This window comes from Pseudoxanthomonas sp. Root65, assembly GCF_001427635.1.
Classification (GTDB): Bacteria; Pseudomonadota; Gammaproteobacteria; order Xanthomonadales; family Xanthomonadaceae; genus Pseudoxanthomonas_A.
Window position 1 is genome coordinate 55,740 of the sequence record NZ_LMHA01000003.1, and the last position, 113,309, is coordinate 169,048.

General features: G+C 67.4%; 102 protein-coding genes and 2 tRNA genes (2 of these 104 cut by a window edge). 60 read left to right on the forward strand and 44 right to left on the reverse strand.

The genetic code is table 11. The annotated features are described in order from the left end of the window. Positions 1–440 carry the 3' portion of a TraB/GumN family protein gene (locus ASD77_RS14955; RefSeq protein WP_055943715.1) on the forward strand. It extends 499 nt beyond the left edge of the window, so the window shows 440 of its 939 coding nt (coding positions 500–939); its start codon lies off the left edge, out of view; it ends in the stop codon at positions 438–440. Positions 441–479: 39 nt separating this feature from the next. Here the strand turns inward: ASD77_RS14955 and rnfB are convergent, their stop codons facing one another. From rnfB to ASD77_RS14985, 6 genes are all read right to left on the reverse strand, one after another. Beyond that, complete coding sequence (gene rnfB / locus ASD77_RS14960; RefSeq protein ID WP_082563353.1) at positions 480–938, reverse strand: Rnf electron transport complex subunit RnfB; 459 nt, start codon at positions 936–938, stop codon at positions 480–482. A 20-nt stretch (positions 939–958) separates the two neighbouring features. Continuing rightward, positions 959–3,016: a methionine--tRNA ligase gene (metG, locus tag ASD77_RS14965; RefSeq protein ID WP_055943720.1), complete on the reverse strand. Its 2,058-nt coding sequence runs from the start codon at positions 3,014–3,016 to the stop codon at positions 959–961. A gap of 116 nt (positions 3,017–3,132) precedes the next feature. Further along, positions 3,133–3,573, reverse strand: coding sequence for a DUF2147 domain-containing protein (locus ASD77_RS14970; protein WP_055943723.1), 441 nt, complete (start codon positions 3,571–3,573; stop codon positions 3,133–3,135). Between the two features lie 90 nt (positions 3,574–3,663). Further along, positions 3,664–4,476 carry a sel1 repeat family protein gene (locus tag ASD77_RS14975; protein ID WP_156383676.1) on the reverse strand — a complete coding sequence of 271 codons (813 nt, stop codon included), beginning with the start codon at positions 4,474–4,476 and terminating at the stop codon, positions 3,664–3,666. Positions 4,477–4,619: 143 nt separating this feature from the next. Further along, entirely contained in the window at positions 4,620–6,656 is a 2,037-nt protein-coding gene (locus ASD77_RS14980) for a S9 family peptidase (protein WP_235578559.1), read from the reverse strand. A gap of 68 nt (positions 6,657–6,724) precedes the next feature. Further along, entirely contained in the window at positions 6,725–9,514 is a 2,790-nt protein-coding gene (locus tag ASD77_RS14985) for a TonB-dependent receptor (protein WP_082563354.1), read from the reverse strand. A gap of 391 nt (positions 9,515–9,905) precedes the next feature. Between ASD77_RS14985 and apbC the strand changes: the two genes are divergently transcribed. The 3 genes from apbC (at position 9,906) to ASD77_RS15000 (ending at position 11,996) form a co-directional block, all read left to right on the forward strand. Beyond that, positions 9,906–10,757, forward strand: a complete 852-nt coding sequence (gene apbC, locus ASD77_RS14990; protein WP_055944991.1) for an iron-sulfur cluster carrier protein ApbC — start codon at positions 9,906–9,908, stop codon at positions 10,755–10,757. Between the two features lie 97 nt (positions 10,758–10,854). After that, on the forward strand, positions 10,855–11,427 hold the full coding sequence (dcd, locus tag ASD77_RS14995; RefSeq protein WP_055943731.1) for a dCTP deaminase: 573 nt from the start codon (positions 10,855–10,857) through the stop codon (positions 11,425–11,427). 32 nt (positions 11,428–11,459) lie between these two features. After that, positions 11,460–11,996, forward strand: a complete 537-nt coding sequence (locus ASD77_RS15000; protein WP_082563355.1) for an RDD family protein — start codon at positions 11,460–11,462, stop codon at positions 11,994–11,996. 15 nt (positions 11,997–12,011) lie between these two features. Here the strand turns inward: ASD77_RS15000 and pcp are convergent, their stop codons facing one another. From pcp to ASD77_RS15040, 8 genes are read right to left on the reverse strand one after another with little or no spacing between them, the layout of a single operon-like run. Continuing rightward, entirely contained in the window at positions 12,012–12,665 is a 654-nt protein-coding gene (gene pcp / locus ASD77_RS15005) for a pyroglutamyl-peptidase I (RefSeq protein ID WP_055943736.1), read from the reverse strand. Between the two features lie 22 nt (positions 12,666–12,687). Further along, the gene (locus ASD77_RS15010; RefSeq protein ID WP_055943739.1) at positions 12,688–13,653 is read right to left on the reverse strand and encodes a DUF979 domain-containing protein; all 966 of its coding nucleotides are present in this window, start codon (positions 13,651–13,653) and stop codon (positions 12,688–12,690) included. Then, positions 13,640–14,341: a DUF969 domain-containing protein gene (locus ASD77_RS15015; protein ID WP_055943742.1), complete on the reverse strand. Its 702-nt coding sequence runs from the start codon at positions 14,339–14,341 to the stop codon at positions 13,640–13,642. Before ASD77_RS15015 ends, ASD77_RS15010 begins: the two co-directional genes overlap by 14 nt. Then, entirely contained in the window at positions 14,338–15,090 is a 753-nt protein-coding gene (locus ASD77_RS15020; protein ID WP_055943745.1) for a 5-oxoprolinase subunit PxpA, read from the reverse strand. Before ASD77_RS15020 ends, ASD77_RS15015 begins: the two co-directional genes overlap by 4 nt. Positions 15,091–15,111: 21 nt before the next feature. After that, positions 15,112–16,059 carry a biotin-dependent carboxyltransferase family protein gene (locus tag ASD77_RS15025; protein WP_055943748.1) on the reverse strand — a complete coding sequence of 316 codons (948 nt, stop codon included), beginning with the start codon at positions 16,057–16,059 and terminating at the stop codon, positions 15,112–15,114. Continuing rightward, the gene (gene pxpB / locus ASD77_RS15030) at positions 16,056–16,754 is read right to left on the reverse strand and encodes a 5-oxoprolinase subunit PxpB (protein WP_055943750.1); all 699 of its coding nucleotides are present in this window, start codon (positions 16,752–16,754) and stop codon (positions 16,056–16,058) included. The genes ASD77_RS15025 and pxpB overlap by 4 nt, the downstream gene beginning before the upstream one ends. Then, entirely contained in the window at positions 16,751–17,158 is a 408-nt protein-coding gene (locus ASD77_RS15035) for an HIT family protein (RefSeq protein ID WP_055943753.1), read from the reverse strand. The genes pxpB and ASD77_RS15035 overlap by 4 nt, the downstream gene beginning before the upstream one ends. Next, positions 17,155–17,814: a dienelactone hydrolase family protein gene (locus ASD77_RS15040; protein WP_055943756.1), complete on the reverse strand. Its 660-nt coding sequence runs from the start codon at positions 17,812–17,814 to the stop codon at positions 17,155–17,157. The genes ASD77_RS15035 and ASD77_RS15040 overlap by 4 nt, the downstream gene beginning before the upstream one ends. 131 nt (positions 17,815–17,945) lie before the next feature. On the opposite strand from ASD77_RS15040, the gene rimO reads away from it, so the two are divergent. Both rimO and ASD77_RS15050 read left to right on the forward strand, forming a co-directional pair. After that, positions 17,946–19,307, forward strand: a complete 1,362-nt coding sequence (rimO, locus tag ASD77_RS15045; RefSeq protein ID WP_055943759.1) for a 30S ribosomal protein S12 methylthiotransferase RimO — start codon at positions 17,946–17,948, stop codon at positions 19,305–19,307. After that, positions 19,304–20,131, forward strand: coding sequence for a DUF3025 domain-containing protein (locus ASD77_RS15050; RefSeq protein WP_055943762.1), 828 nt, complete (start codon positions 19,304–19,306; stop codon positions 20,129–20,131). The genes rimO and ASD77_RS15050 overlap by 4 nt, the downstream gene beginning before the upstream one ends. A 4-nt stretch (positions 20,132–20,135) precedes the next feature. On the opposite strand, the gene greB is transcribed toward ASD77_RS15050, so the two are convergent. From greB to ASD77_RS15065, 3 genes are read right to left on the reverse strand one after another with little or no spacing between them, the layout of a single operon-like run. Next, a complete protein-coding gene (gene greB / locus ASD77_RS15055) occupies positions 20,136–20,639 on the reverse strand; it encodes a transcription elongation factor GreB (RefSeq protein WP_055943765.1) in 504 nt (167 codons plus the stop codon). Next, positions 20,639–21,115 carry a hypothetical protein gene (locus ASD77_RS15060; RefSeq protein WP_156383677.1) on the reverse strand — a complete coding sequence of 159 codons (477 nt, stop codon included), beginning with the start codon at positions 21,113–21,115 and terminating at the stop codon, positions 20,639–20,641. The genes greB and ASD77_RS15060 overlap by 1 nt, the downstream gene beginning before the upstream one ends. Before the next feature lie 35 nt (positions 21,116–21,150). Further along, positions 21,151–22,653, reverse strand: coding sequence for a helicase HerA-like domain-containing protein (locus ASD77_RS15065; protein ID WP_055943771.1), 1,503 nt, complete (start codon positions 22,651–22,653; stop codon positions 21,151–21,153). Positions 22,654–22,788: 135 nt separating this feature from the next. Here ASD77_RS15065 and ASD77_RS15070 point away from each other — a divergent pair, with 135 nt between their 5' ends. Then, positions 22,789–24,369: a transglycosylase SLT domain-containing protein gene (locus tag ASD77_RS15070; protein ID WP_055943774.1), complete on the forward strand. Its 1,581-nt coding sequence runs from the start codon at positions 22,789–22,791 to the stop codon at positions 24,367–24,369. Between the two features lie 24 nt (positions 24,370–24,393). Here ASD77_RS15070 and asd read toward each other — a convergent pair whose 3' ends face one another. Beyond that, positions 24,394–25,236 carry an archaetidylserine decarboxylase gene (gene asd, locus ASD77_RS15075; RefSeq protein ID WP_055943777.1) on the reverse strand — a complete coding sequence of 281 codons (843 nt, stop codon included), beginning with the start codon at positions 25,234–25,236 and terminating at the stop codon, positions 24,394–24,396. After that, entirely contained in the window at positions 25,233–25,886 is a 654-nt protein-coding gene (locus ASD77_RS15080; protein WP_055943779.1) for an SCO family protein, read from the reverse strand. The genes asd and ASD77_RS15080 overlap by 4 nt, the downstream gene beginning before the upstream one ends. A 138-nt stretch (positions 25,887–26,024) precedes the next feature. Here ASD77_RS15080 and prmB point away from each other — a divergent pair, with 138 nt between their 5' ends. From prmB to ASD77_RS15115, 7 genes are all read left to right on the forward strand, one after another. Then, the gene (prmB, locus tag ASD77_RS15085; protein WP_055943783.1) at positions 26,025–26,954 is read left to right on the forward strand and encodes a 50S ribosomal protein L3 N(5)-glutamine methyltransferase; all 930 of its coding nucleotides are present in this window, start codon (positions 26,025–26,027) and stop codon (positions 26,952–26,954) included. Between the two features lie 131 nt (positions 26,955–27,085). Next, positions 27,086–28,189: a chorismate synthase gene (gene aroC, locus ASD77_RS15090; RefSeq protein ID WP_055943785.1), complete on the forward strand. Its 1,104-nt coding sequence runs from the start codon at positions 27,086–27,088 to the stop codon at positions 28,187–28,189. Next, the gene (locus ASD77_RS15095; protein ID WP_055943787.1) at positions 28,182–29,216 is read left to right on the forward strand and encodes a D-glycerate dehydrogenase; all 1,035 of its coding nucleotides are present in this window, start codon (positions 28,182–28,184) and stop codon (positions 29,214–29,216) included. The genes aroC and ASD77_RS15095 overlap by 8 nt, the downstream gene beginning before the upstream one ends. Positions 29,217–29,293: 77 nt before the next feature. After that, positions 29,294–30,319: an aspartate-semialdehyde dehydrogenase gene (locus tag ASD77_RS15100; protein ID WP_055943789.1), complete on the forward strand. Its 1,026-nt coding sequence runs from the start codon at positions 29,294–29,296 to the stop codon at positions 30,317–30,319. A gap of 38 nt (positions 30,320–30,357) precedes the next feature. Beyond that, a complete protein-coding gene (locus ASD77_RS18640; RefSeq protein ID WP_268793389.1) occupies positions 30,358–32,100 on the forward strand; it encodes a FimV/HubP family polar landmark protein in 1,743 nt (580 codons plus the stop codon). 18 nt (positions 32,101–32,118) lie between these two features. Continuing rightward, complete coding sequence (truA, locus tag ASD77_RS15110) at positions 32,119–32,922, forward strand: tRNA pseudouridine(38-40) synthase TruA (RefSeq protein ID WP_055943792.1); 804 nt, start codon at positions 32,119–32,121, stop codon at positions 32,920–32,922. Positions 32,923–32,946: 24 nt separating this feature from the next. Continuing rightward, positions 32,947–33,579: a phosphoribosylanthranilate isomerase gene (locus tag ASD77_RS15115; protein WP_055943795.1), complete on the forward strand. Its 633-nt coding sequence runs from the start codon at positions 32,947–32,949 to the stop codon at positions 33,577–33,579. Between the two features lies 1 nt (position 33,580). Here the strand turns inward: ASD77_RS15115 and ASD77_RS15120 are convergent, their stop codons facing one another. After that, the gene (locus tag ASD77_RS15120) at positions 33,581–34,465 is read right to left on the reverse strand and encodes a LysR family transcriptional regulator (protein ID WP_055943800.1); all 885 of its coding nucleotides are present in this window, start codon (positions 34,463–34,465) and stop codon (positions 33,581–33,583) included. 96 nt (positions 34,466–34,561) lie between these two features. Between ASD77_RS15120 and trpB the strand changes: the two genes are divergently transcribed. The 5 genes from trpB (at position 34,562) to ASD77_RS15145 (ending at position 39,910) form a co-directional block, all read left to right on the forward strand. Continuing rightward, complete coding sequence (trpB, locus tag ASD77_RS15125) at positions 34,562–35,773, forward strand: tryptophan synthase subunit beta (protein WP_200947414.1); 1,212 nt, start codon at positions 34,562–34,564, stop codon at positions 35,771–35,773. Continuing rightward, on the forward strand, positions 35,770–36,567 hold the full coding sequence (gene trpA / locus ASD77_RS15130; RefSeq protein ID WP_055943805.1) for a tryptophan synthase subunit alpha: 798 nt from the start codon (positions 35,770–35,772) through the stop codon (positions 36,565–36,567). The genes trpB and trpA overlap by 4 nt, the downstream gene beginning before the upstream one ends. 87 nt (positions 36,568–36,654) lie before the next feature. Next, positions 36,655–37,548 carry an acetyl-CoA carboxylase, carboxyltransferase subunit beta gene (gene accD, locus ASD77_RS15135; RefSeq protein ID WP_055943808.1) on the forward strand — a complete coding sequence of 298 codons (894 nt, stop codon included), beginning with the start codon at positions 36,655–36,657 and terminating at the stop codon, positions 37,546–37,548. Continuing rightward, entirely contained in the window at positions 37,545–38,894 is a 1,350-nt protein-coding gene (gene glmM / locus ASD77_RS15140; protein WP_055943811.1) for a phosphoglucosamine mutase, read from the forward strand. The genes accD and glmM overlap by 4 nt, the downstream gene beginning before the upstream one ends. 77 nt (positions 38,895–38,971) lie before the next feature. Beyond that, positions 38,972–39,910, forward strand: coding sequence for a 2-oxoglutarate and iron-dependent oxygenase domain-containing protein (locus tag ASD77_RS15145; RefSeq protein WP_055944993.1), 939 nt, complete (start codon positions 38,972–38,974; stop codon positions 39,908–39,910). Positions 39,911–40,033: 123 nt separating this feature from the next. Here the strand turns inward: ASD77_RS15145 and ASD77_RS15150 are convergent, their stop codons facing one another. Continuing rightward, on the reverse strand, positions 40,034–40,843 hold the full coding sequence (locus ASD77_RS15150) for an SDR family oxidoreductase (protein WP_055943814.1): 810 nt from the start codon (positions 40,841–40,843) through the stop codon (positions 40,034–40,036). 109 nt (positions 40,844–40,952) lie between these two features. Here ASD77_RS15150 and tpiA point away from each other — a divergent pair, with 109 nt between their 5' ends. From tpiA to pnp, 25 genes are all read left to right on the forward strand, one after another. Further along, positions 40,953–41,711, forward strand: coding sequence for a triose-phosphate isomerase (gene tpiA / locus ASD77_RS15155; RefSeq protein WP_055943817.1), 759 nt, complete (start codon positions 40,953–40,955; stop codon positions 41,709–41,711). Between the two features lie 59 nt (positions 41,712–41,770). Continuing rightward, positions 41,771–42,217: a preprotein translocase subunit SecG gene (gene secG / locus ASD77_RS15160; RefSeq protein WP_055943820.1), complete on the forward strand. Its 447-nt coding sequence runs from the start codon at positions 41,771–41,773 to the stop codon at positions 42,215–42,217. A 47-nt stretch (positions 42,218–42,264) separates the two neighbouring features. Next, positions 42,265–42,349 (forward strand) — tRNA-Leu (locus ASD77_RS15165). Between the two features lie 303 nt (positions 42,350–42,652). Beyond that, positions 42,653–43,009 (forward strand): NADH-quinone oxidoreductase subunit A, encoded by a 357-nt coding sequence (locus tag ASD77_RS15170; RefSeq protein WP_055943822.1) that lies wholly within the window; start codon positions 42,653–42,655, stop codon positions 43,007–43,009. Next, positions 43,000–43,554, forward strand: coding sequence for an NADH-quinone oxidoreductase subunit B (locus ASD77_RS15175; protein WP_055943825.1), 555 nt, complete (start codon positions 43,000–43,002; stop codon positions 43,552–43,554). The genes ASD77_RS15170 and ASD77_RS15175 overlap by 10 nt, the downstream gene beginning before the upstream one ends. 45 nt (positions 43,555–43,599) lie before the next feature. Beyond that, the gene (locus ASD77_RS15180; protein ID WP_055943829.1) at positions 43,600–44,325 is read left to right on the forward strand and encodes an NADH-quinone oxidoreductase subunit C; all 726 of its coding nucleotides are present in this window, start codon (positions 43,600–43,602) and stop codon (positions 44,323–44,325) included. Beyond that, positions 44,322–45,626, forward strand: coding sequence for an NADH-quinone oxidoreductase subunit D (locus ASD77_RS15185; protein ID WP_055943832.1), 1,305 nt, complete (start codon positions 44,322–44,324; stop codon positions 45,624–45,626). The genes ASD77_RS15180 and ASD77_RS15185 overlap by 4 nt, the downstream gene beginning before the upstream one ends. Then, entirely contained in the window at positions 45,623–46,150 is a 528-nt protein-coding gene (gene nuoE / locus ASD77_RS15190; RefSeq protein ID WP_055943835.1) for an NADH-quinone oxidoreductase subunit NuoE, read from the forward strand. Before ASD77_RS15185 ends, nuoE begins: the two co-directional genes overlap by 4 nt. Positions 46,151–46,154: 4 nt before the next feature. Beyond that, complete coding sequence (nuoF, locus tag ASD77_RS15195; protein WP_055943837.1) at positions 46,155–47,522, forward strand: NADH-quinone oxidoreductase subunit NuoF; 1,368 nt, start codon at positions 46,155–46,157, stop codon at positions 47,520–47,522. Next, complete coding sequence (gene nuoG / locus ASD77_RS15200) at positions 47,519–49,753, forward strand: NADH-quinone oxidoreductase subunit NuoG (RefSeq protein ID WP_055943839.1); 2,235 nt, start codon at positions 47,519–47,521, stop codon at positions 49,751–49,753. Before nuoF ends, nuoG begins: the two co-directional genes overlap by 4 nt. Further along, a complete protein-coding gene (nuoH, locus tag ASD77_RS15205; RefSeq protein ID WP_055943842.1) occupies positions 49,750–50,841 on the forward strand; it encodes an NADH-quinone oxidoreductase subunit NuoH in 1,092 nt (363 codons plus the stop codon). The genes nuoG and nuoH overlap by 4 nt, the downstream gene beginning before the upstream one ends. Beyond that, positions 50,842–51,330, forward strand: a complete 489-nt coding sequence (nuoI, locus tag ASD77_RS15210) for an NADH-quinone oxidoreductase subunit NuoI (protein WP_055943845.1) — start codon at positions 50,842–50,844, stop codon at positions 51,328–51,330. Positions 51,331–51,340: 10 nt separating this feature from the next. After that, the gene (locus ASD77_RS15215; RefSeq protein WP_055943848.1) at positions 51,341–51,994 is read left to right on the forward strand and encodes an NADH-quinone oxidoreductase subunit J; all 654 of its coding nucleotides are present in this window, start codon (positions 51,341–51,343) and stop codon (positions 51,992–51,994) included. Continuing rightward, complete coding sequence (gene nuoK / locus ASD77_RS15220; RefSeq protein ID WP_055943851.1) at positions 51,991–52,296, forward strand: NADH-quinone oxidoreductase subunit NuoK; 306 nt, start codon at positions 51,991–51,993, stop codon at positions 52,294–52,296. The genes ASD77_RS15215 and nuoK overlap by 4 nt, the downstream gene beginning before the upstream one ends. Positions 52,297–52,312: 16 nt before the next feature. Continuing rightward, positions 52,313–54,553 carry an NADH-quinone oxidoreductase subunit L gene (gene nuoL, locus ASD77_RS15225; protein WP_055944995.1) on the forward strand — a complete coding sequence of 747 codons (2,241 nt, stop codon included), beginning with the start codon at positions 52,313–52,315 and terminating at the stop codon, positions 54,551–54,553. Between the two features lie 58 nt (positions 54,554–54,611). After that, positions 54,612–56,123: an NADH-quinone oxidoreductase subunit M gene (locus ASD77_RS15230; protein WP_055943854.1), complete on the forward strand. Its 1,512-nt coding sequence runs from the start codon at positions 54,612–54,614 to the stop codon at positions 56,121–56,123. A gap of 9 nt (positions 56,124–56,132) precedes the next feature. After that, positions 56,133–57,596, forward strand: coding sequence for an NADH-quinone oxidoreductase subunit NuoN (gene nuoN / locus ASD77_RS15235; RefSeq protein WP_055943857.1), 1,464 nt, complete (start codon positions 56,133–56,135; stop codon positions 57,594–57,596). A 124-nt stretch (positions 57,597–57,720) separates the two neighbouring features. After that, positions 57,721–57,797: transfer RNA gene (locus tag ASD77_RS15240), tRNA-Met, on the forward strand. 166 nt (positions 57,798–57,963) lie between these two features. Further along, a complete protein-coding gene (gene rimP, locus ASD77_RS15245; protein ID WP_055944998.1) occupies positions 57,964–58,578 on the forward strand; it encodes a ribosome maturation factor RimP in 615 nt (204 codons plus the stop codon). A gap of 3 nt (positions 58,579–58,581) precedes the next feature. After that, positions 58,582–60,093, forward strand: a complete 1,512-nt coding sequence (gene nusA / locus ASD77_RS15250; RefSeq protein ID WP_055943860.1) for a transcription termination factor NusA — start codon at positions 58,582–58,584, stop codon at positions 60,091–60,093. Positions 60,094–60,235: 142 nt separating this feature from the next. Further along, positions 60,236–62,884, forward strand: coding sequence for a translation initiation factor IF-2 (gene infB, locus ASD77_RS15255; RefSeq protein ID WP_055943863.1), 2,649 nt, complete (start codon positions 60,236–60,238; stop codon positions 62,882–62,884). Between the two features lie 119 nt (positions 62,885–63,003). After that, positions 63,004–63,375 carry a 30S ribosome-binding factor RbfA gene (gene rbfA, locus ASD77_RS15260; protein ID WP_055943866.1) on the forward strand — a complete coding sequence of 124 codons (372 nt, stop codon included), beginning with the start codon at positions 63,004–63,006 and terminating at the stop codon, positions 63,373–63,375. A gap of 210 nt (positions 63,376–63,585) precedes the next feature. After that, on the forward strand, positions 63,586–64,536 hold the full coding sequence (gene truB, locus ASD77_RS15265) for a tRNA pseudouridine(55) synthase TruB (RefSeq protein ID WP_055943869.1): 951 nt from the start codon (positions 63,586–63,588) through the stop codon (positions 64,534–64,536). A gap of 151 nt (positions 64,537–64,687) precedes the next feature. Then, a complete protein-coding gene (gene rpsO, locus ASD77_RS15270) occupies positions 64,688–64,948 on the forward strand; it encodes a 30S ribosomal protein S15 (RefSeq protein ID WP_055943870.1) in 261 nt (86 codons plus the stop codon). A 183-nt stretch (positions 64,949–65,131) separates the two neighbouring features. Next, positions 65,132–67,240: a polyribonucleotide nucleotidyltransferase gene (gene pnp / locus ASD77_RS15275; protein ID WP_055943871.1), complete on the forward strand. Its 2,109-nt coding sequence runs from the start codon at positions 65,132–65,134 to the stop codon at positions 67,238–67,240. Between the two features lie 57 nt (positions 67,241–67,297). On the opposite strand, the gene ASD77_RS15280 is transcribed toward pnp, so the two are convergent. Next, positions 67,298–69,004 (reverse strand): hypothetical protein, encoded by a 1,707-nt coding sequence (locus ASD77_RS15280; protein ID WP_156383678.1) that lies wholly within the window; start codon positions 69,002–69,004, stop codon positions 67,298–67,300. Positions 69,005–69,114: 110 nt separating this feature from the next. Between ASD77_RS15280 and ASD77_RS15285 the strand changes: the two genes are divergently transcribed. Further along, complete coding sequence (locus ASD77_RS15285) at positions 69,115–70,377, forward strand: MFS transporter (RefSeq protein WP_055945000.1); 1,263 nt, start codon at positions 69,115–69,117, stop codon at positions 70,375–70,377. 87 nt (positions 70,378–70,464) lie between these two features. After that, entirely contained in the window at positions 70,465–70,734 is a 270-nt protein-coding gene (locus ASD77_RS15290; protein ID WP_055943878.1) for a hypothetical protein, read from the forward strand. Positions 70,735–70,858: 124 nt separating this feature from the next. On the opposite strand, the gene ASD77_RS15295 is transcribed toward ASD77_RS15290, so the two are convergent. Continuing rightward, on the reverse strand, positions 70,859–71,752 hold the full coding sequence (locus ASD77_RS15295; protein WP_156383679.1) for an SGNH/GDSL hydrolase family protein: 894 nt from the start codon (positions 71,750–71,752) through the stop codon (positions 70,859–70,861). Between the two features lie 133 nt (positions 71,753–71,885). Then, the gene (locus ASD77_RS18200; RefSeq protein ID WP_156383680.1) at positions 71,886–72,404 is read right to left on the reverse strand and encodes a hypothetical protein; all 519 of its coding nucleotides are present in this window, start codon (positions 72,402–72,404) and stop codon (positions 71,886–71,888) included. 28 nt (positions 72,405–72,432) lie between these two features. Between ASD77_RS18200 and ASD77_RS15300 the strand changes: the two genes are divergently transcribed. Further along, positions 72,433–73,575 carry an NAD-dependent epimerase/dehydratase family protein gene (locus tag ASD77_RS15300; protein ID WP_055943884.1) on the forward strand — a complete coding sequence of 381 codons (1,143 nt, stop codon included), beginning with the start codon at positions 72,433–72,435 and terminating at the stop codon, positions 73,573–73,575. A 24-nt stretch (positions 73,576–73,599) separates the two neighbouring features. Here the strand turns inward: ASD77_RS15300 and ASD77_RS15305 are convergent, their stop codons facing one another. The 4 genes from ASD77_RS15305 to ASD77_RS15320 all read right to left on the reverse strand — a co-directional run bounded on the left by ASD77_RS15305 (position 73,600) and on the right by ASD77_RS15320 (position 79,621). Continuing rightward, positions 73,600–74,673, reverse strand: a complete 1,074-nt coding sequence (locus tag ASD77_RS15305; RefSeq protein ID WP_156383681.1) for a hypothetical protein — start codon at positions 74,671–74,673, stop codon at positions 73,600–73,602. An 81-nt stretch (positions 74,674–74,754) separates the two neighbouring features. Next, positions 74,755–76,239 carry a DUF1501 domain-containing protein gene (locus ASD77_RS15310; RefSeq protein ID WP_055943890.1) on the reverse strand — a complete coding sequence of 495 codons (1,485 nt, stop codon included), beginning with the start codon at positions 76,237–76,239 and terminating at the stop codon, positions 74,755–74,757. Positions 76,240–76,247: 8 nt separating this feature from the next. Beyond that, positions 76,248–78,119, reverse strand: coding sequence for a DUF1800 domain-containing protein (locus ASD77_RS15315; protein ID WP_055943899.1), 1,872 nt, complete (start codon positions 78,117–78,119; stop codon positions 76,248–76,250). 98 nt (positions 78,120–78,217) lie between these two features. Beyond that, on the reverse strand, positions 78,218–79,621 hold the full coding sequence (locus tag ASD77_RS15320) for a GntP family permease (RefSeq protein WP_055943902.1): 1,404 nt from the start codon (positions 79,619–79,621) through the stop codon (positions 78,218–78,220). A 170-nt stretch (positions 79,622–79,791) separates the two neighbouring features. Here ASD77_RS15320 and ASD77_RS15325 point away from each other — a divergent pair, with 170 nt between their 5' ends. From ASD77_RS15325 to ASD77_RS15335, 3 genes are all read left to right on the forward strand, one after another. Next, positions 79,792–82,011: a TonB-dependent receptor gene (locus tag ASD77_RS15325; RefSeq protein WP_082563356.1), complete on the forward strand. Its 2,220-nt coding sequence runs from the start codon at positions 79,792–79,794 to the stop codon at positions 82,009–82,011. Between the two features lie 111 nt (positions 82,012–82,122). Next, positions 82,123–85,452 (forward strand): PAS-domain containing protein, encoded by a 3,330-nt coding sequence (locus tag ASD77_RS15330; RefSeq protein WP_055943904.1) that lies wholly within the window; start codon positions 82,123–82,125, stop codon positions 85,450–85,452. Between the two features lie 464 nt (positions 85,453–85,916). Further along, entirely contained in the window at positions 85,917–86,405 is a 489-nt protein-coding gene (locus tag ASD77_RS15335) for an 8-oxo-dGTP diphosphatase (RefSeq protein ID WP_055943907.1), read from the forward strand. 1,381 nt (positions 86,406–87,786) lie between these two features. On the opposite strand, the gene ASD77_RS15340 is transcribed toward ASD77_RS15335, so the two are convergent. Both ASD77_RS15340 and ASD77_RS15345 read right to left on the reverse strand, forming a co-directional pair. Then, on the reverse strand, positions 87,787–88,449 hold the full coding sequence (locus ASD77_RS15340) for a response regulator transcription factor (RefSeq protein WP_055943910.1): 663 nt from the start codon (positions 88,447–88,449) through the stop codon (positions 87,787–87,789). Between the two features lie 100 nt (positions 88,450–88,549). Beyond that, the gene (locus tag ASD77_RS15345) at positions 88,550–89,317 is read right to left on the reverse strand and encodes a 3-hydroxybutyrate dehydrogenase (RefSeq protein ID WP_055943913.1); all 768 of its coding nucleotides are present in this window, start codon (positions 89,315–89,317) and stop codon (positions 88,550–88,552) included. A 132-nt stretch (positions 89,318–89,449) separates the two neighbouring features. Here ASD77_RS15345 and ASD77_RS15350 point away from each other — a divergent pair, with 132 nt between their 5' ends. From ASD77_RS15350 to ASD77_RS15380, 7 genes are all read left to right on the forward strand, one after another. Beyond that, positions 89,450–91,285, forward strand: a complete 1,836-nt coding sequence (locus tag ASD77_RS15350; protein WP_082563357.1) for a 3-hydroxybutyrate oligomer hydrolase family protein — start codon at positions 89,450–89,452, stop codon at positions 91,283–91,285. Between the two features lie 196 nt (positions 91,286–91,481). Further along, entirely contained in the window at positions 91,482–92,096 is a 615-nt protein-coding gene (locus ASD77_RS15355) for a CDP-alcohol phosphatidyltransferase family protein (RefSeq protein WP_055943916.1), read from the forward strand. A gap of 72 nt (positions 92,097–92,168) precedes the next feature. Continuing rightward, positions 92,169–93,572 (forward strand): class III poly(R)-hydroxyalkanoic acid synthase subunit PhaE, encoded by a 1,404-nt coding sequence (gene phaE / locus ASD77_RS15360; RefSeq protein ID WP_055943919.1) that lies wholly within the window; start codon positions 92,169–92,171, stop codon positions 93,570–93,572. Further along, the gene (locus ASD77_RS15365; protein WP_055943922.1) at positions 93,569–94,639 is read left to right on the forward strand and encodes a class III poly(R)-hydroxyalkanoic acid synthase subunit PhaC; all 1,071 of its coding nucleotides are present in this window, start codon (positions 93,569–93,571) and stop codon (positions 94,637–94,639) included. Before phaE ends, ASD77_RS15365 begins: the two co-directional genes overlap by 4 nt. 199 nt (positions 94,640–94,838) lie before the next feature. Continuing rightward, entirely contained in the window at positions 94,839–95,216 is a 378-nt protein-coding gene (locus tag ASD77_RS15370) for a DUF5329 domain-containing protein (protein WP_055943925.1), read from the forward strand. 42 nt (positions 95,217–95,258) lie between these two features. Further along, the gene (locus ASD77_RS15375; RefSeq protein WP_055943928.1) at positions 95,259–95,465 is read left to right on the forward strand and encodes a PspC domain-containing protein; all 207 of its coding nucleotides are present in this window, start codon (positions 95,259–95,261) and stop codon (positions 95,463–95,465) included. A gap of 3 nt (positions 95,466–95,468) precedes the next feature. Continuing rightward, complete coding sequence (locus tag ASD77_RS15380; protein ID WP_055943931.1) at positions 95,469–95,915, forward strand: hypothetical protein; 447 nt, start codon at positions 95,469–95,471, stop codon at positions 95,913–95,915. Between the two features lie 5 nt (positions 95,916–95,920). Here ASD77_RS15380 and ASD77_RS15385 read toward each other — a convergent pair whose 3' ends face one another. The 4 genes from ASD77_RS15385 to ASD77_RS15400 all read right to left on the reverse strand — a co-directional run bounded on the left by ASD77_RS15385 (position 95,921) and on the right by ASD77_RS15400 (position 98,683). After that, positions 95,921–96,103, reverse strand: coding sequence for a hypothetical protein (locus ASD77_RS15385; protein WP_055943934.1), 183 nt, complete (start codon positions 96,101–96,103; stop codon positions 95,921–95,923). A gap of 97 nt (positions 96,104–96,200) precedes the next feature. Continuing rightward, positions 96,201–97,415: an FAD-dependent oxidoreductase gene (locus tag ASD77_RS15390; protein WP_055943937.1), complete on the reverse strand. Its 1,215-nt coding sequence runs from the start codon at positions 97,413–97,415 to the stop codon at positions 96,201–96,203. A 72-nt stretch (positions 97,416–97,487) separates the two neighbouring features. After that, a complete protein-coding gene (locus ASD77_RS15395; RefSeq protein ID WP_055943940.1) occupies positions 97,488–98,180 on the reverse strand; it encodes a TetR/AcrR family transcriptional regulator in 693 nt (230 codons plus the stop codon). 98 nt (positions 98,181–98,278) lie between these two features. Continuing rightward, the gene (locus tag ASD77_RS15400; RefSeq protein WP_055943943.1) at positions 98,279–98,683 is read right to left on the reverse strand and encodes a GFA family protein; all 405 of its coding nucleotides are present in this window, start codon (positions 98,681–98,683) and stop codon (positions 98,279–98,281) included. A 99-nt stretch (positions 98,684–98,782) separates the two neighbouring features. Between ASD77_RS15400 and ASD77_RS15405 the strand changes: the two genes are divergently transcribed. The 3 genes from ASD77_RS15405 to ASD77_RS15415 all read left to right on the forward strand — a co-directional run bounded on the left by ASD77_RS15405 (position 98,783) and on the right by ASD77_RS15415 (position 101,083). After that, the gene (locus ASD77_RS15405; protein WP_082563359.1) at positions 98,783–100,027 is read left to right on the forward strand and encodes an HD-GYP domain-containing protein; all 1,245 of its coding nucleotides are present in this window, start codon (positions 98,783–98,785) and stop codon (positions 100,025–100,027) included. Positions 100,028–100,100: 73 nt separating this feature from the next. Continuing rightward, positions 100,101–100,526 (forward strand): GFA family protein, encoded by a 426-nt coding sequence (locus ASD77_RS15410; RefSeq protein ID WP_055943949.1) that lies wholly within the window; start codon positions 100,101–100,103, stop codon positions 100,524–100,526. 125 nt (positions 100,527–100,651) lie between these two features. Further along, positions 100,652–101,083, forward strand: coding sequence for a nuclear transport factor 2 family protein (locus ASD77_RS15415; protein WP_055943953.1), 432 nt, complete (start codon positions 100,652–100,654; stop codon positions 101,081–101,083). A 6-nt stretch (positions 101,084–101,089) separates the two neighbouring features. Here the strand turns inward: ASD77_RS15415 and ASD77_RS15420 are convergent, their stop codons facing one another. From ASD77_RS15420 to ASD77_RS15465, 10 genes are all read right to left on the reverse strand, one after another. Further along, positions 101,090–101,647 (reverse strand): hypothetical protein, encoded by a 558-nt coding sequence (locus ASD77_RS15420; protein WP_055943956.1) that lies wholly within the window; start codon positions 101,645–101,647, stop codon positions 101,090–101,092. A gap of 146 nt (positions 101,648–101,793) precedes the next feature. Next, positions 101,794–102,810, reverse strand: a complete 1,017-nt coding sequence (locus ASD77_RS15425; protein ID WP_055943959.1) for an HD domain-containing phosphohydrolase — start codon at positions 102,808–102,810, stop codon at positions 101,794–101,796. A 3-nt stretch (positions 102,811–102,813) separates the two neighbouring features. Further along, the gene (locus ASD77_RS15430) at positions 102,814–107,265 is read right to left on the reverse strand and encodes a PAS domain S-box protein (protein WP_055943962.1); all 4,452 of its coding nucleotides are present in this window, start codon (positions 107,263–107,265) and stop codon (positions 102,814–102,816) included. Between the two features lie 175 nt (positions 107,266–107,440). After that, positions 107,441–107,956, reverse strand: coding sequence for a nuclear transport factor 2 family protein (locus ASD77_RS15435; RefSeq protein ID WP_235578560.1), 516 nt, complete (start codon positions 107,954–107,956; stop codon positions 107,441–107,443). After that, positions 107,953–108,177: a hypothetical protein gene (locus ASD77_RS15440; protein WP_055943968.1), complete on the reverse strand. Its 225-nt coding sequence runs from the start codon at positions 108,175–108,177 to the stop codon at positions 107,953–107,955. The genes ASD77_RS15435 and ASD77_RS15440 overlap by 4 nt, the downstream gene beginning before the upstream one ends. Positions 108,178–108,318: 141 nt before the next feature. Continuing rightward, positions 108,319–108,798 carry a group 1 truncated hemoglobin gene (locus tag ASD77_RS15445; RefSeq protein WP_055943970.1) on the reverse strand — a complete coding sequence of 160 codons (480 nt, stop codon included), beginning with the start codon at positions 108,796–108,798 and terminating at the stop codon, positions 108,319–108,321. A 1-nt stretch (position 108,799) separates the two neighbouring features. Beyond that, positions 108,800–109,672 carry a DUF3034 family protein gene (locus tag ASD77_RS15450; protein ID WP_055943973.1) on the reverse strand — a complete coding sequence of 291 codons (873 nt, stop codon included), beginning with the start codon at positions 109,670–109,672 and terminating at the stop codon, positions 108,800–108,802. Continuing rightward, on the reverse strand, positions 109,669–111,978 hold the full coding sequence (locus ASD77_RS15455) for an EAL domain-containing protein (protein WP_156383721.1): 2,310 nt from the start codon (positions 111,976–111,978) through the stop codon (positions 109,669–109,671). The genes ASD77_RS15450 and ASD77_RS15455 overlap by 4 nt, the downstream gene beginning before the upstream one ends. A gap of 35 nt (positions 111,979–112,013) precedes the next feature. Beyond that, positions 112,014–112,691 carry a methylamine utilization protein gene (locus ASD77_RS15460; RefSeq protein WP_235578561.1) on the reverse strand — a complete coding sequence of 226 codons (678 nt, stop codon included), beginning with the start codon at positions 112,689–112,691 and terminating at the stop codon, positions 112,014–112,016. Between the two features lie 221 nt (positions 112,692–112,912). Next, a protein-coding gene (locus ASD77_RS15465; protein WP_055943979.1) for a nitronate monooxygenase crosses the window boundary here: on the reverse strand, positions 112,913–113,309 show its final stretch. 638 nt of this gene lie beyond the right edge of the window; the window shows 397 of its 1,035 coding nt (coding positions 639–1,035); the start codon falls outside the window, past its right edge; the stop codon is at positions 112,913–112,915.

Sequence of the window (113,309 nt, forward strand, 5' to 3'; positions counted from 1 at the left end):
ACAAGGCGCAGGCGGCCGGCAAGCCCACGGGCGGCCTCGAGCGCGTGCAGGAGCAGATCGCCGTGCTGGATGGCATGGATGCGGTCGAGCAGCGCCAGTTCATCGTCGAAGCGCTGGAAGAGGCGGAGAAAGGGGCGATGGAAACCCAGCGCCTGCATGATGCCTGGCGGCGAGGCGATGCGGAGGGTCTGTGGAAAAGCATGGCGGCGGACATGCGCAAGCAATATCCGCGCCTGTACCAGCGCATCAACGTGGATCGCAACGATGCCTGGGTACCGAAGATCCGGCAGATCCTCGACCAGCCCGGCGACGACGATGCACTGGTCGTCGTCGGCGCCCTGCATCTGCTGGGCGAGGATGGCGTGGTGGAGAAGCTGCGCGCGCGCGGTTACACCGTCGAGCGCGTGTGCTCGGCGTGCAAGGCCGGCGCTGCCCGGTAAGCCGGTGTTCGATGGGCGATGTGGGCGCGACCGTCGCGCTCAGGCCGGTTCCATCACGATGCAGTCCACCGGACAGGCCGGCACGCACAGCTCGCAACCGGTGCACAGCGGGTCGATCACCACGTGCATGTGCTTGGCGCCGCCGATGATGGCGTCCACCGGGCAGGCCTGGATGCATTTGGTGCAGCCAATGCAGTCGGCTTCCACCACCACCGCGACGATTGCCGGCTTGTGCGTGCCGCGGGTGCGGTCGTAGGGCAACGGCGGCACGCCCAGCACGCGGGCGAGGGCGCGAGCCCCTTCATCGCCGCCAGGCGGGCAATGGTCCACGCCCGCTTCGCCGCGCGCCATCGCCTGCGCATACGGCAGGCAGCCATCGAACCCGCACTGCCCGCACTGGGTCTGCGGCAACAGCCGATCAAGGCGTTCGGTCAGGTCCAGGCTTGCCGCCGAGGCCGGAGAAGACTGGGATGGAGCCGGCTTCTGCTCGTTCCTCACTTCTCTTCACTCTCTTCTCGCTACCGCACCGGCATGCCGGGCAGGGCGCCGGCATCGGCGTCCAGCAGCGCCAGCGCGCCGCCGTCGAAACCGGCCGACAGGATCATCCCTTCGCTCAGGCCGAAGCGCATCTTGCGCGGCGCCAGGTTGGCGATGAACACCACGTTGCGGCCGACGAGCGTTTCCGGCTCGCCGTAGCTGGCGCGGATGCCGGAGAAGATCTGGCGCTGGCCGAGGTCGCCGGCATCCAACAGGAAGCGCAGCAGCTTGTCGGAACCCTCGACGAACCCGCACTCCAGCACCCTGCCGATGCGCAGGTCGAGCCTGGCGAAATCCTCGATGCCGATCAGGCCGGTAGCGTCCTTCGTTTCCACGGACGCAGCCGGCGTCGCTTCGGCCTTTTTCGCGGGAGCGGCAGGTGCAGCGGCGAGGGTATCCTTGGAAGCGTCGGTCATGGCGTCGATCAGTTTCGGGTCGATACGGGTGAAGAGCGGCGAATACGCCTGGATGGTGTGCGACTGCAGCGGCGCTGCGACGTCGGCCCAGGTTTCCACGGGCGCACTGAGGAAGGCCTCCGCTTCCGCCGACGTGCGCGGCAGCACCGGCTTCAGGGCCGCGGCGAGGACGCGGAACAGATTCAGGCCCTGCGTGCAGACCGCCTGCAGTTCGCCATCCGCACCTTCCTGCTTGGCGATCACCCAGGGCTTGGTCTCGTCGATGTACTTGTTGGCCTCGTCGGCCAGCGCCATGGTCAGGCGCAGCGCCACGGCAGGTTCGTTGCGTTCGTAGGCGTCGGCGATGGGGCCGAGCGCGTCGACGAAGCGCTGGTACATGGCCGGATCCGGCAGCGCATCGGCCAGCCTGCCGTTGAAGCGCTTGTCGATGAAGCCGGCGCAGCGGCTGGCCAGGTTGACGAACTTGCCGACCAGATCCGCGTTGACGCGTGCGATGAAGTCGCCGAGGTTCAGGTCGAGGTCGTCGACGCCGCCGGACGACTTGGCCGCGTAGTAATAGCGCAGCGCCTCCGGTTCCAGGCCCATGTCCAGGTAGGTACGCGCCATGATGAAGGTGCCGCGCGACTTCGACATCTTGGCGCCATCGACCGTCAGGTAGCCGTTGACGTGCAGGCGCGTCGGCGCGCGATGGCCGGTGCCATGCAGCACCGCCGGCCAGAACAGGCCGTGGAAGTTGACGATGTCCTTGCCGATGAAGTGGTGCAGTTCGACGTCAGTGCCGGCTTCCAGGTGTGGCTCGAACGCGATCCCGCGCTCGGAACACAGGTTGCGGAAACTGCTCAGGTAGCCGATCGGCGCATCCAGCCAGACATAGAAGTACTTGCCGGGCGCACCGGGAATCTCGAAGCCGAAGTAGGGCGCATCGCGCGAGATGTCCCACGCGCGCAGGCCGCCGTCGGCATCCAGCCACTCGCGCAGCTTCGCCTTGACGCCGGGCAGCGCGACGTCGCCCGCCAGCCACTCGCGCAGGAAGGCATCGAAGCGGCCGACCTCGAAGAAGTAGTGCTCCGAGTCGCGGATCTCCGGCGTGCTGCCGGACAGGATGGACTTCGGTTCCTTCAGATCGGTGGGCGCGTAAGTCGCGCCGCAGACTTCGCAGTTGTCGCCGTACTGGTCGGCCGAGCCGCAGTTCGGGCAGATGCCCTTGATGTAGCGGTCGGGCAGGAACATGCCCTTGGCGGGGTCGTAGAACTGCGCCACCGTGCGGCGGCTGATGTGGCCGCCTGCCTCCAAGCGCTGGTAGAACTGTTCCGTCAGGTCGCGGTTCGCGGCGGAGTGGGTCGAGTCGTAGTGGTCGAAGGCCACGCCGAACGCAGCGAAGTCGCGCTCATGGCTGGCCTGGATGCCGGCGATGAAGGCTTCGGGCGTGACGCCGGCTTTTTCCGCCGCCAGCATGATCGGCGTGCCGTGGGTGTCGTCGGCACAGACGAAGTACACCGTATCGCCGCGCATCCGCCGCGCCCGTACCCAGATGTCGCCCTGGATGTAGCCCACCAGATGGCCCAGGTGCAGCGGGCCGTTGGCGTAGGGCAGGGCATTGGTGACCAGGGCGGTACGGCTCATGACAGGCTTCGCGACGGGGGGCGGCGATTATCGCATGGCCGGGCGTGCGCCTTTTCCGGTCCCACAACGCAACAGGCCCGGCAATGCCGGGCCTGCGCTTGAACGGCGCCAAAAGGTTACTGGCGGATCCAGGTCTGCGACTTGCAGATGAAGGCGATGCAGCCGGACACCTCCAGCTTCTTGCCACCCTCGATCAGCTCCATCTTCGACTTGTAGATCTTGCCCTCATCGGGCTTGAGGATGGTGCCACCGGCGTACTGGCCACCGCCCTCGGCCTTCATGCCGCGGATGATCTCCATGCCGGTGATCGGCTTGTTCTTGCGATCGTCCTTGCACTTGTCGCAGGTCGGGTTCGGCTTGCTCGGATTGATCAGTTCGACGATGCGGCCGGTGATCGCGCCGTTGGCGGCCTGGGTGATCTCGACGAAGGACTTCGGCTTGCCGGTTTCGCTGTCGATGGTCTTCCAGCGGCCGACCACCGGATCGGCGGCCGACGCCACCAGCGACACGGCCATCAACGGAGCGGCCAGCATCGCGGCCATCAGGGTCTTGCGCATGTTCCCCTCCCAGGGATTCAGGTCAGGCCCGCCGGCAACGACCGGCGGGATGACGCCTTTTATACCGCATCCGCTGGCGTATGGAAGGGCTCAGCCGTCCTTTCGGGTACCGAGTTCGCTGTCGCTCCGTTCAGGTGTTTCCGGTTCTTTTGCATCGACATCAGGATTCGCGCCTGGGATGCGGGAGGCGGGTTGCTGGGCGGGGAGCTGTTCCACGTCGCCGATGCTCACGCGCCCGATGCGCGGTTTCATCCAGACGTTGTCGTGCCAGGCCTGGTACTGCTTCGGATCCCAGTACTTGTCGTCGAAGAACTTGCTGCCGTCGATCTGCTCGAACCCGTTCGGTCCCGGTACATAGATCTGCACGTTGCCCGTGAAGCCCGTTCGGCTACCGGTGATCTTGTTCCGCTCGCGGCGCAGGACGGTTGCGATACGCGGCTGCGCTGCCTCGTCGCCGTACTTCGCGTACAGCGCTGCACCTTCTTCCAGCGCGCGCTGGCGCTCGGCTTCGCTCAGTGCGCTCCAGTAGCGCTCGCGCAGGCCGAGAAATCCCGCATAGCCTCGTTCTGCCGCAAGATCCATCCACGCATAGGCGAGCGCCGCGTCCTTGGGGGCGCCTTGGCCGTTCCAGAGCATTTCGGCCACCATGCCTTGCGACGGCTTGTCCGCATAGAACGCAGCCCGCTGGAAGAACTTCAGCGCATCTTCGTACCGTCCTTGCTTGAACTCCTCCAAGCCATGCAGGCGGTACCTCAGGTCCGGGTGGGCCGTGAGGAATCCCGCCGACAGCATCAGCCTGTCCTGGGTCGGGTCCGGTGCAGCCACGTTCTGCGCCATCACGGCCTGCGTCGCGACCGGCAGGCACAGCGACGCAAGCATGATCATTGTTCTGAGCGGTTTCATGAACTTCCTTTTCCCCCGAGTGAGTGCCCACCATTCTGTGAATTCGTCGGCGTGCACGCCCGTATCGAAAGTCACGATGCGGCAATGGCAAGAAAAACGGCCGACCCCGAGGGGCCGGCCGTCGACAATGTCACTTCAACGGGTCAGTTGCTCTTGCTGGGAGCGCCGACCGTCACCGTTCCACCGATGTGGCGGGAGAAGAAGTCCAGCATGGTCGTGTAGAGCTTCACCCGGTTCTCGACGTCGTAGAAGCCGTGCATTTCACCCGACTGGATGATCATGCCTTCCGGCGGATTGCCTGCCTCGATCAGCGCCTTGTTCATCAATTCGGTCTGTTCCGGAGGCGTCCGCACGTCGCGGGCACCGGCGGCCAGATACACCGGGATCTTCACTTCGCCGGCCCGACGTGCAGGTGAGTTCTCTGCCCAGGACTTCGTATCGGTTCCGTGCGTGCGACGGAGATAACGCTGCCCGGACTCACGCTCCGGGATATCGCCCTTCTTGAACATCATGTCCACGTCGTAAACACCCACGTAGCCGAACGTGCACTTGAACAGGCCTGGCGCACGGATGGGCGCCATCAGCGAGGAGTAACCGCCGAAACTGCCGCCATAGATGCAGATGCGTTCCTTGTCGGCATAACCCTGACCGATGGCCCACTGCGTCGCGTCGATGATGTCGTTCTGGATGCCTTGGCCCCACTGCAGGTGGCCTGCATCCTGGAACGCTTTGCCGTAGCCACCCGAGCCGCGAAAGTTCACCTGCAGTACGGCATAGCCACGGCTGGCCAGCAACTGCGCCTCCCCATTGAAGCCCCAGTTGTCGCGGGGACCAATCGGGCCGCCGTGCGGGTTGACGATCATCGGCAGGTTCTTGCCGTTGGAGCCGTGCGGCAGGGTGAGGTAACCGTGAATGAGCTTGCCGTCGCGCGACGTGAAGTTGAACGGCCTGACGGAGGCCATCTTCTTCTTGTCCAGCTCCGGCTTGCGTTGCATCAGGAATCGTGCCTTCCCTGTGTCACGGTCGTAGAGATAGAGCTCGCCGGGATTGCTGTCGCTGTAGACGCTGACGATGACCTTCTTGCCGTCTTGGGTCTGGCTCGCGAAGTCGACCATCTGCCCTTCAAACGCACCGGCGAGCGACGCATAGAGTTCTGCGTCCGGGCTGCTTTCATCGATCAGCTTGACTGCGGGAGCACCGGCCTCGGTAACGACGCCCACCAGCGTGGATTCGTCGGTCGACCAGATGTAGTCGGATACCTCGGCGACCTTGTCCTGGAACAAGGGCGTGAACTCGCCGGTCGCGGTGCTCAGTGTGCCGACCGCGGCAGGGGACTTGCCGTCGTCCTGCTCCGCGTAGACCGTACCGGTTGCGGTCGTGCGGATCACCGAAAGGTGTTTGCCGCCGGATTTGGATGCGTTGACAAGTGTCCAGCCCTTGTCATCACGCCTGTAGAGCTCGGTACGCTCGTCGTATTCGCCTTCCTCATCCTTGCTCGAAGAGCAGACCGCGAACCGTGGCTGCTTGTCGGCATCCAGGGCGATACTGCAGTTCTCCTTGGGCGCGCGGCCAAGGGAAACACGTCGGCCGCTCAGCGTGTCCATGCGATAGACCTCGGTGCCGACGCCCTCGGAGGAGCGAGGACTGGTGGCCTGCATGATCACGTTCTGGTCATCGTCGCGCAGCGTATCGAGCAGCGAGAAACGCTCGGACCCCACTGTCTTGCCACGCTGGGTGGCATCACGGGTTCCGTAGAAAATCAGTGGCCGCGGCTGGCTGCCGTCGGCATTCACCGCAAACCACTCGCCCGTATTGAACGGCTGCGCGTAACCGCCCAGCTTCTTGATCGCGTTGAACATCAGGCGATCTGGGCTGACCCAGTAAAAGCTGCCCACGCTCTTGTTGTCGGGCAACTGGTTGACCTTGACGAGCTTCAAGTCGCTGGTGCGCATGACCGCGAGCACATCCTGCTCGCCCTTGTCGACCGTGACTGCAAGATATTCGCCATTGGGCGAGATCTTCACGGTGCCGTAGGCAGGGTGCGAGACGAAATCGCGGACTGGCTGGAGCGTTGCCGCGTGTGCCGGGGCGAAAACAATCCCCGTCACCAACAACGTTTTGATGATGAACTTCACATAACCCCCTAAAGTGATGTGGAATCCGTAGGACACAACGGTCACCACGCAATCCTATAGGAAAAGGGGCCCGGCGTTTCCACCGGGCCCCGTTGCCTTAACCCTCTGGCCGATCAGTTGAACTTGTAGCTGAAGCTGACAAACACTTCGCGCCCGATCGGGCTATACGCGCGCCAGAAGAAGGGATATGTATTGAACGTATCGTCTTCAGGAGCCAGCTCGTCGAGGACGTTATTGATCGCGATGCCGACCGTCGCCTTTTCGGTGATCTTCTTCGATACCTGCGTGTTCCAGATTACGTAGGAACCGATACGACCCGTCTCCGCCCAATTCGGCAGGGAGCCCCAACGATAGCCGTTAAGGTTGACGTTCCAATCGTCCCGTTCCCAGTTCACTTCCCAGTTGACGCGGCTGCGGAAGTTGAAGAACTGCTTGTCATCGCGGATGTTGCGAATGCCGCTGCCGGGGAACTCTTCTTCTTCCAGCTTCAGTACGTGAGTCCAGCCCAGTCCGAAATTAAAGTCGCCCAGGCGATCGGTGTCCAGCTGATAGCGCCACTTCGCGTCGATGCCCGAAGTTTCCAGCATCGACTGGTTGAACGGGAACGACAGGTAAGAATCGATCTCGTCGTCGTTGATTGCATCCACTCCCGTGCGCGTCACCAAGCTGGTGAAGAACTGGCAAGCGTCCGAAGTGCCATCGACGGTGTTGCCGTTACGATCGGTACCGAGCAGGCACGCCGCCTCTTCCCGCATGAGGTAGCTGGTGGAGATGTCGCTGACAGCGCCTTCCAGTTTGATCCGGTAAGCATCGACGCTGATCGACATGTTGTCCGTCACGTCCCACACGACGCCGAGCGTTGCGGAACGTCCCTCTTCCTCTTGCAGCTCCGTGCTGCCGCTGCGAGTACCGAAGACGCTGTAGGTGTATGCGGCGGCGCCACACGGGTTTGGACTGCCAGCAGGCGGAGCCGGGTTCAGGCCGTCGCGGCGGCAACGGTACTCGTCGAGGACGGTGGTGAAGAAGCCGGACTCCTTCGCAAAGACATAGTGCATGTCCGGTGCACGGAAGCTGGTAGCGTAGCTGCCGCGAATCAGCAGGCTGTCAACGGGACGGAACTCGAGGCCGGCAGACCAGGTAAAGGCGCCGTCCACCTCGGTGATGTCATCGTACTTGTCGTAGCGGCCGGCCAGATTCATCTTCAGCGTTTCGAAGACCGGGATGCTGAACTCCATGCCAAGCGCATAGCGGTCGCGATCGCCGCCACCGCCGGTGCCCGTCAGGTTGTAGATCGGGTCGGGACCGGTGTAGTCGGGCGCGATGCGGGGGTCGTTCTGCAAATCATACTTCTGGCTGGCAGCTTCGATCGTCGCCGCCATGCCTAGCGCGCCCGCCGGCAGCTCAAAAAGATCGCCGGATAGCGTGAACGACGCCTGGGACACTTCGGATTCGGCATCGGTGCCCACTGTGGTGATCAGCGAACGATAGGTATCACCCGTCAGCGGCGTGAAGAAGCGATTGACGTTGAAATTGACGACGGGATACGGACCTTGGAAGAGGCCTGTGTTCGGTCCCAGGAAGTACTCGCGGATCGCATTAGCGCGGAAACGCGGTTGCTTGACCTCTAGGTCATAGCGCGCATGCGAGATCGCCGCCTCCCAGTCGAAGCGATCGTTGAACAGGGTGCCCCTTAAGCCGGCCGCAACGTCGAACGAACGTTCGCTGACGGTCGTCTGTTGCGCACCCAATCCACCCAACTCGCTCGGCGTGAAGATGCGCTGCGAGTCCAAGATGGCACGACGGGTGGCGTCGTAAACCAGGCCGGACTGCCAGAACTGAGTGGCGGAGGCGATCTTCGCATCGGCGCTCGACGCGCTGATCTGGCCGAAAGCCTGCAGGCCGCCATCAAAATCGTACGTTCCGTACAGGTATCCGCTAAGGTTCTCGTCGGAGTTGCGGATCTGCTGAGTGGCCGGATAGCCGAAGTAACCACAGGTTCCACGGGCTTCTAGCTCGTACTCACTGAAGCGCGCACAAGCCGAAGCGGGCGTGTCGCCGGTGGGATAGATGTACGCGTTGAGGCCCGTACCAATGGAACGGTTGCGCAAGCGCAAGCCGATGGTTGCCAGTGCGTTCTGCGGCTCGACGGAGGGATCGTCGCGGTAGGAGTCCATGAAGTCGCGCTGCGAAGCGAAGATTTCTTCGCGCGTGAGATACTCGGCCGCATACGTCACGCTCCAGTTGTCGCCGGTCTTGCCGCCGACCCACTGAACGCGACCGCTGTCGCCGCCGCCGCGGGTGGTGGTGCCGCCACGGAAGGTGACCATGTCGCCTTCATAGTTCGACTTCATGATGATGTTGACCACACCAGCCACAGCGTCGGAGCCGTAAATTGCCGACGCGCCTCCCGACAGCACTTCGATACGTTCGATGGCTGCTGCGGGAATGTTGGCCAGGTTCACCGCATTCGACTGGCTGTTGTAGGGCAACGGGTAGTCGGCGGTGCGGCGGCCGTTGACCAAGACCAGCTGGTAGCCCGGGCCGAGGCCGCGCAGGTTCAGGAAGCTAGCGTTAGGGGTAAAACCGTTCTGGTTCAGTTCGTTCTGCACCGAACCGGTGAACTCGGTCAGCGTATTCAGAGCATCGTAGACGGTCGAGAAACCCTGCTTCTCAATATCTTCAGCCGTGATGACCGTGACCGGGGCGGGACCCTCGATTTCGGCCTTCTTGATGCGCGAGCCGGTCACCGTGACCTTGTCCAGCGTGGACGTCGCTTGCGAAGACTGCTGAGTGGAGCCGGCCTCTTGGGCGATCGCGGTGCCCGCGAACGGCATGACTAGAGCAGTGATCAATGCCGCGCTCAGGCGGCTGCGCTTGAGCGCATTCGTATTGCGAACTGACATGTGGTGAATCCCCTAAACTGTCAATGGATGTGGCCCCCACTGGACTGATCCCTCGGTCCCGGCCACACGTAAACGTCCTCGTGACCCGACGTTAACATGGGATTAACGCCGATGCCCATAGCACGGAAACATGTTACAGGCGTTACCACTCAAAGCGTGACCAAGGTCACAGAAATGATCCGGAGTCGACTTGGAACTGGAATACCTGTCTCACATTCATCTCCCGGAATTGCCGGCCAACCTGAACGGAGGCCTGTCTTGGGCGGCGTCGCCCGCTCCCTCAGGCATCGACGTCTCGCTTCGTGCCGGCTTTCCGCTGGAAGGGCTTCGCGGGGATCTCGAGCAGCGGGTGATTGCGGCCTTGGCGGCCCATGGCCAGCATTTGGCATCCCTGTCCCTGGTGGCCCGCATCGCCTCCCACGCCGTCCAAGGCACCCTGTCCCCCCACCCCCGCATCCGCAACGTCATCGCCGTTGGCTCCGGGAAGGGCGGGGTGGGGAAGTCGACCACCTCGGTGAACCTGGCCTTGGGCTTGGCGGCCGAGGGGGCGCGGGTCGGGATCCTGGATGCGGACGTCTACGGCCCCAGCGTGCCGGCCATGCTGGGCCTGTCGGGGCGGCCGGAGAGCCATGACAACAAGTCGATCGAGCCGATGCGGGCGTTCGGGGTGGAAGCCATGTCGATCGGTTTCCTGGTCGATCCGGACACGCCGATGATCTGGCGCGGGCCGATGGCGACCTCGGCGCTGATGCAGCTCTTCACCGACACCTTGTGGGGCGACCTGGACTACCTGCTGGTGGACCTGCCGCCGGGTACGGGCGACATCCAGCTGACCCTGGCGCAGAAGATCCCGGTCGCGGGCGCGGTGATCGTCACCACGCCGCAGGACATCGCCACGCTGGATGCGAAGAAGGCGCTGAAGATGTTCGAGAAGGTCGAGGTGCCGGTGCTGGGCATCGTCGAGAACATGGCCGTGCACACCTGCTCCAACTGTGGCCATGTCGAGCACCTGTTCGGCCAGGGCGGCGGCGAGCGGATGGCGGCGCAGTATGGCGTGCCGTTGCTCGGATCGCTGCCGCTGGACATCGCCATCCGCGAGCAGGGCGATGCCGGCCAGCCGGTCGTGGTGGCCGCGCCCGATTCGCCCGTGGCGCAGGCCTACCGGCAGACGGCGCGGGTGATGGCGGCCACGCTGGCGCAGCGGCCGCGGGCGTCCGTGCCCATCACTTCGTCGCTGGTCTGACCTGCCAGTCGAAGACGGCGGGCCTGGGCCCGCCCTACAATTCCCCGTCCGCCGCGCGCCGTGCGCGCGGCTTTCGTCCCACCAGACCAGGATTTGCATGAGCATCAAGAGCGACCGTTGGATCCGCCGCATGGCCGAGCAGCAGGGCATGATCGAGCCGTTCGAGCCGGGGCAGGTGAAGCAGGTCAACGGCCAGCGCATCGTCAGCTACGGCACGTCCAGTTACGGCTACGACGTGCGCTGCTCGCGCGAGTTCAAGGTGTTCACCAACATCAACTCCACCATCGTCGACCCCAAGCACTTCGACCCCAAGAGCTTCGTGGACATCGAAGCCGACGAATGCATCATTCCGCCGAACAGCTTCGCGCTGGCACGCACGGTGGAGTTCTTCCGCATCCCGCGCGACACGCTGGTGGTCTGCCTGGGCAAGAGCACGTATGCGCGCTGCGGCATCATCGTCAACGTCACCCCGCTGGAGCCGGAATGGGAAGGCCACGTGACGCTGGAGTTCAGCAACACCACGCCACTGCCGGCGCGCATCTACGCCAACGAAGGCGTGGCACAGATGCTGTTCTTCCAGTCCGATGCCGATGATGTCTGCGAGACCAGCTACAAAGACCGCGGCGGCAAGTACCAGGGCCAGACCGGTGTGACGCTGCCGCGGACCTGATCGCCGGTACGTCAGCAACGAAAGGAGTCGCCATGCGGACGCCATCCCCGGCAGAAGATCCTTATCGCAGTCCCGAGGCGGATCTTGCTCTGCCGCCTGAAGGTGCTGCGCTCGATATGGCCGGTCGCTGGTCGAGGTTGGCCGCCGCGCTGATCGACAGCGCGATCAGCATGACGGTGATGTTCCCGCTGATGTACGTCAGCGGTGTCTGGGATGAGGCGCTCAAGGCGGGCAGGTCCGGCGCGTTCGGGTTCATGCCGCTGGGAACGACCTTGTTGTGGGCCGTCATCGGGCTGGCCTTGTTCGTGCTGATTCAAGGGTATCCACTGCACACGAAGGGACAGACCTGGGGCAAGAAGGCCTTGTCCATCAAGGTGGTCGATATGCAGGGCGGCAAGCCTTCGTTCACGACGCTTCTTTTCAAGCGCTATGTGCCGACCGGTGTGATCGCCAACATCCCCTGTGTGGGGACACTTTATGTCCTTGTCGACTCACTGATGATCTTCCGCCAGGACCAGCGTTGCCTGCATGACCTGATTGCAGGCACGCGCGTCGTCCGCACCAACTGATCGAGCGTGGTCGGGTCAGTGTTCCGCGCCGGCCGCCATCCGGATATCCGAAGGCGTCTTCAACGCTACCTGCGTAGCGAGCCGTAGTGCTGCGCTCACCGTCTCAACGGCGATGGATGGCGCGCCCGGATGCAACGCTGCCTGCGTGGGCGAGTAGGGGATGTGGATGAAGCCGGCCCGCACGCTGCGTCGCGCGCGGAAGGCGTGCATCAGGCCGTAGAACACGTGGTTGCACACATAGGTGCCTGCGGTCTGCGAGACCTCGGCCGGGAATCCGGCGGCATGCAGGGCCTCGCGCATGGCCTTGATCGGCAGGGTGGAGAAATAGGCGGCGGGACCGCCGTCGATCACCGGCAGGTCCACCGGCTGACGCCCCGTGTTGTCGGGAATGCGTGCGTCGTCGACATTGATCGCCACGCGCTCCAGCGACAGCTGCGCCCGCCCGCCGGCCTGGCCGACGCAGATCACCAGCGAAGGCGTGATCTCCCGCAGCGCGGCGCGCAGCGACTTCAGGGAATCGCCGAAGGCAACCGGCAACTCGCGCGCCACCACGCGGTGTCCGGCGATGCGTGTGCCATGCAAGGCAGACACCGCCTGCCAGCTGGGATTGACCTGTTCGCCCCCGAACGGCTGGAAGCCGGTGAGCAGGACGGTACGCGTCGTCGTCATCGGATGCCTCGGTCAGACAGGATCAACGGAAGCACAGCCATGCCATCAGCAGCACGTTGGTGCCCATCAGCCACAGGCCGGTGGCGGCCTGCGCACGGATGACGCCGTACTGGTCGTCCAGTTCCAGCAGCACGGCCGGGACGATGTTGAAATTCGCCGCCATCGGCGTGAGCAGCGTGCCGCAGTAGCCCGTCAGCATGCCGATGGCGCCGAGGCTGGCCGGATCCGCGCCGTGGCGCTGCACCAGCAGCGGCAGGCCGATGCCGGCCATCATCACCGGGAATGCGGCGAACGCATTACCCATGATGACGGTGAACACGACCATGCCCAGCGCGAACGCCAGCAGGCAGGCCATGCGGTTGTCCGCGGGGATCACCATCGACACCAGCGAGGCCACGGATTCGCCCACGCCACTGGCGGCGAACACGCCGCCCAGCGTCGCCAGCACCAGCGGCAGCAGCGCCGCCCAGCCCATCGTGTCGAGCAGCCGGCGTCCTTCATCGGCGGCCCTCAGTGCGGGCTGCCGCGTCACGACGACCGCCGCCATCGCCGAGATCACGCAGGCCAGGGCCAGGCCGACCAGCGTCATGCCGGTCGCAGCGAACAGCGGCGTTCCGCCGATCGCGAGATGCGGGCCGGCGAGTACGACGAAGATGGTCAGCGCGGGAATCAGCAGGGCAGGCACGAACAGTCGGTGGCCCAGCCGCAGTGCGGACGCCAGCCGTTCCGATTCTGGCGCCTCCTCCAGCGGTTCGCGGCGCATGCGCGTGGCCAGCAGCGCCAATACCAGCACCGCACCGCCGGCGAACTGCGCCGGCACCGCATCGCCGGCCTTGCTTGCGCGCAGCACCGCATCCCCGCTCGCGAACAGCACGCCGATCAGGGTCCAGAAGGCGGCGTGCGCATACCGCCGCTGGCGCAGGTTGCGCCAGCCGGCATAGGCCAGGAAGGCCGCCAGCACCCAGTAGAAGGGCTCAATCGACAGCATCGGGCTGCTCCTCCGCGGCAGGTGCCGCACGGTCGAGTCGCCGCTGGAACAGCACGATGCGCACGGCATGGATGAGGAAGGCGGCGATCGCCGTCGGCAGCGCCCACAGCGCGATCTGCAGCGGTTCCAGCATGATGCCGTGCTGGGCATAGAAGCCCTGGATCAGCAGCACCGCACCGAAGGCAAGAAACACGTCCTCGCCGAAGAACCGTCCGATGTTGTCGGTCGCCGCCGCCATCGCATGCACGCGCTGCGCTTCGTCCCGCGCCAACGCCCCGCGCGTCTTGCCTGCCGCCGATTCGGCCATCGGTGCCAGCAGCGGGCGCACGGTCTGCGCGTGGCCGGCGATGTCGATCAGGCCGACCATGCTCAGCCCCTGGCGCACCAGCAGGTAGCCGGCCAGCAGGCGCGACAGGGTCAGTCCGCGCAGCCGCGCGATCCAGCGCAGTGCGTGTTCGCGCAGTCCGGCCCGTTCCAGCAGGCCGATGGTCGGCAATGTCAGCGCGAACATCAGCAGGGCGCGGTTGGACACGAAGCTCTCGCCCAGCAGCGCGAGCAGTTCGGGGATCGACTTGCCCGCGGCCAGGCCACTGACCAGACCGGCGCTCACCACCACGATGACCGGATTGAAACGCAGCACGAAGCCCGCCACCACCACGGCGATGCCCAGCAACGGCCAGTAACTCATGCGCGGCGCTCCAAGGTGCGGATGGCGAATCCTGCGGTTTCGATCGTTTCACGGAGACCGCGCGCGAATGCCGCGGCATCGGGCCGGTCGCCATGCAGGCAGATGCTGTCCGCACGCAGCGGCACCGATTCCCCGGTGCGCGCGATAACGCGGCCGGCCTCCAGCATCCGTGCCACCTGCGCGGCGGCGGTGGGCAGATCCTCGATGCTGGCATCGGCGTGGGCGCGCGGCGTCAGGGTGGCGTCGGCTTCGTAGCGACGCTCGGCGAAGGTCTCGTGCGCGACCTGCAGGCCGAGCCTTTCTCCCGCGGCGGTCAATGCGCTGCCCGACAGGCCGTACAGCACCAGGGTCGCATCGTGGTCGCGTACCGCGCGTGCGATGGCGTCGGCCAGTCCGGGTTCGCGGGCCGCCTGGTTGTAGAGCGCGCCATGTGGTTTGACGTGGTGGAGGCGGGCGCCCGCCGCGCGGACGAAGCCATCCAGCGCGCCGATCTGGTACAGCGTCAGCGCATACGCCTCGTCGGGCGTGATCGCATGGGCCATGCGGCCGAAGTTCTCCCGGTCCGCATGCGACGGATGCGCGCCGATCGCCACGCCGTGCGCGATGCACAGCGCGACGGTGCGCCGCATGGTCTCCGGCGAACCGGCATGGAAACCGCAGGCGATGCTGGCCGAACTGATGTGCGGAAGGATCGCGGCGTCGTCGCCGCACTCCTCGCCCAGGTCGCAATTGAAGTCGATGGTGCGCATGGTCGCGAGCCTACCGCAGGCTTACAGGCGTTGGGCGATGGCCAGGCGCAACCGGGCGAGGCGATGCGCATGTTCGAGGGCCAACGCATGGGCGCGCGCTGGCGCGACCGGCTCGAAGTGCACCGGTTCGCCGGGGCGCAATTGCGCGGCGCGTCCCAAGTCGCAGGCGATCACGTGGCCCAGGCGCGGATAGCCCCCCACCGTCTGCGCGTCCGCCAGCAGCAGGATGGGGTGACCGTCCGGCGGCAACTGCAGCGTGCCGACGGCCACCGGTTCGGAAACCCCGTCCGCCGCGTCCGCCGGCAGGCCCGTGCCGGCCAGTCGCAGGCCCTGGCGATTGCTGTCGGGATGCGTGCGCCAGCCCTGCAGGGCCAGTGCCGGCGCCGCGGCGTGCGAGGCGGGCACATAGCGCAGGACGTGACGGTCCGCCGTCCACGGGTCGTCCAGGTCGATCCACCAGCCGGGAAACACGGGCTGTCTTGCGGCCGGTGGGAGGCCATGGCGGGCGCCGAGGGGCAAGCGGTCGCCGGCACGCAGGGCGCGACCCTCCACGCCGCCGAATCCGCCGCGCAGGTCGGTGCTGCGACTGCCGAGTACGAGAGGCGCATGGAGGCCGCCTGCCACGGCCAGCCACGTGCGCAGTCCCTCGCGCACCGCGCCGAGCTTCAGTTCCCCGGCCGGCAGGTCCAGCGGGCGGCCCATCGGCAACGGGGTATCGTTCCACCACGCGGGCATGGCCGCACCGGTCAGGGCGATGCGGCAGGCGGTCGGCAGTCGCAGGCGCGGGCCCTGCAGCGTCATCTCCAGCCCGGCTTCGCCTTCGTCGTTGCCGACCAGCCGGTTCGCCATCGCCAGCGCGGCCGGGTCCATCGCGCCCGCGCGTGCCACGCCCAGATGCCGCCAACCATGACGGCCCTGGTCCTGCACGGTCGTCTGCATGCCGGGCGCCAGCACCAGCCATGCGCTCATGATGACGCCGCCATGCGGTCGAAGGTCGCCTCATCGATGGGCACGAAGCGCACGCGATCTCCCGGCTGAAATAGCGAAGGCGGCGCGCGACCGACATCGAACAGCACCTGCGGCGTGCGTCCCAGCAACTGCCAGCCGCCCGGACTTTCGCGCGGGTAGATGCCGGCCTGCGCACCGCCGATGGCGACCGACCCCGCCGGCACCCGCGTGCGTGGCGTCGCCAGGCGCGGCAGCGCCAGCGCGGGGTCCAGTCCCAGCAGATACGGGAAGCCGGGCGCGAAGCCGATCATCGCCACGGTGTAGACCGGCGCGCTGTGGCGGGCGATCAGCGTGGCGGCATCCATGCCCAACGCGTGCGCCGCGCGGACGAGATCTTCGCCATGTTCGCCGCCGTAGCAGACCGAAATCTCGTGCAGGGTGCTGCCGCCAGCGGGAAGAGGGGATCGGTTTGCAAGCAAGGCCTCGATCGCCCCGGCGACGAAGGCATGGGGGTCGCGGCCGGGCAGCTGGCCCGCGTCGAAGAACACCGCGAGGCTGGCATAGGCCGGCACCAGGTCGCGCAACCACGAGGGCGACAGGTCCCGCAGCTGCGCCGCGAGCCGGTGCACCGCCGCGTTGACCTCAACATCGATGCGGACGCCGAAGCGCACCAGCAGGGCGTCGTCGCCGAGCGGCTCGAACTGCGGTGCGCTCATGCCAGGCGCTGGCGCCAGCGTTCGATTTCCGCCGCAAGCTGGTCCGGCGCGTGGCGCACGACGTGGCCGTGACCCCAAACGGGCCCCGGCCACGCGGCATCGCCGTCATGACGACCCACCAGATGCACATGCAACTGCCGCACGATGTTGCCGAGTGCGCCGATGTTGAGTTTCTCCACCCCGGGCTGTGCGCGGATCAGCTGGCCGGCCTGGTTGATCTCCGCCAGCAGCAGGCGCTGCTGGCCGCCATCCAGGTCCAGCCACTCACTGACGCCGTTCACGCGCGGCACCAGCACCAGCCAAGGGTAGCGCGTGTCGTCCATCCGCCGCACCTGCGACAGCGGACCGTCGGCGATGAAGGTGCTGTCGGCGGCCAGCCGCGGGTCGAGCAGGAAATCGGTCATGCCAGGTTCCGGTGAAAGAAATCGAGCGTGCGTTCGCGTGCCAGCCGCGCACTGGACGGTTCGTAGTCCGTACGCAGGTCGCAGTTGAAGCCGTGGCCGGCAGGGTAGGTGAAGACATCCATCTGCGGCAGCAGGTCGCGATGCTGCTGCACCCGTTCCGGCGGAATGGACGCATCCCGTTCGCCGAAATGGCACATCACCGGCGCCAGCGGCGTTTCGGTCAGGAACGGCGCATTGCGGGCGCCGTAGTAGTTGACCGACGGCAGGCCCAGCCGCATCGCCGCCAGCAGCGCGACGGTGCCGCCCCAGCAGTAGCCCACGCAACCGACCTTGCCGGCGCCGGCGATCGCATCGGCCGCGCTGGCGGTGATGTCCACCGCCGCATCCAGGCCCAGCCGGGCGATCAGGTCGCGACCGCGCGCGATGCCGGCATCGTCATAGCCCAGTTCGACGCGAGGTTCGATCGGGTCGAAGTAGGCCGGCGCGAGGGCGACGTAGCCGTCGATGGCGAAGCTCTCCGCCACGCTGCGGATGTGCGCGTTCACCCCGAAAATCTCCTGCACGATGACCAGCGCGCCGCGCGGCGCATCGGCAGGATCCGCGCGCCAGCCGCTGATGCGGCCGTGGGGCGTGTCGATCTGAATCCAGTGGCCCATCGGCGGGATTCCCGGGGAGAGGGCCGCCAGTGTATGCGCAGCAGGCCGCGCGGCTGAACGCCCGGAGCGGTGGGCCGCAGACCGGGAGGCTATAATCCGCGCCCCGTACACGCCGCCGCCGTACCGTCTCCATGTCCCTGCAGAACCCCAAAGTGGGCTTCGTCAGCCTCGGCTGTCCGAAGGCCCTGGTCGATTCCGAGCGCATCCTCACCCAGCTGCGCGTGGAGGGATACGACATCGTGCCGACCTACGACGCGGCCGACGTGGTGGTGGTGAATACCTGCGGCTTCATCGATTCGGCCGTGGCCGAGTCGCTGGATGCCATCGGCGAGGCGATGAACCAGAACGGCAAGGTCATCGTCACCGGTTGCCTGGGCAAGCGGCCGGAGCAGATCCGTGAGCAGTATCCGGACGTGCTGGCGATCAGCGGTCCGCAGGATTACCAGAGCGTGATGGAAGCGCTGCATGAGGCGTTGCCGCCCAAGCACGATCCGTTCGTGGACCTGGTGCCGGACTACGGCATCAAGCTGACGCCGCGGCACTACGCGTACCTGAAGATTTCCGAAGGCTGCAACCACCGCTGCAGCTTCTGCATCATCCCGTCGATGCGCGGCGACCTGGTCTCGCGCCCGGTCGACGACGTGCTACGCGAAGCCGAGCGCCTGGTGCGCGGCGGCGTGAAGGAACTGCTGGTGGTCTCGCAGGACACGTCGGCCTACGGCGTGGACGTGAAGTACGCCGAGCGCGAATGGCACGGCAAGGCGTACCAGACGCGCATGAAGGCGCTGTGCGAAGGCCTGGGCGAACTCGATGCCTGGGTACGCCTGCATTACGTGTACCCGTATCCGCACGTCGACGATGTCGTCCCGCTGATGGCGGAGAACAAGGTGTTGCCGTACCTGGACATCCCGTTCCAGCACGCCAGTCCGCGCATCCTCAAGCTGATGAAGCGCCCCGGTGCCGTCGACAAGACGCTGGAGCGGGTGAAGCGCTGGCGTTCGATCTGTCCGGACATCACCCTGCGCTCGACCTTCATCGTCGGTTTCCCCGGCGAGACCGACCAGGAATTCGAGGAACTGTTGCAGTTCCTCGACGAAGCACAGCTCGACCGCGTCGGCGCGTTCGCCTATTCGCCGGTCGAAGGCGCGGCCGCCAACCGGCTGCCGGACCCGGTGCCGGAAGAGGTCAAGCAGGAACGCCTGGCGCGTTTCATGGAGAAACAGGCGGAGATTTCCGCCGCGCGCCTGGAAGCGAAGATCGGCACGGTGCAGCAGTGCCTGGTCGACCTGATCGAGGACGACATCGCCGTCGCACGCTCCAAGGCCGATGCGCCGGAGATCGACGGCCTGGTGCATATTCAGAACGGCGGCGAGCTGGGTCTGCGCGTCGGCCAGTTCGTCGACGTCGAGATCACCGAGAGCGACGAGCACGACCTGATCGGCGATGCCGTCGTGGGAACGGCGGGCGTGCCGCTCGATCTCAAGGTGCTGTGACCGCGCCGACCGTCGTGCCCCGCGCTGGTGATGGCCGGCGTCGTTTCGTCGCACCGCTGCGCGCAGACGTGGACCCCGAGTGTTTCCGGCATCCCGTGTTCGATGGCTACGGCGCCTGTCTGGATCTGCTGACGACGGCGGCTTGGCTTGGCATCGAAGACCTCGACGCACGCATGCCGGCCTCCGGTCCCCGCTTCGTGAAGCAGGACGCGGCGCTGCTCGCCGACGGGTTGCATTACGAACTGCGGATCGCGCAGGGACGCATCGCGACGCGGACGGAGCACTGGCACGACCTGTTCAACGCGATGGTCTGGATGCGGCATACGGCGCTCAAGCGGGCCCTCAACGGGCAACAGTGCCGGCATATCGAACGGATGGGCGCACATGAGCGCAGTCCGGCCCAGCAGGCGCTGACCCAGTTCGACGAAAGCGGCGTGATCGTTCGGGTGCGGGACGCGGCATTGCTGGAGCGCTGGGACCGGCACGACTGGGCGGCGCTCTTTCTCGACAATGCCGGATGCTGGCGCGACGGCAGCGCTGCCGTGGTCGCCGTCGTGGGGCACGCGTTGATGGAACAGATGCTGGTGCCGGGGCGCCTGCTGGTCGGCAAGTGCCTGGTGGTGCAGGGCGATGCGAGCGACGGTGTTGCGCGCGTGACCGAAGCGATTTCAGCAGGCGACGTGCTGCTTGCGCCGTCGGAACTGCGCCCGCTGCCACTGGCCGGCATTCCCGGATGGCATGCGGATCAGGTCGCCGCGTTCTATGCGCAGGAAAACTACTTCCGACCGCTGCGCGAGGGCCGCGTGTATCCGCGACCGCTGTGAAGGATCAGCCCGCGTAGCGGACGTCCACCAGCACGAACCGGGTGACACCGCCGGGCAGTTCCACGGCGAATTCGTCATCGATGCGTTTCTTCAGCAGCGCACGCGCCAGCGGCGAGTCGATGCTGATCCAGCCCCGCGTCGCATCGGTCTCGTCGGGGCCGACGATGCGGTAGCGCGAGACCTCGCCGCTGGCGAGGTTCTCCAGTTCGATCGTGGCGCCGAAAAACACCGCCTCCGGATCGCTGGGCGCGGTGTCGACGACGCGCAACGCTTCCAGCCGCTTGCTCAGGTAACGCACGCGGCGGTCGATCTCGCCGAGCTGCTTCTTGCGGTAGGTGTACTCCGCATTCTCCGAGCGGTCGCCCTCGGCCGCGGCGGCGGCCAGCGCCTTCACCACCTCGGGGCGGCGCGCGCGCCACAGGTCGTCCAGCTCCGCCTTCAGGCGGTCGTGGCCTTCGCGAGTGATCAGGGCCGTGCTTTTCTCGCCCGGCGGGCGCCAGCGCGACATCAGTCGGTGTCCGTGCGGGCAGGCACGCGCACTAGGACGGCCCGCTCGTAGCGCTCATCAGCCGCTTCGCAGCTGCTTCCATCCTGGCGGAGCGCTCTGCCGTCGTCATCGATGCGGAACCCGTAGAGCTTCTCGGGATCCTGATCGATCGGGTGGCCGGCGGCGGGCTTCAGGATCAGGCAACTGTCGCCGATCTTGTCAATCCACCAGCGGCTGCGCAGCCGACGCTCGGCCCACGCGGGATCGCCAGGGCAGCTGAGCAGGAGCGAATAGTCGCGTTCGGCGTCCGTACCGCTGCCGGCATGTCTAAGCGTCAGTTCGGCGTGCAGATACTCGCACGCTTGGCCAGTCAGCCGGGACTCGCGGATCGTGCCGCGATACTGGCCGGCCAACTCAGCGTGCCGCCGGCCCGGCCAGGTGTGCGTGTCCGCTGGCTCACCCGCAACTGCAGCGGTCGCGGTAATCAGTGCGGCCAACAGGAGTGCATGTCGCATGGCAGCGCCGAGCGCGATCAGCGCCGCCCGCCGAAGATGCTGCCCAGGATGCCGCGCACGATCTGGTTGCCCAGCTTGGTGCCGATGGTGCGCGTGGTCTGCTTGGCCATCGTCTCGATCATGCCCTGGCGGCGCTTGGTACCGAACACCGCGTCCTTGACTGTCTGACCGAAGCCGCCGGCATCCGGATCGTCCTTTTCCGTCTTCGCCGCCGGCGCATTGGCGGCCTGTACGACCGTCTCCGCGCGCTTCGCCAGCAGTTCCGCTGCCGATTCGCGATTCACCGCCGTGTCGTACTTGCCGCCGACGGGACTGCCGTTGCGCACCTGCTGGCGCTCGGTCTCGTTGATCGCGCCCATGCGGCAGCGCGGCGGCGACACCAGCGTCTGCTGCACCGGCGACGGGATGCCCTTGTCCTGCAGCGTCGATACCAGCGCCTCGCCGGTGCCCAGCGTGGAAATGGTCTGGGCCACGTCCAGCTTCGGGTTCGGCACGAAGGTCTGCGCGGCGGTTTTCACCGCCTTCTGGTCGCGCGGGGTGAATGCGCGCAGGGCGTGCTGCACACGGTTGCCCAACTGGCCCAGGATGTTGTCGGGCACGTCGTCGGGGAACTGCGAACAGAAATACACACCCACGCCCTTGGAGCGGATCAGGCGCACGACCTGCTCGATGCGCTGCTGCAGCGCCGGCGGCGCGTCGTCGAACAGCAGGTGCGCTTCGTCGAACACGAACACCAGCTTCGGCTTGTCCAGGTCGCCGACTTCCGGCAGCGTCTCGAACAGTTCCGACAGCAGCCACAGCAGGAAGCTGGAATACAGGCGCGGCTTCAGGATGAGCTGGTCCGCCGCCAGGATGCCGATCACGCCGCGGCCGTCGGTGTTGGTGCGCATCAGGTCGGCCAGTTCCAGCGCCGGCTCGCCGAAGAACATCTCGCCGCCTTCCTGTTCCAGCCGCAGCAGCGCGCGCTGGATGGCGCCCACCGACTGCGTGCTGACCAGCCCATAGCTGGTGGAAATGTCCTTGCGCTCCGCGGCGACCAGGCCCAGCAGGGCGCGCAGGTCTTCCAGGTCGAGCAGCAGCAGGCCGCGGTCGTCGGCGAGTTTGAACACGATGTCCAGCACGCCGCTCTGGGTGTCGTTCAGTTCCAGGATGCGCGAGAGCAGGGTGGGCCCCATCTCGCTGACCGTGGTGCGGACCGGGTGGCCGAGCTTGCCGTACAGGTCCCAGAACACCACCGGGCTGGCGATGGGCGCGTAGTCGGCGATGCCGATGTCCTTCGCGCGCTGCATCACCCGCTCGCTGCCGTCACCGGCCACCGCCAGGCCGCCGACATCGCCTTTCACGTCGGCCATGAACACGGGCACGCCCATGCGCGAGAAGCCTTCGGCCAGCGTCATCAGCGTCACCGTCTTGCCGGTGCCGGTGGCGCCTGCCACCAGTCCGTGGCGATTGCCGAACTTCGGCAGCAGCGTGACCGGGATATCGTCCGTGACGCCCTTGCCCAGCAGGATCGGATCCATGTGCAACCTCGCGTGGTGATGGCGGGATTCTAGCGGCTGCAAACCGCCTCCGGGATAAAGACCTGCGACATCCGACCTTGCCCGCGGTGCGCGGCCGGGGCTACCCTCCCGGCTCACACTCTGGATGCATACCTGATGTCGTTTGCGGTTCCTGCCTGTCTGCGCCACTGGCCCGTTGCGGTCGCCCTTTCTCTCCTGGTGGTCTCGCCGGTGTCGCTGGCGCAACGCGTGTCCGCGAAAGACCGGGCCGCTGCCGAAGCACTGGAGCAGCGCATGGCCGCGGCCGAGAAGCGCTACCGCGATGGCCTGGTGTTGGTCGCCAACAGCGATCCACGCGGTGCGACGGAGAGCGATGCCGCGCTGGAGGACATGGAGGACGTGCTGGCCGCCTGCGTGCAGCAACGCGGTTGCCAGGTGCCCACCCTGCTGGCGACCTACAAGCGTCTGCTCAAGGGCAACGCCGATGCGCAAGGCGAAGATGAGGCGGGGGAGAGTGATGTCATCGACGCGCTGGACGATGGTACCGACCACGCCGTCCACAGCGCCGCCGCGATACCCGAGACCGCCCGCGCCGCCGCGCTGTTGAACGACCAGCGGCACGCGTTCGACCGCATGGTCGAATACAACCCGGCCATCCAGGCCGGTATCCGCCGCTGGCTTACCGACATGCGTCCGGCGCTGATCGACAGCTACGAGAACTACCAGAACATGCGCGCCGAGCTGTACCCGGCGTGGGAGCGCAGCGGCCTGCCGGAAGCGCTGCTGTTCGGCATCATGGCGAAGGAGTCCAACGGTCGCGTGCATTCGACCTCGCGCGCGGGTGCGGCGGGGCCGATGCAGTTCATGTTTCACACCGGGGCACGTTTCGGCCTGGGGCGTGATGCGAGCGGCTTCGATACCCGCTACGACCCGTATGCGTCGGGACAGGCGAGCGCCGCCTACATGAACGAGCGCATGCGTGGCCTCAACAACAACATCGAACTGGCGCTGGCCGCCTACAACGGCGGCGAAGGCCGCGCGGCACGCGTGTACCGCGAGAATCCGGGCCTGGGCTTCTGGGACGACGTGGTCTACAGCCAGTTTCCCGGCGAAACCCGTGACTACGTGCCCATGGTGATCGCGGCGGCATGGCTGTTCCTGCACCCGCGCCAGTACGGGCTGGAGTTCCCCAAGGTCAACGCCCAACCCACGGCGCTGAAGCTGGCACGCGATGCGTCCATCTACGAACTGACCATCTGCCTGGGCAATGGCGGCACGCGCGAGGGCTACATGCGTACGCTGCGCAACCTCAACCCACGCTACCAGCCGGAAGCCTGGATCCCGGCCGGCACCACGCTCAAGGCGAATGCACGCATTGCCAGCCTGTACGCGCGCCACTGTGTGAACGGGCCGCGCGCCGAACTGGCCCGCACCCTGGTGAGCGCCGATCCGACGGGCGCGATCCGGCGTGGATCGCGGGCCGGCAATGTCGCCGTCGGTGATGTGATGCCGGTGGCGGGTGTGCCGACCACGGTCGCCACGGGCGAATCCCAGCCTGCCGAACCGAAGGCCACCCAGGTACGCGAGTACCGCGTGGCGAAAGGCGATACCCTGGGCCGCATCTCGCAGCGCTTCCAGTGCGACCTGAAGAAGCTGGCGCAGGCCAACAAGCTCAAGGCGCCGGCGTACTCTGTGCGTCCGGGTCAGGAACTGAAGCTGGAGAGTTGCAGGAAGTAGCGTGCGCATGGCGCACGCTACCCGTTAGTGCAGCCGGGCGAGCGCTTGTCCCAATCGCACCGGGGATTCCGCTTTCAGAGCAGGCGACAGCGTCGCCGCGCCCGGCGGCAGCAGCACGATGACGGTGGAGCCGTAGTTGAAACGGGCCATTTCCGCGAAACGCTCCAGCGTGACGCCCTTGCCGCGATAGTCCTTGCGGGTAATCGCGCTGCCGTACGCAGGAATTTCCTCGCCGCTCCACACCGTCTCCACGCCGGAGACCAGCAGTGCGCCGACCATGACCGAGACCATCGGACCGAAGTCGGTGTCGAAGTGGCAGACCAGGCGTTCGTTGCGGGCGAACAGGCGCGGCACGTTGGCCACCGCATCGGTGCCCACGCTGAAGAGCCGGCCGGGAACATGCACCGTCTCGCGCAACGTACCGGTCCACGGCATGTGCACGCGGTGGTAGTCGCGCGGCGACAGGTAGACAGTGGCGAACAGGCCGTTGCGGAACGGCGCCGCGTCTGCGGCATCGCCCAGCAGTTCGGCGGCGGTGAACGACTGCCCCTTGGCCTGGAAGATGCGGCCGTCCTCGATGGGGCCGCACTGGCTGATATGGCCGTCCGCCGGCATCAGCAGCGCGCGCGGATCAGGATCGGCGACGCGCGCGTCGGACTTCAATGCACGGGTGAAGAAGGCATTGAAGCTGGGGTAGGAACGCGGGTCGGGGTTGGCGGCTTCGTCCAGGTCGACATTGAACTTCTTCGTCACCGTATCGATCAGCCAGCGGCTGGTGCCCGGCGATGTGGAATACGCCAGCCTGCGCGCCAGCGACGACAGCAGGCGGTGAGGCAGGACGTAGGTCAGCGAGGTCAGCAGACTCATTTCGTCGACGCCTCGGTCAGTGCGCGCAGGTCGGCGGCGATCGCCTTGGGCTGGAACGGTGGGCGGATCAGGCCGGCCAGGCGGCCCTGCGGGTCGAGCACGCCGATCGCCGAGGAGTGGTCCATGCTGTAGTCGTTCGGGTTCTGCTCGAAGCCGTCTCCCGGCACCTTCATGAAGACGAAGCCCAGCGACTTGGCGAAGTTCTCCAGCGTGGGAACATCGGCCGTGGCCGCCATCGTGTCGGGATGGAAGGCGTGCGCGTACTCGCCGATGCGCGTGGGTGTATCACGCTCCGGATCGACCGATACGAACAGCACGCGCGGGCGGGTGGAGTCGGGCAGGTCCTTCCACTGCGCCTGCGCCTGGGCCAGTTCGGCCAGCGTGGTCGGGCAGACGTCCGGGCAGAAGGTGAAGCCCAGGAAGACCAGCGTCCAATGGCCTTTCAGTTCGCCGTCGGTGAGCTGGGTGCCGTCGGACTGGCGCAGCGAGAACGGCGGCAACGGCCGTGTCTGCGGGAACAGGGTGACGGTCTGGGTGGCCGGCCATTGCGTGGCCGGCGTGACCGGACCGAAGAATTTCTGTGCGGCCAGCAGGCCCAGGCCGGCGGCCAGCGCCAGGACGAGGATGAGGCCGATCTTCTTGTTGAACATGCGCTGGGGATTCCCACGATGGAAGGGCGTGGCCGCGGGGCCAAGGGCCGCATGGGCGCGGCAGGAGGCGGCCATGATACCGGGGCAGCCCCTATAATCGGCGGCCTTCGCCGTTCCGGCGTCTCCACAAGCCTTGCCATGACCGCCGACGTCGCCGCCGAACTGCACACCCTCATCGACCTGATCCGCTACGGCGCCAGCCGTTTCAACGCGGCCGGTCTGACTTTCGGCCACAGTTACGACAACGCGCTGGACGAAGCCTCCCACCTGGTCCTGCACACGCTGCACCTGCCGCCGGACCTGGGGCCGGCCTACGGCCAGGCGCGCGTGACCACCGCTGAGAAGGCCCAGGTGCTGGCGCTGTTCGAGCGCCGCGTCAACGAGCGCATCCCGGTCGCCTACCTGACCGGCGAGGCCTGGTTCGCCGGGCTGAGCTTCAAGAGCGATGCGCGCGCGCTTGTGCCGCGCTCGCCGATCGCCGAACTGATCGAAGCCGGGTTCGAGCCTTGGCTGGGCGGCCGCGAAGTCAACCGCGCGCTCGACCTGTGCACCGGCTCGGGCTGCATCGCCATCGCGATGGGTCACTACAACCCGGATTGGCAGGTCGATGGTGTGGACATCAGCGACGATGCGCTGGCGCTGTCGGCCGAGAACAAGGCGCGCCTGCTGGCCGACAACGTGCACTTCCTCAAGTCGGACCTGTTTGCCGGCCTGACCGGCAAGCATTACGACCTGATCGTCACCAACCCGCCCTACGTCACCAACGACGAGACCGACGCGCTGCCGAAGGAGTATTCCTTCGAGCCCGAACTCGGCCTGCGTGCCGGCGACGACGGCCTGGACCTGGTGCTGAAGATCCTGCGCGACGCGCCGCTGCACCTGAGCCAGGACGGCCTGCTGATCTGCGAGGTCGGTGAATCCGAGCGCGCGTTGGTCAAGCTGCTGCCGGATGTCGAGTTCGCCTGGATCGAGTTCAAGGTGGGGCAGATGGGCATCTTCGCCGTCGAATGCGCCGAGCTGATCCGCCACAACGCCCGCATCACCCAACTCGCCGCCGCTCGAAAATAAGGCGGCGCGCACGCTGTCGGCAGCGGTTGCGCCTGCAACCGTCGCGGCCGGCATTGGCGCGCTGCACAATAGGGCGGCCGGCGTGCGATGCTTCGACGCCCGGCACGGATGGTTCCACAGCGGAGCGGCGCTTGAGCAGCAACAGTTTCGGAAAACTCCTCACGGTCACCACGTTCGGCGAATCGCACGGGCCGGCCATCGGCTGCGTGGTCGACGGCTGCCCGCCGGGCCTGGAGATCGCGCCGGAGGAGTTCCGCCACGACCTGGAGCGCCGCGCCACCGGCAAGTCGCGGCATACCTCCGCGCGTCGCGAGGCCGATGAGGTCGAGATCCTCAGCGGCGTGTACGAGGGCCGCAGCACCGGCACGCCGATCGCGCTGCTGATCCGCAACACCGACCAGCGCAGCAAGGACTACACCGACATCGCGCGGCAGTTCCGGCCCGGCCACGCCGACTACACCTACTGGCAGAAGTACGGCATCCGCGATCCGCGCGGCGGCGGTCGCTCGTCCGCACGCGAAACCACCATGCGCGTGGCGGCCGGCGTGATCGCCAAGAAGTGGCTGCAGCAGCGGCATGGCGTGACCGTGCGCGGTTACCTGTCGCAGCTCGGCCCGATCGTGCCGGACGGCTTCGACTGGAAGGCGGTGGAAGACAATCCGTTCTTCTGGCCGCATGCGGCGCAGGTGCCGGCGCTGGAAAGCTACATGGACGCGCTGCGCAAGTCGGGCGATTCCATCGGCGCGCGCGTCAATGTCGTGGCCGACGGCGTGCCCGCCGGCTGGGGCGAGCCGATCTACGGCAAGCTCGATGGCGATCTCGCCGCCGCGCTGATGAGCATCAACGCGGTGAAGGGGGTGGAGATCGGCGACGGTTTCGCGGCCGTCACCCAGAAGGGCACCGAACACCGCGACCTGATGACGCCGGCCGGCTTCCTCTCCAACCATGCCGGCGGCATCCTCGGTGGCATTTCCACCGGGCAGCAGGTCACCGCGTCGATCGTGCTGAAGCCGACCTCCAGCCTGCGCCTGCCAGGCGCGACGGTGGACGTGGACGGCAACACCGTCGACGTCATCACCACCGGACGGCACGACCCCTGCGTCGGCATCCGCGCCACCCCCATCGCCGAGGCGATGATGGCGCTGGTCCTGATGGACCAGGCGTTGCGCCATCGCGCGCAGTGCGGCGACGTGGGCGAGGTGCCGCCTTACGTTCCCGGCAGCGTCGATGGCTGAGCCGCGGCCGCGCGTGTGGGTGTCGCAGCCGCTGTTCGACGACATCGTCGGACGGCTGGCCGCGCACTTCGACGTGCGGTCGACGGCCGAGGTCACCGAACACCCGCCCGAGGCCATCGCCGTCGCGCTGCGCGACTGCGCCGGTGCGCTGGTGACGCTGAACGAACGCATCGGCGCACCGGAAATCGCCGGCGCCACGCAGCTGCGTGCCATCGCCAATGTCGGCGTGGGTTACAACAATCTCGATATCGCCGCGCTGACCCAGGCCGGCATCGTCGCCACCAATACGCCGGACGTGCTGACCGAGACCACGGCCGACTTCGGCTTCGCCCTGCTGATGGCCACCGCACGCCGCATCACCGAGGCCGAGCGATGGCTGCGCGACGGCCAGTGGCAGCAGTGGTCGTTCGGCACGCTGCTCGGCGCCGACCTGCATGGCAGCACGCTGGGCATCGTCGGCATGGGCCGGATCGGGCAGGGCATCGCGCGGCGTGCGCGCGGTTTCGACATGCGTGTGCTTTACCACAACCGCAGCCGGCTACCGGAGACGGTCGAGCGCGCATGCGGCGCGGTGTACGCCGGCTTCGATGACCTGCTCGCGCAGGCCGATCACGTGCTGCTGGTGCTGCCTTACTCGCCGCAGGTACATCATCTGGTCGATGCGGCGGCGCTGTCGAAGATGAAGCCGACCGCCACGCTGGTGAACATCGCGCGCGGCGGCCTCGTCGACGAAGTGGCGCTTTCCGATGCGCTGGCGAACGGGCGACTTGCCGCCGCCGGTCTGGACGTCTACGAAGACGAACCGGCCGTGCGTCCGGAACTGCTGGCACTGCGCAACGTAGTGCTGACGCCGCACATCGCCAGCGCCAGCCTGGCCACGCGCCGCGCGATGGTCTCGCTGGCGGTGGACAACCTGATCGCCGCGCTCGGCGCAGGCCCGGACGCGGGCCATCCGCCGACCCCGGTCAATCCGGACGTGCTGTCCGCCGCCGCCAAAGCCATCACCGCCAAACGACAGGGAGCCTGAGGTACGTCCGCAGGTTCCCCGAGCACAGCCTTCTCCTGTCTGCTGTCTTCATTCCTTATCTCGCGAAAAAATCTTCCATGAGCAACCAGAACCGTACCTTCAACGTCGCCGTCGTGGGCGCCACCGGCGCCGTCGGTGAAACCATGCTGTCCATCCTGGCCGAGCGGAACTTTCCGGTCGGCACGCTCGTCGCGCTGGCGTCCGAGCGCTCGGCCGGCAACAGCGTCGAGTTCAACGGCGAAAAGATCACCGTGCAGAACCTGGCCACCTTCGACCCGGCCGGCATCGACATCGCGCTGTTCTCCGCCGGCGGTGGCATCTCCAAGGAATTCGCGCCGAAGTTCGCTGCCGCGGGCGCGGTTGTCATCGACAACTCCTCGGCCTTCCGTTACGACGCCGACGTGCCGCTGGTGGTCAGCGAGGTGAACCCGGAACAGGTGCAGAACCGTCCGCGCGGCATCATCGCCAATCCGAACTGCTCGACCATGCAGATGCTGGTGGCGCTGGCGCCGATCCATCGCAAGGTCGGCATCGAGCGGATCAACGTGGCGACCTACCAGTCGGTCTCCGGCGCCGGGCGCTCGGCGCTGGAGGAGCTCGGCCGCCAGACCGGCGCGCTGCTCAACTTCCAGGACCCGGATCCGCAGCGCTTCCCGGTGCAGATCGCCTTCAACCTGATCCCGCAGATCGACGACTTCCTCGACAACGGCTTCACCAAGGAAGAGATGAAGCTGGTGTGGGAGACGCGCAAGATCCTCGGCGACGACGGCATCCAGGTGAACCCGACCGCCGTGCGCGTGCCGGTGTTCTACGGGCACTCCGAAGCCGTGGCCATCGAGACCCGCGACAAGATCACCGCCGCCGAAGCGCGCGCGTTGCTGGAGGCCGCGCCGGGTGTCGAAGTCGTGGACGACCGCGTGCCGGGTGGCTACCCCACGCCGGTGACCCACGCCTCCGGCACCGACCCGGTGTATGTCGGCCGCATTCGCGAGGACATCTCGCACCCGCGTGGCCTCAACCTGTGGATCGTCTCCGACAACATCCGCAAGGGCGCCGCCCTCAACGCCGTGCAGGTGGCCGAGCTGGTGGCGAAAAACGGCTGAACCGCTATAGTCGTGGCCGGGAAAACTTGGGGAAGGCCGTGAAACCGAAGCAAAGACCTCGGGCGGCAAGACTCCACCTGGCCGGCATGATCGGGCTGGGGCTGGCGTTGCTGAGCAACGCCGCCCTCGCGCTGGGCCTGGGGGAGATCAGGGTCAAATCGCAACCCGGCCAGCCGCTGCTGGCCGAGATCCCGGTCATTTCCAGCGAGCCGGGCGAACTGGAACAGCTGCGCGCACGCCTGGCGTCGCCGGTGACGTTCGAGCGCGTCGGCCTGCCGCGACCGGAGGGCCTGGTCAACGAACTCGATTTCACCATCGCGCTGGACGACGCCGGGCGCCCGGTGGTGCGTGTCACCAGCCGCACGCCGGTGGACGTGGCAGCGGTGAACTTCCTGATCGAGGTGGACTGGGGCCAGGGCCGGCTGGTGCGCGAGTATTCGGCGCTGGTCAGTGCGCCGGGCACGCTGGCCGCCGCCGGACAGCCGGTGATCGATGCGCCGGCCGCGGCGCCGACCGACATCATCGAGCGGCCGGTCGACCCGGTCGCCACCAGCACGCCCACTGAGCCAGAACCGACACCTCAGGCCACGCCGGAAGCGCCCGTGCGTCCGGCCCCGCCGCCAGCACCGGCCGTGGCGGCCACGCCGGCGCCTTCCGTCGCGTCCGGCGATACGCTGGCGCCGGTGCGTCGAGGCCAGTCGCTGTCGCAGATCGCGGCGCCGCTGGCGCGCGAGCAGGGCTACACGCTGGACCAGGCCATGGTGGCACTGCTGCGGGCCAATCCCGAAGCCTTCATCAATGGCAACGTCAATCTGCTGAAGCAGGGCGCGGTGTTGCGCGTGCCGGAGTCGGCGGAGGCGCAGACCATCCTGGAGAGCGAGGCTGCCGCACTGGTGCGCAGCCAGATCGCCGAATGGCGCCGCGCGCGGGCGCCGATCCCGCAGCCGGCCGCCGTGGTCGAACCGGCGATCGCCCCCGCGCAGGCCGCCACGCCATCACGTGCGCCGCCGGTGGCGGGCGCGCGCCTGGAAATCGCACCCGCGGCCACGAGCACGACGGGTTCTGGAACGCAGTCCGGCGTCAGCGCCGGCGGTGAGGGCGAGATGTTGGCGAACGAACAGTTGCAGCAGTCGAAGGAAGACCTGGCCGCGCGCGAGGCCGAAGTGCAGGAACTGCGCTCTCAGGTCGCGGACCTGGAAAAGCTCAAGGCGCAGCAGGAGAAGCTGCTGGCCATGAAGGACAGCGACCTGGCCGCCGCCCAGCAGCGGCTGGCGCAGGGCAATGGCAGCGACGGCAGCGTGCCGGTGTGGGCGTGGGCGGGCTTCGGCCTGCTGTTCGTCGGCGCGCTGGCCTGGGGATTCGCGCAGCGCCGCCAGCGCGTGTCGCCGTCGCCGGTGCCGCGGAACCCCGTGTTCGATGGTGCATCGCCGGGCAGCCGGGCCGCCGAACTGGCCGCCGGCATGCCGGCGGCGCCGGCCGCCGCACCGGAACCGGTCTCCAGTCCGGTGCTGGAGCCGGTCGTGATCGTCCCCGCCGCCGCCCCGCTCCGGCCCGCCCGCAAGCCGACGCCGGCGCAGGGTCCGACCTGGCATGCCGGCGGCAGCGCACCCGTTGCGCCGGTGGCGACGGCACCGGCCGGTCGCGACCGCCTGGAGCTGGCGGTGGCCTATCTCGATCTGGGCGACATGGCGACCGCCCGCGATCTGCTGAACGAGGTCGCCGCGGGTCATGATGCGACGGCGCGCGATGAAGCCCTGCAACTGCTGCGCGATATCGGCTGACAGGCACGGAGCGATGCAGTGACGCGCTACGCGCTGGGCGTCGAGTACGACGGCAGCGGATTCCAGGGCTGGCAACGGCTCAGCAAGTCCGGCACGCCGGACGACACCACCACGGTGCAGGCGGCGCTCGAAGGCGCGCTGTCGTCGGTGGCCGATGCGCAGGTCGACACCATCTGCGCGGGCCGCACGGACGCCGGCGTGCACGCACAATGCCAAGTCGTGCATTTCGACAGTGATGCCGCACGCACGCCGCGCAGCTGGCTGCTCGGTGCGACCGCGCGATTGCCGCCTGCCGTCTGCGTGCGCTGGTGCCAGCCGGTGGCGGACGATTTCAATGCGCGCTTCTCCGCACGGGCACGCCGCTACCGCTACACGCTGCTGAACCGGATCGCACGCCCGGCGCTGGAACGGCATTACCTCAGCTGGGAGCGGCTGCCGCTGGATGCCGACGCCATGCATCGCGCCGCCCAGCAACTGGTCGGCGAGAACGACTTCAGCGCCTTCCGCACCGTGCATTGCCAGGCACCGCATGCGATGCGCAACCTGCATGCGATTTCCGTGGTGCGCCAGGGCGAGCGCGTCATCGTGGAGGTGCAGGCGAACGCCTTCCTCCACCACATGGTCCGCAACATCGTCGGATCGCTGCTGGTGGTCGGTCGCGGTGAGCAGCCCGAGGGCTGGATGGCCGAACTGCTGGCCGGGCGTGACCGTACCGTGGCCGGACCGACCGCGCCGCCGGACGGCCTGGTCTTCGTCAGTCCGCTGTATCCGGCCGAGTGGAGCCTGCCGTCGGAAGTCACCCTGCCGGTCGCCACCGGCTGAGGGCGGCCGGGTTACCCTTCCGCCATGCATACGCGTATCAAGTTCTGTGGCCTGACCCGTGCCGAGGATGTCCGCCTGGCGGTGGAGCTGGGCGTCGATTACATCGGCCTCGTCTTCGCGCCGCACAGTCCACGCCGGCTGCTGCTCGGGCAGGCGCGCATGCTGCGCGACCTGGTGCCGGAGGAGATCGCCGTGGTCGCGCTGGTGATGGACAACCCGCGCAGCGATGTCGAGCACATCGTCGAGTCGTTGCAGCCGGATCTGCTGCAGTTCCACGGCGGCGAGGACGACGCCCTGGCAACCTCCTTCGGCCGTCCGTACTGGAAAGCGATCGCCATGGGCGGGCAGGATGAACGTGTGTTCGCCCACGTCTCGGCGTATCCCGGCGCGCAGGGATTCCTGTTCGACGGCCATGCGGCGGGCGAGCAGGGGGGCAGCGGTCAGCGCTTCGACTGGCGGCGCATGCCGACCTCCACTGACAGGCCGTTCCTGCTGGCGGGCGGGCTGTCGCCGGCGAATGTCGGCCTTGCCTTGCGCACGGCGCGGCCGTGGGGCGTGGATGTCTCCAGCGGCATCGAGGCCGCCCCCGGCATCAAGGACGCGGAGAAGATGCGGCGCTTCGTCGACGCGGTGCGCGAGGCGGACATCCTCGCCTGAGTCAGGCCAGCGTGGTACGCAGCCAGGCCGCCAGCGCGGCGATGCGCGGATCCTGGCTGCCGCGCACGGCGCAGAGCGCCCACTCGCCGCCGGTGTCGACGAAACCCCACGGCGCCAACAGGCGTCCACTGTCCAGGTCGGCCTGCACGAGTTCCTGCGGCGCGATCGCCACGCCCAGCCCGGCGACCGCGGCTTCCAGCAGGTAGGTCAGGTGGTCGAAGGCGGCGCCGGTCTGCAGGGTGCCGGCATCCAGTTCCTGTGAGGCGAACCAGCGCGGCCACGCCTGCGGTCGCGATGTCGTATGCAGGACGGCTTCCCCCGCAAGGGCGCTGGCCGGTGCGTCCCGCAGTCGCGCCGCGTGCGCGTAACGCGGACTGAGCACCGGACCGATCCGTTCCGGGGCCAGCGTGTGCACGTCCCAGCCGGCCGGCCACGGCGCCTCGCCGAGCAGCAGGGCGGCGTCCAGCCCGGTCAGGGCGGCGTCGAAGCCGCTTTCCTGCGCCGAGAGGTGCAGCTTCAGCTGGGGCAGGTCGGTGGCCAGCGGCGCCAGCCGGGGAATCACCCAGCGCGCCAGCAGGCTGCCGGGGCAGCCCAGCACGAAGGCCGACGGGTGCCGCTCACGCTGCAGCGCCGTCCAGCCCGCCTGCAGGGTGGAAAACGCATCGCCGGCCACATCGCGCAGGCGCACGCCGTCGGCGGTGAGCGCCAGCCCGCGGCCTTCACGGACGAACAGGGGGCGGCCGAGTGCGTCTTCCAGGCTGCGCACATGCCGGCTGACCGCGCCGTGGGTGACGTGCAGCTCGGCAGCGGCGCGGCTGACGCTGCCCAGGCGGGCCGCCGCCTCGAAGGCACGAAGGGCGTTGAGCGGGGGCAGGGGACGCGACATGGTGTCAGTTTAAGTCACGGATCGGTGATATTTCATTGATTTCAAGGGGGTCATCTGTGCGCTAGAGTGACGGTTCGTTCCCGCAACCCGATGCCCATGACCGCGCCCGCCGACTATCACGCCTACCCCGACGCCCGCGGCCACTTCGGCCACCACGGTGGCCGCTTCGTCGCCGAGACCCTGATCGGGCCGCTGCAGGAACTGGCCACGGCCTACGACACCGCCCGGGTCGATCCGGCCTTCGTCGCCGCCTTCGACAAGGACCTCAAGCACTACGTCGGCCGGCCCAGCCCGATCTACCACGCCGAGCGGCTGAGCCGTGAGGTCGGCGGCGCACAGATCCTGCTCAAGCGCGAGGACCTGAACCACACCGGCGCACACAAGATCAACAACACCATCGGCCAGGCGCTGCTGGCCAGCCGCATGGGCAAGAAGCGGATCATCGCCGAGACCGGCGCCGGCCAGCACGGCGTGGCCAGCGCCACCGTCGCCACGCGGCTGGGGCTGGAATGCGTGGTCTACATGGGCGCCACCGACATCGAACGGCAGAAGATCAACGTCTACCGGATGAAGCTGCTCGGCGCGACCGTGGTACCGGTGACCAGCGGTTCGGCCACGCTGAAGGACGCCCTGAACGAGGCGATGCGCGACTGGGTGACCAACGTGCACGACACCTTCTACATCATCGGCACCGTCGCCGGCCCCGATCCTTACCCGCGCATGGTCCGCGACTTCAATGCCGTGGTCGGCCGCGAGGCGAGGGCGCAGATGCTGGCCGACTACGGCCGCCTGCCGGATGCGATCACCGCCTGCGTCGGCGGTGGCAGCAACGCGATCGGCCTGTTCCACGCCTTCCTCAACGATCCCGGCGTGCGCATCGTTGGTGCCGAAGCGGCGGGCGACGGCATCGAGACCGGTCGCCACGCCTCGTCGCTGTCGGCCGGCCGCATCGGCGTGCTGCATGGCAACCGCACCTACGTGATCTGCGACGACGACGGGCAGATCATCGAAACGCATTCCATCTCCGCCGGCCTGGACTACCCGGGCGTCGGGCCGGAGCACGCCTTCCTGAAGGACAGCGGTCGCGCCGACTATGTAGGCGTGACCGACGACGAGGCGCTGGCGGCGTTCCACCGCCTGACCCGCACGGAGGGCATCCTGCCGGCGCTGGAATCCAGCCACGCCGTGGCCCAGGCGATCAAGCTGGCGCGCGAGCTGCCGAAGGACCAGCTGGTGCTGTGCAACCTGTCCGGCCGCGGCGACAAGGATGTGCACACGATCGCCGCGCGCGAGGGGATCAGCCTGTGAGCCGTTTCGAACAGAAATTCGCCGAACTGAAGGCCGCCCACCGCAAGGCCCTGGTGCCGTTCATCACTGCCGGCGATCCGGCGCTGGAGTCCACCGTGCCGGTGATGCATGCGCTGGTTGCCGTCGGGGCGGATGTCATCGAGCTCGGCGTGCCGTTCTCCGATCCGATGGCCGATGGCCCCGTCATCCAGCGCAGTTCGGAGCGCGCCCTGGCGCGGGGTGCCGGCCTGCGCTACGTGCTGGAAGCGGTCGAGGTGTTCCGCCAGCAGGACGACGGCACGCCGATCGTGTTGATGGGCTACCTGAACCCGGTGGAGATCCACGGCGCGGAGCGTTTCGCCCGCGAGGCCGTCGCCGCCGGCGTGGACGGCGTGCTGCTGGTCGACCTGCCGCCGGAGGAAGCGGAGGAAACGCGCGCGGTCTTCAACCGCGAGGGCCTGGCCCTGATCGCGCTGGCCTCGCCGACCACCTCGCCCGAGCGCCTGCGGATGCTGTGCGACACCGCGCAGGGCTACCTGTACTACGTCAGCTTCGCCGGCGTGACCGGCGCGTCCGACCGGCTGGATACCGCCGCGGCGGGCGCACGGCTGAAGCAGTTGCGGGCGAACTCGCGCGTGCCCGTGGTGGCCGGTTTCGGCATCAAGGATGCCGCCAGCGCGGCCGCGATGGCGACCGATGCCGATGGCGTGGTGGTCGGCAGCGCGCTGGTGGCGGCACTGGCCGACGCTGGTGGCGATGCCCCGGCGCAGGCATCGGCCTTCCTGGCGCCGCTGCGGGCGGCGCTGGACGGCTGAACCACCGTACGGTTGTGCATGGACGACTGAGCTAAACTGCCGCGCTAATCCATGAGGCCCCGTCAGGGGCAGGCAGCAAGACCACGCATGAGCTGGCTCAGCAAACTGATGCCGTCGGGCATCCGCACCGAGGGCAACGCGGGCAAGAGCAAACGCAGCGTCCCCGAGGGCCTGTGGGAAAAATGCGACCGCTGCGGCGCGGTGCTGTACCGGCCGGAGCTGGAGGAAAACCTGGAGGTCTGCCCGAAGTGCAGCTTCCACATGCCGATCCGCGCCCGCGCGCGCCTGGCGGCGCTGTTCGATCCGGGCAGCACCCGCGAAATCGGCGCGGCGCTCGGCCCGACCGACGTGCTGAAGTTCAAGGACCAGAAGAAGTACGCCGACCGCATCAAGGCCGCGCAGAAGAGCACCGGCGAGCGCGATGCGCTTATCACGCTGCAGGGCACCCTGAAGGGCCGCGACCTGGTCGCCAGTTCCTTCGATTTCGCCTACATGGGCGGTTCGATGGGCTCGGTGGTGGGCGAGCGTTTCTCGCTCGGCGCCGAGAAGGCGCTGGAGATCGGTTCGCCGTTCGTGTGCTTCTCCGCCAGCGGCGGCGCGCGCATGCAGGAAAGCCTGTTCTCGCTGATGCAGATGGCCAAGACCTCGGCCGCGCTCGGTCGCCTGCGCGAGGCCGGACTGCCGTACATCTCGGTGATGACGCATCCCACCACCGGCGGCGTCTCGGCCAGCTTCGCGATGCTGGGCGACATCAACCTGGCCGAGCCGGAAGCGCTGATCGGCTTCGCCGGCCCGCGCGTGATCGAGCAGACCGTGCGCGAGACGCTGCCGGAAGGCTTCCAGCGCTCGGAGTTCCTGGTGGCCCATGGCGCCATCGACCAGATCTGCGACCGCCGCGAACTGCGTGACCGGCTGGCCGACCTGCTGGCGTTGATGATGCGACAGCCCAAGCCGCAGGACAGCGAACTGGTGAGCGCATGAGTCGCAAGTACTTTGGTACCGACGGCATCCGCGGTCGCGTTGGCACCGGCCCGATTTCCGCGGACTTCGTGCTGCGGCTGGGCAACGCGCTGGGTCGCGTGCTGTGCGAAAAGGCCGGTGATGCCCGGCCGGTGGTGGTGATCGGCAAGGACACGCGCATTTCCGGCTACATGTTCGAGGCCGCGCTGGAAGCTGGCCTGGTCGCCGCCGGCGCCGACGTGCAGCTGATGGGGCCGATGCCGACGCCGGCCGTGGCCTTCCTGACCCGCACGCTGGGCGCCGACGCCGGCATCGTGATCAGCGCCTCGCACAACCCGCACTACGACAATGGCATCAAGTTCTTCTCGGCCGAAGGCGAAAAGCTGGACGACGCCACCGAGGCGGCCATCGAAGCCGCGCTGGATGCACCGTTCTTCACCGCCGAGTCCGAAAAGCTCGGCAAGGCGATCCGCACGCGCGACGCGGTGGGCCGCTACATGGAGTTCTGCAAGGCCAGCGTGCCGCGCCGCTTCGACCTCAAGGGGCTGAAGCTGGTGCTGGACTGCGCCCACGGCGCGACGTACCACATCGCACCGCTGCTGTTCCGCGAACTGGGTGCCGAGGTGATCACCATCGGCGTGGAGCCGAACGGCATCAACATCAACGATGGCGTGGGTTCCATGCACCTCGACAGCCTGGCCGCGAAGGTCCGCGAAACCGGCGCGCACCTGGGTATCGCCTTCGATGGCGACGGCGACCGCGTGCTGATGGCGGACGGGCAGGGCACGCCGGTGGACGGCGACGAACTGATCTACCTGCTCGCCCGCGACTGGCAGGCGAGCGGGCGGCTGCGCGGCCCGGTGGTCGGCACGCTGATGACCAACTACGGCCTGGAGCGCGCGCTGGGCAAGCTCGAGATTCCGTTCGTCCGCACCAAGGTCGGCGACCGCTACGTGCACCAGGCGCTGGTCGAGGGCAACGCGGTGCTCGGCGGCGAAGCCTCCGGCCACCTGCTGTGCCTGGACCGCACGACCACCGGCGACGCCATCATCGCGGCGCTGCAGGTGCTGGAGGCGCTGAAGCGCCGCAAGCTGTCGCTGCGTGAGGCACTGGACGGCCTGACCATGCTGCCGCAGAAGACCATCAACGTGAAGCTGGCCAATGGCGCTAGGCCGACCGAGGCCGCCAGCGTGCAGGCCGCGCTGGTGCAGGCGCAGGCCGCGGTGTCCGGGCGCGGTCGCGCCTTCCTGCGTCCTTCCGGTACCGAGCCGGTGGTGCGCGTCACGGTCGAGGCCGATGACGAGGCGCTGGTGCGCAGCACGCTGGACACCCTGGCCGACGCCGTGCGGGCCGCCGCCGCGGCTTGAGCCGGATCAATGAATCACTGGCGCGGGAACGATCCAATGGCGTTCCCCGCGAAACAAACTTGCTGGAGCAGAACCGCATGAGTGCCCGTATCCCCACGCTGGACATCACCCGTTTCGACACCGATCGCGAGGCCTTCGTGGCCGAACTCGGCGCGGCCTATCGCGAATGGGGGTTCGCCGGCATCCGCAACCACGGTATCCCGCAGGCGCAGATCGATGCGGCGTATGGCGTCTTCAAGCATTTCTTCGCGTTGCCCGACGAGGTGAAGCAGCAGTACCACGTGCCCGGCAGTGGTGGTGCGCGCGGCTACACGCCGTTCGGCGTGGAGACCGCCAAGGACTCCAAGCACTTCGACCTGAAGGAGTTCTGGCACATCGGTCGCGAGATCGCGGACGACTCGAAGTACCGCGACGTGATGCCGCCCAATCTGTGGCCGGACGAAGTGCCGGGCTTCCGTGAGCACGGCTATGGCCTCTACCAGGCGCTGGACCAGCTCGGTTCTCGCGTGCTGTCGGCGCTGGCGCTGCACATCGGCCTGCCGGAAACCTATTTCGCCGACAAGACCGATTCCGGCAACTCGATCCTGCGCCCGATCCATTACCCGCCGATCACCACCGACGACATCCCGAACGTGCGCGCGGGTGCGCACGAAGACATCAACCTGATCACGCTGCTGGTCGGCGCCAGCGCTGCGGGTCTGGAAGTGAAGTCGAAGCAGGGCGAGTGGGTGCCGTTCACGTCCGACGCCGACACCATCGTGGTCAACATCGGCGACATGCTGCAGCGCCTGACCAACCACGTGTATCCGTCCACCACCCACCGCGTGACCAACCCGCCGGGCGAACAGGCGCGCCAGCCGCGCTACTCGGTGCCGTTCTTCCTGCACCCGAATCCGGATTTCCTGATCGACGTGTTGCCGTCCACCATCACGCCCGACAATCCCAAGCGCTATGCCGAACCGATCACGGCCCAGGGTTATCTGGAAGAGCGCTTACGCGAGATCAAGCTGAAATAGCCGGGATTCGGGATTCGGGATTCGCAAGAGCAGGGGCCGAAGGCCTACGTGCCCGTGCTTTTGCCTTTGCTTTCACGAATCCCGAATCACCAATCCCGAATCCCGTCGCGACGCGTACGGCCGCTACAACGGCCGTACGCGTCGCGAATTCTTCGCCATCAATCCCATGGCCACGCGATGCGGCAGCAGTTTCACGATGGCGTGCAGCAGGTGATAGCGCCAACCGGGCACGACCAGCACCTCGCCGCGTTCGTTGCCCTCGATGCCGGCGCGCGCCACATCCGCGGCCTGCAACCACATCGTCGGCGAGACCCGCATCCGCGAACGGGTGCCGGTGACATCGTGGAACTCGGAGTAGGTGAATCCCGGGCATAGCGCGGTGGCGTGCACGCCGCGGTCCGCGTTTTCCAGCGCCATCGCTTCGCTGAACTTGACCAGGAAGCTCTTCACCGGCGCATACAGCGTCTGCCCTTCGGCGGCCGGCATCAGCGCGGCGAACGAGGCGACGTTGAGGATCCGGCCCTGTCCGGACGCGCGCAGGGCGGGCAGCAGCCGCCACGTCAGTTCGGACACGGCCGTCACCATCACCTGCAGGAACGCGGCATGCGCGGTCCAGTCGTTGCTGCGGTAGCGTCCCGGCATGCCGTAGCCGGCATTGTTGACGAGGATGCGGATCTGCACGCCACGCCGTTCCAGTTCGGCCACCAGCGCCGCGGGTGCGGATGGATCGGCCAGGTCCGCCGTCGCGATTTCCACCGGCACCTGCACGCGCAGTTCCGTCGCCAGCGCCTCAAGGCGATCCCGTCGGCGCGCGGTGAGCACCAGCGGGACGCCGCGCCGCGCGTACTCGCGGGCGATCTGCTCGCCGATGCCGCTGGAGGCGCCGGTGACCAGGGCGTAGCCGGAAGGAACAGCGGAGGAGGCATCGGACATGGCGGGGTCTGGGTACGGGATGGATTCCCGGCACGATAGCGCGGCCGGTAGGTGCGCCGTCCAACATCGGCTAGACTGCGCGGCCCCGGACTGGACAGGAATTGGTCTTATGCGTCGCAAGCTCGTGGCGGGCAACTGGAAGCTCCATGGCACCCGTGGTTTCGCGACCGCGCTGATGGACGAACTGGTCGCGGGCCTGCCGCTGGACGGCGTGGACCTGCTGATCCTGCCCCCGCTGCCCTACCTGGGCGAGCTGATCGAGGACTACGGCGACCGTGGCGTGGCCTTCGGCGCGCAGGACGTCAGCAGCAACGAGAAGGGCGCCTACACCGGCGAAGTCTGCGCGTCCATGCTCGTGGACGTGGGCGCGCGCTACGGCCTGGTCGGGCACTCCGAGCGCCGCCAGCACCACAACGAAAGCAGCGAATTCGTGGCCAGGAAGTTCCTGGCCGCCAAGCATGCCGGCCTGATCCCGGTGCTGTGTGTGGGCGAAACCGAGCAGCAGCGCAAGGACGGCCAGACCGAGTTCCGCGTCCAGAAGCAGCTCGACGCCGTGTTCGATCTGGCGGGCCCGCAGGCGTTCGAGGGCGCGGTCATCGCCTACGAGCCGGTCTGGGCCATCGGCACCGGCCTGACCGCCACGCCAGCCCAGGCGCAGGCAGTGCATGCGTTCATTCGTGGCGAAGTCGCCGCGCGCGATGCTAGAATCGCCGGCTCGCTGCCCCTCCTGTATGGCGGCAGCGTGAAGCCCGACAACGCCGCGGAACTGTTCTCGCAGCCCGATGTCGATGGAGGGCTGGTGGGCGGCGCTTCCCTGGTCGCCCGGGATTTCCTGGCCATCGCGCAGGCGGCGGCCGGTCGGGGGTGACCCCCGGCACGACCGGTCCATCGGGGCCGGGCGACTCAACCGGTTGAGACTGATTCCAAATGTGGATGTTGATCCTGAATGTGGTGTACGTGCTGGTGGCCATCGCCATCATCGCGTTGGTGCTGATGCAGCGCGGTTCGGGGGCCCAGGCGGGTTCCGGCTTCGGTGGCGGCGCATCCGGCACGGTGTTCGGCGCGCGCGGTGCGTCCAACTTCCTCTCCAAGAGCACCAAGTGGCTGGCCATCGCGTTCTTCGGCATCAGCCTGTTCATGGCGTGGTACGCGACGCATAGTGCGCGCCCGACCACCGAGCAGAACCTGGGCGTGATGTCGCAGCTGCCGGCGGCGCCGGCCGCACCGGCGGGCGAACTGCCCAAGCCGTCGACCGTGCCGAGTTCGCCGATCCAGTCGGCACCGGCTGCACCGGCCGGAACCGTTCCGGCGGCACCGCAGGAAACGGCGCCGGCGACGGAAACACCGCCGGTGACACCGCCGCAGGGCGGCTGAGGCCGGCTACAATGGCGGCGCGCGCAACGCGTCGCACAGGTTTCAATGCCCAGGTGGCGGAATTGGTAGACGCACTACCTTGAGGTGGTAGCGGCGAAAGTCGTAGGGGTTCGAGTCCCCTCTTGGGCACCAACAAGGCGGGTCGGCGGCAACGTCGTCCCGCATCGAAAGAACCCGCCTTCCGGCGGGTTTTTTCTTTTGCCGATGGCGGCGACAAGCGCCGGTAATCGTTTACTAGAGAGTTCACAAACCGTTACAATCCCGCCGATTCATCGGGCGCCCGGTACGTGTTGCGGAAGGGCGCCCGCAGAAGGTGGGCCCGATGGTTGCATCGACGGGCCGCCCGCGGCGCAGGCCTCGGGCGGGCGCTGCGAGCCCCATTCATGCCGTGCCGTGTCGTGCGCGCCGGCGGATAGGACAAGACGAGACAAGCGAGTGCTGGCCAATTACCTGCCCACCCTGTTGTTCCTGATCGTCGCCACCGGCATCGGCATCGCGCTGATGGTCGCCGGTCGCTTCCTCGGTCCGCGTCGTCCCGACGCCCAGAAGCTGTCTCCGTACGAATGCGGCTTCGAGGCCTTCGAGGACGCGCGCATGAAGTTCGACGTGCGCTATTACCTGATCGCCATCCAGTTCATCGTGTTCGATCTGGAAATCATCTTCATCGTTCCGTGGACGCTGGTGTTCCAGGAGCTGGGTCCGCGTGCGCTGGTCACGATGGGCCTGTTCGTGGGCATGCTCTTCCTCGGCTTTATTTACGTTTGGAAGAAGGGAGCGCTCGAATGGGAGTGATCCAGACCGTCGACCGTCTGATGAACAACCCGATCCCGGAAGGGCGGGTGGACGACATCCTGCGCCCCGAAGGCGACAACCCGCTGCTGGAAAAGGGCTACGTCACCACCAGCGTGGATGCGCTGATGAACTGGGCGCGCACCGGCTCGATGTGGCCGATGACCTTCGGCCTGGCGTGTTGTGCAGTGGAAATGATGCACGCCGGCACCTCGCGGCTGGACCTGGACCGCTACGGCGTGGTGTTTCGCCCGTCGCCGCGCCAGTCCGACGTGATGATCGTGGCCGGCACGCTGGTCAACAAGATGGCCCCCGCACTGCGCAAGGTCTACGACCAGATGCCCGAGCCGAAGTGGGTGATCTCGATGGGCAGCTGCGCCAATGGCGGCGGTTACTACCACTACTCGTACTCCGTCGTGCGCGGCTGCGACCGCGTGGTGCCGGTGGACGTGTACGTGCCCGGTTGTCCGCCCACGGCCGAGGCGCTGGTGTACGGCATCCTGCAGTTGCAGAAAAAGATCTGGCGTACGCAGACCATCGCGCGCTGATTCCTGTTGTTCCCTGACATCCCCCTTCAGAGCACGCCACGCCCCATGGCAGAGCAAGCTGCAAACTTCACCGACCAGCTGCGCGCCCGCTTCGCGGACGCCACGGTCAGCGTGGCCGAGCCGCGCGGCGAAATCACCCTGGAAGTGCCTTCGGCGTCCTGGCATGCGGTCTGCTTGGCGCTGCGCGACGAGTTCGGCTTCGAGCAGGCCGTCGATGTCAGCGGCGTGGACTACCTGGGCTACGGCAGTGCCGAGTGGGATACCGCCGACGTGTCGTCCGGCGGCTTCAGTCGTGGCGTCGAGGGCTTCGGGCCCGGTCGCTTCAACTGGGACCAGCGTCCGCGCGACGCCGCCCGCCCGAACCGCTTCGCCGTGGTGCTGCACCTGCTGTCGTACCAGCACAACCGCCGCGTGCGCGTGCGCTGCTTCGCACCGGACGACGGCCTGCCGGTGGTGGCGTCGCTGTGCGACGTGTGGCCGGGCCTGAACTGGTTCGAGCGCGAGGCGTTCGACCTGTACGGCATCATTTTCGAAGGTCATCCGGACCTGCGCCGGATCCTGACCGACTACGGGTTCGTCGGCCATCCGTTCCGCAAGGACTTCCCGCTGATCGGCAACGTCGAAGTCCGCTACGACGAAGAGAAGAAGCGCGTGGTGTACGAACCGGTCACCTCGGTCGAGCCGCGCGTCGGCGTGCCGCGCGTGATCCGCGACGACGCACGCTACCAGACCGCTGCAGGCGAAGCTGCTGCACGCGAGGGCAAGGCATGAGCAATCCGCAATCCGGCGTCGCGTTCGCCAGCAATCCTGCCGAGGGCAAGCAGGAAATCCGCAACTACACGCTGAACTTCGGTCCGCAGCATCCGGCTGCGCACGGCGTGCTGCGCCTGATCCTGGAGATGGACGGCGAGACCATCGTGCGCGCCGATCCCCATGTGGGCCTGCTGCACCGTGGCACCGAGAAGCTGGCCGAGTCCAAGCCGTTCAACCAGTCGATCGGCTACATGGACCGCCTCGACTACGTGTCGATGATGTGCAACGAGCACGCCTACGTGCGCGCCATCGAGACCCTGATGGGCATCGAGGCGCCCGAGCGTGCGCAGTACATCCGCACGATGTTCGACGAGATCACCCGCATCCTGAACCACCTGATGTGGGTCGGTTCCAATGCGCTCGATCTCGGCGCCATGGCGGTCATGCTGTACGCCTTCCGCGAGCGCGAAGAGCTGATGGACTGCTACGAGGCCGTCAGCGGTGCGCGCATGCACGCGACCTATTACCGCCCGGGCGGCGTGTACCGCGACCTGCCGGACCGCATGCCGAAGTACAAGGAATCGCCCTGGCGCAAGGGCAAGGCACTCAAGCAGTTCAACCAGGCGCGCGAAGGCTCGCTGCTGGACTTCCTGGAAGACTTCACCAACGAGTTCCCCAAGCGCGTCGACGAATACGAGACGCTGCTGACCGACAACCGCATCTGGAAGCAGCGCACCGTCGGTATCGGCGTGGTCTCGCCCGAACAGGCGCGTGCGCTGGGCATGACCGGCGCGATGCTGCGCGGTTCCGGCATCGCTTGGGACCTGCGCAAGAAGCAGCCGTACGCCAAGTACGACGTCGTCGATTTCGATATCCCGGTGGGCGTCAACGGCGACTGCTACGACCGTTACCTGGTCCGCGTGGCCGAGATGCGCCAGTCCAACCGCATCATCCAGCAGTGCGTGAAGTGGCTGAAGGCCAACCCCGGCCCGGTCATGGTGCAGAACTTCAAGGTCGCGCCGCCCTCCCGCGAGGAGATGAAGGACGACATGGAAGCGCTGATCCATCACTTCAAGCTGTTCAGCGAAGGCTACTGCGTGCCGGCCGGCGAGACCTACGCCGCGGTCGAAGCGCCGAAGGGCGAGTTCGGCTGCTACCTGGTGTCCGACGGCGCCAACAAGCCCTTCCGCGTGAAGTTGCGCGCACCGGGTTTCGCGCACCTGTCCTCGATGGACGAGATCGTGCGCGGCCACATGCTCCCCGACGTCGTCGCGATGATCGGTACTTATGACCTTGTCTTTGGTGAGGTGGACCGATGAGGGCCACGGGTAATTTCGAAGCGGCGCAGAACGTCGATCCGCTGGTGGCGTTGAGCGACAAGACGCGCGCGCACATCGATCATTGGCTGACCAAGTTCCCGCCGGACCGCAAGCGCTCGGCGGTGCTGCAGGGCCTGCACGCCGCGCAGGAGCAGAACGACGGCTGGCTGACCGACGAGCTGATCGCCGCGGTCGCCAAGTACCTCGACCTGCCGCCGGTGTGGGCCTATGAGGTCGCCAGCTTCTATTCGATGTTCGAGACCGAGAAAGTCGGTCGCAACAATGTGGCCTTCTGCACCAACATCAGCTGCTGGCTCAATGGCGCGCAGGACCTGGTGGCGCATGCGGAGAAGAAGCTGGGCTGCAAGCTGGGCGAATCCACCGCCGACGGCCGCGTGTACCTGAAGCGAGAGGAAGAGTGCGTGGCCGCGTGCTGCGGCGCGCCGGTGGTCGTGATCAACGGCCACTACCACGAGAAGCTGACGCCGGCGAAGGTCGACGAGCTGCTGGACGGGCTGGAGTAAGCGCATGGCAGGCCATTCACACTACTCAGAGGGCTACGGCCCGGTCGGCCCCGCTCCCAAGGAGCACCAGGCCGTTTACACCACGCTGCACTTCGACAAGCCGTGGTCGTACGAGAACTACCTGAAGACCGGTGGTTACGCCGCGCTGCGCAAGATCATCGAAGAGAAGATCCCGCCGGCCGACGTCGTCGAGATGGTCAAGCAGTCCGGCCTGCGCGGCCGTGGCGGTGCGGGCTTCCCGACCGGCCTGAAGTGGAGCTTCATGCCCAAGGGCGACATGCAGAAGTACATCCTCTGCAACTCCGACGAATCCGAGCCGGGCACCGCCAAGGACCGCGACATCCTGCGCTACAACCCGCATGCGGTGATCGAGGGCATGGCAATCGCCTGCTACGCCACCGGTTCCACCGTGGGCTACAACTACCTGCGCGGCGAGTTCCACCACGAGCCGTTCGAGCACCTGGAAGAAGCCACCGCGGAAGCCTACAAGCACGGCTGGCTGGGCAAGAACATCCTCGGCTCCGGCATCGACATCGACCTGTACAACGCGCTGGGCGCGGGCGCCTACATATGCGGCGAAGAGACCGCGCTGATGGAGTCGCTGGAAGGCAAGAAGGGCCAGCCGCGCTTCAAGCCGCCGTTCCCGGCCAACTTCGGCCTGTACGGTAAGCCGACCACGATCAACAACACCGAGACCTACGCCTCGGTGCCGGCGATCCTGCGCAACGGCGCCGAGTGGTTCATGAATCTGGGCAAGCCCAACAACGGCGGCTGCAAGATCTTCTCGGTCTCCGGCCACGTCGCGCGTCCGGGCAACCACGAGATCCGCCTGGGCACACCGTTCGCCGAGTTGCTGGAACTGTGCGGCGGCATGCGCGAAGGCCGCACGATCAAGGGCGTCATCCCGGGCGGCTCCTCGATGCCGGTCCTGCCGGGCGAGGTGATGATGGGCCTGACGATGGATTACGACGCCATCCAGAAGGCCGGTTCCGGCCTGGGCTCGGGCGCCGTCATCGTGATGGACGACACCACCTGCATGGTGCGTGCCTGCCAGCGCATCGCGCGCTTCTACTACAAGGAAAGCTGCGGCCAGTGCACGCCGTGCCGCGAAGGCACCGGCTGGATGTACCGCATGCTGACCCGCATCGCCGAGCAGAAGGCCACGCTGGACGACCTGCACATGCTGAAGGCCGCGGCCGGCCAGATCGAAGGCCACACCATCTGCGCCTTCGGCGAAGCCGCCGCGTGGCCGGTGCAGGGGTTCCTGCGCCACTACTGGAACGAATTCGAATACGCGATCGTCAACAAGCGCTTCCTGGTCGACGACCAGCGCGCCGGCACGGTCATTGAAAGCAGCAAGGTGGCCGCATGAGTGCGCAGCCCGTCAATCCCGGCCTGCCGCCGGACCACGTCACCGTCTTCATCGACGGCGTGGAGCTTGCGGCGCCGAAGGGTTCGATGATCATCCAGGCCGCCGACAAGGCGGGCATCCCGATTCCGCGCTTCTGCTACCACGAGAAGCTGCCGATCGCCGCCAACTGCCGCATGTGCCTGGTGGAAGTGGAGAAGATGCCGAAGCCGGCGCCGGCCTGCGCCACGCCGGTGATGGACGGCATGAAGATCGCCACGCGCAGCGACAAGGCGCTGAAGTCGCAGCGCAACGTGATGGAATTCCTGCTGATCAACCATCCGCTGGACTGCCCGATCTGCGACCAGGGCGGCGAGTGCGAGCTGCAGGATCTGTCGCTGGGCTACGGCCGTTCGGTCAGCCGGTTCCAGGAACGCAAGCGCGTGGTGCCGGACGAGGACATCGGTCCGCTGGTCGCCACCGAGATGACCCGCTGCATCCAGTGCACGCGCTGCGTGCGCTTCACCGCGGACGTCGCCGGCACCTACGAGCTGGGCGGCATGTACCGCGGCGAGAACCTGCAGATCGGCACCTACGACGGCAAGCCGCTCACCACCGAAATCTCCGGCAATGTCATCGACGTCTGCCCGGTGGGCGCGCTGACCAACAAGGTGTTCCAGTTCCGCGCCCGTCCGTGGGAACTGATCGCGCGCGAATCCGTCGGCTTCCATGACGCGATGGGCTCCAACGTGTTCTACCACTCGCGCCGTGGCCAGGTGCTGCGCACCGTGCCGCGCGAGAACGAGTCGGTCAACGAGTGCTGGCTGTCCGACCGCGACCGTTATTCGCACCAGGGCCTCTACGCCGACGACCGTGCGATGAAGCCGCTGCAGAAGATCGGCGGCGAGTGGCGCGAAGTGTCGTGGGCCGAAGGCCTGGCGGCCGCGGCCGAGATCCTGCGCGCCAACCGGGGCGACAGCCTGGGCGTGCTGGTGCATCCGGCGGTGTCGAACGAGGAGGGCGGCCTGCTGGCCAAGCTCGCCGACGGCCTGGGCACCGGCAACCTGGACCACCGCATCAACAACCGCGACTTCTCCGATGGCGCGGTGGCCGAGCCGTTCGCGCTGCCGCTGGCGGAGATCGAGCAGGCCGATGTCATCGTGCTGTTCGGCACCAACATCCGCCACGAACTGCCGCTGCTGCACCAGCGTATCCGCAAGGCCGTCCGCAAGGGCGCCAAGGTGCATGTGGTCAATCCGGTCGATTTCGACTTCGCTTTCAGCATCGCCGGCAAGCACATCGTGGCGCCGTCGAAGCTGGGCGCCGCGTTGAGCGACGCCGCGCTGCGTGAGGTCGCCAAAGCGGCCAACCGTGCCGTCGTGATCGTCGGTGGCATCGTCGAGAACCATCCGCAGGCGGCTTCGCTGCGCGCCGCCGCAGCGGACTATGCGTCCGCGGCCGGCGCGTCGCTGTGCCGCATCCCGCAAGGCGCCAATGCGGTGGGCCTGGCACGCCACGGCGTACTGCCGACCGGCCGCGACGTGGCCGGCATGTTCGCCGCGCCGCGCAACGCCTACGTCATCTACGGCATCGAGCCGGGCCTGGATTTCGCCGACACGCCGGCCGCAACGAAGGCGCTGGTATCGGCCAAGGTCGTGGCGTTCAGCCACTTCGCCTGCAAGTCCACGCGCGATGTGGCCGACGTGATCCTGCCGATCGGCCTGCTGCCGGAGATCGATGCCACGCTCACCAATCTCGATGGCAAGGAGCAGCGCACGCAGGCCGCCGGCAAGTTGCCGGGCGAAGCGCGCGAAGGCTGGAAAGTGCTGCGCGCCCTGGGTGGCGAGCTGCAGCTGGCCGGTTTCGAGTTCACCGATATCGCGGGTGTCCGTGCTGCCGTCGCCGGTGCAAAGTCGGTGGTCGTGGCGACATCCGACGCGCCGGCCAGCACGGCGGAAGGTCTGGAGCTGGCCGTCACCGCCGCGATCTACCGCACCGACGGCACCGTCCGTCGTGCCGAGGCGCTGCAGGCGCATCCGCTGAACGTGGGTGATCGCATCGTGATGAATCCTGCGGATGCGCAGGCCGCCGGTGTCGCCGAAGGCCAGATGGCCAAGGTCGGCAACGGTCTGGGTACCGCCGCGTTGCCGGTGGTGGTGGACGCGCGTGTCGCCGCGGGCGCCGCCTGGATCGAGAGCGGCTACGGCGCCACGGCGCCGCTGGGTGCCGGACGTGTCACGGTGGTGAGCGCATGAACGAATTGCTGATCAACGCGGTCGGCCCGCTGCGCGAGTGGTTCTTCGGGCTGGGCGACATCGGCATGGTGCTGTGGATCGTGCTGAAGATTCTGGCGATCGCCATGCCGGTGATCATCTCGGTGGCGTTCTACGTGGTGTGGGAGCGCAAGCTTATCGGCTGGATGCACGTGCGCCACGGGCCGATGTACGTGGGCATGGGCATCTTCCAGGCCTTCGCCGACGTCTTCAAGCTGCTGTTCAAGGAAATCATCCAGCCTAGCAGCGCGCAGAAGACCATGTACATCCTGGCGCCGCTGATCACGCTGGCGCCGGCCTTCGCCGCGTGGGCGGTGGTGCCGTTCGACTATCAGCTGGTGTTGTCGAATGCCAACGCCGGCCTGCTGTACCTGCTGGCGATGACCTCGCTGGGCGTGTACGGCATCATCATCGCCGGCTGGGCGTCGAACTCGAAGTACGCCTTCCTCGGCGCGATGCGCTCGGCCGCGCAGGTCGTCAGCTACGAGATCGCGATGGGCTTCGCGCTGGTCGGCGTGCTGATCGCCGCCGGCAGCCTCAACCTGACCGACATTGTGATGGCGCAGGCGGGCAACTCGGGCTTCTTCGAGTGGTTCTGGCTGCCGCTGTTCCCGTTGTTCATCGTCTACTGGGTGTCCGGCGTCGCCGAGACCAACCGTTCCCCGTTCGACGTGGTGGAAGGCGAGTCGGAAATCGTCGCCGGCCACATGGTGGAGTATTCGGGTGCGGCGTTCGCGCTGTTCTTCCTGGCCGAATACGCCAACATGATCCTGGTCAGCTTTCTGGTGTCGCTGTTCTTCCTGGGCGGCTGGCTCAGCCCGCTGCAGGGCTGGATCACCGCCGACGTGTCGCCCTGGATCAACTGGATCTGGACCGGCGGCTGGCCGTGGCTGCTGTTGAAGGTGCTGTTCTTCGCCAGCGCCTACATCTGGTTCCGTGCCAGCTTCCCGCGCTACCGCTACGACCAGATCATGCGGCTGGGCTGGAAGGTGTTCATTCCGCTGACCATCGCGTGGATCGCGGTGACGGCGTTGCTGGTGTTCTTCGGCGTGTTCGAGAAGGGTGTGTAAATGAACAAGGTTGTGCACTACTTCAAGAGCCTGATGCTGCTGGAACTGATGCAGGGCCTGTGGCTGACGCTGAAGTACACCTTCAAGCCGAAGTACACGCTGATGTACCCGATGGAGAAGTTCCCGCAGTCGCCGCGCTTCCGTGGCCTGCATGCGCTGCGCCGTTATCCGAACGGCGAGGAGCGCTGCATCGCCTGCAAGCTGTGCGAGGCGGTGTGCCCGGCGCTGGCCATCACCATCGATTCGGCTCCGCGCGAGGACGGCACCCGCCGGACCACCCGCTACGACATCGACCTGTTCAAGTGCATCTACTGCGGCTTCTGCGAGGAGAGCTGTCCGGTGGATTCGATCGTGGAAACGCACGTGCTGGAGTACCACTTCGACAAGCGTGGCCAGAACATCGTCACCAAGCCGCAGCTGCTGGCGATCGGAGACCGGCTGGAAGCCGAGATCGCCGAGCGCCGCGCCGCCGACGCCGCCTTCCGCTGAGGTCCAAAGAATGGATTGGGTCCTGATCAGTTTCTACGCCTTCGCCACCGTCGCGGTCGTCGCCGCCGGCGCGGTGATCAGCGTGCGCAACCCGGTGCATGCCGTGCTGTGCCTCATCCTGACGTTCTTCTCGGTGGCCTGCGTCTGGCTGCTGGTGGGCGCGGAATTCCTGGGTGTGGCCCTGATCCTCGTCTACGTGGGCGCGGTGATGGTGCTGTTCCTGTTCGTGGTGATGATGCTGGACATCGACGTCGCCGCCCTGCGCGAGGGCTGGGTGAAGTTCCTGCCCGTCGGCCTGCTGGTGGCGGTGGTGATGCTGGCGCAGATGCTGGTGCTGATCGGCATCAAGGCGAAGATGGCGGTGCCGTTCGCGGACAACGCCGCGTCGGCCGCGGCCGAGGTGTCCAACACAGCCTGGCTGGCGCGCACGCTGTTCACCGAGTTCCTGCTGCCGTTCGAATTCGCCGCCGTCATCCTGACCGTGGCCGTGGTGGCTGCCGTGATGCTGACGCTGCGCAAGCGCACCGGCATCAAGACGCAGGACCCGGGCGAACAGTCGCGCGTGAAGGCGCGCGACCGCATCCGCATGGTGTCGATGCCGGCCGAGAAGCCGGTGCGCGAGACCCCGGCCAGTGCGCCGGCGGACGGGGAGGGTAAGGCATGATTTCCGTAGGCCACCTGCTGGCGCTCGGCGCCGTGCTGTTCTGCATCAGCCTGGCCGGCATCTTCCTCAACCGGAAGAACGTCATCGTGCTGCTGATGTCGATCGAACTGATGCTGCTGTCGGTGAACATCAACTTCGTCGCGTTCTCGCGCGAACTCGGCGACCCGGCCGGCCAGATCTTCGTCTTCTTCATCCTGACCGTGGCCGCCGCCGAGGCCGCGATCGGCCTGGCGATCCTGGTCACCCTGTTCCGCACCCGGCGCACGATCAACGTGGCCGAAGTCGACACGCTCAAAGGCTGATGCACCGATGACCGGTATGGAAGTCCTCCTCTCCAAGAACGTGCTGCTGGCCATCGTGCTGGCGCCGCTGCTGGGCAGCATCATCGCCGGCCTGTTCGGGCGCTTCGTCGGCCGTGCGGGCGCCCACACGGCGACCATCCTGGGCGTGGCGGTCAGCTGCGCGCTGTCGTGCTGGGTGCTGTACCAGTTGGTGGCACTGGGCGCGTCGCCGTTCAACGAGAACCTGTACACGTTCTTCGAGGTCGGCAACATCAGCGGCCACGTCGGTTTCATGATCGACAAGCTGACCGCGATGATGATGGTGGTGGTGACCTTCGTGTCGCTGCTGGTGCACCTGTACACCATCGGCTACATGCACGAGGATCCGGGCTACCAGCGCTTCTTCAGCTACATCTCGCTGTTCACCTTCAGCATGCTGATGCTGGTGATGAGCAACAACTTCCTGCAGCTGTTCTTCGGCTGGGAAGCGGTGGGCCTGGTGTCGTACCTGCTGATCGGCTTCTGGTTCAAGCGCCCCACGGCGATCTTCGCCAACATGAAGGCGTTCCTGGTCAATCGCGTGGGCGACTTCGGGTTCCTGCTCGGCATCGGCTGCGTGCTGCTGATGTTCGGCACGCTGGACTACGCCACCGTCTTCGCCAACGCCTCGCTGCTGGCCGGCAAGGCCATCCCGGTATGGTCCGGTGCGGTCACCCTGTTCGGCAACACCTTCCAGGTGTTCGACGAGCCGGTGATCTGGTCGATGGCCACGCTGACCTGCATCTGCCTGTTCATCGGTGCGATGGGCAAGTCGGCGCAGGTGCCGCTGCACGTATGGCTGCCGGATTCGATGGAAGGCCCCACGCCGATCTCGGCGCTGATCCACGCCGCCACGATGGTGACCGCGGGCATCTTCATGGTGGCGCGCATGTCGCCGTTGTTCGAGTTGTCGCAGACGGCGCTGGACTTGGTGCTGTTCATCGGTGCGACCACCGCGCTGTTCACCGGCCTGATCGGCATCGTGCAGAACGACATCAAGCGCGTGGTCGCGTATTCCACGCTGTCGCAGCTGGGCTACATGACTGTGGCGCTGGGCGTGTCCGCGTACTCGGCGGCGGTGTTCCACCTGATGACGCACGCCTTCTTCAAGGCACTGCTGTTCCTGGCCGCCGGCAGCGTGATCATCGGCATGCACCACGAGCAGGACATGCGGAAGATGGGCGGCCTGCGCAAGTACATGCCCATCACCTGGATCACCAGCCTGATCGGCACGCTGGCGCTGGTCGGCACGCCGTTCTTCTCGGGCTTTTATTCGAAGGACATCATCATCGAGGCGGCGCACCATCATCAGGACGTCGCGCGCGAAGCCGCGCACGGCGCAGCCGAGATGGGGATGATGGCCGCGCAGCAGGGCGTGTCCAGCGATCCGAGCGCCTGGGTTGCCATCTACGGTTACTGGGCGGTGCTGCTGGGCGTGTTCATCACCAGTTTCTACAGTTTCCGTCTGCTGTACCTGACCTTCCATGGCAAGGAGCGCTTCCGTGACGCGCACGCCGACCATGGTCATGGCCATGACGCGCACCACGATGCGGCGCATGACGACCATTCGCACGACGACCACGGTCACCACGGCGCCCATGAGCCGCACGAATCGCCGTGGGTGGTGACGGTGCCGCTGGTGCTGCTGGCGATCCCGTCGATCTTCATCGGCATGTTCACGGCGGGGCCGATGCTGTTCGGTACAAGCTGGAATGATGCGGAAGTCCTGGTGACGCCGTTCTTCCAAGGTGCGATCGACTTCATTCGCAACGATCCGACGCAGGCAGTGTCGTCGCGCGATACGGTGATGGCGCTGATTGGCCATTGGCATGGTGCGATCAAGTTCGCTCTGCACAGCTGGGAAACCAAGGCGCTGTGGCTTGCGTTCTCCGGCTTTGCGCTGGCGACGTTCCTGTACCTGTTCAAGCCAGAGCTTCCGGGCAAGATCCGCCACAGCACGGTCGGCGCCTTCCTGACCAACATCCTGGACAAGAAGTACTGGGCCGACCACCTGTGGATCAACGGGTTTGCCGGCGGTGGCGTGAAGCTGGGCAAGGCCTCGCGCGCCTTCGATACGCACGTGATCGACGGCGCCGCGGTGAACGGCACGGCGAAGCTGGTCGATCTGGGCTCGCAACTGCTGCGCAAGACCCAGTCCGGCTACCTGTACCACTACGCGTTCGCGATGATCGTCGGCCTGATCCTGCTGCTGGGCGTCGTCATCAGGTTTTGGCAGTAACGACCCGGCGCCGCCCCGTGCGGAGCGTCCTGGCGAAGAACTCAACGGATAACACAACGTGTCGAACTGGCCCCTGCTTAGTGTTCTGATCTGGCTGCCCATCCTGGGCGGTGCGCTGGTGCTCGCCGTGGGCAATGCCCGGGCGGGTGCCGCCCGCTGGCTGGGTCTGGCGGTCGCGGTACTGACTTTCGTCTTCAGCATCGGCCTGCTGACCGGCTTCGACTACGCGAATCCGGGCCTGCAGTTCGTCGAGACGCGTGCGTGGATCCCGACCTTCGACATCCACTACAACCTCGGCGCCGACGGCATCGCGGTGGCGCTGCTGCTGCTCAATACGCTGATCACCGTGCTGACGCTGGCGGGCGCATGGGGCTCAGTGAACAAGCGCGTGGCGCAGTACGTGGCCGCGTTCCTGATCCTGGAAGGCCTGACCAACGGCATCTTCGCCGCCAGCGACGCGGTGCTGTTCTACGTGTTCTTCGAGGCGATGCTGATCCCGATGTTCCTGATCATCGGTGTCTGGGGCGGTCCGCGCCGCATCTACGCCTCGCTGAAGTTCTTCCTGTACACGTTCCTGGGCTCGGTGCTGATGCTGGTCGGCCTGGTGTACCTGTACATCAAGGGCGGCAGCTTCCAACTGGCCGACCTGTACGCGATGCCGTTGAACGCGAAAGAGCAGACGTGGCTGTTCTTCGCCTTCCTGATCGCGTTCGCGGTCAAGATCCCGATGTTCCCGGTGCACACCTGGCTGCCGGACGCGCACGTGGAGGCGCCGACCGCCGGTTCGGTGATCCTGGCGGCGATCGCGCTGAAGATCGGCGGCTACGGCCTGCTGCGCTTCAGCCTGCCGATCGTGCCGGACGCCGGCCATGAGTGGGCGATGTTCGTCATCGTGCTGTCGCTGATCGCCGTGGTCTACGTGGGCCTGGTGGCGCTGGTGCAGGACGACATGAAGAAGCTGATCGCCTATTCGTCGGTCTCGCACATGGGCTTCGTCACCCTCGGCATCTTCATCGCCTTCAGCCTGGTGCGCGACTACGGCAACCTGGATGGCGCGCGCCTGGGCCTGCAGGGCGCGATGGTGCAGATGATCAGCCACGGCTTCATCTCCGGCGCGATGTTCACCTGCGTCGGCGTGCTGTACGACCGCATGCACACCCGCATGATCAAGGACTACGGCGGCGTCATCAACACGATGCCGTGGTTCGGCGCCTTCTTCATCCTGTTCGGCATGGCCAACTCCGGCCTGCCGGGCACCAGCGGTTTCGTCGGCGAGTTCATGGTCATCCTGGCCAGCTTCCAGCAGCACCCGCTGATCGCTTTCTTCGCCGCCACCACGCTGGTGATCGGCGCGGCCTACACGCTGTGGCTGGTCAAGCGGGTGATCCTGGGCGACGTGGCCAACGCGCATGTCGCGGAGTTGCAGGACGTGTCCCTGCGCGAGGCGCTGGTGCTCGGCGGTTTTGCGGTCTGCGTGCTGGCACTGGGCGTGTATCCCAAGCCGCTGACGGACCTGATGGAGCCGTCGATCGCGCAACTGGCGATGCAGCTCGCCAACAGCAAGCTGTAAGGAAGAACCATGACGACGCCGATGCCCATCTCCGCCGCCGACCTGCAGCCGCTGCTGCCCGAACTGACCTTGATCGGTGGTGCGTTCGCGCTGCTGATGCTGGATCTGTTCCTCGACAACTCCCGTCGCATCATCACCCACACCCTGGCGCTGGTCGTCATGGCAGCCGTGGTGTGGATGCTGGCGACCGGCGTGGGCGGGCAGGGCAGCGTGTTCAGCGGCATGTTCGTGCGCGACACGCTGGCCGATGTCAGCAAGGTGGTGATCGTCGCGATCAGCGCGCTGTCGCTGGTCTACGGCTGGCCCTACCTGCGTGAGCGCAACCTGTATCCGGGCGAGGCCCCGGTGCTGGTGATGTTCGCCACCGCCGGCATGATGATGATGGTGTCCGCTGGCAGCCTGGTGATGGTCTACCTGGGCCTGGAACTGCTGGCGCTGTGTTCGTATGCGCTCGTCGCGCTGAACCGCGACGACGGCCTGGCGACGGAAGGCGCGATGAAGTACATCGTGCTCGGCTCGTTGGCCTCGGGCCTGCTGCTCTACGGCATGTCTCTCGTGTACGGCGCGACCGGTTCGCTGCACCTGCCCGCGATTTTCGACGCTGCGGGTGCCGCGCTGGGCGGCAGCAGCGAGGCGCGCATGCTGTTGCTGACCGGCGTGGTGTTCATGGTGGCCGGCGTGGCATTCAAGCTGGGCGCGGCGCCGTTCCACATGTGGCTGCCTGACGTCTACCAGGGCGCACCGACGCCGGTGACACTGTTCATCAGCGCGGCGCCCAAGCTGGCCGCCTTCGGCATGGCGTTCCGCCTGCTGCAGGACGGCCTGGGCCCGGCGGCGGCGCAGTGGCAGTGGCTGCTGGCCGGCCTGGCGGCGGCGTCGCTGGTGATCGGCAACGTCATCGCCATCGCGCAGACCAACCTCAAGCGCATGCTGGCGTACTCGACGGTGTCGCACGTCGGTTTCCTGCTGGTCGGCTTCGCCGGCGGCGGCGAAGTGGGCTATTCGGCGGCGCTGTTCTACGGGATCAGCTACGCCATCATGTCGGCGGCGGCGTTCGGCGCGATCATCGTGCTGTCGCGGCAGGGGTTCGAGGCCGACAGGATCGACGACTTCAAGGGCCTGAACGCGCGCAACCCGTGGCAGGCCGGCCTGGTGCTGTGCGTGATGGCCTCGTTGGCCGGCGTGCCGCCGTTCCTGGGTTTCTGGGCCAAGCTGGTGGTGCTGGGCGCGGCCGTCAACGGCGGGTTCCTGTGGCTGGCCATCGTCGGCGTGCTGTGCGCGGTGATCGGCGCGTTCTACTACCTGCGCGTGATCAAGGTGATGTACTTCGACGAGCCGGTGGGCGAGATTCCGCCCCCGCGTGCCGACCGCGTGGTGCCGGTGGTCTTCGGCGTCAACGCGCTGGCGCTGCTGGCGCTGGGCGTGGCGTGGAATCCGATCATGGCGTGGTGCAAGCTGGCGTTCGCCGGCTGAGCTGCGGCACGGTGGTTTTCGTCGGCCGATAGCGGCCGGCGGCGCGTGATGAACGCGATGTTTCAAGTTGGTGCATCACAAGGCTTGCAATGCACCGGCGTATTCATCATAATTTCGCTTCTGCTGCGGGGTGGAGCAGTCTGGCAGCTCGTCGGGCTCATAACCCGAAGGTCGCAGGTTCAAATCCTGCCCCCGCTACCATGTTTGACCGAGGCCGCCTGAGTGCAGGCGGCCGACGAAGAACCTGGGCACGCAACGACGCATGTTCCCGTCGTTGCACCGACATCCAGCGTATCGGACAAGGGGCCCATCGGGCCCCTTGTCTGTTTCAGCGGCACGCAACACCACGAACATCGGCAGCGAATCCGTGAGCGACAAGGGCAACGACATCGCCAACCTGCTGGCACCCACCGTCCAGGCACTGGGCGTTGAACTGCTCGGCATCGAATACCTGCCGGCGCCCGGCGGCGCCACGGTGCGCCTGTACATCGACGTGCAGGAAGCCGAGCGCGCCACGCGCCACGTCAACATCGAGGACTGCGAGGCGGTAAGCCGCGAAGTCTCCGCGCAGCTCGACGTCGAGGACCCGATCACCGGCAATTACACGCTGGAAGTGTCGTCGCCGGGCGTGGACCGTCCGCTGTTCCAGCTGGCGCACTTCGCGCGCTTCGTCGGCGAATCGGCGAAGGTCGTGCTGAAGCTGCCGCAGGAGCGTCGTCGTCGCCTGCAGGGCACGATCAGCCGCATCGAGGGCGACAGCATCGTGTTCACCGTCGATGGCGCCGAGATGACGGTGGCGTTCGACAATATTGACAAGGCGCGCCTGGTTCCCGACTGGGCCGCGCTGGGCCTGGCGCCCGAGAAACCCGGTGGCGGCCGCAAGGCCCCTGCCAAGAAGGCCGGCGACGCCAAGCGCGCACCTGCCAAGCAAACCAAGAAAAAACCCAACCAACCGGCGGCCCGCAAGCCGCGCGCGGAGTGATCAATGAGTAAGGAACTGTTGCTGGTCGTGGATGCGGTGGCCAACGAGAAGGGCGTGCCGCGCGAAGTGATCTTCGATGCCATCGAGGCTGCCCTGGCGTCCGCTGCCAAGAAGCGCTACATGGACCAGGACGTGCAGGTGCGCGTCACCATCGACCACAAGGACGGCAGCTACGAGACGTTCCGCCGCTGGGAAGTGGTGGCCGACGACGTGGTGATGGAATCGCCCGACCGCCAGATCCGCCTGATGGATGCCGAGGACGAGGCCGAAGGCGCCGAAGTCGGCGACTGGATCGAAGAGAAGATCGAGAACCCCGATTTCGGCCGCATCGCCGCGCAGGCCGCCAAGCAGGTCATCGTGCAGCGCGTCCGCGAAGCCGAGCGCGCGCAGGTCGTCGATGCCTGGAAGGACCGCGTGGGCGAGCTGGTCACCGGCGTGGTCAAGCGTGCCGAGCGCGGCAACATCTACGTGGACCTGGGCGGCAACGCCGAGGCCTTCATCCCGAAGGACAAGGGCATCCCGCGCGACGTGCTGCGCGCCGGCGACCGCGTCCGCGGCTACCTGTTCGACGTGCGCTACGAACCCCGCGGCCCGCAGCTGTTCATCAGCCGCGCCGCGCCGGAATTCATGATCGAACTGTTCAAGCTGGAAGTGCCCGAAGTGGGCCAGGGCCTGGTCGAGATCAAGGCCTGCGCACGCGATCCGGGCGACCGCGCCAAGATCGCCGTGCTGGCGCACGACACCCGCACCGATCCCATCGGCGCCTGCATCGGCATGCGCGGTTCCCGCGTGCAGGCGGTGAGCAACGAGCTCAACGGCGAGCGTGTGGACATCGTGCTGTGGAACGACAACCCGGCCACCTTCGTCATCAACGCGATGGCGCCGGCGGAAGTGCAGTCGATCATCGTCGATGAAGAAAAGCATTCGATGGACCTGGCTGTCGCGGAAGACCGCCTGGCGCAGGCCATCGGCAAGGGCGGCCAGAACGTGCGCTTGGCCAGCCGCCTGACCAACTGGCAGCTCAACGTCATGACCGCCGACCAGGTGCAGGCCAAGAGCGAGGCTGAACAGGCCATCGCCCGCCAGCTGTTCATGGACAAGCTGGAAGTGGACGAGGAAATCGCCGCCATCCTGGTCAGCGAAGGCTTCAGCACGGTCGAGGAAATCGCCTACGTGCCGGTCGGCGAGCTGCTGGCCGTCGAGGGCTTCGACGAGGACATCGTCGAGGAGCTGCGTTCGCGTGCCCGCGATGCCCTGCTGAACGAGGCGCTGGCCGAGGAAGAGGGCCTGGAAGAGAACCACCCGGCCGAGGACCTGCTGGCGCTGGAAGGCATGGACGAGGAGACCGCGTTCGCGCTGGCCTCGCACGGCGTACGCACCAGCGAGGACCTGTCCGACCTGGCCGCCGACGAAGTGGTCGAGTTCGGCATCGAGGGCCTGGACGAGGGTCGCGCCGCGGCGCTGATCCTGGCCGCCCGCGCCGAGGAAATCGCTCGTCTGGAGCGCGGCGCATGAGCACCATCCGGGCCCGCCTGGACTGCGGCGCATGAGCCACCCATGAACACCGCCCTGGCACCCGCAGGGCTTAGAATTCCCCCTCTTGAACAGGGTTGCCCCACCACCACCGGGGGGGCGCAAGACCCAAACTAGGATCCGAATGTCGCAGCAAACCACCATCCGCAAGCTCGCTGAACTGGTCAATACGCCGGTCGAAAAACTCCTGGAGCAACTGGCCGAGGCCGGCATGAGCTTCAGCGGTCCCGACCAGGTCGTGACCAGCATGGAAAAAGTGAAGCTGCTCGGCTTCCTCAAGCGCTCGCACGGCAAGAGCGATGCGGCGGTGGATGAAGCGGCGCCCAAGAAGATCACGCTGAACCGTCGCAAGGTGCAGGAAGTCACCGTCGCGGCCGGCCGCAGCAAGACCACGGTGGCCGTGGAAGTGCGCCAGAAGCGCACCTACGTCAAGCCGACCGACGCCGAATCCGTCAGCACCAACTGGCAGAACGAGGCCGATCCCGAGCGCGCGGAGATCCTGCGCAAGCTGGAGGAATCGCGCCAGCGCAACCTCGACGAACAGCAGCGACTGGCGCGCGAAGACGCCAAGCGCGCCGAGGAACTGGAGCTTCGTCGCCAGGAAGAGGCCGCCGCCCGCGCCGAAGCCGAGGCCGCGCGTGCGCAGGCCGACGCCGAAGCCGCCGCCCTGGCCGCCGGTGCGGTTGCCGTCGATGGCGACGAACCGGCGCGTCCGGCCAAGCCCGCCACCCAGGGCCACCACGTGCCCAAGACGGTGGTGCGCAAGGATCCGCCGCGCACCGACGACCGCAACAACGCCGCGGCCGCCAAGCACAAGACCCGCGGCTCGCACGCGATGGTCGCCGGCGTCGAAGACGACGACAACACCAGCCGCTTCGCCGGCCAGCTGCACCTGTCCGCGGCCGATCGCGCCCGCCGTGGCGCCTCGCGCGGCAAGCCCAAGCCGCCGCGTCGCCACGAGCAGAGCCGCGGCGGCGGCGGTGCCCATGGCTTCGAGCGTCCGACCGCGCCGATCGTGCGCGAAGTGGCGATCGGCGAGACCATCACCGTGGCCGACCTGGCGCAGAAGCTCGCGCTGAAGGGCGGCGACGTGGTGAAGGCGCTGTTCAAGATGGGCGTGATGGCCACCATCACCCAGTCCATCGATCACGACACCGCCGCGCTGATCACCGAAGAGCTGGGCCACAAGGCCGTCCGTGCCGACGCCAACGACGTCGAGAACGAGCTGCTGGCGCATTCGGAAGAGCACCAGGGCGACAAGGTTGCGCGTCCGCCGGTGGTCACCATCATGGGCCACGTCGACCACGGCAAGACCTCGCTGCTGGACTACATCCGCCGCACCAAGATCGCCACCGGCGAAGCCGGCGGCATCACCCAGCACATCGGCGCCTACCACGTGGAAACGCCGAAGGGCGTCATCAGCTTCCTCGACACCCCGGGCCACGCCGCGTTCACCGCGATGCGCGCCCGCGGCGCCAAGCTGACCGACATCGTGGTGCTGGTGGTGGCGGCCGACGACGGCGTCATGCCGCAGACCGTCGAGTCGGTGCAGCAGGCCAAGGCGGCCGGCGTGCAGCTGATCGTCGCGGTCAACAAGATCGACAAGTCCGGCGCCGATCCGCTGCGCGTCAAGAACGAGCTGCTGGCGCACAACGTGGTCGCCGAGGAATTCGGTGGCGACACGCAGTTCATCGAGGTCTCGGCCAAGACCGGCGCGGGCATCGACGCGCTGCTGGACGCCATCTCGCTGCAGGCTGAAGTGCTGGAGCTGAAGGCGGTGGCCGATGGCCGCGCCAGCGGCACCGTCATCGAGTCCTCGCTGGACAAGGGCCGTGGCCCGGTCGCTACCGTGCTGGTCCAGCAGGGCCAGCTGAAGAAGGGCGACTACCTGGTGTGCGGCGTGCAGTACGGCCGCGTCCGCGCCCTGTTCGACGAGACCGGCAAGCAGCCGGACTCGGCTGGCCCGTCGATCCCCGTGCAGGTGCTCGGCCTGTCCGGCGTGCCCGAGGCCGGTGACGACTTCGTGGTGGTCGCCGACGAACGCCTGGCCAAGGACGTGGCCCAGCAGCGCGACACCAAGCGCCGCGAGTCGCGCCTGGTGCAGTCCGCCGGCAGCCGCATGGAAGACATCATGGCGCAGCTGGGCAAGGGCGAAGGCCAGCTCAGCCTCAACCTGATCATCAAGGCCGACGTGCAGGGTTCGGTGGAGGCGCTGCGCCATTCGCTGACCGCGCTGTCCAACGAATCGATCCGCATCAACATCATCCACTCCGGCGTGGGCGGCATCACCGAGTCCGACGCCAACTCCGCGGTCACCTCGAAAGCTACGGTCATCGGCTTCAACGTGCGCGCCGATGCGTCGGCACGCCGTATCGTCGAAGCCAATGGCGTGGACATGCGTTACTTCTCGATCATCTACGACGTGATCGACCAGGTGAAGCAGGTGGCGTCCGGTCTGCTGGGCGTGGAAATCCGCGAAGAGATCATCGGTATCGCCGAAGTGCGCGATGTGTTCCGCAGCTCCAAGTTCGGCGCGGTCGCGGGCTGCATGGTGGTCGAAGGCACGGTCAAGCGGAACAAGCCGATCCGCGTGCTGCGCGACAACACCGTGGTGTTCGAGGGCGAACTGGAATCGCTGCGCCGCTTCAAGGAGAACGTCGACGAGGTGCGCAACGGCACCGAGTGCGGTATCGGCGTGAAGGCCTACAACGACGTCAAGCCCGGCGACCAGATCGAGTGCTTCGAGCGCATCGAAGTGCAGCGTACGCTGTAAGGCGAGGAGTGAGTGGAGAGGAGTGAGGAGTGAGCGAAAGCACTCCAACGAACCTCCACTCACAACCGCCGCCTCTGTCCTACCTCGCTTCTCACTCCTCTCCGCTCACTCCTCGCCCCATGCCCGCCAAGTCGTTCCACCGCACCGACCGCGTTTCCGCCCAGCTCCGCCGTGAGTTGGGCACGCTCGTGCACGAGGCCGTGCGCGAGCACGGGCTGCCGTCGGTCAGCGTGTCCGACGTGGAAGTCACTCGCGACATGGCGCACGCCAAGGTGTTCGTCACCGCGCTGATGCCGGAGCGTTCCGTCGAGGCGGTGAAGGGCCTGAAGGAACTGGCCTGGGGCCTGCGCATGGAACTGGCGCGGCGGGTGAAGATGCGGCACGTGCCGGAACTGCATTTCCACTACGACGACTCCGTCGACCGCGGCGAACGCATCGAGACGCTGCTGCGCGACAATCCTCCGGTGCCCGAGTCCGACGACGAGACCTGATACGTCATGTCGTAGAGCGGAGCTTGCTCCGCTGCTCTCCGTATCGGCATCCGCATGTCCGCTTCGCAGGCAAGTCGAGCAAGCTCGACGCTACTGTCAGCGCCGCGGCGCTCCGGTCGTGATGATCGGAACCTGGCCGCATCAAGACGTCGGGCGGGCTCGACGCTACGATGCGGCGATTCCCCGCCACACCACCTGATCTGGGACCGCATGGCAGGACGCATCCAATTCCGCCCGCTGGATGGCCTGCTGCTGCTGGACAAGCCGCAGGGCATGAGCTCGAACGGCGCGCTGCAGGTTGCGCGGCGCCTGTTCCGCGCCGAGAAGGGCGGACACACCGGCAGCCTCGACCCGCTCGCCACCGGCCTGTTGCCGCTTTGCTTCGGCGAGGCCACCAAGATCGCCGGCCTGCTGCTGGGGTCGCGCAAGGCCTACGACACGGTCGCCGTGCTGGGCACAACCACCGATACCGACGACGCCGACGGCGCGCCGCTGCGCGAGCGCCCGGTGCCGTCCCTGGACGTGGCGACGATCACCGCGGCCCTGGCGCCGCTGACCGGCCGCATCCGTCAGCGGGCGCCGATCTATTCCGCGCTCAAGCAGGGTGGGGAACCGCTCTATACCAAGGCGCGCCGCGGCGACGTCATCGAGGCGCCCGAGCGCGACGTCGAGGTCCACCGCATCGAGATCATGGAGATCGCCCCTGGCCGCCTGTCGCTGCGGGTGGAATGCGGGTCCGGCACCTACGTGCGCAGCCTGGTCCGCGACCTGGGCGAGGCGCTGGGCTGTGGCGCGCATGTCGGGGCGCTGCGGCGGCTGTGGGTCGACCCGTTCCTCCAGCCGCGCATGCTCACGCTGGACGCGCTGCAGGCAATGGCTGAACACGGCGGCGAAGCGGCCCTGGACGCCTGCCTGCTGCCGGTCGAAGCCGGCCTGGCCGGGTTCCCGCGTGTCGAGGTGGACATCGCCGGCGGGCGCCGGCTGGCGCAGGGCCAGCGGCTGCCCGGATACCCGCCCAGCGACGGTCCGGTGGCGATCCACGGGCCGGACGGGCGTGTCCTGGGGCTGGGGACGGTCAATGCCGAAGGCACGCTGTCGCCGCAGCGCCTGTTCGCCTGGGCGGTCGCCGGCACCGCGCAGAAAGCCGGACACATTCAATAAAACCTTGTTTCACAAGGACCTGGCGGCTACACTACGCCGCCGGTTTTATACCGGCATATCCGCTATTTCCCTGCTTCATCAACGGCGAGCCAGGCGGTGCGCGCGGAGGACACCCGCGTTCCTGCAGGCCACGCATCAACACGAGAACAGCATGTCCATCGATACCCAGAAAGTGATTGCCGACAACGCGCGCGGTACCAACGACACCGGCTCCCCGGAAGTCCAGGTGGCCCTGATCACCGCCCGCATCGAACACCTGAGCGGTCACTTCAAGACCCACAAGAAGGATCACCACAGCCGCCGTGGTCTGCTGCAGCTGGTCAACCGCCGCCGCAGCCTGCTTGACTACCTCAAGAAGAAAGACAACGAGCGCTACAAGGCCCTGATCGAGAAGCTGGGTCTGCGTCGCTGATATACCCCCGACCGCGGCGCAGAGATGCGCCGCGGTTTGCATTTCAGGGAACGGAATGCGCTGCATCCGCTGGCCGCACCGGGCCCGCCCCTCAAAGCACCACCGGCCGGACGCATCCGGCCAGCCGCACGCGACAAGGGTCGCGTGAGGTCCAACCCGCACAAGGCACCTCAAGGAACCAACGTGGCAAAAATCACCAAAACCTTCCAGTACGGCAAGCACCAGGTCACCCTGGAAACCGGCGAAGTCGCCCGCCAGGCCGGCGGCGCCGTCGTCGTCAAGTTCGACGACACCGTACTGCTGGTCACCGCCGTGGCCGCGAAGTCGGCCCGCGAAGGCCAGGACTTCTTCCCGCTGACGGTCGACTACCAGGAGAAGTTCTACGCCGGCGGCCGTATCCCCGGTGGCTTCTTCAAGCGTGAAGGCCGCGCGACCGAGAAGGAGACGCTGATCTCCCGCCTGATCGACCGCCCGCTGCGTCCGCTGTTCCCGGAAGAATTCCGCAATGAAGTGCAGGTCATCGCCACGGTGATGTCGCTGAACCCGGAGATCGACGGCGACATCCCGGCGCTGATCGGCGCCTCCGCCGCCGTCGCCCTGACCGGCGCGCCGTTCAACGGCCCGATCGGTGCGGCCAAGGTCGGCTACATCAACGGCGAGTACGTGCTCAACCCGACCGTCAGCGAGCTGAAGGACTCCAAGCTGGAGCTCGTCGTCGCCGGTACCGCCAACGCCGTGCTGATGGTCGAATCCGAAGCCGCCGAGCTTTCGGAAGAAGTGATGCTGGGCGCCGTGATGTTCGGTCACCGCGAGATGCAGAAGGTCATCGCCGTGATCAACGAGCTGGTCGCCGAAGCCGGCAAGCCGAAGTGGGACTGGCAGCCGCCGGCCAAGAACGAAGGCCTGATCGCCGCGCTGCGCAACGCCGTGGGCGACAGCCTGGCCGGCGCCTTCCAGGTGCGCGACAAGATCGAGCGTCGCGACACCATTTCCAGCCTCAAGAAGGCCATCCTCAACACGCTGGCCCCGCAGGCCGAGAGCAATGCGTGGAGCACCGGCGAGCTGTCGAAGGAATTCAGCGAGCAGGAATACCAGACCATGCGCGCCTCGGTCCTGAAGACCAAGGTCCGCATCGACGGCCGTGCGCTGGACCAGGTGCGTCCGATCTCCTCCCAGGTCAGCGTGCTGCCGCGCGTGCACGGCTCGGCGCTGTTCACCCGTGGCGAGACGCAGGCCATCGTGGCCGTCACCCTCGGCACTGCGCGTGACGGCCAGGTCATCGACGCCGTCGGCGGCGAGTGGAAGGACCACTTCCTGTTCCACTACAACTTCCCTCCGTTCTCGGTGGGCGAAGCCGGCCGCATGATGGGCCCGAAGCGTCGCGAAATCGGCCACGGCCGCCTCGCCAAGCGCGGCGTGCTCGCCGTGATGCCGACGATGGAAGCGTTCCCGTACACCATCCGCGTGGTCTCGGAAATCACCGAGTCCAACGGTTCCTCCTCGATGGCCTCGGTCTGCGGCAGCTCGCTGGCGCTGATGGATGCCGGCGTGCCGATCAAGGCGCCGGTGGCCGGCATCGCGATGGGCCTGGTGAAGGAAGGCGACGAGTTCGTCGTGCTGAGCGACATCCTGGGTGACGAAGACCACCTGGGCGACATGGACTTCAAGGTCGCCGGTACCGCCAACGGCGTGTCCGCGCTGCAGATGGACATCAAGATCGAAGGCATCACCGAAGAGATCATGAAGCAGGCGCTGACGCAGGCGAAGGCCGGCCGACTGCACATCCTGGGCGAAATGGCCCATGCGATGTCGGCACCGCGCCAGGAACTGAGCGAGTTCGCGCCGCGCCTGATCACCATCAAGATCCACCCCGACAAGATCCGCGAAGTGATCGGCAAGGGCGGTTCGGTGATCCAGGCCATCACCAAGGAAACCGGCACGCAGATCGACATCCAGGACGACGGCACCATCACCATCGCCTCGGTGAACGGCGCCGCCGGCCAGGCCGCCAAGGCGCGCATCGAGCAGATCACGTCCGACGTCGAGCCGGGCCGCATCTACGAAGGCAAGGTCGCCAAGATCATGGACTTCGGCGCGTTCGTCACCATCCTGCCGGGCAAGGACGGCCTGGTGCACGTGTCGCAGATCTCCAACGACCGCGTCGAGAAGGTCAGCGACGCGCTGAAGGAAGGCGACGTGGTGAAGGTCAAGGTGCTGGAAGTCGACAAGCAGGGCCGCATCCGCCTGTCGATCAAGGCCGTGGAAGAGGGCGAGGGCGTGTCGGCCGAGTAAGCCGCGCGACATCGCGATGCGATACGGAAAAGCGGGCTTCGGCCCGCTTTTTCTTTGCTACATCGGTGCGACCGGCGGACGCTGGCAGCCGAGCCACTGAGGTGAGGAAAGGTCCGTCAAGTCCATCACGCCGAAGGCGTAGGTGGACAACAGAATTCGTCCGTCCTGCCTTCCCATTGCGAGCGGCATCGACAGTCCCCCAAGTCGATGGGTCAAGGTGGAAGACACGGGCCCGACCTGCATTTCGTATACGTCGCCGGCAAGACTGCCCATGTGGGCGACGCCGGAGGTCACCAGGAAGCGGTTGCCGCCCAGATGGAGCAGAGGTCCGAACGGTTCGTGCCCGAGTATTTCCGCAGGCTGGCCATCACGCAGTACCGCGAGATACCCGCCGAATTCTCCATGAGAGATGGCGGCCACGAGCATGCCGTCATGTTCGACGGCGTGACTTACGTCGGTTTGCAGTCGACGCGATGCCTCCCGCCGCTGCCTGCCATTTGAGGCGTCACCGACGACTACCTCGCTCAGACGCTGAGCCTTGACGAGGCAGGTTGCATTTCGGATATCGCGTCGACGTGCGCTTCCTGGCCTCTCGCCCCCGAACATCTGAAAGGTGGCGGGAAACCAGTGCGATTCAAGCGCCTTGTTGATGCGCTCTCCGGGTGCGCCAGATCGCAAGAGAACTCTCGCCGCAAGTGTCGCCAGCTCGGGATCGGCATTAGAGAGAAGTGGCCAGATCGCCTCGTTTTTTGTGACGGCATGCGATTCAAAATCGGAAAGCAGCCGCAAGGCGATTGAAGCTTCACGCGTGTCCTTGCCGCCGAGTCGCCTCAAAAGGAGTGCCTCGAACGCACCATTCGGCGGGCTATTGTGGACTAGATTGAGGGGCAGGACGTCCAAGGAGAGGGCTTGCTCGTCCAGCACGCCGGCAATGCGTTCCCAATCGTCATCGGTGAGAGGCTTGACCAACGACAGGATGGACAGCGCGGCGTCCCTGCGCATGCCTATGTTGGCAGCCGCGAGGTGGTTGCGCAGAAACGCGGACAGGGAAGGCGACGCCGTGAAGGTGCGGGGATCCCAAGTCCGTCGTGCCACCAACAACGCCGCTTCCATGCGTGCCATGTCGGGAGCTTGCTCATCTTCGGCGAGTGCGATGAAGGGAGCGATCACACGTTGTTCGGCGCCGTCGCGCCCGGGGTCGCCGAGAGGAAGATCTCTGGTGCCCCTCGAGCGCACGGACGAAAGGATCGCCGATGCCTGTGCGGGGTCGAGGCGTTCGCATGCGGGACGGCAACGTAGCTGCTGTTCCACGACCAGGACTGCATCCATGCCGAACTTGCCGGCAAGCTCGGCGTAGACCTCGCTCCGTCGCGGTGTCTGCATCAGCAGGCGCATTGTTTTCTCAAGTGATGGACGCAGTTCCAGTGGCGTCTTGTGGATTGCTGCAGCCTCAGGACCTAGTTCCAGACTCGATACGAACACGCGATGGATGCCAGCGTCGTCATCAAGACCCGCCAGGTTCACCAGCCACACACCGAGCTCCCTGTCCTGGTGCCGTGAGCTCAACAACAGCTTGATCGCCAGCCTGCGGGAGGGTGCCGGGTTGGCTTGCAGCCATTCAAGCGCCGGGTCGTTGTAGTGCTGGCGCCAGTCGTCCAGGCATTGCGCCGCCGTGCGGCAGGCCATCGATGGGCTCTCGCTGACGCATCCGGCCACGGCCAGTGCCAGCAGGGATACCGCCAGGATTCCGGCTGATGTTGTCATGCAACCCCTCGCATGTAGACCGCTGCCAGCATACCGGCTGGCCGTGGTCGGGACACATCGTCCCCGTGGTTGCGACGTCCTGTCGCATGCCATCACCGATAATGGCGGCCATGGATTCCAAGAAGACCCATTCGGCCGCACCGGCTTCCCTCTGGTCCGGCCGCGGCCTGGTGCTGCTCGGCATCGTGCTGTCCGCGTTCAACCTGCGCACGGCGGTGACTTCGCTGACGCCGCTGCTCGACATGCTGGGCGGGACGTTCGGATTCGGCGCCACCATGACCGGCGTGTTCGGCATGCTGCCGACGGCGGCGTTCGCGCTGTTCGGCGTGGCCACGCCGGCGCTGGCGCATCGCATCGGGCTGGAACGGACGGCGTTGCTGGCCATATTGCTGGCCATGCTGGGTCTGCTGCTGCGCAGCGCGGCGGGCGACACGACGGCATTGATGGCGGCCTCGCTGACCGCGCTGGCCGGCATGGGCATCGGCAACATCGTGCTGCCGCCGCTGGTGAAGCGCTACTTCGCCGATCGCGTGGGCACGGTCAGCACGCTGTACATCACCGTGCTGCAGGCGGGCACCATCCTGCCGGCGCTGGTGGCGGTGCCGGTGATGGAAGCCGCGGGCTGGCGCATCTCGCTGGGCCTGTGGGCGGTGTTCGCAGCGGCGTCGGCGGTGCCGTGGTGCCTGGTGCTGTGGCGGGAACGACAGCGGACGTCCTCGCTCGCGCGGATGCATGACGCCGCGGTCACCGTCGACGACGAAGCGCCCGAACTGGCGGCGCCGCGTCCGATCGGGCGCGCCTGGCGCTCACCGGTGGCGTGGGGCATGGCGCTGATGTTCGGCATGACCTCGCTGGTCACGTATTCGATGTTCACCTGGTTGCCGAAGCTGCTGGTGGAAGCCGGCGGCACGCCGGCGCTGGGCGGCACGATGGTGGCGCTGTTCTCCACGCTCGGCCTGGTGGCGTCGCTCAGCATGCCGCTGATCGCGGTGCGCATGCGCAATCCCTTCATCGTGGTGGTGGTCTGTGCGGGCTTCTACTTCGTCGCGTTCGCCGGCCTGCTGCTGGCGCCTATGGCCGCACCGGCGCTGTGGGTCGCGCTGCTCGGGTTGGGGCCGAGCACGTTCCCGCTGTCGCTGACCATGATCAACCTGCGCACGCGCACGCCGGAGGGTTCGGCGGCGCTGTCCGGCTTCATGCAGGGCGTGGGCTACTCGCTGTCCTGCGCCGGTCCGCTCGCCTTCGGCCTGCTGCACGACTACACCCACGGCTGGACGCTGCCGATGGCGTTCCTCGGTGGGTGTATCGTGATCCTGGTGATCGGCGGCTATCTGGCTTGCCGGCCGCGGTATCTGGAAGATACGTGGCATTAGTCGGCCGTTCGTAGGGTCTAGTGAGGGATTGACGGGCCTCCCGCTGGATAGGAGCATCGAGGAAGACGTCCTTAGAGACTTGTCCCAATGAAGAGCAAGCAGATGTCGATAGTGGTTTTGCGTGCCTTCGAGCTGTTTCTGTTGGGGGTCGCATGTTTTTTTCTGATTCCTCCAGTGCCCTCCACGCCCGAGCGTTATGACCTCATGCCTGGGTTCGCCTTCGCGGGTACGGCGTTTCTCGCCAGTCTGGTGTTGGCAAATCGGCGCGGCGCCGAGAATGTGGCGACGATGCTCATCAAATTGGTCGGCTTTCTGATGTTCGGCTATGCCATCTATTTGAGGTGCGACTTTGGCTGACGTGTTCTGCACCATCTCAAGTGGAGGATGGGGTACTTCCGCTATGCGAAGCCCGTAGAATGGATAGAGTCGAACGCGGCTTCCCGTTGATAAGCCGCTTCGGCTCAACCCATCCTACGAAGCCTCACCCCAACTTGATCTCCAGCTTCGCCCGCATCTGCTGGCGGAACTTCGCTGCGAGCGCGGCGAATCCCGCGCTGGTCGGATGCATCTCGTCGAACCACTGGTCGCCGCGGCTCAGTACGCCGCGCAGGTCGACGAAGTCGAAGACCTTGCCGGTGGTGCGGTCGTCGCGCAGCGGAATCAGCACGTGGTCGACGAAACCGTCGATCAGCAGGCGGGCGAACTCGCGCTGCTGCTCGATGCGCGGCAGCACGTGCGCAACCTTGTTGCCGATCCACGGACCCACGCCTTTCTTCAGCAGCGCGGCCGCGCCCACGTTGCCCAGCGTCAGCCGGCCGGGCCGGCCCAGTTCGCGCGGGTAGTCGTAGGTGTGCGCCAGGATCGGCGTGTGCGGCCGGATCGCCTGGAAGGCGGTGACGAAGGCGCGGTAGCGGGCCAGCACCTCGGCGTAGCGTCCGGTCGCCACGACGCGCTGGTGCGCCGCCTCCGGACTCATCGGCGCGGCGCCACGTAAGGTGCTCTGCAGGAAGTCATCGACGAAGTCGTTGCCGCCGGCGCTCAGCAGCACCAGATCGAAGGCGAAGCCGCGGTACCAGGTGGACAGGTCGCGGATGCCACGCGCGGTGAACATGTCGAGGGCCAGGTCACCGCTGTCCTCGGTACGGAAGAACAGGCCACCGGCGCCGAATAATGGCACGCCTTTCTTCTCGTCCTCCGGCGCAGGGAACACCAGCCAGTCCAGCAGGTTCATCGCCAGCGGCGTGGAGAACCACGAATCGCCTTCGCAGAACACGATGGGCGTGGAGGCGAAGGCGGCGGGCCTGCGGGCGAGGGCGCGGTACAGCGTGCGGAACTCGCCGCGGCGGGTGGTCATCAACGACTGCGAAGCGGACATCGCGGCTCTCCTCTCGGGTGACGTTCCACGGACCAACGCGCGGGAAAGGTGAGGGCGGCCGCGGCAGCCGCCGCGGGACCGATGGGGCGACACCGCCGAGCGCCGATCCCGGCCCGATCCTGCGCCCTTCTTCTCACAAAAAGGTCCGGCGTTGCATGTTTTTGATTGGCCGTTGCATCAAAAAGATCCGGCAGTGGATGTTTTTGATCCATCGTTCCATCAAAAAGATCCGTCGTTGGATGTTTCTGATCGGTCTTTCCATCAAAAAGATCCGTCGTTGGATGTTTCTGATCGGTCGTTCCATCAAAAAGATCCGTCGCTGCATGTTTCTGATGCGTCGTTCCATCAAATAGATCCGGCGTTGCATGTTTTTGATGGGTCGTTCCATCGAAAAGATCCAGCGTTGGATGTTTTCGGCCATCTTTCGTGCCGACGGGGTCGGCACTCGGTCCTGGGCCGGGAGGGTCACGAGAAAGGCCTGACGCCCCGTCCCTCGACCGGCCGCATCCGCGCATCTCCGGGTCGGAAACCTCATGGAACCTGCTCCGGGCGCCAGGCCCAGGTCGTCCGTGAGCGTGCCCGCGCCGGACGCACAGGAAGTCACACCGACTTCCGGCAGGGGTAGGGCGTCGGCGCCGGTGCTATCTATCACGCTCCTGTCCGTTGCTGGGGAGCACTGTATGACCACCCGTCGTGACCTGTTCAAGCTGGGCGCACTGGCCGCCGCCGCGGCCGCGCTGCCGTCGTTCGCGTCCGCCGCCAGCGAGGCCAAACCGGTCGGCAAGGCCGCCAGGCCCCTGAACATCCTGATCCTGGGCGGTACCGGCTTCACCGGCCCGTTCCAGGTGGACTACGCGCTCAAGCGCGGGCACAAGGTCACCCTGTTCAACCGCGGCAAGCGACCCTCGCCGGAATGGCCGGCCGTGGTCGAACAGTTGCATGGCGACCGCAACACCGGCGACCTGGCCGCGCTGAAGGGGCGAAAGTGGGACGTCTGCATCGACAACCCCACCAGCCTGCCGTTCTGGGTGCGCGATGCCGGCCAGGTGCTGAAGGGCAATGTGGGCCACTACCTCTTCATTTCCACCATCTCGGTCTATGCCGACGGCAGCAAGCCCGGCATCACCGAGACGTCCGCGCTGGCGCAGTACAAGGGCAAAGACCCGATGGCCGAGACGCAGGAGTCGCTCCGTGCCGACATCGGCAACCTGTACGGCCCGCTGAAGGCATTGAGCGAAGCCGAGGCGCACAAGCAGTTCGGCAAGAGCGTCACCATCGTGCGGCCGGGCTATATCGTCGGCCCGCGCGACGAGACCGACCGCTTCACCTACTGGCCGCACCGGGTAGCGCAGGGCGGCGAGATCCTCGTGCCGGGCGACGGCGCCGATCCCATCCAGATCATCGACGGCCGCGACCTGGGCGAGTGGATGATCCGTCTGGCCGAAGCCAAGACCACCGGCGTGTTCAACGCCTGCGGCCCCGACTACACACTGTCGATGGACGCCATGCTGCACGGCTGCCAGGCGGTCACCGGCGGCGGTATGACGCTGACGCATGTGGCCCCGACGTTCCTGCAGGAACAGCAGGTCGGCCTGCCGATCTGGGTGCCGTCCAAGGACAGCGAGTACGCCGGCTACGGCTCGGTCAGCAACCAGCGCGCCATCGCCGCCGGCCTGACCTTCCGCCCCTTGGCCACCACCGTGCAGGACCTGCTGGCGTGGTTCCGCGGCCTGCCGGCGGAACGGCAGGCCAAGCTCAATGCGGGGATCACGCGGGAGAAGGAAGCGGAGTTGTTGAAGGCGTGGCACGCGCGGAAGGGGTGAGCCAAGCCCGTCGCACGCCGTCGTTCATGGCGGCGTGCATTCCCTGCGCGCCGCGTCGGTGGCACTGGTCGGTGTCGGTGCGCCGGGAGTCCGCGGTCGGTTGACGCCGAATGCGACGGGGGCCGCCTGCCGATACTGGGCGGAGAGGTTGCGCGCATGCGCGAGCGTGGCGTTGTCCATGCCAGCTTCGAGTTCGCGGAACTGACGTTCGAAACGCATACGCTGGCGCTCGCTGGGTGCCTGTCCGGGTGCTTGGCCCATCAGGCTCTGCGCTTGTTCCAGCAGTGCCCAGGCCTTGGCGGCATCCGGCTGCACCACTTGGTTGAGCAGCGACCCTCCTTCCGATCGTCGCGCTGGCGAATAGGCGCCGGCCAACGTCATCGTGACCGCGAAATCGCCGGCTTCCACCGCACGCAGGGCGATCGTTTCGGCCTCCTGTCGATACACGCGCAACGCTTCCAGGTTGCTGAGCATGTCTTCGCGCCGGAACGGGCTGCCAATCGCGTAGTGGCGCATGGCAGGCACACTTCCTCCCAAGGCCGCGCTCCGCCAATAGCGCACGCGCTCGCCGGCGGCGAATGCGGGTACGCCCTCGCAGTGCGTGCTTTCCTGGAGCAGTTGCTCGCTGCGCTTGACCATGGCCTCGCGCATCGCGCGCCGACGGGCTTCGGCTTCCGGACTCGGCGCCGGTCCCCGCTCCGCGGCATTGGCGGAATACGTCAGCACGTTGGCCGTTTGCTCCAGGCGCTGACGGACACTGTCGCAGTGGTCCATCTCCGCCGCCAACCGGCAGGCGGCGCCGGCTTCGCCCGCATCGGCGCGTCGACGCAACTCGGGCAATGCCTCCCGCAACGGTGTATACAGGGGGGGCAGCGGTCCGGACGATCCACGTGCTGTCGCGGTTGGTTGAACGCTTGGCGTTGCGGTGCTCGCCGCTGAAGTGCCGGGAACTGTCTCCGCACGGCCCGGGACCGGTGCGGGTGTCGCTTCTGCCTGCAACTGACTCGCACGCCCGCTCCACCAGCCGACACCGGCGGCGACGGGCAGCAGCACTAATGCGAGGACGAGGCCGATGCGTGCGTTGCGCTTGGAATCCATGCCACTGCTTCGCGAGTTCCTTGAAGTTTCCAGCTCAACACAACAACCGGCAGCCCGGCAAGCCGGACAGGCGCAGTGGCCTCACCGCTCCCTTCGCACCAGCATCCGGTCCACCGGTCCGCGCCGCTGCCAGTCCGGCACGACGCGCTCGGTGGGTGCGTCCATCGCCGGCGTGGGCGACAGTGCATCCGGCACCACCAGCGACGGAATCGACGTGGCGGTGGTCGCCTCGCCTTCGGCCTTGGGTGCCAGGTCGGTGCCCTGCACCAGGCCGAGCGGGGCATAGCCTGTATAGCCCGGGAAGACCTGGCTGAGGTTGGCGTTGCCCATGCGGCGGATCAGGATCTCCGACATCACGCGGCGGTAGTCGGTGGTGACCGGCACGTCGCCGAACGTGGGCGAAAGGATTTCCGGGTTCAGGCCCGGCCAGCTGCCGTAGAAGCGGCGGCCGTTCACGGGGCCGCCCAGCACCAGCATCGGATTGCCGTAGCCGTGGTCGGTGCCACCGTTGGCATTGGCGCGCACGCGGCGGCCGAATTCCGACTGCACCACCACCGTCACCCGCGCCATTTCGCCGCTGCCGTTGAGCTCGGCATAGAACGCCGCCAGCGCGGCGGACAGTTCGGCGATCTTGTTCTGGTAGTAGTGGTAGCCGCTGCCTGCGGTGCCCTGGCCCTCGTGCGTGTCCCAGCCGCCGAGATCCAGCGTGGCGTAACGCAGGCCCAGGTTGAAGCGGATGGTCTGCGCGATGGTCCACAGCTGCTGCGCGAAGTTGTTGTTGGGCCAGGTCGCCGGCAGGCTGGCGTAGCCTTGTTGCCCGATCAGGCGCAGCGCGCCGTCTGCGCGGCGACCACGGCTTTCCATGCCGGTCTGGCCGTTCCACAGCGAGGCTACGGTTTCGCTGACACCGCGCAGGCCGTTGGGCGAGTCGCTGCGCGTGCGCTGCCAGCTCCACGCGGTGGTGTTGAGCGAGAAGTCGCCGGGGCTGCTCATCGTCATCGCATCGATCGCGCCCATCAGGCCGGCCGGCTGCGTGCCGCCCACGCCGAGCGCAGGCAGGGTGCCGGTACCGTTGGGTCGGGTCTCCCAGGCGCGCGTCATCCAGCCGGTCGGCGAGCCGTACTTTCCGGGCGTGCCCAGGTCGATGTACAGCTGCGCGTCGAAGTGGCTGCGCGTCACCGTGGTCGCCATGCCGCAGGCGTGCACGATGGCCATCTTGCCGTCGTTCCACAGGTCGCGCAGGCCGCTCGCCGAAGGATGCAGGCCGAAACCGGTGCCGGCGCCGCCGGACAGCGTGAGCGGCAGCGCACCATAGGCGCCGCTGGTCTCGATCTTCAGGCTGGGCCGCGCCTCCTCGTAGAAGCCGCGGTCCACGCCATCGATGGGAACCACCAGGTTCAGGCCATCGATGCCGCCACGCAGGAACAGGTGCACGACGGTGTCGTAGCTGTTGACGGCGGCATCGACGGGATCGGCGAACATCAGGCTGGCGCCGGTGGTGCCGACGATGGCGGCTGCGCCGCAGCCTTTGACGAACTCGCGTCGGGTCAGTCGGAAGTCGGTCATCGCAGGCCTCAGCGGCTCATGAATTCGGGAGTCATCAGGATCAGCGCCACCAGGCTGCGCAGGCGCTCGTGGTTGTAGTGCCGCTTCAGGTCGCTGCCCTGCCAGGTGTTGGTGTCGGTGATGACGTAGGTGTTGGGGTCGCCGTTCTGCGCCAGGAAGGCGACCAGCGCCTGCTTGCGCGCGGCCTCGGGCTGGTAACCCAGGATGCGCGTGCACCAGAACGTCACCAGGTTGTTCGCAGTCCAGTTGGCTACGGGTACGTTGGCGCGCGTGGTGTCGACGATCGGGTGCAGCGGTACCTCGCCGTCCCGCGTCTCGGTCAGCCAGCCCAGCAGTCGCCAGGTCATGGCGTACGAGTTGGATCCCGACCATGCCAGCCCGGTGTCCGGATACCCGTTCGGCGCAGGCCAGTTGTACGGCGTGTGGCCGGTGAAGCCGTACAGCCACATGAAGTCGCCGCTGCGGCCGTGATCCGGGCGGATCGTCCAGTCGCCACCGAGCGTGCGCATGGCGGCGACGGCGCAATCGAACGGGCGGCGGTTCTTCTGCCCGAAGCTGTTGATGAAGTCGTCGGAGTTCAGGATGTGGCGCAGCACGAGTTCGATCTGGTTGGGCGCGCGCCAGTTGGCGCGGAAGATCGCCGCGGCGCTGTCGATCAGCGCCTGCTTCGGCGTGTCGCTGATGAAGCGGCGGATCAGCTTCTTGCAGATGAACTTGGCCACGCGCGGATGGCTGGCCAGGCGGTCCAGCACGTCGCGGCCATCCTTCAGTGCGGGCTGCTCGGGATAGATCAGCATGCCGAGCAGGAACTTCGGGCCGGCGTCGTGCCAGGACTGGCGGTAGACGAAGGTGCCGTCGTTCTCGCTGGGGAACTGCCAGTGGCCGTTCTTCGCCGACCAGCCGGTGAACGCAGCCGAGGTCTCGTACACGTCGATGTCGGTGTAGCCGATCGGGTAGGCCGGATCCTCGGGGCAGGGCGGCACCTGGAACGGGTCCATGAAGCCCAGGTAGTTCTCCGCGCCGAAGGTATGCAGTTCCAGCAGCTCACGGGCGAAGTTCTCGTTCGGGCCCGAGCGCGAGTTGCTGATGTTGTCCAGGTAATAGAGCATCGCCGTGCTCTGCGCGACGGCTTCCAGCATCACGCGGAAGTTGCCCTTGGCGTTGGCGCGGATCACGTCGCGGTCGTAGTGCACGAACACCGGGCCGGTGCTGAACTCGTTGCCCAGCACGTTGAAGTGGTCGTGCCAGAAGTTGACCAGCACCTCGCGCAGTTGCCGGCGCGAATGCACCGCCCGCACGAAGGCGGCGCGCTGCACTTCGTTGGCGGGACGGATGCGGATGCCGTATTCCGGATCGGTCACCACGTGGTCGGCCCAGAGCTGCGCCAGCGATTTGTTCAGCGTGGTGTAGCCGGCGGCAGTGAGGCGATTGGTGACGGCGCTGTCGTCGATCGCATCCCAGTTCAGCTGCCAGTCCACGTAGTTGGCCAACCGCTGCTGATTGGTGCTGCCCAGCGCATTGAACTCGGCGATCGTGGTGGCGGTGGCGCCGTAGCTGAGGTTGTTGAGCGCCTGCACCGCGAACGGCGGGCGCGCCATCGTCACCAGGCGCGGATTCGACTGGCCCATCATCACGCGGCCGCCGCTCTCGAGGGCCACGGCTTCCGGTGCCGGCGTGGTGTCCTTCGGGCTGGCGCGCTCGCCGCCCTTCCACCCGTATAAGCGGTTCAGGCGCTGGCGCACCTGGGTGTCGAGGCTGGGTGGGGCCGCCTGCGGTTTCGCCAGCCCACGGGCGTCGAGACGGGCGCGCGTGGTGACGGCCTTGCGCCGCCATGAGCCGCGCGCGAAGAGCCGACGCCACGGGACGGTGTAGTACGCCATGCGGATTTCCCTGCCTTCCCCGGAATGCGGGAAGTATTGGGCAAGAGCCGCGCGCCGTTTGCGACCGCGCGCACAGCCCGGTCACGCCATCCGCGGCCTCAGACCCAACCGGTGGCGTAGAACACGCCGATCACCACGAAGACCGCCGCGGTCTTGATCAGGGTGATGGCGAAGATGTCCTTGTACGACTGCCGGTGACTGAGGCCTGTGACCGCCAGCAGGGTGATGACCGCCCCATTGTGGGGCAGGGTGTCCATGCCGCCGGAGGCCATGGAGGCCACGCGGTGCAGCACGTCCATCGGGATGCCGGCCGCGTTGGCGTTGGCGATGAAGCTGTCCGCCATCGCCGCCAGCGCGATGCTCATGCCACCCGAGGCCGAGCCGGTGATGCCCGCCAGCGCGGTGACCGAGATGGCTTCGTTGACCAGCGGATCGGGAATGGCCTGCAGCGCGTTGGCCACCACCAGGAAGCCGGGCAGGGCGGCGATGACTGCGCCGAAGCCGTATTCCGACGCGGTGTTCATCGACGCCAGCAGCGCGCCGCCGATGGCGCTCTTCGTACCCTCGGCGAAGCTGGCGAACACCGGCTTCCACGCGAACAGGATGACCGCGGCGATGCCCACCAGCAGCGCGCCCTGCACGGCCCAGATGGCGGCGACCTTGGCCACGTCCTGAACCACCGGCGCCGGGCTGCCGATCACCGCCGGCACGAACGACTGCGTTTCGCCGTAGAACCCCGGGATCCAGCGGGTGAACAGGAAGTTGGCCACGCCCACAAGCAGCAGCGGCAGGATGGCGACCAGCGGATGCGCCAGCCGGTCGCCCTTGAACGGCTCGGGCTCGTTGCGCAGCTCGTCGTTGCCGGCGTAGCCCTCGCCGTTGCGCGCGGCCACGCGGCGGCGCCATTCCAGGTAGCTCATGCCGACGATCAGGATGAACACGCCGCCGAGCGTGCCCAGCACCGGCGCGGCCCAGCCGGTGGTGCCGAAGAACGAGGTGGGGATGATGTTCTGGATCTGCGGCGTGCCCGGCAGCGCATCCATGGTGAAGGTGAAGGCGCCCAGCGCGATGGTGCCCGGCACCAGTCGCTTGGGGATGTTGCTCTGGCGGAACAGCTCGGCGGCGAACGGATACACCGCAAATACCACCACGAACAGCGACACGCCGCCGTAGGTCAGCAGCGCGCAGACCAGCACGATCGACAGCATGGCGCGCTGCGCACCGACCACCTTGATGGTGGCGGCGACGATCGCCTTGGAGAAACCGGAGATCTCGATCAGCTTGCCGAACACCGCACCCAGCAGGAACACCGGGAAATACAGCTTGAGGAAGCCGACCATCTTGTCCATGAACAGGCCGGTGAACATGGGCGCAACCAGCGAGGGATCGGTCAGCAGCACCGCGCCGAGGGCCGCGATGGGCGCGAACAGGATGACGCTGTAGCCGCGGTAGGCCACGAACATCAGGAAGCACAGCGCGGCCAGCACGATCAGGAACGACATCCAGCACTCCTCGGCCAAGCGCCGGTTTCGGTGCGGCGAGTATCGGCAGCGGCCCGGTGCCCGGCCCACTGTACGAAGGTACGATGCCGCCCGCGCGGCCCCGGCCCTAGTGTTCGCTGCAATCGGCGGCATCCGTCCGCCGCTCTGTCATACCCGGGAGGGGGAGACCCATGAAGCGCAAGCACCTGAGCCTGGCCATCGGCTGTGTCCTGTTGTCGTCCATGCCGCTGGCGTGGGCGCAGGACGCCGCAACGACCGCCAGCGCGCCCGCCACCAACGCCACCACGCTCGATTCGGTCAAGGTGACCGCGCGCAAGCGCGAGGAAACCCTGCAGGACGTGCCGGTCGCGGTCACCGCCTTCACGCCGGAGACGCTGGACAAGCTCAACATCAAGGACCTGGGCGACCTGGACGCGCAGGTGCCCAACCTGACCGTCTACGCCGCGCGCGGCTCGACCAGCACGGTGACCGCCTACATCCGCGGCGTGGGACAGGCCGATCCGCTGTGGGGCGTGGACCCGGGCGTGGGCATTTACCTGGACGACGTGTACATCGCGCGTCCGCAGGGCGCGCTGCTGGACGTGTTCGACGTGGAGCGCATCGAAGTGCTGCGCGGCCCGCAGGGCACGCTGTACGGCAAGAACACCATCGGTGGCGCGATCAAGTACATTTCGCGCGGCCTGCCGCAGGAGACCACCGGCTTCGCCTCGGTCACCGTGGGCAACTACAACCAGCTGGACGTCAAGGCGGCGCTGGGCGGCGAGATCGGCGGCAAGGACAGCGGCCTGCGCGGCCGCGTGTCGGTGGCGAGCATGAACCGCGACGGTTTCGGCACCAACACCTTCACTGGCCAGGAAGTCAGCGACAAGGAAATCAACGCCGTGCGCATGCAGCTGGGTGCGTATTCGCAGGACGATTTCGACGTGCAGATCGCGTTCGACTACATGGACGACCAATCCGGCGTGCGTGGCGCGAAGATGCTGGCGCCGAACCCGCTGGCCCCGACCTATCCGCCGACCGACGACCGCTACGACATCCGCAGCGGCATGAAGAACATCAACGACACCGAGATGAAGGGCGCCTCGGTTACCGCCAACTGGCGGCCGAGCGAGAACTGGGCATTCAAGTACGTGGCCGCCAAGCGCGAGTCCGACACCGAGACCAACATCGACTTCGACACCACGCCACGTCCACTGGTCGACGTGCGCGCGTTCTACAGCGACAGCCAGGTCAGCCAGGAATTCCAGGCCAACTACGATGGCGGCGGTCGCGCGCGCGGCGTGATGGGCCTGTACTGGTTCAACGGCGACGCCGGCGGCCAGGTGCTGAACTACTTCTGGAATCCGCTGCTGGCCACCGGTCTGACCAACCCCTTGTTCGGCGATACCCAGGGCGTGGTCAATACCAAGAGCATCGCGCTGTACGCGGACTGGACCTTCGACCTGACCGACCGGCTGAAGCTGGACGTCGGCGCGCGCTACACCGACGAGGACAAGCACGCGGTCGCGCTGAACCGCTTCTACACCAGCACCCAGTACGACACCTCGTGGGGCACGGCGGCGAACTTCGACAAGACGGTGAACTTCAAGAACGTCTCGCCGAAGGTCTCGCTGGACTACCAGGTCACCCCGGACATCATGATCTACGGCCTGGCCTCGCGCGGCTTCAAGTCGGGTGGCTACAACATCCGCGCCAACACCACCGCGGTGCCGCGCTCGGGCGAGCCGTTCGACGACGAGCAGGTCGACAGCTTCGAGATCGGCAGCAAGATGTCGTTCCTCGACCAGCGCATGTTCCTGAACCTGTCCGCGTTCCACAACAAGTACGAGGACATCCAGCTGTCGGTGTTCACCTCGTACACGCTGCCGAACGGTTCGCAGAGCTTCTTCGGCGACTTCACCAACGCCGGCAAGGGGACGGTCAACGGCGTGGAAGTGGAGTACCAGTTCCTGCCGACGGCCAACTGGCTGATCAGCGGCAACCTGGCCTGGCTGGACGCGAAGTACGACGAGTTCATCAGCAGCGGCGTCAACATCGCCGACACGCAGTACTTCACCAATGCGCCGGAGTTCTCGGGTGCGCTGAACGTGGAATACCGCACCGACCTGGCCAGCGGCGGCAACCTGTCGGCGCGCGTGGGCTACTCCTACCAGTCGGAGGTGTGGCCGACGACCGACCTGAGCCCGGTGATCAAGCAGGAAGGCTACGGGCTGGTCAACGCCGGCGTGATCTGGAAGGTCAACGACGCTTGGAGCCTGTCGCTGCAGGGCACCAACCTGGCCGACGAGGAATACCGCACCACCGGCTACAACATCGCCGCCTACGGCGTGCTGACCGGCTTCTACGGTCCGCCGCGCCAGTACAGCCTGACCGCGCGCTACGACTTCTGAGGACGCGCAAGGTAACGATGCGGGAACGGCAGCGCCGGGCGAAAGCCCGCCGTTGCTGCGTTATGCTCGCCGCATGCCACGCCATGCGCACCACGCCGGGGAAATGACGGGATGCTGAGCGTCGGCATGGTGGTGCTGGCCGGGCTGCTGTGGCTGGGCGTGCTGTTCGGCACGGCGCTGTATGCCGAGCGTCGGCCGCACGTGCTGGCGGTGCAATGGCCGTACATCTATGCGCTGTCGCTGGCGGTGTACTGCACCTCATGGACGTTCTTCGGCACGGTGACGCAGGCGGCGCGCTATGGCTGGCCGCTGCCGCCGACCTTCGTGGGCACCATCCTGCTGTACGTGTTCGGTGCGTTCCTGCTGGTGCGGCTGGTGCGGCTGGCACGCGAGTCGAATGCGACCTCGCTGGCGGACCTGATCGCCACGCGGCTGGGCAAGGACGGCTGGCTGGCCGCGACGGTGACCCTGGTCGCCGCGCTGGGGCTGATTCCCTACATCGCGCTGCAGCTGAAAGCGGTGGCGATGAGTTTCGCGCTGCTCACGCGTTCGCCCGGCAATGACGCCTTGCCGGCGTGGCAGGACAGCGCGTTGTACGTGGCGCTGGCGATGGCGGTGTTCGCCATGTTGTTCGGCACGCGCCGCGCGAGTGCGGTGGAGCACAACCGCGGGCTGATCCTGGCGATGGCGTTCGAGTCGCTGTTCAAGCTGGCGGCGATGCTGGCGCTGGGGCTGTTCGTCTGGTTCGGATTGCCGGACCTGCCGCCGGCGCCGCCGGTGCCCTCGGCACCGCCGTCCACCACCTACGGGTTCCTGCCGCTGGTGGCACTGGGCGTGCTGGCGATGTTCACCCTGCCGCACCAGGTGCACGTGGGGGTGGTGGAATGCCGCGACGAGCGCCACGTGCGCACCGCGCGCTGGCTGTTCCCGCTGTACATGGTGCTGATGGCCGCGCCGCTGCTGCCGCTGGCGCGGGCGGGCGGGGCGATGTTCGGCGATGCCGTACCGTCCGATCTTTACGTGCTGGCGCTGCCGCTGTCGCAGGGTCATCAGGGCCTCGCGTTGCTGGCCTTCCTCGGCGGCCTGAGCGCGGCCACCGGCATGGTGGTGGTCAGCACGCTGACGCTCAGCCTGATGATCGGCAACCACTGGTTGGCGCCCGGCCTGCTGCGCGGCGGCTGGCTGCGCGGCCGCGGCGGCGACCTGCGGGGTGCGGTGCTGGCCCAACGCCGCGTCGGCATCGTGGCGGTGATGCTGCTGGCGTGGGCGTACAGCCGGCTGGTCGCCGGCAACGACGCGCTGGCCGACGTGGGCGCGGTGTCGTTCTCGGCGCTGGCCACACTGGCACCGGCGCTGGGGTTTGCGATCTGGCGTCCGCAAACGCCGCCGCGCGCGGTGATCGCCGGCATCGTCGCCGCATTCGCCGTCTGGATGTGGCTGCTGCTGTTGCCGGTGGCGATGGATGCGCGCGGCGTGGCGCCGGCGTGGTTGCAGAGTGGTCCGTTCGGTCTGGCCAGCCTGTCGCCGGATGGCTTCTTCGGTCTGACCGGCTGGAGCCGGTTGGGTCGGGCGGTCGGCGTCAGTCTGTTCCTCGGCACCGCAGTGACGTTCCTGGTGACGGGCTGGCACGGCAGCGCGCCGCGCCGCGCCGACAGCCGTGGTTTCGATGCGAAGACGCTGCGCGACGCCGGCCGTCGCTTCCTCTCGCGCGAACGCGTGGAGGAACTGCTGTCCGATGCGCCCCGCAGCGGCCCGGTTCCGGCACCCATCGAGGCACGGCTGGAGCGCGAACTGGCGGCGGTGCTGGGTTCGGCCTCGGCGCGCCTGCTGCTGGATGCCGCGCGCCGCGAGAGCGGCGACCTGGAAACCGTGGCCGCCATCGTCGGCGAGGTTTCGCAGGACCTTCGCTTCAACCAGCAGGTGCTGGAGGCCGCGCTGCAGAACATGAGCCAGGGCATCAGCGTGATCGACCGCGATCAGCGCCTGGTGGCCTGGAACCGGCGCTACGCGCAGATGTTCGGCTTCCCGCCGGAGGTCTTGCAGGTGGGGCGGCCGATCGCCGACCTGACCCGCTGGGCGCTGCAGCGCATGCCGCAACGCGGGTGGGACGAGCGTGCCCTGGAACGGCGGCTGGCCTTCATGCGCGCGGGCACGCCACACCTGACCGAGCGCGTCTTTCCCGACGGCAGCATCGTGGAGATCCGCGGCAATCCGATGCCGGGCGGCGGCTTCGTCGCCACCTATACCGACGTCACCGCGTCGCGGCAGGCCGAGCGCGAACTGAAGCAGGCCAACGAGACGCTGGAACAGCGGGTGGTCGAGCGCACGGCGCTGCTGGAGCATGCCAAGCGCGAAGCCGAGCACGCGAACGATGCCAAGAGCCGCTTCCTGACCGCGATTGGCCACGATCTACTGCAGCCGCTGCACGCGGCGCAACTGTTCACCGATGCGCTGGCGCAGCAGCTGCCGGAGCCGCGCCAGCGCGAAACCGCGTTGCAGGTGCGCGGCGCGCTGGATTCCACCACCGACCTGCTGACCGGCTTGCTGGACATGTCGCGGCTGGAAGCGGGCGGCCTGTTGCCGGAACCGCGCGACCTGCCCTTGATGGAAGTGCTGGAACCGCTGGCCTCCGAGTTCCGCGTGCTGGCGCACGAGCGCGGCCTGTCGTTCGCCATGGTGCCGACGCGGGCGTGGGTGCATACCGATCCGCAACTGCTGCGGCGCATCCTGCAGAACTTCCTCGCCAACGCCGTGCGCTATACCGCGCGCGGTGGTGTGCGGCTGGGCGTGCGGCGCATCGGTGAGCGCTTGCGCGTGGAGGTATGGGACACCGGCCCGGGCATCGCGCAGGCCGACCAGCAGCGGATCTTCGAGGAGTTCCGGCGCGGCGACGATGTGCCGGGGCAGGGGTTGGGGCTCGGACTGTCGATCGCGGACCGCATCGCCACGCTGCTGGACGCGCCGTTGTCGCTGCGCAGCCGGGTGGGGCGCGGCGCCGTCTTCGCGGTCGATCTGCCGCGGGCGACCGCACCCGTCGCCGCGCCGGTGGCGTTCGGCAAGCCGGGCCTCGCCGGTCGCCATGTGCTGGCAGTCGACAACGATCCCGTTGCGCTGTCCGCCTTGCAGCAGGTGCTCGAAGGGTGGGGATGTCGCGTCGCCACCGCCCGGGACAGCGTCGCCGCAGAAGACGCGTTGCGTGCACAGGCGGCCGACCTGTGGCTGTTCGATTACCACCTGGATGCTGGCGATACGGGCGTTGCGATGGCCCAGCGTCTGCGTGCCACGCGTGGCCACCGCCCCTGCCTGATCCTCAGCGCCGACCAGACCGAAGCGGTCCGCCGCGCCGTGCGCGATGCCGAACTGCCGCTGCTGGCCAAGCCCGTGCGGCCGCTGGCGCTGAAGTCGGTGCTGGACCGGATGCTGGCGGCGCGAACGATGTAGCCGCCATCGTCGTCCCAGCGAACGCTGGGACCCATCTTGCTCTTGCTTCGTAGCATTCCAGCGCCTTGTATCAGATCCGACGCAGAGCAACCGCAAAAGCGCAAATGGATCCCAGCGTGCGCTGGGATGACGTCCTGGAGGGATGAGTGGTCTCGTCGTCCCAGCGAACGCTGGGACCCATCTTGCTCTTGCTTCGTAGCATTCCAGCGCGTTGGATCAAATCCGACGCAGAGCAACCGCAAGAAGCGCAAATGGATCCCAGCGTGCGCTGGGATGACGTCCTCGAGGGGCGGAAGAAGTTCCGTCATCCCGGCGAAAGCCGGGCCGCAGCGACTCGATTTCCAGGATTCGTGGTTGCTCAGAAAGCACTGGGTCCCGGCTTGACCCGCCCTCCGGCGGTTGAATGCCGCCGGGATGACGGCGTGAGTGGGTAGAATCCGCGCTTCGCCGCAGAAGGTTCTTCCATGCCCTACACCCCCATCGTCGCCACCCTCGGTTACGTGCTGTCGCCCGATCGTTCGCAGGTGCTGCTGATCCATCGCAATGCGCGCCCGGACGACCAGCACCTGGGCAAGTACAACGGCCTGGGTGGCAAGATCGAGCGCGACGAGGACGTGGTGGCCGGCATGCGGCGCGAGATCCTGGAGGAGGCCGGCATCACCTGCGACGAGATGCGCCTGCGCGGCACCATCAGCTGGCCGGGCTTCGGCAAGAACGGCGAGGACTGGCTGGGTTTCCTCTTCGTGGTCACGGCCTACAGCGGCACGCCGTTCGAGCGCAATCCCGAGGGCACGCTTGAGTGGGTGCCGGTGGAGAAGATCATGGACCTGCCGTTGTGGGACGGCGACCGCCACTTCCTGCCGCTGGTGTTCGACGCCGATCCGCGCGGCTTCCACGGCGTCATGCCGTACCGCGATGGCCGCATGGTGTCGTGGGATTATTCGCGCATCTGAAGGCCGCGTGCTGGACCCTGTAGGAGCGACGTCAGTCGCGACCGCGGACCGCGGACTTCGGATCCTTATCCATGGAGGACCTTGACCGGGGAAACAACTCTCTGGCGATCCTGCCTGGCGAAAGCGACAGGATCGCCTCGTATCCCGGTCGCGACTGACGTCGCTCCTGCACCAGGCCGCCTTGTGTTCCACGGCTGACGCTTGTCCACACGCCATGTGGAGAGCGCGTGGGAAACCGTGTGGATAACCGCGCCGGCGCCTTGTGTCGCAAGCCTGTCAAGATGTGTGGCGAATTTTTGACCAGGCCATGACGATGCGGTGTCCGGGTTGTCCACACCGGGTGTGGATGGTCTGTCGACCAACATGTGGATAAGCATCTGCACGCGTTGCGGCGCAAGGCTGTCAAGATGGGTGGCGAAATTATGATCATCGCCGATGGCGGTCTCACGGCAATGAAGGTTTCACGCAATGGCGGTGTTCCGTCATCCCCGCGGTTTTCAACCGCCGAATGGCGGATCAAGCCGGCACCCAGCGACGTGCAGCACTCTCAAGCATGGGAAGCGAAAGACACTGGGTCCCGGCCTGCGCCGGGATGACGGTTCCCGCACCGCCGTCCCAGCGAACGCTGGGACCCATCTTGCTCTTGATTCGTAGCATTCCAGCGCGTCTTATCCGATCCGACGCAGAGCAACCGCAAAAGCGCAAATGGATCCCAGCGTGCGCTGGGATGACGTCCTCGAGGGTGAGAAGTAGTGCCGTCATCCCGGCGAAAGCCGGGACCCAGCGACATGTAGCGCTCGCAAGCATGGAAAGCCAAAGACACTGGGTGCCGGCCTGCGCCGGGATGACGAATCCCGCGCCGTCGTCCCAGCGAAGGCTGGGACCCATTTTGATCTTGTTTGGTACACGTCCGACTCAGAGCAAACGCAAAAGCGCAAATGGATCCCAGCGTGCACAGGGATGACCTCCTCGAGGGTGAGAAGTAGTGCCGTCATCCCGGCGAAAGCCGGGACCCAGCGACGTGTAGCGCTCGCAAGCATGGAAAGCCGAAGACACTGGGTGCCGGCCTGCGCCGGGATGACGATTCCCCAGCCGTCGTCCCAGCGAACGCTGGGACCCATCTTGCTCTTGCTTCTTAGCATTCCAGTGCGTCGTATCAGATCCGACGCAGAGCAACCGCAAAAGCGCAAATGGATCCCAGCGTGCGCTGGGATGACGTCCTCGAGGGCGAGAAGTAGTGCCGTCATCCCGGCGAACGCCGGGACCCAGCGACTTGCATCGCTCTCGAGCATGGGAAGCGAAAGACACTGGGTCCTGGCTTGCGCAGGGATGACGGTTGCCGCGCCGCCGTCCCGGCCTGCGCCGGGATGACGATCCGGGCTTACTCGATCTGCCGTGCAGGATCCGCCAGTTCCAGTTCGCGCAACACGACGCCGGCCTGGGTTCGGTTGCGCACGCCGAGGCGGTCGAAGATCGCGGAGAGATGGGCTTTCACGGTGCGCTCCTGCACGTCGAGGCGGTCGGCGATCTGCTTGTTCAGCAGGCCCTGCGCCACCAGCGTCAGTACGCGGAACTGTTGCGGCGACAGGCTGGCCAGGCGAGCGGCCAGGTCGGTGTCGTGCGCGGAGGACTGCGAACGGGCGACCGCACCGCGCAAGGAGGCGGGCAGCCATTGTTCGCAAGCGAGCACGCTACGGATCGCATCGCGCAGCTCATCCAGCCCCGAACTCTTCGGCAGGTAACCGGCGGCGCCATGGTCCAGCGCACGGCGCACCACGCGCGGGTCGTCGTTCGCCGACACCACCGCCACCGCGACCGCGGGGAACTGCGCGCGGATCGCCGCCAGTCCCGCCAGCCCGTGGTTGCCGGGCATGTGCAGGTCGAGCAGGACCAGGTCGATGTCGTCGTGCGCTTCCAGCGTGGCGATTACGCCGTCCAGTGATTCGGCCTCGCGCACTGTCAGCTGCGCCACGGCATCCGCAGCGGCCCCGCGCAGGGCGGCGCGGAACAGCGGATGGTCATCGGCGATCAGCAGGTTAGGCATCAGGTGAGGCGTGAGTGGGGAGAAGTGAGGAGTGAGGAAAGGCCACCGCGAGGAGCTGGGCTTTGGCTCACTCCTCACTCCTCTCCACTATCCACTCGCCTCATTGCACGGTCCAGCCACCATCCACCACGATGGTCTGGCCGGTGATGTTGCGGGCGGCGGGCGAGGTGAGGAAGGCGGTGATGCCGGCCAGTTCGTCCAGGCCGATGAACACGCCCTTCGGCATCGGCTTCAGCATCACCTGGCTGACCACGTCGACCTCGGAGATGCCGCGCGTGCGCGCCTGGTCGGCGATCTGCTTGTCGACCAGCGGGGTCTTCACGTAGCTGGGACAGACCGTGTTGATGGTGATGTCGGTGTCGGCGGTTTCCAGCGCCAGTACCTTGGAGAAGCCGACCAGACCGTGCTTCGCGGCGACGTAGGCGCTCTTGTACGGACTGGCGACCAGGGCGTGGATGCTGCCGATGTTGACGATGCGGCCGAAGCCGCGCTCGCGCATGCCGGGCAGCACCGCGCGGGTCAGTCGGGCCACGCCGACCAGCATCACCTGCACCAGGAAGTCCCACTTCTCGATCGGGAAGTCCTCCAGCGGCGAGACGTGCTGCAGGCCGGCGTTGTTGACCAGTACGTCGATCGGCCGCGAGATCGTGGCCAGTGCGGCCTCGATGCTGTCCTGCGAAGTGACGTCCAGGGCGACCGCCTCGGCGGAGCCGCCTTCAGTGCGGATCTGCGTGGCGACCGCTTCGGCCGCCTCGAAGTTGAGGTCGCTGACGATCACGTGGCGACCGGCTTCGGCGAGCTGCGCGGCGATGCCAGCGCCGATGCCGCTGGCCGCGCCGGTGATGAGGAGGGTGTGGGTGGGCTGCATGGGGAACTCCTGCGTGTCGTCGCTAGGGTAGCAGGCAGGCGCGCGCGCTTCGTGGTACCAAAGTACGATGACGGCGCTTCTCGCGAAGCGTAGTTTCGTGGCATTGACCGGAACCCTGGATGCTTTTCACGCATGAACGCGAAGACGCGCATTGCCTGTGGTGTGTTGCTCGGCGCGGCCCTGGCGGCCTGCAGCAGCGCCCCCTCCAAGCCTGAAGCGGTGGCCCACATGATCCAGCCCCAGCGCGTCACCGAGCACCGTGGCAGCGACGACCTGCTCACCGCCGGCCTGGGCCTGGACGGCCTGCGGGCGATGGCGGCGCCCGCGTTCGCCGACCCGGCCAACCCGACCCCGGCCGAACTGCGCCGCCGCGCGGTCTGGGCGAACTGGCGCGGCATCGCCGATCTGTCGCTGACCGGCGGCTACGGTCAGGCCTATGGCAGCGTGGCCAGCGTGCCGGGACGCGAGTATTCCGCACTGGCGAAAGTGCCGGGTGCGTCCCAGCCGCATCGCGTGCTGGTGCAGGTGCCTGACAATTTCGACACCACCAAGCGCTGTGTCGTCGTCACCGCCTCGTCCGGTTCGCGTGGTGTTTACGGCGCCATCGCCGTGGCGGCGCCCTGGGCGCTGCCGAAGGGGTGCGCGGTCGCCTACACCGACAAGGGCGCGGGCACCGATTACTTCGATCTGGATGAGCAGCGTGGCGCGCGCGAGGACGGCACGGTCGGCGAACTGGGTGTCGACACGCTCGCTTTCGTGCCCGACGCACCGGTCGGCGCCAGTGGCGTGGCGGTCAAGCACGCGCATTCCAAGGACAATCCGGAAGCGGACTGGGGCCGGCACGTGAAGCAGGCCGCCGAGTTTGCGCTGGCGTCGCTCGACCATGCCTTTCCGCAGGCCGCGCCGTTCCGCTTCGACAACACCCGCGTGATCGCCGTGGGCATTTCCAATGGCGGCGGCGCGGTGCTGCGTGCCAGCGAAGAGGAGGGCGGCTGGCTGGACGCGGTGGTCGCCGGCGAGCCCAACATCCATGCGGCCGATGCGCCGGGGGCGCGCTCGCTGTACGACTACACCACCGAAGCCGCCTTGCTGATGCCGTGCGCGCTGCTGGACCTGCCGGCGGATGCGCTGCCGCAGCCGCCGCTTCGCGCGCAGGTCGAACCGCTGTGGGTGGCGCGCTGCGCCACGTTGAAAGCGGCCGGCCTGGTGACCGGCGCGGATGCGAAGGCGCAGGCGGCATCGGCGCGTTCGCAGTTAAAGGCGAACGGCTGGACCGACGAAGCGCTGGTGGCCGGCGCGCTCAGCGTCGGCTTCGACCTGTGGCGCGCGGTCGCGGTGACATACGCCTCCGCGTACGGACGCTACGGCGTGGGCGAGCATCCGTGCGGCTTTGCGTTCTCGGCGCAGGACGCCGATTTCAGCGCACGCGCCGCCAGTGCCGCCGAGCGCGCCGCATGGTGGTCCGAGGGCAGCGGGATTCCGCCGGGGGCCGGGGTCGGTATCGTCGACATGAAGCTCGCCGCGCCGGACTTCACCCTGCCGGGCCTGCAGTGCCTGCGCGCGCTGCAGACCGGCAGCAGCGACGATGCACGCCGGGTGCAGGCCGGCATCGCGCAGACCGCGGCGCGCTTCCCGAAGACGCGCCGCCCGGTGGTGGTGATCCATGGTCTGGACGATGGACTGGTGCCGCCGGCCTTCTCCAGCGCGCCCTACGTGGAGGCCGCACGCGCCGCCAACCCCGACGTGCGCTACTGGCAGGTGCGGCATGCGCAGCACTTCGATGGCTTCCTTGCGCTGCCGGCGTACGGCACGCGCTATGTGCCATTGCTCCCCTATGTCTACGCGGCGCTGGACCAGGTCGATGCCACGCTGGATGGCAGCCGCGAGCTGCCGGCGAATGCGTTGATCAGTGCGCAGCCGCGGGGCGCGGGCAGCGTTGAGGCCAGCCAGTTGGCGATTCCGAGGTAGCTATCGACAGCTGTGGGAGCGACGTAAGTCGCGAATGGACCACCGGTCTTGTGGGAGGCGACCGGGAATTCCGGCTATCAGGACTCCGTTCGATCGCGACTTACGTCGCTCCCACAACGAGGAGCCGAGTCCCACCCACAACGGTTTCACCCGGTTCGGCTTACTCTGTAGGCCCGTTCCGGTCGCGCCCGCCCCCATGTCCCGACACTTCTCGATGATCCGCGACTTCCAGCTGGCCGACTGGTTCACGCTGGGCAATGCGTTCTGCGGCACCGGCGCGGTGTTCGCCTCGATGCGCTTCCTGCAGGAGGGCATCCTGCGCGACCTGATGATCGGCATGGCGCTGATCCCGCTGGCCTTCATCTTCGATGCGCTGGACGGACGCGTGGCGCGCTGGCGCAAGCAGGCCTCGGTGCTGGGGCGGGAACTGGATTCGCTGGCCGACGTGATCTCCTTCGGCGTGGCGCCGGCGGCGCTGGCCTACGCCTGCGGCATGCAGGGCGGCTGGGACTGGCTGGTGCTGTCGTACTTCGTGGCCTGCGGCGTCAGCCGGCTGGCGCGCTACAACGTCACCGCCGAGACGCTGGCCGACGGCGGCGACAAGGTGAAGTTCTTCGAGGGCACGCCCATCCCCACCAGTCTGGTGCTGGTGGTGCTGCTGGCCATCGCGGCCTATCTGGGCCACGTGGGCCCGCAGCTGTGGCTGGGCGAGGTGAAGCTGGGGCCCTGGCTGTTGCACCCGCTGGTGCTGCTGTATGCGGTGTCCGGCACGCTGATGATCAGCAAGACGCTGCGCATTCCCAAGCCCTGAGCACCGTGAGGTGAGGGCGCGTCATGCACGCGCGGCCTGCCGCGGCTAGAATCGGTCGGGAAGGGAGGGCACATGGCAAATTCCGTTCCACCGTGGCCGGGCGATTTCGAATCGGTGGCCCAGCAGTACTGGAGTCTGTGGGGCGATGCCCTGCGGCAGTCCGGCGCAACGCCGACGATGGCCATGCCGGGCGTGGCCCCGGGCTGGCAGCAGACGGTCGACTGGTGGTCGAAGCTGGTGCCCGGCGGGCAGCCGCAGGTCGACGAGGCCGTCGGCCGGTTCCAGCGACAGGCAGGGCAGTGGTTCGGGCAGATGCAGCAGGTCGCCGCGCAGTTCACCGGCCGCGACCATGACGCCACCGACATCGGTCGCGCCTGGCGTTCGGCGCTGGGCATGGCCGAACCCACCCCGGCGCACAACCCGTTCGCCGACATCTTCCGCAGCATGCAGGGCGGCGCGCACGGCATGGACGGCTGGATGCAGCAGGTGCGCCCCTGGCTGGACAACCTGCAGCGCGACGGCGACCGCTGGATGCACCTGCCCACGTTCGGCCTGTCGCGCGAGCACCAGGAGCGCTGGCAGCAACTGGCGCAGGCCTACCAGGACTACCAGCGACAGGTCGGCGAGTACGACCAGCTGATGCTGCAGGTGGCGCAGGATGCGTTTGCGCGCTTCGAGCGCAAGCTGGAGGAACACGCCGAACCCGGCCGCCAGCTGCAGAACGCCCGCGCGCTGTTCGACCTCTGGATCGATGCGGCCGAAGAAGCCTACGCACAGGTGGCGATGTCCAACGACTTCCGCCATGCCTACGGTGGCCTGGCCAACGCGCAGGCGCGGTTGCGCCTCGGCGTGCAGCGCGAGGTCGAACAGGTCTGCACGCTGTTCGGCATGCCGACCCGCACCGAAGTCGACTCCGCCCACCGCAAGGTCGTCGAACTGGAACGCGCACTGCGCAAGCTGACGCGTGCGCAGCAGTCGGCCCCCGTGCGCCGCGCGCCCGTCCAGCGGCAACCCGCACCTGCCGACGCTCCGGTTGCCGCGGAAGCCCCGCCGCCGGCTCCGGCGGCCGCAACGCCGAAGCCGGCCAGGAAGCGCGCGCCGGCCCGGCGCAAGCCGGCGCCAGCGCCCAAGGCCGCAGCGAAGAAGCGTGCCGCCGCCACGAAAGCGGCACCGAAGAAGCGGGCTCGCCGCGCCGTGGCCGCAGCTGCGCCAGTGGCGACAAGAACGGCGCGTGCGCCGGTGGCGACTGGCAAGGCCGCCGCACCTGCCAAGGCGAAGAAGCGCGCTGCCAAGGCGCTGCCGAAGGCGCCGGTGACGAAGAAAGCAGCCAAGAAGCTTGCGCCCGCATCGAGCGCGAAGCCCGCGCCTGGCTCGGTGGTATCGATGAAGGACTGGGTGGCACGCAACGCGACGCGCGCGGCCACCGCGGACAAGCCGAAGGCAGGCAAGAAGGCCAAGCGGGGTAGCGGCAAATGAACGGGCCGCTCAACTTCACCGCCGAAGCACTGGCCCACGAGGCCACCACGCTGACGCAGAAGCTCTCCGCCGGCCTGCACACGCTGCCGGAGGTCGAGGAGGTGCACTACGGCGCCACGCCGAAGCAGGAAGTCTGGCGCGACGGCAAGGTGGTGCTGTACCGCTTCATCGGCGAGAAGGCGCCGACGGCGAAAATCCCGCTGCTGATCGTCTACGCGCTGGTCAACCGGCCGTACATGGTGGACCTGCAGCACGACCGCTCGCTGGTGAAGGGCCTGCTGGCGCAGGGCGAAGATGTCTACGTCATCGACTGGGGCTACCCCGACCGGTCCGACCGCTTCCTCGAACTGGACGACTACATCAACCGCTTCATCGACGGCGCAGTGGACCACCTGCGCGACAGCAGCGGCCGCGACGCGGTCAACGTGCTGGGCATCTGCCAGGGCGGCGCGTTCTCGCTGTGCTACGCCTCGCTGCACCCGGAGAAGGTCAAGAACCTGATCACCATGGTGACGCCGGTGGATTTCCACACGCCGGACAACATGCTCTCGCACTGGACGCGCGAGCTGGACGTGGACCTGTTCGTCGATGCGCTGGGCAACGTGCCGGCCGACATGATGAATGCCTGTTACCTGATGCTGAAGCCGTTCCGGCTGAACCTGCAGAAGTACGTGGGGCTGGTCGACATCCTGGACGACAAGCGTGCCATCGAGGATTTCCTGCGTATGGAGAAGTGGATCTTCGACTCTCCGGACCTGGCAGGCGAAGCCTTCCGCCAGTTCATCAAGCAGTTCTACCAGCGCAACGGCTTCATCAAGGGCGGCATCGAGATCGGCGGCGAAGCGGTGGACCTGGGTTTCGTCGACATGCCGGTGCTGAACATCTACGCCGAACAGGACCACCTGGTGCCGCCGGATGCCTCGCGCGCGCTGAAGGACGTGGTTGGCACCGCCGACTACACCGAGCTGAGCTTCAAGGGTGGCCATATCGGCATCTACGTGTCCAGCCGTGCGCAGCGCGAAGTGCCGACGGCGATCCATCACTGGCTGGGGCAACGCGCGCGGTAGGCGCGTGCGTGTTTGCTCTTGTGGGAGCGACGTAAGTCGCGATCGCCCGACCCCGTGCTTCATCGATCCTATCGTTCGCCTGACGGGCGCGTTTCGACGCATGCTTCATCACGATAACCGGTAGCGATCGCGACTCACGTCGCTCCCACAACGGCGGGGCGGCATGTGCCGCTCACCCTCGCTGACATAGACTGTCGCCATGCATCGATACCTGCTCACCATCCTCTGTCTGCTCGCCTTCGCCAGCTCTGCGCCGGCCGCACCTTCACCAACCGCCAAGCGCGAGATCCAGGGGCTGATGGATGCGCTGTCGGCCTCGTCGTGCGAGTTCCAGCGCAACGGCACGTGGCACGGGCGTGAAGAAGCGCGCAAGCATCTGCAGCGCAAGTACGACTACCTGCTCAAGCGCGACCTGGCCGACACCGCCGAGCTGTTCATCGAGCGTGCCGCCAGCAAGAGCAGCATCAGCGGACGTGCCTACCAGGTGCGCTGTCCCGGCCAGCCTACACAGCCGGCGGCCACCTGGTTCAGGGCGAAGCTGGCGGCGCTGCGTGGTTCAGGCGCGCCGGTCCGCTGACGCGCTAGACTGGCCGCGGACCATGACGCGGAGTGGCTGGCGATGAACGACACGCGTTCCAAACCGTTCGCACGCTCGTTGAACGACCGCATGATCGCCGGCGTGATGGGCGGCATTGCGCACCGCTATGGCTGGAGCGCCACGCTGCTGCGCGTGCTGTTCGTGATCGTGTCGATCGCATCGGCGGCGTTCCCGGGCATCCTGGTCTATCTGATCCTCTGGCTGCTGATGCCCAACGAACAGGATTGAGCCATGGCGCCAGCGGGGCTGTGGATCGCACGTGTGCTCGGTGTCGTCTGGGCGGTGCCCAATTCGCTGATCGGGCTGATCGCCGGCGCCGCCGGCATGCCGTTCGGCGCGCGTGCGGAATGGAGCCGGCGCGATTTCGCCCTCGTCTTCCATCGCTGGCCGTGGGGACCGGGGGGCGCCATCACCTTCGGCAACACCATCCTGCACACCGGCGAGACGCTGGAATCCGAATGCATCACCTACGAGCACCGCGCCGGACGCACGCAGCACCCGCGCATCCGCTTGGGCGACCATGAGCGCGCGCACGTCTACCAGTACATGGTGCTGGGGCCGCTGTTCCTGCCGGTCTATCTGGTGTGCGGCGGCGTCAGCGTGCGCAATCCGTTCGAGCGCGCTGCGGATCGATACGCCATGACCGGCAAGGGCTGGTGGCCCTCGCGGTCAGCGTAGTCGCATCAATGAGGTCTGGCCCGTCCTGATCCGGATTTCTTGCCGCCGCCATCCTGCTTGTTGACGGTGGCCCAGGCGATGCGCTCGGCTTCGTCTTTCGAGCGTCCCTGCGCGCGTTCGGAGGCTTCGATGTGTTCGGCCTGGCGCTTCTGTTTGTCGGTGTAGGCGGATTTGTCACCACGAGGCATGACGGCGCTCCTGTGAGGGTGCGATGCCAGCGTGCGACGCGGCACGTAATCGCGGCATGACGGCAGCGTCAACGGAAGCGAAGCGAGCGCGCCTCGTTCAGCGTTCCAGCCGGTCGAACGAGAACAGCGGCCACAGGGCGTGCCGGCGCCGCTCGATCAACGCACGCAGCAGGCCGGCACCGAGCATGCTGTAGGTGATGCCGTTGCCGCCGTAGGCCATCGCGAAGTGCACCCGCGGTCCCCACTGCGGGTGCGGACCGAAGAACGGCAGGCCATCCTCGGTCTCGGCGAAGGTGCCGGCCCAGGAGAACGCCGGGGTCAGTGCCAGTTCGGGAAAGAGGCGATGCAGCCGCTTCAGCAACGTCTGTGCCTTCTTGTCCACGCGGGCGTCGCGCTTGGCAGGGATGTCCACGGCATCGTCCTCGCCGCCCAGCAGCAGCCGGCGGTCGGAGGTGGTGCGCGCATACAGGTAGGGGCGCGCGGTTTCCCACAGCAGCGTGTCGGCGAGAAAGCCCAGCGCCGCTTCCGGCAGCGAATCGCTGATGACGGCATAGCTGCTGCGGTTGCGGGCCACGGATTTCTTCAGCCAGTGCTGGCTGGCGTAGCCCGCGGCCACCACCAAGTACGACGCGCGCACGGTCAGGCCGGTATCGGTGCGCAGCGCCACGCCTCGCGTGGTGGTGGCGATGTCGTCCACGCGGGTCCGGTCGAAGACCGAGGCGCCCTGTTTCTGCAGCCGCTGCAGCAGGCGATGGGTCAGGCGGTACGGATCCACGCGTGCGGCCTGCCGGCTGAGCAGGGCGGCAGGCGCATCGAAGCCGTAATCGTCGCGCACGCGCTCGGACGACAGCAGTTCCACCTCCAGTCCGTGCTTCTGCCGTGCGGCGCACTCTTCTTCCAGGCTGCCGACATCGCGGCGCCGGCTGGCGTAGTACAGGCTGCGGTTGCGGGCGAAACCGACGTCGCGCCAGGCCGAGGCGACCTCGTGCAGTTGGTCGATGGCGTCGGCGCAGGCGCGATAGGCGAGGGCGGCATTGTCTTCACCGTGGCGCTTGGCCAGGTCGACCAGGTGCGTGTCGATCTCGTACTGCAGCAGCGCGGTGCTGGCGGCGGTGCTGCCCCAGCCGATGTCGCGCTGCTCCAGCACCGCCACATCGAAGCCATGCTGCACCAGCTCATCGGCGATCAGCGCACCGGTGATGCCGCCGCCGAGCACCGCCACGTCGCAGCGATGGTCGGCGTCCAGCTGCGGGAACGCCTGCATCAGCCCGTTGCTGACCGCCCAGAAGGGGTAACCACTTTTCAGATCCATGCACGCCCCGCCGGTGTTCGATGCGGGGATGCTGGCAGCCCGCCCGACAGGACGGGGTGAAGGTGCGCCGGATCAGCGCGGCAGTGCGCCCCGCAGGAACAGGTCCACCGACGCCAGCGCCTGCGCTTCCAGCGTGTCGACGTCGGGCATGTGGGTGCTGCCGGCGGCCAGCCGCACCACCTGGTCGCCGAACAGGCTCATGTAGAACTGGGCCGCGGCCGCCTTGGGCGAGGGCAGTTGCAGGCGCCCGGCGGCGACCTGCTGCTCGAAGTAGTCCTCCAGCGTCTGCCGGATCGACGCCACCACATGGTCGAAGAACCAGTCGCGCAGCGCCGGGAACGACTGCCCTTCGCCGATCACGATGCGGTACACCACCTGCGAGTCGCGGCCGGCCATCAGCTGCGCCATCCGGATCGCCACCCGGCGCAGCGCCTGTTCGGGCGACAGTTCGGTCAGGTTGAGATCGCTGAGCACGTGGATGTGCATGTCCATGCGCCGCTCGAGGATGGCGCAGGCCAGGCCTTCCTTATCGCCGAAGATGCGGTACAGCGTGGCCAGCGAACCGCCGGCGCGCGCCACGATCTCGCTCAGGCGCGCATGCTGGTAGCCCTTCTCCGCGAATACCTCGGTGGCCGCATCCAGGAACTTCTCCGCCCGGATCTCGCCGCGGCGGCAGAGATCCACCTGTGGTCGCTGGCGCAGCGGCAAGGTGCTGTGGGTGGTGTCGTTGAAAACGTTTTCCAGATAGTCGGACGGAATGCTCACGGTAAGTCCCTGCACGTGGCTGGGTGGTGATGTGGCCCCAGCCTAGCAAAAAGGTCGTATCACTGTGGCAACTGCATGACGGACGGACGCGCGTCGCGCTAAAGGTAACGCGTGTAGTCGGGCGTTTCCTGCCAGCGGTCGTGTGCACCATCCACGTAAGTGACCGGCGCGGCATCCAGTTCCTCGGGCGTGACATTCTCCAGGCAGCCCAGGTTGACGCCGTAGATGCGCTCCCCGCCCGGCACGTTGTTGCCGATCCCGAACGGGCGCACGCCACAGGTCCGGCAGAAGTGGTGCGAGTTGCGCAGGCTGTTGAACCGGTACTCGGTCAGCTCGTCATCGCCGGCCAGCAGGCGGAAGCGGTCCGGCGTGACGATGGCCGGCCAGAACCGGTTGCGCCGGCAGATCGAGCAGTTGCACCGGTAGGTCGGCTGGGTCAGGTCGATGTCCGCCTCGAAGCGGACCGCCCCGCAATGGCAACTCCCCGTATAGGTCTTCAGCATCCGGCCTCCCGTGCCGATATCGATGCCGGGACGGTCGGGCTGTCCCGCCGGCACCGCCGGAACGCAGAGCGTAACCGACCCCGGTCGGTGGAGTCGTACATGCTGAAGACACTCGATGTTGCAGAGCTCCGGCCGGGCATGCACGTGCAGAAACTGCTCGGCCCATGGATGCAGCATCCCTTCTGGCGGACCTCGTTCGTGGTGGACGAGGAGCGGCTGGCACAGCTGCAGGACAGCGGCGTGGAACAGGTGGTCGTGGACCTGTCGCGTGGCGGCTGGGAAGCGGACCTGCAGGCGCCCGTGGCTGCTGCCGAGCCGGCCGATGGCGCTGCCGTCATCTCCAGCGAAGCCGATGCCGATGCCGCCGCGCCCGCGGAGCGGCGCCGGGTCCTGCTGCCCGACGCCCCCGCCGATTTCACCTCCGAACTGGCCCGCGCCCGGCGCATCTGCGGCGAGGCCCGCGACGCGGTGGAGGCCATGTTCCGCGAAGTGCGCATGGGCCGTGGCGTCGATCCCGGCCATGTGCTGCCGCTGATCGGGGACATCACCGGCTCGGTCGACCGCCATCCCACCGCGCTGGTCAGCGTGGCACGGCTGAAGGACGCCGACAGCTACACCTACCTGCACTCGGTCGCGGTCAGCGCCCTGATGGTGATGCTGGGGCGCGAGATCGGCCTGTCCGGCCCCGACCTGCACGAGGCCGCGCTCGGCGGCCTGCTGCACGACATGGGCAAGGCGGCCATGCCGCTGCACGTGCTCAACAAGCCCGGCAAGCTGACTGACGACGAATTCGATGTCATCCGCCAGCATCCCGTGCACGGCGAGCGCCTGCTGCGCGAAGGCGGCGTCACCCAGGCAGGTGTGCTGCACATCACCCGCCATCATCACGAGCGCATGGACGGCACCGGCTACCCCAACCGGCTGCCGGGCGCCGCGCTGCCCGTGCTCACCCGCATGGGCGCCATCTGCGATGTCTACGACGCCGTCACTTCCAACCGCCCCTACAAGAACGGCTGGGACCCGGGCGAATCGCTGCGCCGGATGGCCAGTTGGCAGGGCCACTTCGACCCTGCGCTGTTGAAAGCTTTCGTGCGCAGCCTCGGCATCTACCCGGTGGGCACGCTGGTGCGGTTGTCCAGCGAGCGGCTGGCGGTGGTGGTGGAACAGAACCCCGCCACGCTGCTGGCGCCGCGCGTGCGCGTGTTCTACTCCGCCAAGTCGCGCACGCACCTGCTGCTGGCCGACATCGACCTGGCCACCACCGACGGCCGTGAGCGCATCATCGGCATCGAGTCGCCGGAGAAATGGGGCTTCCGCGAACTCGAGAAGCTCTGGCTGCCCTGAGCGCGGCCGCTGTCGATTCCGGTACTGCCCGCTCGTCGTCTTCACATCCACGACAGAACGGGAGGAGACCGCCGTGCACACCTATTCCGGCAGTTGCCATTGCGGCGCCGTGCGCTACGCGTGCGACCTGGACCTGTCCGCCGGCACGCGGCGCTGCAACTGCAGCTTCTGCCTGAAGACCCGCATGTGGAAGGTGTTCGTGCTGGGCGAGGACCGCTTCCGCCTGCTGCAGGGCGTCGACGCGCTGTCCGACTACCGCGCGCGTGCCTCCGGGTGGCCCGAAGGCCATGTCCACCACTACTTCTGCCGCCACTGCGGCGTGCGTGGTTTCAGCAAGGGTTATCTGGAGATGGCGCCCTTCAACGGCTGGTTCCACGCGGTCAACGTCGCCACCCTGGATGGCCTGGACGACGCCCGGTTCGCTGCCATTCCCGTGCAGTACGAGGACGGTCGCCGCGACGACTGGGACCATCCGCCCTTGCATGCCGGCTACCTGTAGGCCGGCGGACTTCCGGCACGTGCGGAATGCATGCGAGGCCGGCGAGGATGGCCCGCCACGACGCCCGTTCCCGTGCCAGGAGACGGGCGCGATAGGGCCCCATCCCCGCATACGAAGGACGCCGCATGTCCCTGTTGTCCCTGCTCATGGCCGCCACCGCCGCCACCTCGCCCGCGCCCATGGTGGATGCCGCCACCCTGGCCGCCATCGAAGCCACCTGCCTGGATTACGTGGACGGCCAGCTGGAAGGCGATCCCGCGCGCGTCGCGCGCGCCCTGCATCCTGACCTGGCCAAGCGCGCGGTGACCGGCGACACGCCCGACGAACGCCTCGGCCTTCGCCGCATGTCGAAGGAGGAGCTGGTCTCGCTCACGCGCCAGGGCGTGCTGAAGACGCCGAAGGAGCAGTGGAACCGCAGCTGCCGCATCCTCGACGTCACCGCCGAAACTGCCGCCGTGAGGCTGGAGACGCCGTGGTTCGTCGATCACTTCCACATGGGTCGCTACGGCGACCGCTGGATCATCGTCAATGCGCTGTGGCACATGAAGCCGCGTTGATCGTCGTCACTGGGCCACGGCAGCCTTGCGATACAGCACGGCTGCCGCCAGCCACGCCGCGGTGCAGAGGCCGGTGAAGGCCAGGACGAATAGCGCCGGTGTCTGCGACGCGATCCACACGGCAATCGCGCCACTCACGACCTGCAGCGCCGCCATCGCGGACAGCGTGAGCGCCATCCCGCGCGCCTGAAGTCTCGAGATCGCGGCGCCGATGACGCCCACCAGCAGCACCGCGGCAAACAGCAGGTTCGCCGGATGCTCCGGTTCGTCGACGATGCCGACGGCGAGGTTTGCCCACACCAGCAAGAAGGCGGTGCCGATGGCCAGCAGGCTCGCCAGCAGATGGGCCGGCACGCGCGCCACGCGCAGGGCTGCCTCGAAGGCGAGGCAGGCGACCAGCAGCATCGCGCCGAACAGCGCGAAATCGCGGCCGGTCCACGCCACCTCGTCGGTGAAACGCATCGCCACCCATGGCAGCGCCAGCAGGGCCAGCGCGCCGCCCCACGACAGCGGGCGCAGCACGCGGATACAGGCATTTGCTTCAGGCATCGTATCGCTGGTCATCTTCGTTCCTCCCGCCCGCAGGGCGCCGGGCGACATGCTGGGCTGGGATGATGTGCCGGCGGCGGGGGCCGTGTGAAGTCAGCACGAAGTCGGCCGTCAGGGTGTCGGCACGTGCGCTCCGCGGCATCGCCTCGGGACCCGCAGAATCACGACGCCTCGGGCAGCACATCGCCATCCGGAGTTTCCCGCTGGTCCCAATGCGTCTTGACCTGAAGGATGCGCGGCATGGACGCGAGGAACGCGTCGACCAGCCGCGGCTCGAAGTGGCTGCCGCTGTCCTCGGTGATCTTGGAGATCACCACGTCGAGTGGCCAAGGGTCCTTGTACGGCCGTCGTGTCGCCAGCGCATCGAAAACATCGGCGACGGCGACGATGCGTGCGGATTCGGGAATCTCGCTGCCGGACAGGCCGCGCGGATAGCCTGATCCGTCCCAGCGTTCGTGGTGGTTCAGCGCCACTTCCGCCGCAAGCTGGAACAGCGGCGCTCGGCTGCGACTCAGGATCTCGAAGCCGATCTCGGTGTGACGCTTCATCGTGGACCATTCGCGCGGGTTCAACTTCCCCGGCTTCTTCAGGATCTCGTCGGGTATCCCGATCTTGCCGGTGTCGTGCATCGGTGCGGCCTGTTCCAGCAGTTGGGCACGCCCGCTATCCCAGCCGACCGCTTCGGCCAGCACGCGGGCGTAGGCCGCCATGCGCCAGATGTGCGCGCCGGTATCGGAATCGTTGTAGTGGCCTGCCACGCCGAGCATCTGGATCGCATCCTGGTAGCTCCTGTTCAGTGCCGAGGTGCGGACCAGCGAGAGATGCGTATTGACGCGCGCGCGCAGGATGAAGGGCGACACCGGCTTGGTGATGTAGTCCACGCCGCCGCAGGCGAAGCCGGTACGTTCGTCCACTTCCCGGTCCAACGCGGTGACGAAGATGATCGGAATGTGCTCGGTGCCGCTGTGCGCCTTCAATGCCCATGCGACTTCGTAGCCATCCATGCCGGGCATCTCCACGTCCAGCAGGATCAGGCTGGGCGCATGTTTCTCTACCGCACGCAACGCCTGCACGCCGTCACGGGCGAGCACGAGGCGATGGTCCTCGCCCAGGATCTGCCGGAACAGCGCCAGATTGTTCGGCTCGTCGTCGACGCAAAGGATAGGTCCGTTGGGCATGCATCATTCCCCTGTCGTGTCCGGCGGGATGTCGCCGCGCTGCCATGCATCCAGCAGCGAGCGGGCGTGCCGCTCCGCAGCCCGATAATCGAACTCTTCGACCGCCATCGCCATGCGTTCGCGCTCGACGCGGGGCAGGCGAGCCGCCAGGCCGGCGAGCGATGTTTCGATGGCCTTGGGATCGTCGCCGTCGAGTGCGTGCAGAAAATCCTGCAGCGACGCGACCGGGTCCGCGTCCGGACAGGTCGCCGCCGCATCATCGGTGCTCGGGTCGGGGGGCACGTAGCGCGCGACATCGTCCATCGTCTCCTGCAACGTCAGGCGCAGCTCCGGAAGCAGCTCCGTCACGCTGGCGCCCTGCCGCAACTGGTCCTCGATCCGGGCGCAGATCGCCACCAGACCGGGCAGGGCGAGCGAAGCCGCGGCGCCGCGCATGCGGTGGATATCAGAGCAGGCCTGCATGGTGTCGTGCCGTTCCAGGCTCGCCTGCAGCGCATCCACGGCCCCGCCGTAGCGACGGGAAAACTGCAGCAGATACCGCTTGTAGGGCGTCTCGTCGCGCCAGTAGGCCAGGCCCTTCTCCACATCCAGCCGTTGCGGATCCACGCCATCGGGGACAGGCCCGGCACGCATGCCCGAGGCTGCCTTCATCTCGCCATCAGGCTGCAGGGCGTACCTCCGCGGCGCGCAGCGCACGATGGTCGCGATCAGGTCGTCGACCTCGAAGGGCTTGGCGATGAACGCGTTCATGCCGACGTCGAGGGCGGCGTCCTGCTGTGGCTTGAAGGCGCCGGCGGTCAATGCGATGACAGGCAGTCCGGCCAGGTCGGGCGAGGCGCGAATGCGCCGGGTCGCCTCGTAGCCGTCCATCTCCGGCATCTGCACGTCCATCAGCACCGCGTCGAAGCGATCGGGGTCGGCCTGCAGTCTGGCCACCGCCTCGCGGCCATCGGACGCCCGCTCCACCCGTGCGCCTTCGCCTTCGAGGATGCGGTTGGCCACTTCCAGGTTTATCTCGCTGTCGTCGACCACCAGCAGCCGGTAACCCGCCAGGCGTCGGCCACTGCGGACAGGGGCGCGCAGGGCCGCCAGTCCCGGATCCCGGCGTGCCAGTACCTCGTTGATCACGTTGTAGAGCACCGACGCCGTGACGGGCTTGGTCAGCACCGCATCCACGGAGGCGCGCTGTGCTTCGTGGTCCACCAGCTTCCGCTCGAATGCGGTGACCATGATGATGATCGGCTGGCGCGACGTGCTCGACCGCCGCCGGATATCGGCTGCGGCGGTCAGTCCATCGATCCCGGGCATCTGCCAGTCCATCAGCACTACGTCGTAGCCGGCAGCGTCCTCCTCGCCGATCAGGGTCAGCGCACGTTCGCCCGAGTCCGCCGCTTCGGCCGTCCAGCCGAAGCCCTTGATGATCAGGCTCAGGTTGTCGCGCGCCACGTCGTGATCGTCGACGACCAGCACGTGATAGGCGTCCTTCGCCGCGGCATCGGTGCCGGGCACGTCGGTGAGCGGAAACACGACCTCGAAATGGAACCGGCTGCCTTCGTCCTGCTCGCTGTCGACGACCAGCACGCCGCCCATCAACTGGACCAGCCGATGGCTGATGCTCAGGCCCAGGCCCGTGCCGCCGTACTTGCGCGTGGTCGACGAATCGACCTGGGAGAACGGCGAGAAGATCATCTTCCGTTTCGCTGCCGGGATGCCGATGCCGGTATCGGCGACCGTGAAGTGCAGCCGCGCGAACCCGGCATCCGCATGCGCCAGCCGGCGTACGGTCAGGGCGACTTCGCCACGCTCGGTGAACTTGATCGCATTGCTTACCAGGTTCACCAGTACCTGGCCCAGGCGCAGCGCGTCGCCCCGCAGGTAGCGGGCGCCCTCGGGGGCGGGCGATACCAGCATCTCCACGGCCTTGGTGTCGACTGCCGACGCCATCAGGGCGGCGACGTTGTCGAGCACCTCGGCCAGGTCGAACGGCGCGTCCTCCAGATCGATGCGACCGGCCTCGATCTTCGAGAAGTCCAGCACGTCATTGATGATGCTGAGCAGCGAGCGCGCGGCGATGTTGATCTTGCGGGCCATGTCCAGCGCCACCGCGGGAAGTTCCACACGGTCCAGCAGATAGAGCATGCCGAGGATCGCATTCATGGGCGTGCGTATCTCGTGGCTCATGTTGGCCAGGAAATCGCTCTTGGACCGGTTGGCCTGCTCCGCCGCACTGATGGCCTGGTGAAGCTCGGCGTCGCGTCGTTTCTGCTCGGTCAGATCCGCCGCCATGACCAGGAAACCCGATGGCTCGCCCTGCTCGTCGCGCAGAACGCTGACGTTCAGCGCGACAGGCAGCTGGGTGCCATCACGCCTCACGTAGGTCCACTCCGCGATATCGCTGCCACCCTGTGTCGCGATGGACGCGATCTGCGCGAACGAGGCTGCCACGTGCCGGTCCAGCAGCGCCGACAACGCCAGCGAGCGCGACCACAGCTCGGCATCGTCGTGCAGTCCATCGATGCTGGCGCCGCTGGTCATGTCGGCGGCGGCGTGGCCCAGCATGCGCTCGGCCGCGGGATTGAACAGCGTGATCCTTCCCTGCAGATCGATGGCGATGATCGCGTAACCCGCGTGCTCCAGGATCGCACCGAGTCGCGACGAATACGTGCGGATCTGTGCCGTACGCTCGAGCACCTGCTGCTCCAGCGTGGCGTTGAGGCGCATGACGCTTTCTTCCTGCCGCTTGCGCTCGGTGATGTCGATGATGAACGCCAGCGCGTAACGCCCGTCCGCCATGCTGATCGGATTCAGTCCGATCTCGATCGGTACGCGCGAGCCATCGCGGCGCAAGCCGTACAGGTCGCGGCCGGCCCCCATGGGACGGGCTTCCGGCAGGGCGAAGTAGCGTTCGATGTAGCCGGCGTGATGTCGCTTCACCTCATTGGGCAACAGGCGGTCCATCGGCCTTCCCAACAGCTCTTCACGTGGATAGCCGAACAGTTCCTCCGCCTTGGCGTTCGCGAGCTGGATCAGTCCTGTCTGGTCGACCATCAGGATCGCACTGGGCGACGCTTCCACGACCCGGCGGAACTGCTCCTCCGCACGGACATGGCGCGTGATGTCGTGGAGGAACAGCGACAGGCCCTGACTGTGGCCTGCGGTATCCCGCACGCTCGACACGCTGACCACCGTGTCCAGCACGCTGCCATCCTTGCGGCGCAGGCGGCACGGCGCGCTGGAGACCTCGGTGACCGGGCGGGGGATGGCGGGCCGCTGCTGGTCGTCCACCAGCAATGCCTGCAAGGGTTGGCCGAGGGCTTCGGATTCCGCGTAGCCCAGCATGCGTTCTGCTGCGGCGTTCCACAGGGTGATGCGGCCCTCCGCATCGCACGCGATGATCCCGTCCGTCGATCCGGACACCAGCGCCGACAGCTTGGCATGGTCAAGGAAGGCGGCGCGGCGGCGTTCCCGCGAAAGCGAGGCCGTATACCACAGCGCCACGGTCAGCAGGCCGAAGAACGCGGTCACTGCGCCCACCAGCCAGGGCGGTGCCAACGCCAGGCTGGCCGCGTGACCCGGTCGCGCCCGCACCTGCAGGCGCCACTCGCGCCCATGGACCTGCAGTCGACGCTCCGTGGCCAGCGGCGAATCGGCCAGCGCCGCGAAGCCGTCTGTTGAAAGGAAAGGCGGCGACGGGCTGCGTTCGCCGGTGTCCGATAGCGAGAGTGCGTAAGGTTGTGCTTCGCTGCCCAGCCCCGCCAGTACTGCATCGATCGTCAGGGGGGCATAGGCCCAGCCCTGCGTGGCCTGCCAGCGCTCGTCGTCGCTGGCCGGTTGCGCACCATCCCGGTACACCGGCAACAACAGCAGGAACCCCTGTCGGACCAGGCCTTCCTGCTGGATGAGCGTGAGCGGCGGGGTCAGCGTGGCCTTGCCACTCCGCGCCGCGAGGATGGCCGACTGCCTGCGCGTGCGCTCGGATGCGATGTCGAAGCCGATCGCCTTGCGATTGGACGCGGACGGCTCGATGTACAGGATGACGAACCGGTCATCCGGATGCGGCGCGAGCGCATGTGTTGCGAAGTCGGGCATGCCGTCGTCGCGCGCACGCCGCACGAACGCGGCTTCGTCGCCGGGGGACACGCGCTGGATGTAGCCGAAACCGCGTACGCCGGGAAATTCCCGCGCGTAGTCGCGCGAGAGGCTGTAGCCGAGGAAGCGGGCGCGACTGAGTTGCGGGCCGGCGGCGATCACCGCACCGCGCGCGCCCCGCAGGCCATGCTCGTAGGCGCCCATCCGCTCCTGCAAGGTGGTGGCCACCTGGTCCGCCAACTGTCCGAAGCGGTGGGCCTGGCGTTCGGTGTTGGCGCGCTGGCAGGCCCAGGCAGCCAGCAAGGCCAGACCGACGACGGCCAACAGCAGTCCACAGAGGACCCAGCGGCGAACGGGCGGCCGCATGAGCGTGGGACGACTTCCACTTCCTTCTGGCATGTACCCACCTCATGTCCCCAGACATGGGCGGGCCCGCGTACGCGCTACGGGCCCGGACAAGCACGACCCGGGCACTCTAGGCCAGTGTGACTTGAGTCACAAGCCTCCGGTCGGCACGCGGTGACCGGTCAGGGTGGACGGGTCAAGGCATGTTGCCCGCCGCCCGGTGCGCGTAGCTCAGCACCCGCGTGACCTGCCATTGGCCATCGCGTTCGCGCCAGATCATCACGAAGTCCGCCTCGCCCGCGCAGGTCGTTTCCGTCATCGCGCAGAAACGGTGGTTGCCCTGCACGATGGCGCCGAAACCCTGGATCGGGAACACCGCCAGCGTACCCGGTACGCGTTCGCGCCGGTAATGGCCGCACACGTTGGCGCGCGTGCGTCCGATCATCTCGTCGCGCGTCCAGGTGACGCCGCCGGTGTCGTGGTAGAACTCCACCGCCGGGTCGAAGTAGGCGGCATGCTTCGCCAGTTGCGCGGGATCGGCACAGGTGTTGAAGGCATCGAACAGCGCCGAGTCCAGCGCATCGATAACCTGCGTGAGCTGTTCCCGGGTGCGTCCAGCCGCGGCGGCGGTGTCCACCGCGCCGAACAGCAGCGCGCTGCCCATCAGGCCCGACAGCGCAGCCCTCGCGATCCGCGACCGCGCAACGCTCACGCCGACACCAGCGGTGAGCGCGGACGCCCGCCCAGCAGGCGCGCCGGCAGCATCAGCAACGCATGCAGGAAGGCGAACAGCGCCGAGAAGGTGATGCCGACCAGCCGGAACGGCAACGACAGCAGCCAGACGAACGGCCACGCCACCAGGGCCAGCACGGCCAGCGGCCAGCACACGACGAACAGCAGGCACCAGGCGAGCAGGGCGACGAGGGTCTTCATGGAGTGGCTCCTTCAGCGGCCAGCGGATCACGAGGCGACCATCGTGGATGGCCCATCGTCGGTCTGCCACCGCCCTGCGACGAATCGCCAAGGGGAGCGATGAAGGCGCCCGCGGCGCGCGCGAATCTGCGCGCGTGGCGCTCAGGGCTGCGGCGGCAGCAACGGTGCCTCGGCCGGGGGCGGTCCGCGCCGCACCACGTCGCGCTGCATCGTCGCCAGCACGCGCAGCAGGCGGTTCTGCGTGGTGCGCGGCAGCTTGCGCTGGTCCATCGCCCACATCAGGTCCTCGACCAGCGCGTTGAAGTCGGCTTCGCCCACGGTCACGTGCTTGTGCGCCTCGACCATCGGCTTGCCGGCGTAGGTGCAGGGGCCACCGGACTGCACGCACAGGAACTCCACCAGCCGGTCGTTGAGATGGATGATGTCCACGTCGGCGAAGTGATGGGCGATGCGCGGATCATCGGACACGCGGAACAGCAACGTCTCCACCAGTGCCTCGATGCCGCTGCGCTGTCCCAGTTCGCGGTACAGCGTGTCGTCGCGCGGTGGCGTGGAGGCACAGCCGGCCACCGCCATCAGGCCGGCCAGCAGCAGTGCGGTGGCGATGCGCAGGATCGTCATCTCAGAAGCTCCACTGCACCGAGACGTAGGCGCCGCGCTGGTCGTCCAGCGTGGCGATGCTGCCCAGGTCCGCCCACGCGCCGACCACGGCGACCCGCTTGTTGGGGAACCAGGCGATGAACACATCGCGCCAGTCGTCCTCGCCGGCAAAACCCAGGTTGTCGGGTTTCTGCCGGTACTCCACGCCGATCGCAAGACCCGGATCCAGCAGCACCGCCGCCGATCCTTCCCATACCCACTGGCGGTCTGCGCGCCGATCGCCGCCGAAGCCGAGCAGCCCGGCCTGGTTGGCGTTGGTCGAGCGCAACGTGGCGTTGAGCAGCAGCGGGTAGCCGCCGGCTGCATCGAGGAACAGCTTGCTGGCGCTGACGTAGGCGTCGGTGCCGTGGTCCTCGCGCGCACCCACCGCCAGCGGCAGTGCGCCGTCGCGCAGGCGCTTGTGCTGCACGCCCACGCTGACCTGCGGCAGGGTGTTGTAGACCAGGTCCCCGGCCAGGCGCACCTTCATGCCGTAGATATCCTGTTCCAGCGCATCCCACGGCAGTGCGAGCCGGCGCTGCAGTTCGCCCAGGTCGAACGACTGCCGTGCGAACGACACTTCCACCCGATTGGCGAACGTGTACGAGGCGCCGTACGCATCCAGCGCGTAGTCGCCGGTGTCCACGCGCGTGTAGAAGGCGGTGCCGCCGTGCTGGTCATCGGTGCCGTAACCGGACAGCACCGCCCACGGCACGATGCCGCCACCGGCCGCGCCTTCGATCTGGGTAGCACCGCCGGTGGCCAGCAGGCGTCCTTGGCCGGCGAGGGCGGGCGGCGCCGGGAGCAGTGCGGCCAGCGCGCAGGCCAGCGGCAGGGCGCGGACGGCAGGGGTCATGCGTCGGTTTCCAGCGCCAGGTCGTCGGCGGGCGTTGCGGCTTCGCGGCGGCGGCACCAGTCCAGCAGGTCCGCGCTGCCGAGCGGGGCGCTGAACAGGTAGCCCTGCACCATGTCGCAGCGGTAGTGGCGCAGCAGCGCCAGCGCCCGATCGTTCTCCACGCCCTCGGCGATCACCGACAGGCCCATGTTGTGGCCCAGTTCGATGGTCGAACGCACGATCACCGCATCGTCGCTGCCTTCCTCCAGCTGCATGACGAAGCTCTTGTCGATCTTCAGCTCGTCCACCGGCATGCGCTTGAGCTGCGCCAGCGAAGAGTAGCCGGTGCCGAAATCGTCGATCGCCAGCCGCACGCCGCAGGCCTTCAGCCGATGCAGCATGCGCAGCGCGTAGTCGATGTCCTGCATCAGCGCGCTTTCGGTGACCTCCAGGATCAAGCGCGCCGCCGGCACGCCATGCGCCGCCAGCCGTTGTTCGATGTAGTCCGGCAGGTCCGCATCCAGCAGGTCCATCGCCGACAGGTTGACCGCCAGCCCCAGGTCCAGGCCGCCGGCCCGCCAGCCGGCATTGCAGGCCATCGCATGGTCCAGCACGAAGCGCGTCAGCTCGTGGATGAAGCCCGAGCGCTCGGCCAGCGGAATGAACTCGTCCGGCGCCACCGGGCCCAGCACCGGATGCCGCCAGCGCACCAGCGCTTCCACGTGCTGCACGTGCGCGCTGGCTGCATCCAGCTTCGGCTGGAACTTCAGCTCCAGTTGTCCGCCCGCGATCGCCTGGCGCAGGTCGGTCATCAGCTGCAGTTGCCGCAGGTGCGATTCGTCGCGACCCGGCTGGTACACCGCCACGCCGCCATGCGCGGCCTTGGCGTCGTACAGCGCAATGTCGGCCCGCCGCAGCAGCGTGTCCGGATCGTCGCCGTGCTGCGGATGGCAGGCCAGGCCGAAGCTGCCCTCGACACCCACCCGGGTAGTGGACAGGTCCAGCGGCTGCTTCAGCGTATGCCACAGCGCCTGCGCCTGCGCGCGTGCCGCCTCGCACGACAGCCCGGGCAGCATCACCATGAATTCATCGCCGCCCAGGCGCGCCACCAGTTGCGTGTCATCCAGCGCACCGCGCAGGCGCTGTGCGACTTCGCGCAGCACCTGGTCGCCGAACGCATGGCCCAGGGTGTCGTTGATCTCCTTGAAGCGGTTCACGTCCATCACCAGCACGGCCACCTCACCGCCGGCGTCGATCGCCGTCTGCAGGCGGTCGTAGGCATGGCGGCGGTTGGGCAGGCCGGTCAGGCCGTCGTGGTGGGCCTGGTGCAGGATGCGTTCCTCGCGCGCGGCGATGTCGGCCTGCATGCGGCCGAACGCACCGGCCAGCTCCACGATCTCGCGGCTGCCACCGGTGACCGGCGCCTGCGAATAGTCGCCGGCCTGGATGCGCTGCGCGGCCTGCGCCAGCCGCGACACCGGCTGGCTGATGCCGCGGCCCAGCGCCACCGCCACGCCGACAGCTAGCAATGTGGCCAGCCCGGACAGCAGCAGGATGCGCGAGCGCAGCGTGCGGTAAGGCGCCAGTGCGCGGTCGTACGAATCCAGCAACACCAGCCGCGCATTGTCGCCGCGGGTCAGCGGATGCGAATCGGACAGGTAGTGGTCGGGGCCCACGGCGAGCTCGTGCACGCGGTCGCCGTCCGGTGTCCAGGCGTTGGCGAACATCGCACGCCGGTCGGCGGGCAGGGTGGAGGCATGCACGCGCGTGCGGTTGCCGACGGTGGTGACGAAGGCGGCTTCCAGCCCGGTGAGACGCTGGTACTCGCTTGCCACCGCGTCGTCATAGCGATGGCCCACGGCCAGCCAGCCGACCCGCTCAGGCGCCATCACCGGCAGCATCACCACCAGGTACAGCGCATCGTTCACCACCAGCGTCTGCAGCGCCACGCCTTCACTGACCGCCTGTCGCGTCATGCCCGCCAGCACGTCCGCCGCCGGTGCGGTCATCCCATCGGCGCTGGCCTGCCAGCGGCCGTCGCGGTCGAGCAGCCAGGCCAGGTCGGCGCCGATGCGGGTGCCGTGGTTGTCCAGGGCCGAGCGCAGCGTCGGCAGGTCGCCACTGGCCACGGCCGCGCGGAAACCGAAGTCGTCCGCCAGCACCGAGGCCGAGGCCAGCAACTGCTCGGAGCGGCTCTGCTGGAACTGCTCCCACACGCGGTGGCCCACGCTCAGTTCCTGCTCCAGCCGCGACGACACCGCGCGCTGGGTAGCCACCGTCACCACCGCGAACGTGGCCAGCTGCGCCGCAGCCACCACGGCGATCATCACCGCGATGACACGTGTCTGGAAACGGCGAGGCTTCAAGGCGTGGTGCCCTTCGACTGGCGGAACTTCTCCTGCAGCGAGCGCAGGCGATCATTGCCGCGCACCTGTTCCTGCACCGGGACCAGCGCCACCTGCAGCGTCGCCGACGTGCCCGCCGCCGGCACCACCAGCGCGCGCTCCAGCGGCGCACCGGCGCCACGGACATGCCACACGCGCAGCGTGTAGCGGCCGGGCGGCACGTCGAGGGTCAGGTGGCCATCGGCGGTGGTCTTGCCGAAATGCGGTGTATCGAGCACCACGATGTGGCCGATCATCCAGTCGTGGATGTTGCAGCCCACCACCACCACGCCCGGCTTCTCGAAGCGGATCGGTGCGGCCTTGTTGCCCGAGTACAGCGGGATCTCGAACTGCCGCGGCTGCGAGAACGAATAGACGTGGTGCTGGATGTTGTCGCGGTTGGGGAAGGCGACCACCGCGCCGGCCTGCACCGGCAGCACGCCGGGCACGAAGGCCGAATGCTGCTGGTCCATGCGCGCGGTGGCGGTGCGGGTCGTCGACGGCGTTGCGCCATGCAGGCTGACCACGGCATCGCTGACCGGGCCGCCGCTGCTGCCCACCGCGATGCGGACCTCCGCCGCCTGCGCACCCGATGCCAGCACCATGGCCAGCAACAGTCCCGACCGCGTCCACCCCTCGCGCCGCTGCGCTCGCATCCCCGTCCCCCGTCTGATCCAGGCAGTTGAAGCAAATCCCGTGCCATGCGTCACATTCCCGTCGTAACGCAGGCTGGGCGCATCGTTCCGCTGCCGGCGACGCCGGGCGTGCGCAGGCTGCGACTGAAACTGACGTTACGCGACAGGATGACGCCCGGATGCAGGTCCGGTCACGTCGCCTGCCTGGTTGCAGCCGGCGTGTCCCGGCTGCCGTCGCCTGCTCAGTCCACGCCCATCAGTCGACGCGTGACCTGGGCGGCATCGCGTCCGGCCAGCGTGCCTGGCCGCGAGCCGGCCCACAGTGGCGAGAAATCGTCGCGGCCCAGCGCTTCGGCCGCACCTCGCAGCGGGGCCAGGGCCTGAGAGGCCCAGGGGAACGCGGGGGGCAGTACCGACAGGGGCCCCAGGTCGCGCATCAGCCGGTTGACCAGGCCTCGCGCGGGCCGGCCGCTGAACAGGTTGGTGAGTGCAGCGTCGCGCCCGGGCTGTTGCAGGGCCGCGCGATGCACGGCCGGGGTGGTCGCCTCCGGGCACAGCAGGTAGGCAGTGCCGGCCTGCACCGCGCTGGCGCCGGCCGCGAGCAGGGCCTGCACATCGGCGCGGTCGCCGACGCCGCCG

Excerpts from the sequence above, each read along its gene's own strand:
- metG (WP_055943720.1), bottom strand. The coding sequence starts at position 3,016 with ATGAGCCGTACCGCCCTGGTCACCAATGCCCTGCCCTACGCCAACGGC.
- ASD77_RS14970 (WP_055943723.1), bottom strand. The coding sequence starts at position 3,573 with ATGCGCAAGACCCTGATGGCCGCGATGCTGGCCGCTCCGTTGATGGCC.
- ASD77_RS14975 (WP_156383676.1), bottom strand. The coding sequence starts at position 4,476 with ATGAAACCGCTCAGAACAATGATCATGCTTGCGTCGCTGTGCCTGCCG.
- ASD77_RS14985 (WP_082563354.1), bottom strand. The coding sequence starts at position 9,514 with ATGTCAGTTCGCAATACGAATGCGCTCAAGCGCAGCCGCCTGAGCGCG.
- dcd (WP_055943731.1), top strand. The coding sequence starts at position 10,855 with ATGAGCATCAAGAGCGACCGTTGGATCCGCCGCATGGCCGAGCAGCAG.
- ASD77_RS15000 (WP_082563355.1), top strand. The coding sequence starts at position 11,460 with ATGCGGACGCCATCCCCGGCAGAAGATCCTTATCGCAGTCCCGAGGCG.
- pcp (WP_055943736.1), bottom strand. The coding sequence starts at position 12,665 with ATGACGACGACGCGTACCGTCCTGCTCACCGGCTTCCAGCCGTTCGGG.
- ASD77_RS15010 (WP_055943739.1), bottom strand. The coding sequence starts at position 13,653 with ATGCTGTCGATTGAGCCCTTCTACTGGGTGCTGGCGGCCTTCCTGGCC.
- ASD77_RS15015 (WP_055943742.1), bottom strand. The coding sequence starts at position 14,341 with ATGAGTTACTGGCCGTTGCTGGGCATCGCCGTGGTGGTGGCGGGCTTC.
- ASD77_RS15020 (WP_055943745.1), bottom strand. The coding sequence starts at position 15,090 with ATGCGCACCATCGACTTCAATTGCGACCTGGGCGAGGAGTGCGGCGAC.
- ASD77_RS15025 (WP_055943748.1), bottom strand. The coding sequence starts at position 16,059 with ATGAGCGCATGGCTGGTGCTGGCGCCCGGCATGCAGACGACCGTGCAG.
- pxpB (WP_055943750.1), bottom strand. The coding sequence starts at position 16,754 with ATGAGCGCACCGCAGTTCGAGCCGCTCGGCGACGACGCCCTGCTGGTG.
- ASD77_RS15035 (WP_055943753.1), bottom strand. The coding sequence starts at position 17,158 with ATGACCGATTTCCTGCTCGACCCGCGGCTGGCCGCCGACAGCACCTTC.
- ASD77_RS15040 (WP_055943756.1), bottom strand. The coding sequence starts at position 17,814 with ATGGGCCACTGGATTCAGATCGACACGCCCCACGGCCGCATCAGCGGC.
- rimO (WP_055943759.1), top strand. The coding sequence starts at position 17,946 with ATGTCCCTGCAGAACCCCAAAGTGGGCTTCGTCAGCCTCGGCTGTCCG.
- greB (WP_055943765.1), bottom strand. The coding sequence starts at position 20,639 with ATGTCGCGCTGGCGCCCGCCGGGCGAGAAAAGCACGGCCCTGATCACT.
- ASD77_RS15065 (WP_055943771.1), bottom strand. The coding sequence starts at position 22,653 with ATGGATCCGATCCTGCTGGGCAAGGGCGTCACGGACGATATCCCGGTC.
- ASD77_RS15070 (WP_055943774.1), top strand. The coding sequence starts at position 22,789 with ATGTCGTTTGCGGTTCCTGCCTGTCTGCGCCACTGGCCCGTTGCGGTC.
- asd (WP_055943777.1), bottom strand. The coding sequence starts at position 25,236 with ATGAGTCTGCTGACCTCGCTGACCTACGTCCTGCCTCACCGCCTGCTG.
- ASD77_RS15080 (WP_055943779.1), bottom strand. The coding sequence starts at position 25,886 with ATGTTCAACAAGAAGATCGGCCTCATCCTCGTCCTGGCGCTGGCCGCC.
- prmB (WP_055943783.1), top strand. The coding sequence starts at position 26,025 with ATGACCGCCGACGTCGCCGCCGAACTGCACACCCTCATCGACCTGATC.
- ASD77_RS15095 (WP_055943787.1), top strand. The coding sequence starts at position 28,182 with ATGGCTGAGCCGCGGCCGCGCGTGTGGGTGTCGCAGCCGCTGTTCGAC.
- ASD77_RS15100 (WP_055943789.1), top strand. The coding sequence starts at position 29,294 with ATGAGCAACCAGAACCGTACCTTCAACGTCGCCGTCGTGGGCGCCACC.
- ASD77_RS15115 (WP_055943795.1), top strand. The coding sequence starts at position 32,947 with ATGCATACGCGTATCAAGTTCTGTGGCCTGACCCGTGCCGAGGATGTC.
- ASD77_RS15120 (WP_055943800.1), bottom strand. The coding sequence starts at position 34,465 with ATGTCGCGTCCCCTGCCCCCGCTCAACGCCCTTCGTGCCTTCGAGGCG.
- trpB (WP_200947414.1), top strand. The coding sequence starts at position 34,562 with ATGACCGCGCCCGCCGACTATCACGCCTACCCCGACGCCCGCGGCCAC.
- accD (WP_055943808.1), top strand. The coding sequence starts at position 36,655 with ATGAGCTGGCTCAGCAAACTGATGCCGTCGGGCATCCGCACCGAGGGC.
- glmM (WP_055943811.1), top strand. The coding sequence starts at position 37,545 with ATGAGTCGCAAGTACTTTGGTACCGACGGCATCCGCGGTCGCGTTGGC.
- ASD77_RS15145 (WP_055944993.1), top strand. The coding sequence starts at position 38,972 with ATGAGTGCCCGTATCCCCACGCTGGACATCACCCGTTTCGACACCGAT.
- ASD77_RS15150 (WP_055943814.1), bottom strand. The coding sequence starts at position 40,843 with ATGTCCGATGCCTCCTCCGCTGTTCCTTCCGGCTACGCCCTGGTCACC.
- tpiA (WP_055943817.1), top strand. The coding sequence starts at position 40,953 with ATGCGTCGCAAGCTCGTGGCGGGCAACTGGAAGCTCCATGGCACCCGT.
- secG (WP_055943820.1), top strand. The coding sequence starts at position 41,771 with ATGTGGATGTTGATCCTGAATGTGGTGTACGTGCTGGTGGCCATCGCC.
- ASD77_RS15175 (WP_055943825.1), top strand. The coding sequence starts at position 43,000 with ATGGGAGTGATCCAGACCGTCGACCGTCTGATGAACAACCCGATCCCG.
- ASD77_RS15180 (WP_055943829.1), top strand. The coding sequence starts at position 43,600 with ATGGCAGAGCAAGCTGCAAACTTCACCGACCAGCTGCGCGCCCGCTTC.
- ASD77_RS15185 (WP_055943832.1), top strand. The coding sequence starts at position 44,322 with ATGAGCAATCCGCAATCCGGCGTCGCGTTCGCCAGCAATCCTGCCGAG.
- nuoE (WP_055943835.1), top strand. The coding sequence starts at position 45,623 with ATGAGGGCCACGGGTAATTTCGAAGCGGCGCAGAACGTCGATCCGCTG.
- nuoF (WP_055943837.1), top strand. The coding sequence starts at position 46,155 with ATGGCAGGCCATTCACACTACTCAGAGGGCTACGGCCCGGTCGGCCCC.
- nuoG (WP_055943839.1), top strand. The coding sequence starts at position 47,519 with ATGAGTGCGCAGCCCGTCAATCCCGGCCTGCCGCCGGACCACGTCACC.
- nuoH (WP_055943842.1), top strand. The coding sequence starts at position 49,750 with ATGAACGAATTGCTGATCAACGCGGTCGGCCCGCTGCGCGAGTGGTTC.
- nuoI (WP_055943845.1), top strand. The coding sequence starts at position 50,842 with ATGAACAAGGTTGTGCACTACTTCAAGAGCCTGATGCTGCTGGAACTG.
- ASD77_RS15215 (WP_055943848.1), top strand. The coding sequence starts at position 51,341 with ATGGATTGGGTCCTGATCAGTTTCTACGCCTTCGCCACCGTCGCGGTC.
- nuoK (WP_055943851.1), top strand. The coding sequence starts at position 51,991 with ATGATTTCCGTAGGCCACCTGCTGGCGCTCGGCGCCGTGCTGTTCTGC.
- nuoL (WP_055944995.1), top strand. The coding sequence starts at position 52,313 with ATGGAAGTCCTCCTCTCCAAGAACGTGCTGCTGGCCATCGTGCTGGCG.
- nuoN (WP_055943857.1), top strand. The coding sequence starts at position 56,133 with ATGACGACGCCGATGCCCATCTCCGCCGCCGACCTGCAGCCGCTGCTG.
- nusA (WP_055943860.1), top strand. The coding sequence starts at position 58,582 with ATGAGTAAGGAACTGTTGCTGGTCGTGGATGCGGTGGCCAACGAGAAG.
- infB (WP_055943863.1), top strand. The coding sequence starts at position 60,236 with ATGTCGCAGCAAACCACCATCCGCAAGCTCGCTGAACTGGTCAATACG.
- rbfA (WP_055943866.1), top strand. The coding sequence starts at position 63,004 with ATGCCCGCCAAGTCGTTCCACCGCACCGACCGCGTTTCCGCCCAGCTC.
- truB (WP_055943869.1), top strand. The coding sequence starts at position 63,586 with ATGGCAGGACGCATCCAATTCCGCCCGCTGGATGGCCTGCTGCTGCTG.
- rpsO (WP_055943870.1), top strand. The coding sequence starts at position 64,688 with ATGTCCATCGATACCCAGAAAGTGATTGCCGACAACGCGCGCGGTACC.
- ASD77_RS15280 (WP_156383678.1), bottom strand. The coding sequence starts at position 69,004 with ATGACAACATCAGCCGGAATCCTGGCGGTATCCCTGCTGGCACTGGCC.
- ASD77_RS15285 (WP_055945000.1), top strand. The coding sequence starts at position 69,115 with ATGGATTCCAAGAAGACCCATTCGGCCGCACCGGCTTCCCTCTGGTCC.
- ASD77_RS15290 (WP_055943878.1), top strand. The coding sequence starts at position 70,465 with ATGAAGAGCAAGCAGATGTCGATAGTGGTTTTGCGTGCCTTCGAGCTG.
- ASD77_RS15295 (WP_156383679.1), bottom strand. The coding sequence starts at position 71,752 with ATGTCCGCTTCGCAGTCGTTGATGACCACCCGCCGCGGCGAGTTCCGC.
- ASD77_RS15300 (WP_055943884.1), top strand. The coding sequence starts at position 72,433 with ATGACCACCCGTCGTGACCTGTTCAAGCTGGGCGCACTGGCCGCCGCC.
- ASD77_RS15305 (WP_156383681.1), bottom strand. The coding sequence starts at position 74,673 with ATGGATTCCAAGCGCAACGCACGCATCGGCCTCGTCCTCGCATTAGTG.
- ASD77_RS15310 (WP_055943890.1), bottom strand. The coding sequence starts at position 76,239 with ATGACCGACTTCCGACTGACCCGACGCGAGTTCGTCAAAGGCTGCGGC.
- ASD77_RS15315 (WP_055943899.1), bottom strand. The coding sequence starts at position 78,119 with ATGGCGTACTACACCGTCCCGTGGCGTCGGCTCTTCGCGCGCGGCTCA.
- ASD77_RS15320 (WP_055943902.1), bottom strand. The coding sequence starts at position 79,621 with ATGTCGTTCCTGATCGTGCTGGCCGCGCTGTGCTTCCTGATGTTCGTG.
- ASD77_RS15325 (WP_082563356.1), top strand. The coding sequence starts at position 79,792 with ATGAAGCGCAAGCACCTGAGCCTGGCCATCGGCTGTGTCCTGTTGTCG.
- ASD77_RS15330 (WP_055943904.1), top strand. The coding sequence starts at position 82,123 with ATGCTGAGCGTCGGCATGGTGGTGCTGGCCGGGCTGCTGTGGCTGGGC.
- ASD77_RS15335 (WP_055943907.1), top strand. The coding sequence starts at position 85,917 with ATGCCCTACACCCCCATCGTCGCCACCCTCGGTTACGTGCTGTCGCCC.
- ASD77_RS15340 (WP_055943910.1), bottom strand. The coding sequence starts at position 88,449 with ATGCCTAACCTGCTGATCGCCGATGACCATCCGCTGTTCCGCGCCGCC.
- ASD77_RS15345 (WP_055943913.1), bottom strand. The coding sequence starts at position 89,317 with ATGCAGCCCACCCACACCCTCCTCATCACCGGCGCGGCCAGCGGCATC.
- ASD77_RS15350 (WP_082563357.1), top strand. The coding sequence starts at position 89,450 with ATGAACGCGAAGACGCGCATTGCCTGTGGTGTGTTGCTCGGCGCGGCC.
- ASD77_RS15355 (WP_055943916.1), top strand. The coding sequence starts at position 91,482 with ATGTCCCGACACTTCTCGATGATCCGCGACTTCCAGCTGGCCGACTGG.
- phaE (WP_055943919.1), top strand. The coding sequence starts at position 92,169 with ATGGCAAATTCCGTTCCACCGTGGCCGGGCGATTTCGAATCGGTGGCC.
- ASD77_RS15365 (WP_055943922.1), top strand. The coding sequence starts at position 93,569 with ATGAACGGGCCGCTCAACTTCACCGCCGAAGCACTGGCCCACGAGGCC.
- ASD77_RS15370 (WP_055943925.1), top strand. The coding sequence starts at position 94,839 with ATGCATCGATACCTGCTCACCATCCTCTGTCTGCTCGCCTTCGCCAGC.
- ASD77_RS15375 (WP_055943928.1), top strand. The coding sequence starts at position 95,259 with ATGAACGACACGCGTTCCAAACCGTTCGCACGCTCGTTGAACGACCGC.
- ASD77_RS15380 (WP_055943931.1), top strand. The coding sequence starts at position 95,469 with ATGGCGCCAGCGGGGCTGTGGATCGCACGTGTGCTCGGTGTCGTCTGG.
- ASD77_RS15385 (WP_055943934.1), bottom strand. The coding sequence starts at position 96,103 with ATGCCTCGTGGTGACAAATCCGCCTACACCGACAAACAGAAGCGCCAG.
- ASD77_RS15390 (WP_055943937.1), bottom strand. The coding sequence starts at position 97,415 with ATGGATCTGAAAAGTGGTTACCCCTTCTGGGCGGTCAGCAACGGGCTG.
- ASD77_RS15400 (WP_055943943.1), bottom strand. The coding sequence starts at position 98,683 with ATGCTGAAGACCTATACGGGGAGTTGCCATTGCGGGGCGGTCCGCTTC.
- ASD77_RS15405 (WP_082563359.1), top strand. The coding sequence starts at position 98,783 with ATGCTGAAGACACTCGATGTTGCAGAGCTCCGGCCGGGCATGCACGTG.
- ASD77_RS15415 (WP_055943953.1), top strand. The coding sequence starts at position 100,652 with ATGTCCCTGTTGTCCCTGCTCATGGCCGCCACCGCCGCCACCTCGCCC.
- ASD77_RS15420 (WP_055943956.1), bottom strand. The coding sequence starts at position 101,647 with ATGACCAGCGATACGATGCCTGAAGCAAATGCCTGTATCCGCGTGCTG.
- ASD77_RS15425 (WP_055943959.1), bottom strand. The coding sequence starts at position 102,810 with ATGCCCAACGGACCTATCCTTTGCGTCGACGACGAGCCGAACAATCTG.
- ASD77_RS15430 (WP_055943962.1), bottom strand. The coding sequence starts at position 107,265 with ATGCGGCCGCCCGTTCGCCGCTGGGTCCTCTGTGGACTGCTGTTGGCC.
- ASD77_RS15440 (WP_055943968.1), bottom strand. The coding sequence starts at position 108,177 with ATGAAGACCCTCGTCGCCCTGCTCGCCTGGTGCCTGCTGTTCGTCGTG.
- ASD77_RS15445 (WP_055943970.1), bottom strand. The coding sequence starts at position 108,798 with ATGACGATCCTGCGCATCGCCACCGCACTGCTGCTGGCCGGCCTGATG.
- ASD77_RS15450 (WP_055943973.1), bottom strand. The coding sequence starts at position 109,672 with ATGACCCCTGCCGTCCGCGCCCTGCCGCTGGCCTGCGCGCTGGCCGCA.
- ASD77_RS15455 (WP_156383721.1), bottom strand. The coding sequence starts at position 111,978 with ATGATCGCCGTGGTGGCTGCGGCGCAGCTGGCCACGTTCGCGGTGGTG.
- ASD77_RS15460 (WP_235578561.1), bottom strand. The coding sequence starts at position 112,691 with ATGCGAGCGCAGCGGCGCGAGGGGTGGACGCGGTCGGGACTGTTGCTG.